This window comes from Pseudoduganella plicata (assembly GCF_004421005.1).
Taxonomy (GTDB): domain Bacteria; phylum Pseudomonadota; class Gammaproteobacteria; order Burkholderiales; family Burkholderiaceae_D; genus Rugamonas; species Rugamonas plicata.
Map to the genome: position 1 here is coordinate 2,471,069 of NZ_CP038026.1, position 115,343 is coordinate 2,586,411.

85 protein-coding genes, 1 tRNA gene and 1 pseudogene (2 of these 87 running past the window's edge) are annotated in these 115,343 nt (G+C 65.8%); 47 read left to right on the forward strand and 40 right to left on the reverse strand.

What is annotated here, in order from left to right:
- Positions 1–600: the 3' portion of an ABC transporter ATP-binding protein gene (locus E1742_RS10850; RefSeq protein WP_134384885.1), read on the forward strand. It extends 1,215 nt beyond the left edge of the window; the window shows 600 of its 1,815 coding nt (coding positions 1,216–1,815); its start codon lies beyond the left edge, outside the window; the stop codon is at positions 598–600.
- A 186-nt stretch (positions 601–786) separates the two neighbouring features.
- Complete coding sequence (locus E1742_RS10855; protein ID WP_307721917.1) at positions 787–2,907, forward strand: sensor domain-containing diguanylate cyclase; 2,121 nt, start codon at positions 787–789, stop codon at positions 2,905–2,907.
- Positions 2,908–2,952: 45 nt separating this feature from the next.
- Here the strand turns inward: E1742_RS10855 and E1742_RS10860 are convergent, their stop codons facing one another.
- From E1742_RS10860 to E1742_RS10890, 7 genes are all read right to left on the reverse strand, one after another.
- Positions 2,953–3,303: an apolipophorin gene (locus E1742_RS10860; protein WP_134384886.1), complete on the reverse strand. Its 351-nt coding sequence runs from the start codon at positions 3,301–3,303 to the stop codon at positions 2,953–2,955.
- A 66-nt stretch (positions 3,304–3,369) separates the two neighbouring features.
- Entirely contained in the window at positions 3,370–4,575 is a 1,206-nt protein-coding gene (locus E1742_RS10865) for a hypothetical protein (RefSeq protein WP_134384887.1), read from the reverse strand.
- Positions 4,576–4,587: 12 nt separating this feature from the next.
- Positions 4,588–8,211, reverse strand: coding sequence for a tubulin-like doman-containing protein (locus E1742_RS10870; protein ID WP_134384888.1), 3,624 nt, complete (start codon positions 8,209–8,211; stop codon positions 4,588–4,590).
- Between the two features lie 9 nt (positions 8,212–8,220).
- Positions 8,221–8,700, reverse strand: coding sequence for a hypothetical protein (locus E1742_RS10875; RefSeq protein ID WP_134384889.1), 480 nt, complete (start codon positions 8,698–8,700; stop codon positions 8,221–8,223).
- 43 nt (positions 8,701–8,743) lie between these two features.
- Positions 8,744–10,234, reverse strand: a complete 1,491-nt coding sequence (locus E1742_RS10880; RefSeq protein WP_134384890.1) for a hypothetical protein — start codon at positions 10,232–10,234, stop codon at positions 8,744–8,746.
- A complete protein-coding gene (locus E1742_RS10885; RefSeq protein ID WP_134384891.1) occupies positions 10,231–11,748 on the reverse strand; it encodes a hypothetical protein in 1,518 nt (505 codons plus the stop codon). The genes E1742_RS10880 and E1742_RS10885 overlap by 4 nt, the downstream gene beginning before the upstream one ends.
- Before the next feature lie 224 nt (positions 11,749–11,972).
- Entirely contained in the window at positions 11,973–12,431 is a 459-nt protein-coding gene (locus E1742_RS10890) for a hypothetical protein (protein WP_134384892.1), read from the reverse strand.
- A gap of 190 nt (positions 12,432–12,621) precedes the next feature.
- On the opposite strand from E1742_RS10890, the gene E1742_RS10895 reads away from it, so the two are divergent.
- Positions 12,622–13,674 (forward strand): M29 family metallopeptidase, encoded by a 1,053-nt coding sequence (locus tag E1742_RS10895; protein ID WP_134384893.1) that lies wholly within the window; start codon positions 12,622–12,624, stop codon positions 13,672–13,674.
- Here E1742_RS10895 and E1742_RS10900 read toward each other — a convergent pair.
- Positions 13,617–14,552, reverse strand: coding sequence for a LysR family transcriptional regulator (locus tag E1742_RS10900; protein ID WP_229466712.1), 936 nt, complete (start codon positions 14,550–14,552; stop codon positions 13,617–13,619). The two genes, E1742_RS10895 and E1742_RS10900, sit on opposite strands and share 58 nt — an antisense overlap.
- A 104-nt stretch (positions 14,553–14,656) precedes the next feature.
- On the opposite strand from E1742_RS10900, the gene E1742_RS10905 reads away from it, so the two are divergent.
- Together E1742_RS10905 and E1742_RS10910 are read left to right on the forward strand one after the other, a co-directional pair.
- Positions 14,657–15,496, forward strand: a complete 840-nt coding sequence (locus E1742_RS10905) for a phytanoyl-CoA dioxygenase family protein (protein WP_134384894.1) — start codon at positions 14,657–14,659, stop codon at positions 15,494–15,496.
- The gene (locus E1742_RS10910) at positions 15,496–16,308 is read left to right on the forward strand and encodes a sugar phosphate isomerase/epimerase family protein (RefSeq protein ID WP_134384895.1); all 813 of its coding nucleotides are present in this window, start codon (positions 15,496–15,498) and stop codon (positions 16,306–16,308) included. The genes E1742_RS10905 and E1742_RS10910 overlap by 1 nt, the downstream gene beginning before the upstream one ends.
- A 68-nt stretch (positions 16,309–16,376) precedes the next feature.
- Here the strand turns inward: E1742_RS10910 and E1742_RS10915 are convergent, their stop codons facing one another.
- Entirely contained in the window at positions 16,377–18,677 is a 2,301-nt protein-coding gene (locus E1742_RS10915) for a CHASE domain-containing protein (protein ID WP_134384896.1), read from the reverse strand.
- Between the two features lie 177 nt (positions 18,678–18,854).
- Complete coding sequence (locus E1742_RS10920; RefSeq protein WP_134384897.1) at positions 18,855–19,157, reverse strand: hypothetical protein; 303 nt, start codon at positions 19,155–19,157, stop codon at positions 18,855–18,857.
- A 139-nt stretch (positions 19,158–19,296) separates the two neighbouring features.
- On the opposite strand from E1742_RS10920, the gene E1742_RS10925 reads away from it, so the two are divergent.
- The 11 genes from E1742_RS10925 to E1742_RS10975 all read left to right on the forward strand — a co-directional run bounded on the left by E1742_RS10925 (position 19,297) and on the right by E1742_RS10975 (position 35,405).
- Positions 19,297–19,770, forward strand: a complete 474-nt coding sequence (locus tag E1742_RS10925; RefSeq protein ID WP_134384898.1) for a MarR family winged helix-turn-helix transcriptional regulator — start codon at positions 19,297–19,299, stop codon at positions 19,768–19,770.
- Positions 19,771–19,863: 93 nt separating this feature from the next.
- Positions 19,864–20,874, forward strand: coding sequence for an alpha/beta hydrolase (locus tag E1742_RS10930; RefSeq protein ID WP_134384899.1), 1,011 nt, complete (start codon positions 19,864–19,866; stop codon positions 20,872–20,874).
- Positions 20,875–21,090: 216 nt separating this feature from the next.
- Positions 21,091–23,568 (forward strand): M1 family metallopeptidase, encoded by a 2,478-nt coding sequence (locus tag E1742_RS10935; RefSeq protein ID WP_134384900.1) that lies wholly within the window; start codon positions 21,091–21,093, stop codon positions 23,566–23,568.
- 3 nt (positions 23,569–23,571) lie between these two features.
- A complete protein-coding gene (locus E1742_RS10940) occupies positions 23,572–24,063 on the forward strand; it encodes a DUF6702 family protein (RefSeq protein WP_134384901.1) in 492 nt (163 codons plus the stop codon).
- Between the two features lie 71 nt (positions 24,064–24,134).
- Positions 24,135–26,165: a TonB-dependent receptor gene (locus E1742_RS10945; protein WP_134384902.1), complete on the forward strand. Its 2,031-nt coding sequence runs from the start codon at positions 24,135–24,137 to the stop codon at positions 26,163–26,165.
- Positions 26,166–26,248: 83 nt separating this feature from the next.
- Positions 26,249–26,941, forward strand: a complete 693-nt coding sequence (locus E1742_RS10950; protein ID WP_229466715.1) for a 2OG-Fe dioxygenase family protein — start codon at positions 26,249–26,251, stop codon at positions 26,939–26,941.
- Between the two features lie 110 nt (positions 26,942–27,051).
- Positions 27,052–28,416, forward strand: coding sequence for a hybrid sensor histidine kinase/response regulator (locus tag E1742_RS10955; RefSeq protein WP_134384904.1), 1,365 nt, complete (start codon positions 27,052–27,054; stop codon positions 28,414–28,416).
- A 592-nt stretch (positions 28,417–29,008) separates the two neighbouring features.
- Positions 29,009–29,671 (forward strand): TetR/AcrR family transcriptional regulator, encoded by a 663-nt coding sequence (locus tag E1742_RS10960; protein WP_134384905.1) that lies wholly within the window; start codon positions 29,009–29,011, stop codon positions 29,669–29,671.
- A complete protein-coding gene (locus E1742_RS10965; RefSeq protein WP_134384906.1) occupies positions 29,668–31,080 on the forward strand; it encodes an efflux transporter outer membrane subunit in 1,413 nt (470 codons plus the stop codon). The genes E1742_RS10960 and E1742_RS10965 overlap by 4 nt, the downstream gene beginning before the upstream one ends.
- Positions 31,081–31,091: 11 nt before the next feature.
- Positions 31,092–32,237 (forward strand): efflux RND transporter periplasmic adaptor subunit, encoded by a 1,146-nt coding sequence (locus tag E1742_RS10970; RefSeq protein ID WP_134384907.1) that lies wholly within the window; start codon positions 31,092–31,094, stop codon positions 32,235–32,237.
- A gap of 9 nt (positions 32,238–32,246) precedes the next feature.
- The gene (locus E1742_RS10975) at positions 32,247–35,405 is read left to right on the forward strand and encodes an efflux RND transporter permease subunit (protein ID WP_134384908.1); all 3,159 of its coding nucleotides are present in this window, start codon (positions 32,247–32,249) and stop codon (positions 35,403–35,405) included.
- Positions 35,406–35,449: 44 nt separating this feature from the next.
- Here the strand turns inward: E1742_RS10975 and E1742_RS10980 are convergent, their stop codons facing one another.
- Positions 35,450–36,229: a GAF domain-containing protein gene (locus E1742_RS10980; protein ID WP_134384909.1), complete on the reverse strand. Its 780-nt coding sequence runs from the start codon at positions 36,227–36,229 to the stop codon at positions 35,450–35,452.
- Between the two features lie 145 nt (positions 36,230–36,374).
- Between E1742_RS10980 and E1742_RS27160 the strand changes: the two genes are divergently transcribed.
- The gene (locus tag E1742_RS27160; RefSeq protein WP_166793460.1) at positions 36,375–37,958 is read left to right on the forward strand and encodes a methyl-accepting chemotaxis protein; all 1,584 of its coding nucleotides are present in this window, start codon (positions 36,375–36,377) and stop codon (positions 37,956–37,958) included.
- A 71-nt stretch (positions 37,959–38,029) separates the two neighbouring features.
- Entirely contained in the window at positions 38,030–38,332 is a 303-nt protein-coding gene (locus tag E1742_RS10990) for a hypothetical protein (protein ID WP_134384911.1), read from the forward strand.
- Between the two features lie 18 nt (positions 38,333–38,350).
- Here the strand turns inward: E1742_RS10990 and E1742_RS10995 are convergent, their stop codons facing one another.
- From E1742_RS10995 to E1742_RS11020, 6 genes are all read right to left on the reverse strand, one after another.
- Entirely contained in the window at positions 38,351–38,755 is a 405-nt protein-coding gene (locus tag E1742_RS10995; protein ID WP_134384912.1) for a hypothetical protein, read from the reverse strand.
- A 173-nt stretch (positions 38,756–38,928) separates the two neighbouring features.
- Entirely contained in the window at positions 38,929–40,509 is a 1,581-nt protein-coding gene (locus tag E1742_RS11000; protein ID WP_134384913.1) for an efflux transporter outer membrane subunit, read from the reverse strand.
- The gene (locus tag E1742_RS11005) at positions 40,506–41,675 is read right to left on the reverse strand and encodes an HlyD family secretion protein (protein ID WP_134384914.1); all 1,170 of its coding nucleotides are present in this window, start codon (positions 41,673–41,675) and stop codon (positions 40,506–40,508) included. Before E1742_RS11005 ends, E1742_RS11000 begins: the two co-directional genes overlap by 4 nt.
- Positions 41,672–43,210 carry an MFS transporter gene (locus tag E1742_RS11010; protein ID WP_229466717.1) on the reverse strand — a complete coding sequence of 513 codons (1,539 nt, stop codon included), beginning with the start codon at positions 43,208–43,210 and terminating at the stop codon, positions 41,672–41,674. Before E1742_RS11010 ends, E1742_RS11005 begins: the two co-directional genes overlap by 4 nt.
- 274 nt (positions 43,211–43,484) lie before the next feature.
- Positions 43,485–45,902: a catalase gene (locus E1742_RS11015; protein WP_134384915.1), complete on the reverse strand. Its 2,418-nt coding sequence runs from the start codon at positions 45,900–45,902 to the stop codon at positions 43,485–43,487.
- A gap of 113 nt (positions 45,903–46,015) precedes the next feature.
- Positions 46,016–46,504, reverse strand: coding sequence for a hypothetical protein (locus E1742_RS11020; RefSeq protein WP_134384916.1), 489 nt, complete (start codon positions 46,502–46,504; stop codon positions 46,016–46,018).
- A 170-nt stretch (positions 46,505–46,674) separates the two neighbouring features.
- Between E1742_RS11020 and E1742_RS26135 the strand changes: the two genes are divergently transcribed.
- Complete coding sequence (locus E1742_RS26135) at positions 46,675–48,099, forward strand: hypothetical protein (RefSeq protein ID WP_166793461.1); 1,425 nt, start codon at positions 46,675–46,677, stop codon at positions 48,097–48,099.
- Between the two features lie 101 nt (positions 48,100–48,200).
- The gene (locus E1742_RS11030) at positions 48,201–49,337 is read left to right on the forward strand and encodes a branched-chain amino acid ABC transporter substrate-binding protein (RefSeq protein WP_134384917.1); all 1,137 of its coding nucleotides are present in this window, start codon (positions 48,201–48,203) and stop codon (positions 49,335–49,337) included.
- Positions 49,338–49,455: 118 nt separating this feature from the next.
- Here E1742_RS11030 and E1742_RS11035 read toward each other — a convergent pair whose 3' ends face one another.
- The 4 genes from E1742_RS11035 to pepN all read right to left on the reverse strand — a co-directional run bounded on the left by E1742_RS11035 (position 49,456) and on the right by pepN (position 54,954).
- The gene (locus E1742_RS11035; RefSeq protein WP_229466719.1) at positions 49,456–50,658 is read right to left on the reverse strand and encodes a GGDEF domain-containing protein; all 1,203 of its coding nucleotides are present in this window, start codon (positions 50,656–50,658) and stop codon (positions 49,456–49,458) included.
- 315 nt (positions 50,659–50,973) lie between these two features.
- Positions 50,974–51,049, reverse strand: a tRNA-Thr gene (locus E1742_RS11040).
- A 189-nt stretch (positions 51,050–51,238) separates the two neighbouring features.
- The gene (locus tag E1742_RS11045) at positions 51,239–52,240 is read right to left on the reverse strand and encodes a class 1 fructose-bisphosphatase (RefSeq protein ID WP_134384919.1); all 1,002 of its coding nucleotides are present in this window, start codon (positions 52,238–52,240) and stop codon (positions 51,239–51,241) included.
- A gap of 80 nt (positions 52,241–52,320) precedes the next feature.
- On the reverse strand, positions 52,321–54,954 hold the full coding sequence (pepN, locus tag E1742_RS11050) for an aminopeptidase N (protein ID WP_134384920.1): 2,634 nt from the start codon (positions 54,952–54,954) through the stop codon (positions 52,321–52,323).
- Between the two features lie 195 nt (positions 54,955–55,149).
- On the opposite strand from pepN, the gene E1742_RS11055 reads away from it, so the two are divergent.
- The gene (locus E1742_RS11055; RefSeq protein WP_134384921.1) at positions 55,150–55,806 is read left to right on the forward strand and encodes a DUF4136 domain-containing protein; all 657 of its coding nucleotides are present in this window, start codon (positions 55,150–55,152) and stop codon (positions 55,804–55,806) included.
- A 133-nt stretch (positions 55,807–55,939) separates the two neighbouring features.
- Here the strand turns inward: E1742_RS11055 and E1742_RS11060 are convergent, their stop codons facing one another.
- The 4 genes from E1742_RS11060 to E1742_RS11075 form a co-directional block, all read right to left on the reverse strand.
- Positions 55,940–56,917 (reverse strand): quinone oxidoreductase family protein, encoded by a 978-nt coding sequence (locus E1742_RS11060; protein WP_134384922.1) that lies wholly within the window; start codon positions 56,915–56,917, stop codon positions 55,940–55,942.
- 22 nt (positions 56,918–56,939) lie between these two features.
- Positions 56,940–57,356 (reverse strand): methylglyoxal synthase, encoded by a 417-nt coding sequence (locus tag E1742_RS11065; RefSeq protein WP_134384923.1) that lies wholly within the window; start codon positions 57,354–57,356, stop codon positions 56,940–56,942.
- A 32-nt stretch (positions 57,357–57,388) separates the two neighbouring features.
- Positions 57,389–58,306, reverse strand: a complete 918-nt coding sequence (locus tag E1742_RS11070; RefSeq protein WP_134384924.1) for a DMT family transporter — start codon at positions 58,304–58,306, stop codon at positions 57,389–57,391.
- Positions 58,307–58,388: 82 nt separating this feature from the next.
- On the reverse strand, positions 58,389–60,872 hold the full coding sequence (locus tag E1742_RS11075) for an alkaline phosphatase D family protein (protein WP_134384925.1): 2,484 nt from the start codon (positions 60,870–60,872) through the stop codon (positions 58,389–58,391).
- Between the two features lie 158 nt (positions 60,873–61,030).
- Between E1742_RS11075 and E1742_RS11080 the strand changes: the two genes are divergently transcribed.
- The 9 genes and pseudogenes from E1742_RS11080 to rng all read left to right on the forward strand — a co-directional run bounded on the left by E1742_RS11080 (position 61,031) and on the right by rng (position 69,211).
- Positions 61,031–61,846, forward strand: a complete 816-nt coding sequence (locus E1742_RS11080; protein ID WP_134384926.1) for a DUF4214 domain-containing protein — start codon at positions 61,031–61,033, stop codon at positions 61,844–61,846.
- 89 nt (positions 61,847–61,935) lie between these two features.
- A complete protein-coding gene (locus E1742_RS11085) occupies positions 61,936–62,661 on the forward strand; it encodes a YebC/PmpR family DNA-binding transcriptional regulator (protein WP_134384927.1) in 726 nt (241 codons plus the stop codon).
- 188 nt (positions 62,662–62,849) lie between these two features.
- A complete protein-coding gene (purD, locus tag E1742_RS11090) occupies positions 62,850–64,118 on the forward strand; it encodes a phosphoribosylamine--glycine ligase (RefSeq protein WP_134384928.1) in 1,269 nt (422 codons plus the stop codon).
- 69 nt (positions 64,119–64,187) lie between these two features.
- The gene (gene hemF / locus E1742_RS11095) at positions 64,188–65,099 is read left to right on the forward strand and encodes an oxygen-dependent coproporphyrinogen oxidase (RefSeq protein ID WP_134384929.1); all 912 of its coding nucleotides are present in this window, start codon (positions 64,188–64,190) and stop codon (positions 65,097–65,099) included.
- Positions 65,096–65,748, forward strand: a pseudogene (gene nadD, locus E1742_RS11100) (nicotinate (nicotinamide) nucleotide adenylyltransferase). Before hemF ends, nadD begins: the two are co-directional and overlap by 4 nt.
- The gene (gene rsfS / locus E1742_RS11105) at positions 65,749–66,471 is read left to right on the forward strand and encodes a ribosome silencing factor (RefSeq protein ID WP_134384930.1); all 723 of its coding nucleotides are present in this window, start codon (positions 65,749–65,751) and stop codon (positions 66,469–66,471) included.
- A gap of 6 nt (positions 66,472–66,477) precedes the next feature.
- Positions 66,478–66,948, forward strand: coding sequence for a 23S rRNA (pseudouridine(1915)-N(3))-methyltransferase RlmH (rlmH, locus tag E1742_RS11110; RefSeq protein ID WP_134384931.1), 471 nt, complete (start codon positions 66,478–66,480; stop codon positions 66,946–66,948).
- A 182-nt stretch (positions 66,949–67,130) separates the two neighbouring features.
- Positions 67,131–67,751: a Maf family protein gene (locus E1742_RS11115; RefSeq protein WP_134384932.1), complete on the forward strand. Its 621-nt coding sequence runs from the start codon at positions 67,131–67,133 to the stop codon at positions 67,749–67,751.
- On the forward strand, positions 67,748–69,211 hold the full coding sequence (rng, locus tag E1742_RS11120; RefSeq protein WP_134384933.1) for a ribonuclease G: 1,464 nt from the start codon (positions 67,748–67,750) through the stop codon (positions 69,209–69,211). The genes E1742_RS11115 and rng overlap by 4 nt, the downstream gene beginning before the upstream one ends.
- Before the next feature lie 100 nt (positions 69,212–69,311).
- On the opposite strand, the gene E1742_RS11125 is transcribed toward rng, so the two are convergent.
- The 4 genes from E1742_RS11125 to E1742_RS11145 form a co-directional block, all read right to left on the reverse strand.
- Complete coding sequence (locus E1742_RS11125; protein WP_134384934.1) at positions 69,312–69,845, reverse strand: FxDxF family PEP-CTERM protein; 534 nt, start codon at positions 69,843–69,845, stop codon at positions 69,312–69,314.
- Between the two features lie 430 nt (positions 69,846–70,275).
- Positions 70,276–70,788, reverse strand: a complete 513-nt coding sequence (locus E1742_RS11130) for an outer membrane beta-barrel protein (RefSeq protein WP_134384935.1) — start codon at positions 70,786–70,788, stop codon at positions 70,276–70,278.
- A 471-nt stretch (positions 70,789–71,259) separates the two neighbouring features.
- On the reverse strand, positions 71,260–72,327 hold the full coding sequence (gene waaF / locus E1742_RS11140) for a lipopolysaccharide heptosyltransferase II (RefSeq protein WP_134384936.1): 1,068 nt from the start codon (positions 72,325–72,327) through the stop codon (positions 71,260–71,262).
- Between the two features lies 1 nt (position 72,328).
- Positions 72,329–73,585, reverse strand: a complete 1,257-nt coding sequence (locus tag E1742_RS11145) for an O-antigen ligase family protein (RefSeq protein WP_134384937.1) — start codon at positions 73,583–73,585, stop codon at positions 72,329–72,331.
- 53 nt (positions 73,586–73,638) lie between these two features.
- Here E1742_RS11145 and E1742_RS11150 point away from each other — a divergent pair, with 53 nt between their 5' ends.
- Both E1742_RS11150 and E1742_RS11155 read left to right on the forward strand, forming a co-directional pair.
- On the forward strand, positions 73,639–74,469 hold the full coding sequence (locus E1742_RS11150; RefSeq protein WP_134384938.1) for a glycosyltransferase family 2 protein: 831 nt from the start codon (positions 73,639–73,641) through the stop codon (positions 74,467–74,469).
- Positions 74,470–74,611: 142 nt separating this feature from the next.
- Positions 74,612–74,842: a DUF6139 family protein gene (locus E1742_RS11155; protein ID WP_134384939.1), complete on the forward strand. Its 231-nt coding sequence runs from the start codon at positions 74,612–74,614 to the stop codon at positions 74,840–74,842.
- A 408-nt stretch (positions 74,843–75,250) separates the two neighbouring features.
- Here the strand turns inward: E1742_RS11155 and dnaE are convergent, their stop codons facing one another.
- A complete protein-coding gene (gene dnaE / locus E1742_RS11160; protein ID WP_134384940.1) occupies positions 75,251–78,805 on the reverse strand; it encodes a DNA polymerase III subunit alpha in 3,555 nt (1,184 codons plus the stop codon).
- Between the two features lie 175 nt (positions 78,806–78,980).
- Between dnaE and E1742_RS11165 the strand changes: the two genes are divergently transcribed.
- The gene (locus tag E1742_RS11165) at positions 78,981–79,886 is read left to right on the forward strand and encodes a sulfurtransferase (protein WP_134384941.1); all 906 of its coding nucleotides are present in this window, start codon (positions 78,981–78,983) and stop codon (positions 79,884–79,886) included.
- 87 nt (positions 79,887–79,973) lie between these two features.
- Here the strand turns inward: E1742_RS11165 and E1742_RS11170 are convergent, their stop codons facing one another.
- From E1742_RS11170 to E1742_RS11190, 5 genes are all read right to left on the reverse strand, one after another.
- Positions 79,974–81,308: a TolC family outer membrane protein gene (locus tag E1742_RS11170; protein ID WP_134384942.1), complete on the reverse strand. Its 1,335-nt coding sequence runs from the start codon at positions 81,306–81,308 to the stop codon at positions 79,974–79,976.
- A 7-nt stretch (positions 81,309–81,315) separates the two neighbouring features.
- Entirely contained in the window at positions 81,316–82,677 is a 1,362-nt protein-coding gene (locus E1742_RS11175) for an HlyD family type I secretion periplasmic adaptor subunit (RefSeq protein WP_134384943.1), read from the reverse strand.
- Positions 82,677–84,515, reverse strand: coding sequence for a type I secretion system permease/ATPase (locus E1742_RS11180; protein WP_134384944.1), 1,839 nt, complete (start codon positions 84,513–84,515; stop codon positions 82,677–82,679). Before E1742_RS11180 ends, E1742_RS11175 begins: the two co-directional genes overlap by 1 nt.
- A 197-nt stretch (positions 84,516–84,712) precedes the next feature.
- A complete protein-coding gene (locus tag E1742_RS11185; protein ID WP_166793462.1) occupies positions 84,713–86,668 on the reverse strand; it encodes a DUF4214 domain-containing protein in 1,956 nt (651 codons plus the stop codon).
- 425 nt (positions 86,669–87,093) lie between these two features.
- Entirely contained in the window at positions 87,094–88,467 is a 1,374-nt protein-coding gene (locus E1742_RS11190) for a FecR family protein (RefSeq protein WP_134384946.1), read from the reverse strand.
- 252 nt (positions 88,468–88,719) lie between these two features.
- Between E1742_RS11190 and E1742_RS11195 the strand changes: the two genes are divergently transcribed.
- The 3 genes from E1742_RS11195 to E1742_RS11205 are packed head-to-tail and all read left to right on the forward strand — an operon-like array spanning position 88,720 to position 92,586.
- Complete coding sequence (locus tag E1742_RS11195) at positions 88,720–90,612, forward strand: CHASE2 domain-containing protein (protein ID WP_371860216.1); 1,893 nt, start codon at positions 88,720–88,722, stop codon at positions 90,610–90,612.
- Positions 90,609–91,850: a tetratricopeptide repeat protein gene (locus E1742_RS11200; RefSeq protein WP_134384947.1), complete on the forward strand. Its 1,242-nt coding sequence runs from the start codon at positions 90,609–90,611 to the stop codon at positions 91,848–91,850. Before E1742_RS11195 ends, E1742_RS11200 begins: the two co-directional genes overlap by 4 nt.
- 16 nt (positions 91,851–91,866) lie before the next feature.
- A complete protein-coding gene (locus E1742_RS11205; protein ID WP_134384948.1) occupies positions 91,867–92,586 on the forward strand; it encodes a Crp/Fnr family transcriptional regulator in 720 nt (239 codons plus the stop codon).
- Positions 92,587–92,624: 38 nt separating this feature from the next.
- On the opposite strand, the gene E1742_RS11210 is transcribed toward E1742_RS11205, so the two are convergent.
- Entirely contained in the window at positions 92,625–93,593 is a 969-nt protein-coding gene (locus E1742_RS11210; RefSeq protein WP_134384949.1) for an IS1595 family transposase, read from the reverse strand.
- Positions 93,594–93,846: 253 nt separating this feature from the next.
- Between E1742_RS11210 and E1742_RS11215 the strand changes: the two genes are divergently transcribed.
- From E1742_RS11215 to E1742_RS11250, 8 genes are all read left to right on the forward strand, one after another.
- Positions 93,847–94,644 (forward strand): ABC transporter permease, encoded by a 798-nt coding sequence (locus E1742_RS11215; RefSeq protein ID WP_134384950.1) that lies wholly within the window; start codon positions 93,847–93,849, stop codon positions 94,642–94,644.
- A complete protein-coding gene (locus E1742_RS11220; RefSeq protein WP_134384951.1) occupies positions 94,644–95,927 on the forward strand; it encodes an ABC transporter ATP-binding protein in 1,284 nt (427 codons plus the stop codon). The genes E1742_RS11215 and E1742_RS11220 overlap by 1 nt, the downstream gene beginning before the upstream one ends.
- Before the next feature lie 119 nt (positions 95,928–96,046).
- Positions 96,047–97,384, forward strand: a complete 1,338-nt coding sequence (locus tag E1742_RS11225) for an FkbM family methyltransferase (protein WP_134384952.1) — start codon at positions 96,047–96,049, stop codon at positions 97,382–97,384.
- A 2-nt stretch (positions 97,385–97,386) separates the two neighbouring features.
- Positions 97,387–101,724: a glycosyltransferase gene (locus E1742_RS11230; RefSeq protein WP_134384953.1), complete on the forward strand. Its 4,338-nt coding sequence runs from the start codon at positions 97,387–97,389 to the stop codon at positions 101,722–101,724.
- A complete protein-coding gene (locus E1742_RS11235) occupies positions 101,721–103,172 on the forward strand; it encodes a UbiA family prenyltransferase (protein ID WP_134384954.1) in 1,452 nt (483 codons plus the stop codon). Before E1742_RS11230 ends, E1742_RS11235 begins: the two co-directional genes overlap by 4 nt.
- Before the next feature lie 8 nt (positions 103,173–103,180).
- Complete coding sequence (locus tag E1742_RS11240) at positions 103,181–103,522, forward strand: DMT family transporter (RefSeq protein ID WP_134384955.1); 342 nt, start codon at positions 103,181–103,183, stop codon at positions 103,520–103,522.
- 13 nt (positions 103,523–103,535) lie between these two features.
- A complete protein-coding gene (locus E1742_RS11245; RefSeq protein WP_134384956.1) occupies positions 103,536–104,513 on the forward strand; it encodes a glycosyltransferase family 2 protein in 978 nt (325 codons plus the stop codon).
- Complete coding sequence (locus E1742_RS11250; RefSeq protein ID WP_229466721.1) at positions 104,510–104,920, forward strand: GtrA family protein; 411 nt, start codon at positions 104,510–104,512, stop codon at positions 104,918–104,920. The genes E1742_RS11245 and E1742_RS11250 overlap by 4 nt, the downstream gene beginning before the upstream one ends.
- Here the strand turns inward: E1742_RS11250 and E1742_RS11255 are convergent.
- The 3 genes from E1742_RS11255 to E1742_RS11265 are packed head-to-tail and all read right to left on the reverse strand — an operon-like array spanning position 104,893 to position 108,889.
- Positions 104,893–106,131 (reverse strand): DUF7024 domain-containing protein, encoded by a 1,239-nt coding sequence (locus E1742_RS11255; RefSeq protein WP_371860230.1) that lies wholly within the window; start codon positions 106,129–106,131, stop codon positions 104,893–104,895. The genes E1742_RS11250 and E1742_RS11255 overlap by 28 nt on opposite strands.
- Before the next feature lie 53 nt (positions 106,132–106,184).
- Positions 106,185–106,943, reverse strand: coding sequence for a glycosyltransferase family 39 protein (locus E1742_RS11260; RefSeq protein WP_134384958.1), 759 nt, complete (start codon positions 106,941–106,943; stop codon positions 106,185–106,187).
- Complete coding sequence (locus tag E1742_RS11265) at positions 106,940–108,889, reverse strand: acyltransferase family protein (RefSeq protein ID WP_229466723.1); 1,950 nt, start codon at positions 108,887–108,889, stop codon at positions 106,940–106,942. Before E1742_RS11265 ends, E1742_RS11260 begins: the two co-directional genes overlap by 4 nt.
- A 138-nt stretch (positions 108,890–109,027) precedes the next feature.
- On the opposite strand from E1742_RS11265, the gene E1742_RS11270 reads away from it, so the two are divergent.
- On the forward strand, positions 109,028–110,932 hold the full coding sequence (locus tag E1742_RS11270) for a hypothetical protein (RefSeq protein WP_134384959.1): 1,905 nt from the start codon (positions 109,028–109,030) through the stop codon (positions 110,930–110,932).
- Positions 110,932–112,848 carry a hypothetical protein gene (locus E1742_RS11275; protein ID WP_134384960.1) on the forward strand — a complete coding sequence of 639 codons (1,917 nt, stop codon included), beginning with the start codon at positions 110,932–110,934 and terminating at the stop codon, positions 112,846–112,848. The genes E1742_RS11270 and E1742_RS11275 overlap by 1 nt, the downstream gene beginning before the upstream one ends.
- A 74-nt stretch (positions 112,849–112,922) precedes the next feature.
- Here E1742_RS11275 and E1742_RS11280 read toward each other — a convergent pair whose 3' ends face one another.
- Entirely contained in the window at positions 112,923–114,428 is a 1,506-nt protein-coding gene (locus E1742_RS11280; RefSeq protein WP_134384961.1) for a DEAD/DEAH box helicase, read from the reverse strand.
- 216 nt (positions 114,429–114,644) lie between these two features.
- On the opposite strand from E1742_RS11280, the gene E1742_RS11285 reads away from it, so the two are divergent.
- A protein-coding gene (locus E1742_RS11285; protein WP_134384962.1) for a ligand-binding sensor domain-containing diguanylate cyclase crosses the window boundary here: on the forward strand, positions 114,645–115,343 show its start. 2,397 nt of this gene lie beyond the right edge of the window; 699 of the gene's 3,096 nt are visible here — the first part of the coding sequence; its start codon is at positions 114,645–114,647; its stop codon lies beyond the right edge, outside the window.

Consider the following 115,343-nt stretch of genomic DNA (forward strand, 5'->3'; position numbering starts at 1 on the left):
ACCCTGCTGTCGCTGCTGCTGCGCTACTACCCGGCGCGGCACGGCAGCATCCTGATGAACGGCGTGCCACTGGACGATATCGACATCGAGCAGTTCCGCAACGAAGTGGGCCTGGTGCCGCAAGACCCGTTCCTGCTGGCGGCATCGGCGTACGAGAACATCGACATGGCGCGTGGCCTGCCGCGCGAGCGCATCGAGGCGGCCGCGCGGGCGGCGCATGCGCACGACTTCATCATGGCGCTGGAGGACGGCTACGACACCCTGCTGGGCGAAGGCGGCTCGCGCCTGGCGTCCGGCCAGAAGCAGCTGATCGCCATCGCCCGCGCGCTGGCCGGCTCGCCGCGCATTCTGCTGCTGGACGAAGCGACGTCGCGCATCGACAGCCAGACGGAGCAGATTGTGCAGGAGGCCATGAGCGAATTGCGTGGTCGCGTAACGATCGTCGCCATTGCGCACCGGCTGTCGACGATCCGCGACGCCGACCGCATCGTCGTGCTCAATCACGGCCGCATCGAGGAAACGGGCTCGCACGACGCACTGATGCAGATCGAGGGCGGGCTGTACCAGCGCTTATATCTGCTGCAACAGTTGGCGGCATGACACTCCCCGGGAACGCGCTTAACGAGATTTTAATGATTCTTAAATAAGTGTGTTGCGTAAAAGCGGAAGGAAAGACACGAACATGGGGATTTACTGCCGGGTGAATTGTTCTCGCGTGCAACAGGCATATAATGCTCCGACACCTGGCGCCCAGCTCTCGCGCCGTGCAGCCCGAGGACCGCAACGTTGGCACGTTTTCCACTTTTCGAACGACAGACTTCGCTAGTCCGCGCCCTGCGCGCGGTGGCGGCGTCGTGCGTGCTGGCGCCGGCGCTGGCGTTCGGCCAGGACACGCTGTCGACGCAGCTGGAACATATCCGCGAAGCCGTGCGCTTCATGCCCGATCGGGCGCTGCAGCAGCTGCAGGAAATGGAACCGCGCGCGCGCGCAGATGCCGCCGCCCGTACCGAATTTCTTACTTTGTACAGCAGCGCCGTGCGCCGCACCGGCGACGTGCGCCGCGGCCTCGGCCTGGCCGACGAACTGATCGCGACCGGACGTCAGCAGCATGACGACGTGGCGCTGGCCAAGGGACTGCTGGCGCGCTGCTACGCCCTGTATGAACTGGACGACCTGAGTGGCGCGCATACCGCCGCGTTCGAGGCGGAACGGGTGGCGCTGCGCACCGGCAATCGGCCGCTGCAGGTGCAGGCCACGATCACGGCGGGCCAGTCCTACCAGGAACAAGGCAATTATCCGGCTGCGTTGCCCAAGCTGCAGGCCGCCGTGGACATGGCACGCCATATCGAGGACGACCCCGTGTCGCTGGCCAGTGCCCTTAATGCGCTGGTCTTCCTGTATGTGAACATGCGCCAGTACGACAAGGGCTGGGAAGTGCAGCAGGAATCGCTCGCGGTCGCCAAGTCGCTGAAGTCGCCCGGCCGGCTGGCCGAAGCCCTCAGCACGGAATACGGCCTGGCGATCGAATCGCAGCAGCCCGAACGCGCCCGCCGCGCGCTGATCGAGGGCCTGGCTGTCGAACGCAAACTCGGTGCGCGCCAGATGGTGGCGACGACGCTCGTCAACCTGTCCGACAGCTACCTGAAGGACCATGATTACGTGCGCGCGCAGGATTACGCCATTCAGGCGCTCAAGGCCGCTGCCGAGGTGCACAGCAATCTCGATACGGCCACCGCCCGCATCAACCTGGGCCAGGCGTATCTGGGCCTGGGCCGCATTGCCGAAGGCAAGCGGCAGTTCGAAGCCGGCCTGGCGGCCTACGACAAGTCAGGCGACAAGCCGGAACTGCAGGCCGTGCTGATGGAATATGGCGCGGCGCTGGAGCGCGCCGGCGACTACAAGGGCGCCGTCGAGGCCTATCACCGCGAACGCACGATGTCGAACGAGATGTTCGCCAAGCAGCGCCAGAAGGACTTGCTGGAGGTGCAGCAGAAGTACGACACCGAAAAGAAGCAACGCCAGATCGAGGCGCTGCGCCAGGAAAACCGCGTCAAGGGCGCGGAGCTGGACAACCGTCGACTGCAGCAGCGCGTCTGGTGGCTGCTGGCCGTGGTCTCGGCGCTGGTGGCCGCCATCGTCGGCCTGTTGTACCGCAAGGTACGCACCGCCAACGCGCAGCTGGAAGTGAAGAACGAGGAGCTCAAGCAGCAAAGTTCGCTCGATCCGCTGACAATGCTGTACAACCGCCGCCACTTCCAGGATTTCATGCGCGGCCACTCGCCGGTCGAACGCCGCGTCGGCGGCGACGACACCGTGGGTGCGCTGTTCCTGCTCGATGTCGACCATTTCAAGAACGTCAACGACACCCACGGCCACGCCGCCGGCGACGCCGTGCTGCGCATGATCGCCGAAAACCTGCGCGTGGCGCTGCGCGAGACGGACATGATCGTGCGCTGGGGCGGCGAGGAATTCCTCGCGTTCCTGCCGGCCGTTTCGCGCGGCAGCATCGACGACGTGGCGCGCCGCATCCTGTACAGCATCTCGTCGCAGTCGCTCGAGTACCAGGGCACCGTCATTCCCGTCAACGTGTCGGTCGGCTTCGCGCCGTTCCCGCTGGTGCCGGGCGGAACGCCGCTGTCCTGGGAGCGTTCCGTCAACCTGGTGGACATGGCGCTGTACCTGGCCAAGGCCCACGGCCGCAATCGCGCCTACGGCGTGCGCGCCTTTGCCAACTTCGAGCAGACGACGATGGAGTCGATCGAACAGGATCTGGAGCGCGCATGGCGTAATGGCTTTGTCGATCTGTCCGTCGTGCTGGGCGGCGCGCATGGGGTGCCGGCGCCGGAAGAGGCCCAGCCGCACAGCAATGTAGTGACCTTGAAGCGGCCGCGCAGTTCGCGGCCGTGAAGGTGCGGGGACAGGGGCCTGCGCAAGTCTGCGCCGGGTACGCCGCTACTTCTTGTCGTGTTTGGCCGGCTCCTCATCCTCCCGGGCCGCCTCGGCATTCGCCTGGATCTTTTCGCCGGCCCGCTCCAGCTTGCGTCCGACGGCAACGGCCGCCTTGTCGAGGTGTTCGCCCGCCTTGTCGGCGAATTCGTCCAGTTCGCGGCCTGTCTTGTGGGCCGCCACCTTCAGCTCCTCGTTGGCTTTTTCCAGATGCACCGCAGCCTTCTTGGCCGCTTCGTCCAGCTCCCGGCCGGCACGCTCGGCAGGACCGTCGATGCGGCGTTCCTCGTCCTTGTGACAGCCGGCCAGCGCCAGCAGGAGCAGCCCGGCAGGCAGCAGGCGTGATGTGAGTGTCATGGTCCCTCCTTCGCGCACGTTGCCAACAGTCTAACAAATTTTACTCGCGCGATGCGCCGCGCTGGATCACTGGCAGCGTTCGCTCAGCCACTGGCTACCGGCCGCCAGGCAGCGCTGATAGTCGCGGTCGAGCCGCGCGGCGCGCTCGCGCAGCGCCGCACAATTGCCGGCCCCGCCGGACAGCGCGACGCATTGCGCGGCCTTGCCCATCGCGCCACGGTAATTGCCCTGCGCGATATCGCGCTCCGCCTCTACCTGCAGGCGCCGTGCCTCGCGCGCGTCGGGTGCGACAAACGACGTGGTAGTAAGCGCCCCGGCCGGTGGCGGTGCCGTCGTGGAAATGGGCGTCGCCGTCCCGCTCGACGACGTCGCGCCGCCGCGCCCTTCCAGCAGTGTCGACTCCAGCAGTTTCGACAGTTCCTCGCGCAGCGCTTCGATGCGCGGCGTGGCCTCCGGCCGTTTCAGCTTTTCGGCCGCCTCCAGCTTGGCCTGCACGCATGCCCGGTCCTTGCGTGCCAGGCACGCGTTTGCGTCGTCCAACAGCTTTTCCGCGCGCAGCCGGTCGATGCGCTCGCGCCATTCGCGCGTGTCATCGTCGTCGTTCCATTTGCGGGTGAACGTGGCCAGCCGCGTCGACGCCTTCTCCAGGGAACCTGCGGCAAGCGCCGTCTCCAGCGCCTTGCGCGTGTCGGTCCATGCCCTGGTGCGCTGCTGCTTGCGTTCGCACGCCGGCGCCGAGGCGGCAATCGCGGCCTGCAGCTTTTGTACCTGCGCCGCTGCGGCCTTGTCGGCCCGCAGCGCCGTCAGCTCGGCCCGCGCATCGGCAATCCGGCACTGCTCCGTCAACGCGACAGCATCGTCGACGCGCTTCTTGAACCTGGCCGACGGGTCGCCCGGCTTGACTGCGAACCAGATGGCGATCAGCACCAGCGCGACGAGGAACCACGTGCCTGCGCCGATGGGCTTGCGCAGCGGCGGCGCGGCCGGGCCGGCGGCAACCGGCGGCGCAGGCCGGGCCGGCGGTACGGGTGGATGCGTCGGTGCGGGACGCGACGCCGGCGCTACGGGCGGCGCTGGTGGTGGCGGCGCGGGCGGTGGCGGCGCCGTCACGGGCGGTGCCACCGGCGGCGGTGCGGCCGCGGGCGGTGGCGCCACGGGTGGCGGCGCAGCGGGCCGCGCGCCCGCCGCCTGTCCGGTACCGCAGTAGGGACAGAAGTTGACCTTGCGCGGGAACGTCCTGCCGCACGCCCCGTTTACACAGCGATATTCCACGGTGCGCGTTCCTTATTCCGGGTCCGGGATATCGTCGGTCGGGTCGGGGATCGACGCGGCGAACAGCACGGCCAGTTCCGGCACGTCGCGCGCGGCCTTCCACCCGTCCACGTGGGGCACCCAGCGCATGTCCCAAACTTTGGTCGCGCCGTCGATCTCGCCGCGCGCCACGCGCTGCGCCAGTTCCTGCACCGTGTACGGCCCCTGCTGCATGCGGTTGACGAACACCTTGTACAACGAGCCGCCGGCAGCTGGCACACTCCCCACGGGCGCCGCAGCAACAGCTCCTCCCGCCAGCAGATGGGCCGCCGTGGTTTCGCTGGCAAGGTATTCCGGTCGCGGCACGCGCTTGTCGACCGACTGCTGCACTTCCCATGTGTAGGCATCGTGGGCGGAGCCGGGTACCACGTCGCTCCACTGCGCCAGCAGGTCCAGTGCCTTGTCCTCCATCCCGGCCAGCGCGGCATTCGTCGCGACGGCACGGCGCAGCCATTCGTCATGCAGCCGCCTTGCCGTGATGTTCGGCAGCGATGGCGACGGCAGCTCGGCGCCCGTCTCGTCCACTTCCAGCTTCGGCTGGTAGACGCGCTGCTGGTAGTGGCGCATCAGCGCCGCCAGCAGCAGCATCTGGTGTGGTCCCAGGCGCGCCAGGCGCTGCTGCACCGCCACGACGATCTGCTCGCGGTAGAACGCGGGCAGACCGTTCGAGCGGACGGCGAACTCGTTCCCTACCTGCAGCCATTCGCCCGAGCCCTGCTCCACTTCGAACAGATACTGGCCGCGCGGCTGGAACGTCGCTTCGCGGTCGGCCAGGTCGGTCTTGCGCTTCAGGACACCGGTGGCGACGGCCTGCAGGAACCATTCGTAATCGTCCGCCAGCCGGTTCAATTCGTCCATGTTCGGTGCGATCGGATGACGGAAGCGCGTCGCGTCGAAGTGCAGGTGCGTGGGGATCTTCGGGTTCTCGATCTGGTACGACGTGCGCCACGTGGGCAGCCCGCGCAGCACCGTCATCGGGAAGCCGGACAGCTCGATGTAGCAGACGGCCCGCCCGCCAATGCCCGTGTTGACGATGTTGACCAGCTCACCGTGGAAGAAGCCCGTCGGCACTGCCGCGCGGATCTCGCCTTCCAGCCGGCGCCAGGCGTTGGCGTCGCCCACGCCGATGAAGCACTTGAACTGGTCGGCGTTGGGCGTGAACTCGGCCGAGAAGCGCGCGTTCACCCATGGCATGGCGCTGCGCAGCCATTCGTTGAAGATGCGCTGGCGCTCCTGTGCGGACAGCGCCAGCAGCCGCTCCAGCAGCGGATCGCCCGGCGCCTCGCCCACCGCGGCCACGTCGTCGGCCGTCAGCTGCGTCTGCGCGCGGCGGAACAGTTTCAGCAGCAGGGAAGAACGCAGCTTCTCGTCGCCCAGCTGCGGGAACAGCCGCGCCGAGCCGCCGAATTCGGCCAGCACTTCCTCGCTCCAGAGGCTGACGTCGCCCGTCAGCTGCACGGGTTCCGGCAGCACGTCCGCCGCCAGCTTCATGTACGTCGCATGCTCGTGCTGCGCATCGGCGCGCAGCTGCGCGATGCGCTGGTCCACCGCGCCCAGCATCGCCTCGACACAGCGGCGCCCTTCCTGGAACTCGCCGGCGATGCCGGACCAGATGGCGTGACCGCGCTCGTCCACCGACTGCACGTCGCCCAGCCATGCCGACAGCGCACGCAGCACTTCCGTCGCCTGCCCGGCCGCCACGGCCAGCAGGTGGAAGCGCAGGTAGTCGGCAATGTCGCGCTTCAGGTGCACGACCACTTCGCGCGCCTGCGCGCCCGCGTTGATCCACTTGCCGGCCGCCTGCGCCAGGTTGTTCAGCGATTCTTCCACCTGGCGCGTGCGCAGCGCATCGCGCATGTCGCGGTAGCGGCGCGCATTGTGCTCCATGTGCGGCAGGTCGCGCTGGGCGATGCGTGCCTTGATCTGTTCCAGCAGGGTCAGGACGAATTCCAGGCCGCCCTGCTTGCGGTCGTCCAGCAGGCCGTACAGGCGGTCGCGGATGCGTCCCTTCATCCGCATTGTCAGTTCCTGCGTGTGGCGCTTCAGCCGGTCCTCGCTGGTCTCGGCAATCGCCCCTGCTTCACGGATCGCGTCGCGTTCCAGGTGCGGCAGCAGCTCGGCGACCTTCTCGCGCCAGATCTTGAGGTCGTAGCCACCGGTGATGCGGTCGATCTCCATCTGCACTTTCGATTCCACGCGTTCCAGCAGCGAGCGGCCGTCCTTGTCCATCAGGAGCTGGTCCGACAGCGCATACTCCTGGAATGCCGTCACATCCACCGTGCCCTTGCGGAAGTCCGGGAACTCGTCGAACGTGCGCTCGGCCATCAGCATCTGCTCGCGCATGAAGACGTCGCGTTCCTGGTCGCCCGCACGGCGGCCCGGCGCGCCGTCGTTGCCGACGATGCCGAAGAACGCCTTGACCATCAGCGCCGCCAGTTCATACGCGCGGATATCGTCGCGCAGGCTTTGCTGCGTATCGAGCACGGACTGGCCGAAGGCGGAATAGACCTTCGAATACGACAGCCGCATGTCGCCGAAGCGCTGCTCCGGCACGCGCGGATTGAACGGTCCCAGCTTGTGCTGCTGCTGGTTGACGGCCACCGAGCGCTTGCGGTTGGCGAAATCGGCCGACGCGAAATCCTCGAACAGCGAATCGGCCACCATCTGGTAGACGTCGCGCACGTCCTGCGTGGCCTTGTTCGACAGGTTGGCCGTGTCGACGAAGTACACGTCGTCGAACGGTGCGCCACGGCCCGTCAGGCTGTCCGGATCGGCCCAGCGCACCTGCGCGTTCATGTCGCGCATTGCCGTTTCCATCTCCATCAGGGTGGCATACGCGTTGGCTTCGGTGCGCTCCTTGTTCGCCTTGGCGTACCCGCCCGGCATGAACATGACGAGATCGACCTGGCTGTCGGCCACCTCCTGGCGCGCGATGGCCTTGGCGATCCAGCCCAGGTCCAGCGCCGTACCGGCACCCGTGCCACCGGCGTTCGACGCGATGACGACGATGCGGAACTTCGACGTGTCGACCTGCAGGCCCAGGCGCTGGTAATTGTCCTTGCGTTCCTGCCCGGCGTTACTGGCCAGGAAATTGAGCGCGCCCTTGATACGGCCGCGCAGCTTCGGGTATTTGTCGAACAGGTACAGGCGCGCCACGGCGCGAATCTGGCCCGCGCCCTTCGACGGGTCGATGCCGAGGGAGCGCAGCTTTTTCGGCCGCAGCGGCATCCAGTTCTCGATCAGCGGGAAGCGTGCCAGGCTGTCGTCCGACTCGTGGTACTGCTGCAGGTCGATCGGTTCGACGAGGCGCTCCTCGTCGCCCAGCTTGACCAGTTCGTACCACGGGTCGGTGCGCTGCGACTTGCCGTCGTCGATGACGGCGCCGCTGTCCAGGTCGACGTGCAGGAAGCGTGCGACGGGGAACTCGCCGATCGATTCGACGCGTGCCGGATGGTGCCGGTTCCACACGGCCGACAGGATGTGGCGGCGAATGCGCATCATCACTTCCATGCCCGTGCCGCCCGCGCCGATGAACAGCGTGGGCCGCAAGTCGATCTTCAGTTCCGCCTTCTTTTCAATGCCGGGAATATCCGCCATGCCGTCCTCCTAGCGCCGGCCGGTGAACAGCGCGCCGACGATGGCCGCGATGCCGAACACCAGCAAGGTACCCGTGATGGCGACGTTGAGGAACTTGGTCGAGTTGACGAAGCCCAGCACGACGGCCGCGCTGAGGAATGCCAGCCCGAAGAACAGCAGCCACCCGGCCGTGTCGGCCGACGACGGTGCCACGCGGCGGCGCACCAGGTAGTTGGCGAACGCGTTGCGGGCAAAGAAGAACACGATCAGCAGCACGACGAACACGGCGCCGCCGATGGCGATGTCGCGCGTGGACGTGTCCGTGGCGGGTGCGCCGGCGACCGGCGCGACTTCCATGCCCGTCGCCGTTTCCCCGGGCGGCGTGGTGCTCAGGGTGCCGTCGCCCGCGGGTGGGGCCGGCATCGCGGTTTTCTCGTCCTTGCCCGCGCCGGGGACCTTGAAGCCTGGGTCGGTATCGGCCTGCGCCAGCAGAATTGCGTTGGTGGTCATCGAATCCTCGTGTATGTAGCTCTGATTATCGCTTTGATTGTCGTTATCGGCCGATCCGTACCTGTGCGCCTTCGCGCAGGTCGGTCAGCTTGTTGCCGAACAGTGTGGTGTGCAATGCCGCGACCCGGTTGCCGGCGCGGTCGTACAGCGGCGTTTTGGCGCCAGCCTTGGTATGGATGGTGCGCTGCTCTCCCTCGACGGTGACGAGCACCTTGCGTCCGCGCGTGGCCGCGATCAGCAGCGCGGCGGCCGCTGCCAGCAACGCAAACAGAGCGCCCAGTGCGGCCAGCAGCGGCGCGGCACCATGCTGCAGCCGCACTTCGACGGGCAACGCGGCGCGCGAGCCCTGGATGCGCTCGGGCGGCGTGAAGATGTCCGGCAGCGGATCGCCCGGGAACAGGGTGGCCATGCGCTGGCGGAAGGCCTGCGACAGCTCCAGCTTCTGGTCCGATAGCTGCACGTCGATCCGGCCCGGCAGCACCTGCGCGGAGCCGGCCGACTGCAACGCGGCCAGCGACCATTTACCCGGCAGGTTCGCCACCGGCAGCGCCATCGTCGATGCCAGCGGCTGCGGCTTGCCCGGTGCCAGTGCCGCCACGTCGTCATGCGCAAGTGCCAGCGGCTTGACGGCGCCCGCCAGCGACGACTGCGCGGCGATGCGCGCGTGCGCAATCGTGTACGGGTAGATCGCGTTCTCCAGCCGCCACGTGATGCGTGCGGCGGGGGGCGGACCGTTCGCGGTGGCCTGCGCGTCGACGTCCGCGCGCAGGCGGCCGTCGGGCAGCGTAGCGAAGGTGACGCCTGGGACGTTCTCGACGCGCGTCGGCACGAGCCGCACCGTGTCCGCATCGAGCGGTTTCAGACGTGCCGGGGGTTCCGTGATCACCTTTTGCAGCCGGCCGCTGCGCAGCAAGGCGTCCAGCTCGCGCATGCCCTGCTCCTGGACGGCAAACACGTAGACCATCAGGCCGTTGGCGCTGTAACGCTCGCCCTTGACGGGCATGTGCAGCGGGAAGGCGACAGCCTTGCGGATGGCCGCCCCCGAGTGGATCAGCTGGTAGAACTCGCGGTTGCGCTGGGCCGTCGCCTGGTCGTTGTTCGGGCTGTTCTTGTTGTTGGTGAACAGCCAGACAAGGCCCGGCTTGCCGCCCAGCGCCTGGGTCATCGCCGAACCGACCGCCTCGCCCAGGTCCGTGTCGGCCAGGGCGCCGCCGTGTGGCTTGCGCGCCACCGTCAACGGCGCCAGCGCAGCCCGCACGGCCTCGCGCTGGGATTTATCGTCGACGCTGCGGGACATTAACGCGCGCGGCGACGGCGCACCCGGCAGGCCCTGGTTGAAGGCAGCCAGCACGAGCGCATCGCCCGGCTGCGTGGCGGCCGTGACGACCTCCGCGATCAGTGGCTTGTATTGCGACGACGGGTCCGTGAAGAACGGCTCCATCCAGCCCGAATTCTGCACGAGGAAGACGTGCGACGTGGCGTGCGCCGGTCCGGCCAGCGCCGCCAGCAGCCCTGCCAGCAGGACGCGCATCATGCGAAGCCCTCCAGGCGCCAGCCGCGGATGTCGTTCCAGGTGGGATGATGCAGCCACAGCTTGCCGTCGTAGACGAACGGCACGCAGGCGCCGGGGTCCTTCAGGCGGGCCACCTCGTCGAGGATGACGTTGCGCTGGCCGATCCATTCGACGATGGCGCCCGACAGCGTTTCGTCCGTCAGTGCCTTTTCGGCCAGGCCCGGATAGCGGAAACGCAGCACGAGGCCGGACGGCTGGCTGCGCGCGGCCACCACGTTTTCCAGCAGCGGCAGCACGTAGACGTCGCCGCGGGTCTGGTCTTCCACGTTCTCGACCGACCACGGATCGTCCTTGACCTGGTGGCCGCGGCGGAACAGCAAGGTGCCGAAGCCCAGCCGGGCGCCGCCGATGGGGTGGACCTGCGCGACGCCCGTGGTGCCCAGTTCGCGGAACGAATAGCTTTCGCCGTCATGGCCCAGCAGCCACAGGCGGCCATCGCGGCTGCGTACGGGACCGCCGCATTGCAGGCGCGGCTGCCACGGGAATGGCCAGGGCAGCCAGCGCGGCGCGCTGCCGGGACGCCACAGCAGCTGGCCTTCGTCGTGCAGCCAGCACAGTTGTCCGTCATAGCTGTACGGGCGTGCCCACCCTTGCATCGGCACGGGCACCTCGTCGGCCCCCAGCACGTCCATCGATTCGGGGTCGGCGCCGTCGTGCGCCGCCGTCCACAGCCGCACGGTGCGGGCGTAGTGGGCGCCGCCCAGGATCAGGCAGGCGATGCGGCCGCCGACGGCGCCGGGGCTGGCAACGAGCTCCACTTCGAGCACGGCTTCCGTGTGAAAGGTCTCGGTGACGGGGTTGACGATCAGGCGGTACAGCCCGCGCTGCGACGGGACCAGCGCCACCTCGCCGCGCCGCTTCGGCTGCACGACAGGCAGCCAGGCGTATTGCGAGGCAGTGAAGCGCAGGTCGGCCGTTCTGCCGTCCGGTGCCAGCACCTGCCAGTGCGCCGCATGCGGGTCCCAATACTGCAGCACGTTGCGGGTATAGGCCAGTGCCAGCAGCCGCTGGGCGGCAAAGCCGAAGGTGGCGGCGGCGAAGACGCAGATGGCGTTGGGCGGTACGGGCATGCGGACATCGGCCTGGCCCCGCGCCGGCTCCGGCGGACGCGTCTCCAGCACGGCGGCCAGCGGCTGCGCCGTCTGCGGCAGGCCATGCGGCACGTGGCGCGGCAACGGACAGTCGTCTGCGCTCAAGGTGGCACTGGTGGCACCCCACCAAGCGGGTCGGCGCGTCATGTCGGCCATGGAGAGCGGCGCGCCGCACTCGGGGCAGTACGCGAAGCCTTCGGGATAGATGGGTGCGTGCGCGCAGGCGGACGGCAGCGATGCACCGAGCAACTGCGCCACGTCCGGCAAGCGGTGGCGCACACCCTGCCAGTCGATGGGGGCCCCGTCCTTGCCTGCCTTTTTCTCGAAGCGGTTGTGTTCCCCTTCCAGCCACGTGCCGTGCGCCGTCTCCCACCTGTACGCCATATTCCTCCGCCTCTGATTGGACATTGCGCGCGCGTGCGCGCAGTTGTGTCAATCATAACGCATCGACACGGGCGTTCGGCGGACGCACCGAGGATTTCTGGACGGTTACCCCTGACAAAGGAACCGCGGCGGCGCCATCGCACGCAGGCCCCGCCCCAGCGCAGCAAGACGTTGCCGGCCCGGAAAGCGGAACGGGGACAGTTGCCTGTCCCCGTTCCGATGCGTCAGTCGCCGCCCAGATTGATCTTCTTGGGCGGCGGTGGCGGCGTCCACGGCACGGCGTCGCTCTCGGGTGCCGAGTCCATTGCGTCGGAATATTCCAGCCAGCGTTTCAGGCTGTCCATGCGGCGCACATTGATGCCCTTGCCATTGATGTAGCCCACCTGTTCGAAGTATTCCAGTTTGGTCGTCATCTTCGACGTGGTCGGCAGGTTGTCGACCAGACGTTCGTAAGCTTTCCTCGCCTTTTGCTCGTACTTCACCAGGTGCGGCTCGCTGAAACGGTTGCTTTCGTAATAGATCGTGACCGTGCGGTCATGGTTGCCGAAGCCGACGACCGCCGCCCCCTTGCGCAGGGTCTGCAGTATTTCATCCTTGATGTGCGCCGTCGGCACGAACAGCGCCGCCCGCCCGTCCGCATCGGGCCGTTCCTGCGGCAAATCCTGGCCAAACGTCACTGTCATGCTCTTTCCCACCCTGATAGTTGCGCCAGATACAAGTGTTGCCGCCCGGCTATAAGTGGACCGATTCTAACCCGCGCACCATGCGCCCACAAGCCGCGACGCCGTTTCCCTCCGGAGCCAACCGTATAATGCGCATGGCCGCAACACTTTGCCGTACTTTTGGCCCTGAACCCTTGTATTGACTGCAAATATGACGTCTTTTCCACCCGCCATCCTCGATGCCGCCGCGCGCAACGTGGCCGCCCTGCTGGCACATGCCATCGAGTACACGCCCGCGCATGCCGCGCTGGTCGTGTTCGACTGCCGCAGCGAACTGAATGCCGCGCTGACGCAGGCCTACCGCCGCGCGCTGCCCAATGCGACGTTCATCGATTTCGACAGCGTGGGTCCGGACGACGTGCTGGCCGCCTTCGAGCGCCTGTCCGCCGGCGACCTGACGGTGCTGATCCAGACCACGAGCTTCCGGCTGAACGACTACCGCATCCGCATGGAGCTGTTCAAACGCGGACTGAAGGTGATCGAGCATATGCATCTGTCGCGCATGCCGGGCGAGCAGGGCCTGCACTACATCGACGCGCTGGCCTACGATCCGGCCTACTTCCGTGGCGTTGGCCATGCGCTGAAGCGCCGCATCGACGGCGCATCGGGCGGCATGGTCGACAGCGGCGGCGAGCAGCTCGTGTTCGCGTCCCCCTTCGAGGAAGCGAAGCTCAATATCGGTGACTACAGCGCGATGAAGAATGTTGGCGGCCTCTTCCCCATCGGCGAAGTGTTCACGGAAGCGCGCGACCTGGAAGCCGTTAACGGCCGCGTGCGCGTGTTCGTCTTCGGCGACACGTCGTTCCACGTCAACCGTCCTGTCACGCCGATCACGATGATCGTCGAGAAGGGCCGTGTCACGGGCGCCGAAAACAGCACGCCCGAATTCGACGCGATGCTGGAGATCATCCGTGCCCACGAAGGCGAAGTGTGGGTGCGCGAACTGGGCTTCGGCATGAACCGGGCGTTCTCCATCACCCGCACCGTGGACGATATCGGCACTTATGAGCGCATGTGCGGCATCCACCTGTCGCTGGGCGCGAAGCACGGGCAGTACCAGAAACCGCAATTCAAGCGCAAGGACGCGCGCTATCACGTCGACGTGTTTGCCGTCACCGAGGGCGTATATCTCGACGGCGAGCGGATTTACGCCGATGGCGCGTGGATCGTCGCCAGCGCCGCATCCCACGGCGGCACGGGCTGATACTCGGCCAGGAGAAAATCGATCAGCCGCCGCACCTTCGGCGACGGCTGCCGGCTGGCCGGATACAACGCCGACAGGTAATTCAGTGGCAGCTCCCAGTCCGTCAACACCGGCACCAGTGTGCCGTCCAGCAGATTGCGCATCGCCAGGAACGTCGTGCTGTAGACGATTCCCATCCCCTGCAAAGCCGCGCCATGCAGCACCAGCCCATTGTTCGACGTGAACGCGGCGTCGACCCGCACAACGCGCTGCTCGCCGGCGCGGGCGAAGCGCCACGCGGTGCCGTCCGTCAGGTGCGAGAAGTGCAGGCAGCGGTGGGCGCGCAGCGCTTCCGGCGTCTCGGGCACGCCGAACTTCTCCAGGTAGGCCGGCGACGCGCACAGGATGCCGCGGCAAGGCGCCAGCGGGCGGATCGCCAGCGCGCGGCTGTCCGGAATGCCACCCACACGGATCGTCAGGTCGAAGCCATGTTCGATAGGGTCGAGCAGCGCGTCGTCCACGTGCAGCAGCGGCTGCAGGCCCGGATGCGGCAGGCTGAACCGGGCCAGCGCGTCGGCCAGCCACGTGCTGCCAAAGCTGGACGGCGCCTGGATGCGCAGCGGTCCGGCCAGTTCATCGCCGGACTGCATGACGATGCGCGCCGCCTCCTGTGCCTGCAGCACCGCGGCGCTGCACGGTTCCAGGTAGGCCTGGCCGGCATCCGTCAGGCTCACTTCGCGGGTGGAACGGTGCAGCAGCCGCACGTCCAGCCGTTCTTCCAGCTGCAGGATGTGTTTGCTGACGAGAGCGCGCGACAGCCCCAGCCTGCGCCCGGCTGCGCTGAAGCTTTTCAGGCGCGCCACTTCCACGAAGATTTCCATTGCCCGTAATTGATCCATCAGGCAATTGTCTTCATTTTGACGACAACGTGTCAACCATTTGCCGCTATCCGGGCACAAAGCGCTGCCCTAGAATGGCGTCATCCATCGACCCGGAGTCCATCATGCTGAGTGCCGCCCAGAAAGAACAGTACCAACGCGACGGTTTCATCGTCATCCCCGACTTCAAGTCGGCCCACGAAATCGCGGCGCTGCGCGCGCGCGCCGCGCAGATCGTCGACGAGTTCGACCCCACGGTCGCGCAGGGCATCTTCACGACCAGGGACCAGGAGAAGAAAGCCGACGAGTATTTTCTCCGCTCCGACAACACGGTCCGCTGCTTCTTCGAAGAAGAAGCGTTCGGGCCGGACGGCCAGCTGAAACAGGCTAAATCGCTGTCGATCAACAAGATCGGCCACGCGATGCACGACCTGGACCCGACCTTTCGCGCTTTCTCCGCCGATCCGCGCCTGGCCACCGTCGCGCGCGACCTGGGCCTGGCGGACGCGCAGGTGTGGCAGTCGATGTACATTTTCAAACAGCCCGGCATTGGCGGCGAAGTGCGCTGGCACCAGGATGCGACGTACTTCGACACGGACCCGATCAGCGTGACGACATTCTGGTTCGCGCTGGAAGACGCGACCCTGGAAAACGGCTGCCTGTGGGCGGAACCGGGCGGCCACCGCACGCCGCTGCGCGAGCGCTTCGTCCGCACGGGCGACGACATCGCCGTGGAAAAGCTGGACAGCACGCCATGGCCGGACGACAGCACGGCCGTGCCGCTCGAATGCAAGGCCGGCGCGCTGGTCTGCTTCCACGGCCTGCTGCCGCACTACAGCGCGCCGAACCGCTCGCCCGTGTCACGCCACGCGTACACCCTGCATGCGACGGACGCCAACACGGTCTACTCGCCGCGCAACTGGATCCAGCGCGGCGCCTCGTTCCCCGTGCGTGGCTTTATCTGATGCAGATCCGGATCCTCGCCCCGCACTGGGGCAGCAACGACCTGGCGCCCCAGGTCTTCATCGACAAGGTGGTGGCGGCCGGTTTCGACGGCGTCGAGATGTCGCTGCCGCTGGACGCCGCGCAGCGCGACGACTGGCTGCGCCGCATCGCCGATGCAAAGCTCGATCTCGTCGCTTCGCAATGGGAAACGGTGTTCCATCCGCAGTTCCACGAACACCGCGCGGCGCTGCAGGCGCTGCTGCACAACGCCTGCGCGGCGCGGCCGCTGCTGGTCAACTCGCATACCGGCAAGGATTTTTATACGCGCGAGCAGAACGAGGAACTGCTGGCGCTGGCCGATGCGATCGGGCGCGAGCACGGCGTGCCGATCGCCCACGAGATCCACCGCAGCCGCTTTTCGGGCCACCCGATGCTGCTCAAGCCTTACCTCGACACGCTGCCCGGCCTGACCTTGACGGCCGACCTGTCGCACTGGTGCGTTGCCTGCGAATCGCTGCTGGAAGACCAGCCGCGGACGCTGGACATCACGCTGCCGCGCGTGCGCCACGTCCACGCGCGTGTCGGCCATGCGCAAGGAGCGCAGGTAGCCGACTTCCGCGCGCCGGAATACGCAGCGGAACTGGCCGCGCACCTGGGCTGGTGGGACCGCATTGTCGAACTGCGCCGCGCCGCCGGCGCGGCCATGCTGACGTTCACGCCGGAGTTCGGTCCGGCGCCGTACACGTTCAATCTGCCCTACACACGCCAGCCCGTGGCCGATGCGTGGGCGCTGAACGTGGCGATGCTGCGGCTGCTGCGCGAGCGTTACTGACGTGCGCTGTTGCCCGAAAAACGGGGTCTGGGCGACCCCGTCCGTCCCCATTTTTCGGGCAACTTTTTTCAGGCGGCCACCGGCTGCGGCACCCGCAGCGGCAACGCGATGATAACGGTGGTGCCGTGCTCCGGCACCGATTCGACGCGGATCGTGCCTTTCAGCACGCCGGTCACGATGTTGTAGACGATATTCATCCCCAGTCCCGAGCCGCCCTGCCCCATCTTGGTCGTGAAGAACGGGTCGTAGATCTGGTTCAGTGTCTTGCTGCTCATGCCGACGCCGTTGTCGGCAAAGCGCAGCTCCGCCGTATCGTCGTCCAGCACGGCGGCCGTGATCGTGATGATGCCGCGGCCGCGCCCTTCGAACGCATGCAGCATCGCGTTGTTGATCAGGTTGCTAACGACCTGGCTGACACTGCCCGGATACGAATCGAATTCCAGCGTTTCCGGCACGTCCACGCGCACTTCGCAGCTGGCGCGGCGCAGCTGTGCCGCGTACGTGGCCAGCGTGTCGCGCAGCACGCCGGCCAGCGCGAAGGTGCGGCGCTTGTCGGACGTCTGGTCCACCGCCACCTGCTTGAACGACGTGATCAGGTCCGCCGCCTTGCCCAGCGACGTGGCGATGATGTTGCAGGCCGTTCCGGCATCGGCCAGGTGGGCTTCCAGCGTGGACTTGCGCACGCCGCCACCGTCGGCCAGCTTGCGCTTGAATTGCGCCACCATGTCGGCCAGCGCCGTCGCCGTCAGCAGGCTGTTGCCGATCGGCGTATTGAGCTCATGCGCGATGCCGGCCACCAGCGCCCCCAGCGCCGCCATCTTTTCCGACGTGATCAGGCTGGCCTGCGCCTGCTGCAAGGTATGCACCATGGCGGACATCTCGCGGTGCGCCTGCTCGGCATGGGCCTTCTGCTGCGCCACTTCACGCAGGCTGTATTCCAGGCCCTGCCGGCTCTCCAGCAGCGCCGCTTCCGTCTTGCGGCGGTCGCTGACGTCCGCCAGAACCCACACGCTGCCCTTGGCCGGCGCCTGCGGGTCGAGCAGGCGGCCGTTGACCATGCACCACAGGCTCCGGCCGTCGCGCCGCACCAGTTCCAGCTCGGCATAGGCGCGCTGTCCGCCCGGGCCGCACTGGAACGGGTCGACGGCCGGCGCGCTCGGCACCAGCGTTGTCACGGGCCGGCCGTCCAATGCGCCGTGCGGATAGCCCAGCATTTCCTCCAGTCCCCGATTGCAGCGCACGATCTGCCCTCCCGAGAACAGGCCGATGCCGACGACGGCGCTGTCCTGCAACGCGCGCAGTTCTTCCAGCGTGGTGCGCAGGCGGCGCGAGATATCGCGCCGCCGCTGCAAGGTGACGACCAGCGCGGCGATCAGGGTGCTGATCAGGAAACCACAGCCGCCGATCAGCACGATCGTTCCGTACTCGCGGCCATACCGTCCGCCCGCATAGCCCTTGAACTGCATCAGCCAGTGGCGCTGCCCGACGTTGAGCGTCGTGTGCGACGTCAACCCCGGCACGACGGGGCGGGCGGGCCTGTCGCTGCGCACCTTGCCGGCGCTGTCGAACATCAGGTTCTCGATGCCGGGCGGCGTGCCGCCGCCATCGATCAGGTAGCCGGCGTCGTTGATCTGCACGTGCATGTCGGCCAGGAGACGCGGATCGATCACTTCGCGCATCAGGTCGGAAACGCGAAAGACAATGGCAACAAAGGTCGTCAATGCCGCGCGCCGCTGCTCGACCGTTGTCAGCGGCGCCCCCTTGCGGTAGACGGGCAGGCGGGCGATGAAGCCCGGCTCGCCGCTGGCGTCCTGCACGAGCGTGATGCGTTCAGTGACGACCAGCTCGCCCGTGTCGCGCCCCATCTCCAGCGAGCGCAGATGCGCGGGGAAGGCCACCAGGTCCAGCCCGAACGCGTTCTCGTTGCCGCGCATCGGTTCGGTGTATTCGATCAGGTAATGCTCGGCCCGCTCTGTGGCGGGATGAGGCTGATAGTCGGGATAGCCACCTGGCTGCAGCGTGGTGTCCTGCCGGATCGTTTCGACATGGCTGGCCAGCCCGGCGGCCGGAACGCGACGCACCAGCTGGATGGCCTGGAAGCCGGGGTAGCGCTGCTGCAAGCGCAGTTCACGGATGTAATGATGTAATTCGGCGCGGTCGATGCGCTCGTCGACGGCCAGCACGGCGCGGATGCTGAGCAGTGTGTCGAAATAGGTTTTCAGCCGTGCGTCCGTGTCGCGTGTCACCTTGTCGGTGTCGCGCGCGAAACGGTCGGCGATCCGGGCGTCCTGGGCGTCCAGCGCAAACAGGCACGCCCACGCCGTCAGGCAGATGCCGACGGTAAAGGCGAGATAACCTTGTGCGCGCATTCGTACGTCCCGCAGCTGGATGGATGCGCTGACTATAGCATGGGGCACTGGAACATTCAGCTGAGCAATGTATGTTGCGCCGGGTCTGTCTCATCCATCAGACGGTCAAAAAAAAACCGGTGACAGGCTCCTATTCCCGGAAACCGGAGCCTGTCACCGGTTTCTCATCACGACGCGTTATTCGATCAACGCGGGTGTGCCGTCTTCCAGAAAAGCGCCAAAGCAGCGCGTGCATTCAAGACAGAACAAATGGGGAATGCGCACGCTCTTCTGGCGCAGCACCAGCTGCAGGTGGCCATCGCCGCAGACCGGGCAGGTCTCGCGCATCGTGCCACAGGTACGGATTTCATCCGCGAGGTAAGTGTCATCGTAGCGCACGCCGTCGACCACGCTCTGCGGGTCAAGTTGCACCAGATAAAGGCCGGCCGGCTGGTAACGCTGCTCGGTCGTCGGCGATTGTTTTGGGTCGATCTGATTCATCCGATTCATCATCTTTCCCCTTTACCGTGCCAGTGTTAGCAGGTCACAAAACGATAAGCCAAACGGGCGGCATGTGGCAAGCACAATCGACTGCGAGAAATCGCTTGCAATTAGATCGCGTACTACATATACTGCGTGCATGGAAACGAACAACACCCTCGACACCGGCAATGCGCTGTCCCGCGTACCGCAACTGGATCAACAACTGTGCTTCGCCTTGTACTCCACGTCGCTGGCGATGAACAAGCTGTACCGGAAGCTGCTGCGCAAGCTCGACCTGACTTACTCGCAGTACCTCGTCATGATGGTGCTGTGGGAGCGCGATGAGCAGACGGTATCGGACCTGGGCGAAAAACTGTTCCTCGATTCGGCCACATTGACGCCTCTGCTGAAGCGGATGGAACAGGCCGAGCTGGTAACGCGCACCCGCAGCGCCAGCGACGAACGCCAGGTCATCATCGCACTGAGCGAACGGGGCAGCGCGCTGCGTGAACAGGCCAAGGCCATTCCGGCCTGCGTGCTGGAAGCGACGGGATGCAATCTGGACCAGGTCGTCGGCCTGAAAGGTCAGCTGGACGACCTGCGTGGCCAGCTGATGAAAAGCGGGATGTGAAAGCCGGTTCGCCGGTTTTCAAAGCAACAGATTTGCCGTATCCGATAAGTAGCGAACTATATAATCGCAGTCAACTTAAAAAGGAAGAACAAAATGAACCCGATCAGACAACTTGCCTCCGCCGCTGCCATTGCCGCAGCGTTCGTTACCGGCGCTGCTACCGCTGCCGAGCCTGGCGTCGAACCGACGACCGCCAGGTTCCTGAAAGCGCTGGAAGGCGGCGCGCCGCTGGAATCGCTGACCCCGGCGGCCGCCCGCCAGGTGCTGGTTGGCGCGCAAGCAAATGCAAAGCTGCGGGCCGCGGACGTGTCGGTGAAGACGATCGAGCTGGACGGCAAACCCGTGAAGCTGCACATCGTGCGTCCGGCCGGCGTCAAAGGGACTTTGCCGGCATTTATGTTCTTCCACGGCGGCGGCTGGGTGCTGGGCGATTTCCCTACCCATGAACGCCTGGTGCGCGACCTCGTCGTGAACTCGGGAGCCGTTGCCGTATTCGTCGACTACACGCCGTCGCCTGAAGCAAAATATGGCACCGCGATCGGCCAGGCATACGGCGCCACGAAGTGGGTGGCCGCACACGGACGGGAAATCGGCGTGGACGGCAGCCGCCTGGCCGTGGCCGGCAACAGCGTCGGTGGCAACATGGCCGCCGTGGTCGCGCTGATGGCGAAAGAACAGGGGCAGCCGACGCTGCGCGCCCAGGTACTGCTGTGGCCGGTGACGGACGCCAGCTTCGACACGCCGTCGTACAACCAGTATGCCGAAGGCTACTTCCTGACCAAGGGCATGATGCGCTGGTTCTGGGACAACTACACGACGGACGCCGCCGCCCGCCGCGAAATCCACGCCTCGCCGCTGCAGGCCGGCACCGCCCAATTGCAGGGCCTGCCGCCGGCGCTGATCCAGACGGCCGAGTTCGACGTGCTGCGTGACGAAGGCGAAGCATACGGCCGCAAGCTGGCGGCGGCGGGTGTCGACACGACGACGGTACGCTACGGCGGCATGATCCACGACTACGGCCTGCTCAACGCCCTGTCGGAAGTTCCTGCCGTGCGCACCGCGCTGCGCCAGGCCGGCGACGAACTGAAACACCGCCTCAAATAAGCCGTCGCGTACGCACCACGCCGGCAGCGCCCACCGGACAGGCGGACGTCCGCCCGGACAGCGCGCCGGCATGTGCTGTTGCCGGCGCGGACGTCCGCCGCCGTTTTACGCCTGCCATTGTTTCAAGATATTTACAAATAGACTTTCCTCGCGTCATGGGGCAAGCCCTTAAAATACCCCGACAATTCTTCCAACTTTCACATTGCCAGGGGTCCGATGAAGCGCTCTGCCATCGCCGGTATTACCGTCCTGTTATGCACGTCGCTCCACGCGACTGCCGCGGACAAGTTTGACGACAAGTTCCGCCAGCTCGACGAGCTGCTGCCCACCGCGACGCCATACCGCACCGCCTCCGGTGCCCCGGGCCACCAATACTGGCAGCAGCGTGCCGATTACACGATCCGTGCCACGCTGGACGAGGCCAACCGGACCGTCACGGGGGCCGAACAGATCACCTACCACAACAACTCGCCCGACACGCTCGCCTACCTGTGGGTGCAGCTGGACCAGAACATCTACAAGCCCGACTCGGATGCGCGGCGCATGCAGACGGCGCCCTCGCGCGAAGCGTGGACCAAACCGCGCGGCGAGGATGGCGCGAAATACGAAGGCCTGCGCAGCACGCTGGTCGGCCGCGAGTTCGACGGCGGCTTCAGGATCTCGAACGTCAGAACATCCGGCGGCGCACCGTTGCAGTACGTGGTCAACGGCACGATGATGCGCATCGACCTGCCGTCGCCGTTGAAACCGGGCGAGCGCGTCACGTTCGGCATGGAGTGGACGTACAAGGTCAACGAACAGAAGGTGCTGGGCGGGCGCTCCGGCTACGAATACTTCGAGGAAGACAAGAACACGCTGTTCGAGATCGCCCAGTGGTATCCGCGCATGGCCGCCTACTACGATGTCGCCGGCTGGCAGCACAAGCAGTTCCTGGGCTCCGGCGAATTCACGCTGGAATTCGGCGACTACGACGTCAGGATCACCGTACCGGCGGATCACGTGGTGGCGTCCACCGGCGAGCTGCAGAACCCCGGCGACGTCTTGAGCGCCACGCAGCGCCAGCGCCTGGAGCAGGCGAAGACGGCGAAGAAGCCCGTCGTCATCGTCACGCAGGCGGAAGCCGAGGCGGCGGAGAAGGCCGTCAGCAAGGCCAACAAGACCTGGCACTTCAAGGCGAAGAACGTGCGCGACTTCGCATGGGCGTCGAGCCGCAAGTTCATCTGGGACGCGCAGGGCTACAAAAAGGACGGCACCAACGTGCTGGCCATGTCGTACTACCCGAAGGAAGGCAATCCGCTGTGGGAGAAGTACTCCACGGCGTCGATCATCCACACCATCGAGCAGTACAACAAATACAGCTTCGATTATCCGTATCCGACGGCGATCTCCGTCAACGGCCCGGTCGGCGGCATGGAATACCCGATGATCTCCTTTAACGGCCCGCGACCGACGAAGGACAAGAAGACGGGCCAGCTGACCTACTCGAAGCGCGCCAAGTATGGCCTCATTTCCGTCATCGTGCACGAGGTCGGCCACAACTACTTCCCGATGATCGTCAATTCCGACGAGCGGCAATGGACGTGGATGGACGAGGGCCTGAACTCGTTCGTCGAATACCTGGCCGTGCAGGCCTGGGAGAAGGACTTCCCCATCGGCCGCGGCGACCCGCGCGATATCGTCAACTATATGCGTTCGGCAAACCAGGTGCCGATCATGACGAATTCCGAGTCGCTCCTCCAGTTCGGCAACAACGCCTACGCCAAGCCGGCCACCGCGTTGAACATCCTGCGCGAGACGATCCTCGGCCGCGAGCTGTTCGACCATGCCTTCCGCGAATACGCGCGGCGCTGGAAGTTCAAGCGCCCTACCCCGGCGGACTTCTTCCGCACGATGGAGGACGCGTCGGGCACGGACCTCGACTGGTTCTGGCGCGGCTGGTTCTACACGACCGACGCCGTCGACATCAGCCTGGATAACATCGGCGAACTCACCGTCGACACGAAAAATCCCGAAGTGGAAAAGGCATGGGCGCGGGCGCGCAAGGCCGAAGAACCGGTGTCGATCACGGACCAGCGCAACGCATCGATGCCGCGCCGGATCGACACGCAGCCGGAGCTGCGCGACTTCTACAACGAGCATGACGAATTCACCGTCACGAATGCGGACCGCAACAAGTACAAGGAAGCGACGGCGGACCTGGAGCCATGGCAGAAGAATCTGCTGGCACAGGGCAAATACCTGTACCTGGTCGACTTCACCAACAAGGGCGGCCTCGTGATGCCGCTGATCCTCGAAATCACGCTGAAGTCGGGCAAAAAATATGTCGAGCGCGTGCCGGCCGAGGTGTGGCGCTACTCGCCAGCGAAGATCACGAAGCTGCTGGTGACCGACGAGCCGATGACCTCCCTGACGCAGGACCCGTACTGGGAAACGGCGGACATCGACACGTCCAACAACAGCTGGCCGCGCAAGGCCGCACCGTCGCGCCTGGAGCTGTTCAAGGCAGAGCGCAAGGTGCCGGACATGATGAAGGACTTCAATACGCCATTGAAGGCCGACGACAAGGATGCGAAGGACGGCAAAGCCGGCGACAAGCCGGCGGCAACGCCACCGGCCAACGGCGCCGCGGCCAAGCAGGAAGCCGAGCAGACGCCGTTGAAACTCGATCAGCCAAAACCGGCGGGCAAGCAGTAAAGCATGCGCCTTCGTTCCAACAGCATCCTGCTGGCCCTGGCGCTGTACGCCGGTACCGCGCACGCGCACAACTACCATATGGGCATGGCGGACATCGGCTACAACGCCGCCACCGGCCATACGGAAGTGATCCACACGTATACTGCGCACGACATCGAGGCGCTGCTGGCGAACCTGTATGGCCGCCATTTCGACCTTGGGCTGGAAGAAGACCAGGACGTGCTGCGCCAGTACATCGAGCAGCGCTTCACCATCAGCGCGGCGGGCAAGCGCCTGCCGTTGCAATGGGTCGGCGTCAAGGCCGATGCCGACACGATCACCGTCTTCCAGCAGATCGGGCATACGGCGCTGCCACCGGGCGCCGTCATCGCCGATAGCGTACTGACGGATTTCATTCCCACGCAGATCAATACCGTCAACGTGGGCGCCAACGCCGGCCGCGCCGCCACGACGCTGACATTTACCGCTGCCAGCCCGCAACACGCGCTTCCGTAAAAAACCCGGGACAGACCCGGGTTTACAGGCAATTTTTCTTCAAACAGGGGTCTGTCCCGGGTTTTTGACACATGAAACGCATCCTCCCCTTCGCTCTTGCCACGTTTTCCCTGTCCGCCCATGCGGACGATCCATTCCTGCAACGAGTCCTGATCGACGCGTCGCGCACGTCGCAGCTGGGCATTGCCGACTCGGCAGCCGACGGCACCGTCACGCAGCGCCAGCTGGCGGCGCGCACGTCGTACCGGCCCGGCGAACTGCTGGAGGCCACACCAGGCCTGATCGTCAGCCAGCACAGCGGCGAGGGCAAGGCCAACCAGTTCTACCTGCGCGGCTTCAATCTCGATCACGGCACGGACCTGCGCACGACGGTGGACGACATGCCCGTCAACCAGCGCAGCCATGGCCATGGGCAAGGCTGGACGGACCTGAACTTCCTGATTCCGGAACTGGCTGCCCGGCTCGATTACAGCAAGGGGCCGTACAGCGCGGCCAACGGCGACTTTTCGTCCGCCGGCGCCACTGCCATCACGTACGCCAACCGCCTGCCGCGCGGCGCGTTCGACGTCACCATCGGCCAGGACGGCTATCGCCGTGCGCTGCTGGCCGATTCACCCGCAGCGGCGGGCGGCAACCTGCTGTATGCGCTGGAAGTGCTGCATAACGACGGTCCCTTCACGCGCGGCGACGACTACCGCAAACTGAATGGCGTGCTGCGCTACAGCCAGGGTTACGCCAACAACGGCTGGCACGTGACGGCGATGGCGTATGGCGCCAACTGGAACGCGACGGACCAGATCCCGCAGCGCGCGGTGGACGCCGGCGCGCTGGGCCGCTTCGACGCGATCGACCCGACCGACGGCGGCAGCGCGCACCGCTACAGCATCTCGGGGGCGTGGCGCCGCACGACGGAGGACTCGGCATCGAAGGTGTCGGCCTACGTCATCGCCAACCGCCTCGACCTGTTTTCCAACTTCACGTATTTTCTCGACGATCCCGTCCACGGCGACCAGTTCGCCCAGCCGGACCGCCGCGTGACGACAGGCTTCGACGCGCGTCATGGCTGGCACCTGCACGCGGGCGACGTGCTGACATCGACCACCGTCGGCATGCAGGTACAGAACGACAATATCCACAACGGCCTGTATCGCACGGCCGCTCGCCGCACGCTCGGCACGATCCGGCAGGACCATATCGTCGAATCGTCGGCCGCGGTGTTCGTCGAGAACCATACGCGCTGGCGCCCCACGCTGCGCACGGTGGCAGGCCTGCGCGCCGACCGCTACCGCTTCGACGTGACGAGCGACCGCCCGGACAACTCGGGCAAGGCCAGCGACACGCTGGTCAGCCCGAGCGTCGGCCTCGTGCTGGGACCGTGGGCGCAGACGGAGTTCTACTTCAACGCCGGGAGCGGCTTCCACAGCAACGATGCGCGCGGCACGGTGATTGCCGTCGATCCGAAGACGAACGAGCCGACGCCGCGCGTCACGCCGCTGGCCCGCTCGCGCGGCCTCGATCTGGGGGTGCGCAGCGAATGGGTGCCGGGGCTGCAGACGACGCTGTCGCTGTACCGTCTGGACTTCGATTCGGAGCTGGTGTTCGTCGGCGACGCCGGCACCACCGAAGCGGGCCGTCCGAGCCGGCGTTACGGCATCGAGTTCTCGAACTACTACAAGCCCGTCAAGTGGCTCAGCCTCGACGCGGACCTGGCCTATGCGCGCGGGCGCTACCGCGACAGCGATGCTGCGGGAGACCACATCCCCGGCGCCGTCGAAGGCGTGGCGCAGCTGGCCGCCACCGTGACGCCCCAGGGCGCGTGGTCCGGCGCGTTGCGCCTGCGCTGGTTCGGCCCGCGCCCGCTGGTCGAGGACAACAGCGTGCGCTCGCGCGCCAGCGCCACCCTCAATGGCCGCATCGGCTACCGCGTCAACCGCAGTACCCGGCTGGAGCTGGAGGCGTTCAACCTGGCGAACCGGCGCGCCGCCGCGATCGAGTATTACTACTCGTCGCGCCTCGCGAACGAAGCGCAGGCGCAGGACGACATCCACTTCCATCCGATCGAAGCGCGGTCGCTGCGGTTGACGTTGTCGCACAGCTTCTAGCGGCGTCGTACAATAAGCGATCTCCACGTCACCGAACTCACTCCATGGCCGCCCCAGTCTTCACTCCCCTCGAACAAGTCGGTATGGCCCTGCGCACGCAAGGCTATGCGCTGCTGGCGCCGGCCGACGTGGCCGCGCTGGCGGGCTCGCCGCTGGCCGAGCTGGCGCAGCTGACGCCCGCGTGGGACGAGCTGGAGCTGGACAGCTACCTGAAGGACGGCGGCCGTTACCGCCGGCGCCGTCATTCCTGCTTCGTGCAGGAAGGCGATGTGCTGGCGCAAACGGCGCACCGCGCGCACTGGCAGCCCGTCGAATACAACGCGCTGCATGGCGGGATGCACCGCATGTTCGCCCCCGTGCAGCCGGCCACCATCGAACAGCCGGGCTGGCAGGGCCTGTTGACGGCGCTGGGGCGCGTCTGCTCCGCCGTGCGGAACGAACGCACCTGGTACGTCGAGGCTCATCAGTTCCGCATCGACACGGCCGACGGCATCGGCCGCCCCACGCCGGAAGGCGCGCACCGGGACGGCGTCGATTTCGTCGCCGTGATCCTGGTGGGACGGCACGCCATCAAGGGCGGCGAAACGCGCATCTTCGAAGCGGACGGCCCGAATGGCAAGCGCTTCACGATGACCGAGCCGTGGACGATGCTGCTGCTCGACGACGCCGCCGTCATCCATGAATCGACGCCGATCCAGCCACTGGGGGAGCACGGTTATCGCGACACGCTCGTGCTGACCTATCGGGCCGGCGGCTTCCAGGGCGAACAACAATAGAGCATGCAGCTTGCGGCATGCAAGCCTGAATATCACCAGGGCGCGGCAGGCGCGCCACCGGCGCGCCGATTCCGCTATAGTCAAACGCATCAAGCAATGGGGGGCAGTCCGTGGACGCCAGCTATGAAATAGAACCGGGCGAGATCGAGATCCTCATCGTCGAGGACAGCCCGACACAGGCGGAGCGCCTGCGCCGCCTGATCCAGTCCGTCAAATACCGGGCCCGCGTGGCCGGCGACGGCCGTCTTGCGCTGGCGGCGATCCACGAACGCAAACCGCACCTGGTGCTGTCCGATATCGTCATGCCGGAGATGGACGGCTATGACCTGTGCCGCGCCATCAAGTCCGACGCCGGCCTGCGCGACATTCCCGTCATCCTCATCACGTCGCTGAACGACCCGAAGGACATCATCCGCGGTATCGAATGCGGCGCGGACAATTTCATCCGCAAACCGTATGCGGAAGACTACCTGCTGAACCGCATCGGTCACATGCTGGTCAACCAGAAGCTGCGCAAGAACCAGAACATGGAAGTGGGCATCGCCCTCTACCTGGGCGAGCAGAAGCACTTCATCAATGCCGAGCGTCAGCAGATCCTCGACCTGCTGATCTCCACCTACGAACAGGCCGTGCAGGTCAACAGCGAACTGCAGGCGCGCGAGCGGCAGGTGATCGAACTGAATATGCGCCTGGCGCACCACGCCGGGCAGCTGGAAACGATCAACCGCGAGATTGCGCTGAAAAACCTGGAACTGGCCGAGGCCAGCCGGATGAAGTCCGCATTCATCGCCAATATGTCGCACGAGCTGCGCACGCCGCTGAACGCCATCATCGGTTTCACAGGCGCGCTGTTGATGAAGCTTCCCGGCCCGCTGACGGCGGAACAGGACAAGCAGCTGAACACGATCCGCTCCAGCGCGCGTCACCTGCTCTCGCTGATCAACGACATTCTCGACGTGGCCAAGATCGAGGCGGGCAAGGTCACGCTGTCGATCGAGGCGGTCAAGTGCCAGGACCTGGTGCGCGAGGTCGCGGAAACGCTGCGCCCGCTCGCCACGCAGAAGGGGCTGTCGCTGGAGGTGGTGCTGGACGAAACGCCGATCACGCTGAACACGGACCGCCGCGCGCTGACGCAGATACTTATCAACCTCGCCAATAACGCCATCAAGTTCACGGACAAGGGCATGGTACGAGTCAGCCTGGGCCTGAGCAAACAGCCGGACGGAAAGCAGACCGTGGAGTTCTCCGTGGCCGACAGCGGTGCCGGCATCCGCACGGAGGACCAGGCCAAGCTGTTCCAGGCGTTCTCGCAGCTGGACTCCACGTCGACCCGTCATGCCGAGGGCGCCGGGTTGGGCCTGTACCTGTGCCAGAACCTGGCCAACGTGCTGGGCGGGTCGCTGTACTTCACCAGCGAATTCGGCAAGGGCAGCGTATTCACGCTGGCGCTGCTCCCCAAGGGCGGTGGCGGATAACGATGTCAGTTTCTGTCTTTGTTGCATCTGCACATAAGCCCGGCAGCACCAATTTGCTCATGAATCTGACGAAATAGCGCGCACGGTAGTTCTACGGTATTGCACCGCAACATAAATCGGATTATAGTTATTCCGTCTCCTCCAAGCGTTCTCCGAACAATTGGAATTCGCCCGCAGCCTTGGCTCGCGGGCATTTTTTTGGCGCGATGCTTCGTGACACCGGCAGTACCGGCCTTCACCTTGCAGTGACGCATCTTGCACCGCCGGTCCTGGATTGCTGCGTTCCCGGAATCGCCCGGCTTGCAGCGCACGCAGGGCGCAACGCGCCAACCTACGCTCCAATCCCAACCTCGCAAATGCTGCCGGCAGAACGCCAGCGCCTTCGCTCGCACCCGCCCGTACCGCGCCGGCAAGAGACAAATCCCGACGCATGATTCTTTCTCATCGATATGGAACAGCGACGAGTCCGGTCAGCCAGCATGAAGTTTAGACAAAGCCAATGCAACAGCTTGCGTTGGTGGCATGTCCGGGAATTATTCAAACGACCGATTTAGTTATATCAATCGTTTGATTTCTATGGTGTAATCCCGGCATGATTGACAAACTCACCCGTAAATCCCGCGCCGATGGCGAACAGTCGCGCGAACGCCTGCTGCTCGCCGCAATGAAGCTGTTCGGCGAACAGGGCTTTTCGCGCACGTCCACGCGCGAGATCGCACTGGCAGCCGGCGCCAACGTTTCTGCCATCAGCTATTACTTCGGCGACAAGGCCGGCCTGTACAAGGCGGCGCTGACGGACTACCTGCCGCCGCCCCAGAAAAACATCGAGATGTTCGACCAGCCCGGCTTTACGCTGCGGCAGGCGCTGGAAGGCTATTACGCGCAACTGCTGGGGCCGCTGCTGGAAGGCGACGAGGCCGAGCTGTGCCTGCGTCTGTGGCTGCGCGAGCTGCTGGAGCCGCGCGGCGTGTGGGCGGAGGAGCTCAATACCGGCATCCGCGCCGAGCACATGGCGTTTGCCGCCGTGCTGGCGCGGCACCTGGGCGTGCCGGTCGACGACGACGTGCACCGCCTCGTGCATGCGTGCGCCGCGTTCGGCGTCCACCTGATGATGGGGGGCGACGTGATCAAGGCACTGACGCCGCAGCTGCTGGCCGGGCCGGACGCGCTGCGCAACTGGATTCCCCGGCTGGCCGACTATGCGGAAGCGATCGTGCTGGCGGAACAGCAAAAACGACAAAAAGGAGCAGTATGAGGAACAGACACTGTGCGCTGGCCGTCGCGGCGGCACTCGCACTCTCCGGCTGCGGCCTGACCGGCCCGGCCAGGCAGGTCCCGGACGAGGCGCCGGTGCAGTGGCAGGCGCCGCTGCCGCATGGCGGCAGGGTGACGGAACTGTCGGGCTGGTGGCGCAGCCAGGGCGATCCCGTGCTGGCCCAGCTGATCGAGGCGGCGCAGGAAGTGAGTCCGACAATCGCGTCGGCCCGCTCGCGCATCGGCCAGGCCCGCGCCGAACGCACGGCCGCCGGTGCCGCGCTGGCGCCGGCAGTGAACGGCGTGGCGACATCGACCCGCACCAGCCAGCAGCAGGCCGAGACACCGTCCAACACGACATCGCAGGTGTATGCCCAGGCGTCGTGGGAGCTGGATATCTTCGGCGGCAACCGGGCCGCGCGCGATGCGGCGCAGGCGCGGCTGGACAGCGCGCAGGCGGGCTGGCATGACGCACGCGTGTCGGTGGCGGCGGAAACGGCCAACGAATACTACGGCCTGCGCGCCTGCGAGCAACTGCTGGCGGTGGCGCAGCAGGACGCCAGGTCGCGCGCCGACACGGCCCGGCTGACGGAGCTGACGGCGAAGGCCGGGTTCCAGGCGCCGGCAACGGCGGCGCAGGCCCGTGCCAGCGCCGCCGAGGCGAACAGCCGCGCCATCGCCCAGCGCGCCCAGTGCGACGTCAGCGTCAAGGCGCTGGTGGCGTTGACGGCCATCGATGAGCCCCAGCTGCGCAACCGCCTGGCCAGCGCCGCCCCGGCCGACGCACTGGCCGGGCTGTCGCCGGCGCAGGGCATCGCGCTGGCGCAACTGCCGGCGCAGACGCTGGCGCAGCGGCCGGACGTATTTACGGCCGAACGCGAGGTGGCCGCCGCCAGCTTCGAGGTGGTCGGCGCGCGCGCCCAGCGGTTCCCGCGCCTGACGCTGGCCGGCGCGGTAGGCCGTGGCCGCGTGCACGTGGCAGGCGAGAACGTCACGGCCAATACGTGGAACATCGGCCCGGTGCAGTTGTCCGTGCCGCTGTTCGACGCCGGCACACGCCGCGCCAACGTGGACGCAGCGCGGGACCGCTACGAGGCCGCCGTGAGCAGCTACCGCGGCACCGTGCGCCAGGCCGTGCGCGAAGTGGAGGAAGCGCTGGTCAACCTGCAAAGCACCGACGAACGCGCCGCCGACGCGCGCACGGCGCTGGAAGGCTATCGCAGCGCGTTCGTGGCAACGGAAGACCGCTACAAGAACGGCATGGCAAGCCTGCTGGAACTGGAAGACGCCCGGCGTACGCGCCTGGCCGCGGAAAACGCGATGGTCAGCCTGCAGCGCGAGCGCAGCGCCGCCTGGATCGCCCTGTACCGCGCAGCGGGAGGCGGCTGGACCCGCCCCGCCCAACAATAATGGACACGCATATGAACAACACCAAAACCATCGTATTGGCCGTGCTGGCCGTGTGCATCGCCGCAGGCGGCGGCATGGCCGCCATGAACGCTTCCGCCGCCAAGGAAGAGAAGAAACCGGCCCAGACACCGGCACTGACGGTCACCACGATCCGCCCGACCACCGCGTCGCTGCCCCTGCAGCTGACCGCCAACGGCAATGTCGCGGCCTGGCAGGAAGCCGTCATCGGCAACGAATCGAACGGCCTGCGGCTGACGGAAGTGCGCGTCAACGTGGGCGACGTGGTGAAAAAAGGCGAAGTGCTGGCCGTGTTCTCGGCCGATACCGTCAATGCGGAAGTGGCCCAGGCACGGGCAGCGCTGGCCGAAGCGCAAGCCAATGCCGCCGAAGCGCAGGCCGACGCCCGCCGCGCGCGCGCGGTACAGGCCAGCGGTGCGCTGTCGGAGCAGCAGATCAGCCAGTACCTGACGGCCGAGCAGACGGCGAAGGCGCGCATCGAATCGGCGCGCGCCGTGCTGGCCGCGCAGCAGCTGCGCCTGAAATACACGCAGGTCGTGGCGCCCGATGCGGGCGTGATCTCGGCGCGCAGCGCGACCGTCGGTTCCGTCGTGGGCGCCGGCACGGAACTGTTCAGGATGATCCGCCAGGGCCGCCTGGAATGGCGCGCCGAAGTCATGGCGGCGGACCTGAAGAACATCCGTATCGGCGGCACGGCCAGGGTCAAGGCGGCCAATGGCAGCGAGCTGACGGGCAAGGTGCGCATGGTCGCGCCCACCGTCGATCCGCAGACGCGCGTCGCCCTCGTCTACGTCGACCTGCCGCCGGACCTGAACCGCAACGCGCCGTTCAAGGCCGGCATGTTCGCCACGGGCCAGTTCGAGCTGGGCAAGTCCGATGCGCTGACGTTGCCGCAGCCGGCCGTCGTCGTGCGCGACGGCTTCCCGTACGTGTTCCGCCTCAATCCCGATTCGCGCGTCAGCCAGGTCAAGATCCGCACGGGCCGCAGGCTGGGCGACCGCATCGAGGTGACGGGCCTGACCGCCGACACGCAGGTCGTGCTGAGCGGCGCCGGCTTCCTCAACGACGGCGATCTGGTGCGCACCGTTGCTGCCCCGGCTGCACACTCGGCCACGGCGCCGGCCGTCGCCAGCAAATAAGGAAGAACGATGAACTTCTCCGCCCTGTCGATCAGGAACCCGATCCCCGCGATCATGCTGTTCGTGCTGCTGACCCTTGCCGGCCTGCTGGCCTACAAGGCCAATCCGGTACAGGACTTCCCGGATATCGAACTGCCCATCGTTACCGTCTCGGCCAACCTGCCCGGCGCCGCGCCGGCGCAGCTGGAAACGGAAGTGGCGCGCAAGATCGAGGACTCCGTCGCCACGCTGCAAGGCGTCAAGAACATCTATACCAAGGTGCTCGACGGCGACGCCAACGTCACCGTCGAATTCGTCCTCGAGAAGAACCTGTCGGACGCCGTGAACGAAGTGCGCGACGCCGTCACGCGCGTCAAGGCCGACATGCCTGCCGAACTGCGCGATCCGATCGTCAGCAAGGTCTCCACCGCCGGCCGCGTCGTGCTGACGTTCGTCGCCACCGCGCGCACCACGGGCGGCACGAAGATGGACGATGCCGACCTGTCCTGGTTCGTCGACAACACCGTGTCGAAGCGCCTGCTGGCGGTGCCCGGCGTCGGCTCGGTCAGCCGGGTGGGCGGCGTCAACCGCGAAATCCGGGTAGAACTGGACGACGAGCGCATGGCGGCGCTGCGCGTGTCCGCACTGGACGTATCGCGCCAGCTGCGCCAGGTGCAGCGCGAAGCGCCGGGCGGACGCGGCGACGTCAGCGGCGCCGAGCAGTCCGTGCGCACCATTGCCACCGTCAAGTCGGCACAGGAGCTGGCCGCCATCGACATCCCCCTGGGCGACGGCCGCCACGTGCGGCTGGACCAGGTGGCCACCGTCACCGACACCGTCGCCGAATCGCGCGCCGTGGCCACGCAGGACGGCAAGGCCGTCGTCGCGTTTGAAGTGTTTCGCACCAAGGGCGCCAGCGAAACGGCCGTCGCGGACGGCGCGCGCGCTGCCGTCGCGAAGCTGCGCGGCGAGTTTCCCAACATCGATCTGAAGGAGTCGATCGACAACGCCTCGCCGGTCGAGGAAAACTTCGAAGGCTCGATGGAACTGCTGTACGAAGGCGCGATCCTGGCCGTTCTCGTCGTCTGGTGGTTCCTGCGCGACTGGCGCGCGACCATCGTGGCCGCGGCGGCACTGCCGCTGTCCGTGATGCCGGCGTTCCTCGGCATCTACTGGTTCGGCTATACGCTCAACACGGTGACGCTGCTGTCGCTGGCGCTGGTCGTCGGCGTGCTGGTCGACGATGCGATCGTCGAGATCGAAAACATCGAACGCCATCTGCGCATGGGCAAGACACCGATGCAGGCGGCACTGGAAGCGGCCGATGAAATCGGCATGGCCGTGATCGCCACGACTTTCGCCCTGGTGGCCGTGTTCCTGCCGACGGCCTTCATGGGCGGCATCCCCGGCAAGTTCTTCAAGCAGTTCGGCTGGACGGCCGTGCTGGCGGTGCTGGCGTCACTGGTCGTGGCACGGCTGCTGACACCGATGATGGCGGCCTACCTGCTGAAACCGAAGGAGCACAAGGAGGAGAAGGACGGCTGGCTGATGACGCGCTACATGCGCACGATGAAGTGGTGCCTGAATCACCGCGGCATCACGGCCATCGCCTCGGCTGTGTTCTTCGTCGCCTCGATCATGCTGGTGGGCCTGCTGCCGACGGGCTTCGTGCCGCCGGCGGATCGCGACCAGACGCAGGTCAACCTGGAGCTGCCGCCCGGCTCCACGCTGGCACAGACCCGGCTGGTGGCCGAGCAGGCGCGCCAGGCGGCGATGTCCGTGCCCGGCGTCACGGGCGTGTACAGCTCCGTGGGCGGCGGCTCCTCGGGCGACGCGTTCGCGCCCGGTGCGGCGGCGGAAGCGCGCCGTGCCGTGCTGACCATCACGACGATCCACCGCACGGAGCGCGACGAATCGATGGGCGAGATCGACAGCCTGCTGCGCAGTAAACTGTCCGCCGTGCCCGGCGCCCGCTTTACCGTGGGCCCGCCGGATACGGGCGTCAAGATGCAGCTGGTGCTGCAGTCGGAAGATCCGATCGCGCTGATGGGCGCCGCACAGAAGGTCGAGCGCGAACTGCGCACGCTGCACGGCATCGGCAACGTCACGTCGAGCGCCTCGCTCGTGCGCCCCGAAATCATCGTGCGGCCGGACTTTGCCCGCGCCGCCGACCTGGGCGTGACCGCCAGCGCCATCGGCGAGACCGTACGCGTGGCCACCGCGGGCGACTACGACTTCGACCTGACGAAGATGAACCTGCCCGAGCGGCAGGTGCCGATCCGCGTCAAGCTGCCGGACGCCGTGCGGGCCGACCTGGATGCCATTGGCCGCCTGACGGTGCCAGGCACGAACGGCCCCGTGCTGCTGGCGAACGTGGCCACCATCACGATGGAAAGCGGCCCGGCCCAGATCGACCGCCTGAATCGCAGCCGCAACGTGACCCTGGACGTGGAGCTGGGCAACCGCTCGCTGGGTGAGCTGAACCAGGAGGCGCGCGCACTGCCGTCGATGCAGAACCTGCCGCCGTCCGTCAAGATCGCGGAGCTGGGCGACGCGCAGGAAATGGCGTCGCTGTTCGCCAGCTTCGGCCTCGCCATGGCGATCGGCGTGCTGTGCATCTACGGCGTGCTGGTACTTCTGTTCAAGGACTTCATGCAGCCGGTGACGATCCTGGCGGCGCTGCCGCTGTCCATCGGCGGCGCCATCGTGGCGCTGCTGGTCACGGGGCGCGCGCTGTCGATGCCGTCGATGATCGGCCTGATCATGCTGATGGGGATCGTGACGAAGAATTCGATCCTGCTGGTGGATTACGCGATCCTGGCGCGCCAGGCCGGCATGAGCCGCTTCGATGCGCTGGTGGACGCCTGCCACAAGCGCAGCCGCCCGATCCTGATGACGACCATTGCCATGGGCGCGGGCATGATGCCCCTCGCCCTGGGCCTGGGCGCGGACCCGAGCTTCCGTTCGCCGATGGCGATCACGGTGATCGGCGGTCTGATCACGTCGACGTTACTGAGCCTCCTGGTGGTGCCGGCCGTGTTTACGTACGTGGACGACCTGGAGCACCTGCTGCGACGCACCGCGCGCAAGCTGCGCCGCCATCCACATCCCGGGCATCCGCACGGACAGCATGGGGTGGATGCGGTGGGCAATCCGGTGCCGCGCAATATTGGCGGGCACGGGCACTGAATGCGAGGGGAGCCTGTCCCATTGTCGTCGGAACAGGCGACACGCTATTTCTTCACTCGCGGTTCGGGTAATTCTTCCATCGCAATGGCGGCCAGGTCGAGCAGGCTTTGCAGCTCGGCGGCACGCAGCTTGCGCGGCTCGCGGTCGATCACGCACAGCGTGCCAAGCGCGTTGCCGGCCGCGTCGCGCAGCGGCACGCCGGCATAAAAGCGGATGTGCGGATCGGCCAGCACGAGCGGATTGCTGCGGAAGCGCTCGTCCGCGGCAGCATCTTCGACCACGAACGCCCCTTCGGCCAGGATGGCGTGCGAGCAGAACGCCCACTCGCGCGGCGTCTCCCGCGCATCCAGCCCCACGCGCGCCTTGAACCACTGGCGCTGCGCCGTGAGCAGCGAAATCAGCGCGATCGGCGACCCGGTCACGGCTGCGGCCAGCCGAACGATGCGGTCGTAACCGGCTTCCGGCGGTGTATCGATGAGGCCCGATGCAGCCAGCGCTATCAGCCGGGATGCTTCGTCCTTGCCGGCCGGGTAGTCCGGTGCCGGCAGCGGCCGGAATTCCTCGGACGTCAGGTCCGACATCGCCACTTCGACAGCCCGCCCTGCCGCCCCCGGCGGCGCCTGCTGCTCCGCCGGCTCCATCAGCCGTGCAATACGGCTAAGCCGCGTGCGCCGGTGCCCGCCTGGCGTTTTCCACGATTCGATCGCGCCGCTTTCCATCCATAACTGTACGGTACTGGTTGCAACGCCCAGCAGACGTGCTGCCGCGCTGGTTGTCAGGATGGGATCTTCGTCCACGGGGATCAGGGTAGAGTTGCTTTTCATAAACTCCGAGTATACCCGTTCAAACGAAATTTGAGAATTTTGATGATGAACCGATTCTGAACCAAAAATCCGTAAAATTTAGGTTGCGTTAAGGCAATTTTCAGTCCATTATTGATCATATTCGTCAAATCAGACCATGGGAAACATGAACGCATTCAGAAACGCCACGATTGCAACGAAACTGTACACAGCATTCGCGCTCGCGCTGCTGTTTACCTTCGCGCTGGCCATTACTGCGATCTCGCAGGTCCGCATGATCGACGGCGCCCTGGTCAATGCCGAGACGCTGCGCCGCGACCAGCTCGACCCGCTGTACGACGCCCGCGAAGCGCTCGACCAGACCGGCATGGCGGCGCGCAATGCGTTCATTTTCAACGATGCGGCAGCGGCCCGCCGCGAGCTGGACATCGTCGACGAACAGAAGGCTGTCTACCTCGCCGCACTGGCCAAGCTCGACCCGGCGCTGCACGACAATCCGGCGTATCAGAAAGTACGCGCGGGCCTGACGCAGATGGCCAAGGAACTCGAACGCCCACGCCAGTACCGCGCCGCCGACGACATGACACGCTTCGGCACGTTCCTGGTCGAGGAATGCAGCCCGCTGCGCCGCCAGATCGTGGCCGACATCAACGTGCTGCTGCGCGACCTGCAACAGCGCACGGCGGCGGCCAGCGCCGTCACCAATGCGCGCGCGGCCGATGCGCAGAACTGGATCGTCACGCTCAGCATCCTCAGCGCCGTCGTCTGCACGACCATCGGCACGACCATCGTGCGCGGCCTGCTCCGCCAGCTGGGCGGTGAACCCCGCTACGCGGCCAGCGTGGCCCGCGGCATCGCCCGCGGTGAACTGCACCGCGAAGTCGACACGGCCCGGGCCGCGCCGGACAGCCTGCTGCATGCGATGAGCGGCATGCGCGACAGCCTGTCCGATATCGTTACCCGCGTGCGCGGCGGCACCGATGCCATTGCCTCCGCATCGGCGGAGATCGCGTCCGGCAACCTGAATCTGTCGGAACGTACGGAACGCCAGGCCACCTCGCTGACCGACGTGGCGGTCTCGATGAAGCAGCTGATCGCCTCCGTGAACCGCAATGCCGACTACGCGGCCGAAGCAAGCAAGGTGGCCGAAAGCGCCGCCCGCGTGTCACAGCAGGGCGGCTCGGCGGTGGAAGGCATCGTCACGACGATGAACCTGATCAACGAGTCGTCCCGCAAGATCGTCGACATCATCGGCGTCATCGACGGTATCGCGTTCCAGACGAATATCCTGGCCTTGAATGCGGCCGTGGAAGCGGCCCGCGCCGGCGAACAGGGTCGCGGCTTCGCCGTCGTCGCCTCGGAAGTGCGCAACCTGGCGCACCGCTCGGCGGCCGCCGCAAAAGAGGTCAAGGCCCTGATCGAGGACTCGGTCAGCAAGGTGGGCGCCGGCACGGAGCTGGTGGGCCACGCGGGCCATACGATGCGCGACGTCGTGGACGGCATCGGCCGCGTCACGCAGATCATGGCCGAGATTTCGGACGCAACGCGCACGCAGAGCAAGGACATCCAGAACGTCGATATCGCCATCGTCCAGCTGGACGACATGACGATGCAGAACGCGGCGCTGGTCGAACAGGCCGCAGCTGCGGCGCAGGCACTGCGCACGCAGGCGGCCGACCTGGCCGGCGTCGTCAACACCTTTCAGCTGCAGGAGGAGCCACATGCCGGGAGGCTCGCGCTGACGGCGTAACGCACTCGGATGTTGCAAAAAAATACAATTTCCGTGCTGGGGTGCCGGTTTCACATCCACCGCCACCCGTCATGAATCTCCGCGCAAGCTTGCTGCTGCTGGCCGTCCTCCCCGGCACCACGCTCGCCGATACCCTGCGCGCCCGCGCTTCTCTCGCCTACGACGCGCTCGGGGCCACTGCTGGCCGGCACCTGCACTGGCACCTGCAATGCCAAACCCTTCCGCGCGGACGCCACCGCGTCGCCGACGATCGTCGTCGGCCGCCACGGCAAGGTAAGCGCAGCGTCCCCTTCGATCTGCGCGCCACCCTGCTGGCCGATTTGTGGCGCACCACCGACAGGAAGAAGCCACAGGCGCAAGCCGTGTCCCCGTAACGCCCCGTACAGTCGGGCCTACACGGTTTTTGCCTTCTTGACGCCGTTCTGCGAGCGGAATTCCTTCAGCACCCACTGCTGGCAGTTGGGGCACGGCGCATCGCGGTGGATGCGGTTGCGATTGTCGATGCGGTACACCCACATGTCGCAGTTCTTCGGCGCGATGTCCTGCAGCTGCAGCGCCATCCACATATGCGCTTCGGCGCAGTTGTGGGGCGCCAGGGCCGTGGCCTGCGCCACGTTGTGCTTTGCCAGCATGGCGTTCCATTTCGCCGTCAATGCGGGCGTAATCGCCGGCGCACCGGCCCCGCCGGACACGGTGATCATATGCGCCGACCATGCGACGCGGCTGGCGCCAATTCCGTTCTTGTTGCAGTAGACCTGGATGTCCTTCTCCGCCTTGTCGTTCTTACCCTTCGGCATCGCTGTCTCCTTCGGTGGAAGTCTGACCGTGTACCAGTATGGCACCGGCGCACCCGCCGTCAAGATACATTCGATCTGCTCAGCGCGAAATCGGAAACGGTGCTGCTGGACGATGGCGCTAGCAGCCTGGCGTACCAGTTCATGATGCCCGGCGGCCAGTCGATTTCCCTCATCTACGGCGCCGCGAACCAGGTGACGGCGGTTGTCGGCATGGGAACGGAGCGGTCTTCGCTCAGCTGCAGTACCGACCTGTAGACGCCGCCCCGCCGGGTTGTCTGTGGCCGCACAGGCGAGTGGTGTGAGCATTCACGGCGGGGACTGGCACCCGAAGGCGCGGTGCCGGCCCCGCGACGCCGGCATCCGCACGCATCATCACGGCGCCACCCACCCTCCCCCATCGCCCGGTACAGGTCCACTGAAGCCGTCAGCAACCGCGTGCGCAACTGCAGCCGCGCCACATCGGCCGCGTACAGGCTGCGCTGGGCGTCCAGCTCTTCCAGGTACGCCGCGTAGCCGTTACGGTAGCGGTTGTGCGCGATGCGCAGTGTTTCGGCCGCGGTGGCGCGGCGGGCGTCGTTCTGGACGACCTGTTCGCGCAGCCGGACGATCGCGTTCAGGCCGTTTTCCGTTTCCGCGAACGCCTGGCGTACCGTGTTCTCGTACGTGGCGATGGCCTGGTCGCGCTGGGCGGCGGCGGAATCGGTCGCCGCCTGCACGCGGCCGCCGTCGAACAGCGGGGCCACCAGCGACCCGCCCAGGCGCCACAGCCGCGTCGGGCCGTGAAACAGGTCGCTGAACTCCGCCGACTGGACGCCGCCGGTGCCCGTCAGCCGGAACGACGGCAGCAGCTGGTCGCGCGTGGCGGCCAGCTGGGCGACGGCGGCGGCAATCGCCTGTTCGGCGCGGGCGATGTCGGGGCGGCGGCGCAGCAGGTCCGACGGCAGTCCCGCCGGCACGGGCGGCGCGGCCAGGTCGGCCAGCGGCGTGCCGCGAATGATCGGCCCGGGCATGCCGCCCGCGAGGATCGACAGCGCGTTCTCCTGCTCGAAAATCTGCCGCTGCAGTTGCGGGATCTGCTCGGCGGCCGCGTCGTATTCGGCCTGTGCCTGCAGCCATTCCAGACGCGAGCTGTAGCCCACTTCGAACTGGCGCCGGGCGAGGTCGCGCGACTGTTCGCGCAGCCGCAGCGTGGCTTGCGCCAGTTCCAGCTGCGCATCCAGGCCGCGCAGGTTCAGGTAGCCGCTGGCCACATTGCCGGCCACCGACAGCGCGGCCGCATCGCTGTTGGCCTCCTCGGCGCGCAGCGTTGCCGCCGCCGCTTCCGTCGCATTGGCCAGGCGGCCCCACACGTCGATCTCGTAGGCAGCCTGGAATTCGGCCTGGTAGCCGTTGCCCACGTGCGGCTGGCCGTTGTACAGCAACGTGCGCGAGCGCGCCGCGCCCGTGTCGAACGACAGCGTCGGCGCCTGTGCCGAACGGGCAGAGCGCACGCGCGCACGGAAGTCCTCGATGCGGGCGCGCGCCACGCGCAGGTCGCCGTTATTGGCCAGCGCCTGCGTTACCAGCGCCGTCAGCGCCGGATCGTTGAAGCCCTGCCACCAGGCCCGGTCGACCGGGCGCCGGGCGACGTCGGCCAATGGCGGCGCGCGCCAGCCGGCCGGAACTTGCAGGGTCGAGGGCGGCGGCGGCGCCACCTTCGCGGCGCAACCGGCCAGCAGCAGCGCCGCCAGCAATGTCGGTACCGCCGCCCTCATGGCCGGCGTGCCGCAGGCGCGGGGTTGGTGGCGGCGTCGTTCAGCTCCGACGATGTGTCGATGCTGACGATGACGGACATGCCGGGACGCAGCCGCGGTGCCAGGGGCTGGCCCGCGTCGATGCGGATGCGCACCGGAATGCGCTGGGCGATCTTGACGTAGTTGCCCGTCGCGTTATCGGCCGGCAGCACGGAGAACTCCGAGCCCGTGGCGGGCGAAATGCGCTCCACTTGCCCCGTCAGCACGGCGCCATCGAGCGCATCGACCTTGAACGTCGCGCTCTGTCCCACGCGCACGCCGTTCATCTGGGTTTCCTTCAGGTTGGCGATGATCCACATCTGCTGCGGCACGAGGCCCATCAGCTGCGCGCCCGAATTGACAAAGGCGCCGCGACGCACCGTCACCTGCCCCAGCTGGCCGTCCGACGGGGCCACGATACGGGTGTTGTCCAGGTCCACCTGGGCCGCTTTCAGCGCCGCCTGCGCGTTCGCCACGGCCGCTTCCAGCGAAGCACGGTTGACGGTGACGGACTGCGACGACTGGCGCGAGATTTCCACGTTGGCCTGCGCCTGCGCCACGGCCGCCTGCGCCTGCGCACGTGCCGCGCGCTGGGCATCGCGCTCGCGCTGCGACAGCGATCCGTCCTGCACCAGTTCTTCCACGCGGCGCAGGTCCGCCGCGGCACGTTGTGCCTGCGCGCGCGCATTGGTCAGCGCCGCTTCCTGCAGGGCGATGGTGGCGGCGGCGCTGCGGCGCGACTGCTCCCAGTTGGCCAGCGCGGCCTTCTGTGCCGCCAGCTGGGCCTGCGCCTGCTCGTAGCGCTGCTCGTAAATGCGGCGGTCGATCTCGACCAGCAGGTCGCCCTTGCGGACGAACTGGAAATCCTGCACGTGCACATCCGTCACATAGCCGGACAGCTGGGTACCGATCACCGTGACCTGGCCGCGCACCAGCGCGTTCTCCGTCGAGACGACGGGACTCGTGAACGGCGGCAGCCGCCATGCGTACAGCACGATCAATACGCCGATCAGCGCCACTAGGGCGAAGCCGGCGCCGGCGATCCATTGCTGGCGGCTGTCCGGTTGCGCCGGTGCGGCGACAGGGGGGGTTGGCGGGGGCGCCGCGGGTGCCGCGGCGGGCGGTGGAGGAGTATCGTTTGCGCTCATTGCGATCCGGAGTTATTGAGTGAGACTTTGGCCATGCCCGTTTCGGCGTTCTGCGCCGGCACGGCGGGAACGTGGGTCGTGATGCGCTGCCAGAGCTGGTGCGAAATCATCCAGACCAGCGTGCCGACGGCCACCAGGGAGATCAGCAGGAAGACATCGTTGTAGGCGAGGATGTTGGCCTCGCGCGTGGCGGCAGCGCCCAGCGACGCGACGCCCTGGGCATTGCGCAGCGCCGGGTCCATCAGCGTGCCGCCCAGTGCGGCGCCGCTGCTCTGGATGCGCGCAGCCACCTGCGGGTCCAGCAATGTCAGGTGCTCGACCAGCTGGCTCGAATGGAATTTCTCGCGCATCACCTGCACCGTGCCGACGATCGCCGAGCCGAGCAGGCCGCCCAGATTCTGCGTCATCGAAAACATCACGGAAAAGCTGATCAGGTTTTTCGGCTGCGCGATGATGGCGCCGAAGCCGGAGACGAAGACGGGGCCGATAAAGAAGGTGCCGGCAAACGCCAGCAGAAATTGGCTCAGGTACATCTGCGCCGGCCGTGTCACGTTGCTCGCGTGCGAGTCGAGCCACGCGCCCACGGCCATCAGCGCGAGCGAGAACATCAGCGAGACCTGGATGCGGGCCGGCGAGATGGTCAGCGCGCTGGCGGCCATGCCGGCGACGCTGGCAACCAGCGTGACGGCCCACAGGTCGAACATCTGGTCGTTCTGCAGGCCAAGCGCGTTGAGGAAGCCGACGGTGCCCGTGGCCTCCGACTGCACGATGCGGATCAATACCACCGACAATGCAAGCCGCACCATATTGGCCGTGGTCAGCCAGCGGATATTGAGCAGCGGGTTCTTGCGGTTATGTTCGATCGCGACGGCGGCCGTGACGAGCACGATCGAGCCGACCAGGCACCAGCCGATCCATGGCGCCTCGAACCACCAGACGGTGCGGCCAAGCGCCAGCGCGGCGCACAGCAGCGCGACGCCGGGTGCGAACAGGGCGAACGTGAGGAAGTCGAGCTTCTCGAACGCGCGGATGCGGTCGCCCGGCGGGAGCTTGAGCAGCAGCACGCAGCCCAGCGACAGCAGCGACAGGCCCAGCTCGAACGAATACAGGCCGCGCCATTCCGCGATCTCCAGCAGCTCGGTGGAGAACAGCCGGGCGATCGGCAGCGCCAGCTGGGAAAAACCGATGCCCAGCACGACGCCCTTCAGCCGGTGCTGGGCCGGAAAGCCCTGCAGCGTGTAATAGAGCCCCAGCGTTGTCAGCGCACCGGCGCAGATGCCGCTGGCCAGGCGGACGGCGATCGCCGAGCCGAGATCGTGCACGAACAGGTGCGCCAGCGTCGTCAGTGCGTACAGCACGAGGAACAGTTCCGTGAACAGGCGCAGGCCATACTGCTGGCGGAATTTCACCAGCAGCAGATTCATCGACACATTGCCCATCACGTAGGCGGCCGGCAGCCACTGGATCTCGGACGCGTAGACGCCCAGCGAGCCTTGCGCGTAAGTGAGGTTGACGGTGACGAGCGCGTTGCCCAATCCCCCGTCAGCGCGACGATGAAACCGACCAGCAGATAGGCGATGCGCCGCGGCGTCGAGTGCAGCGGCGAGGACGGAGAGCCCGGCAGCATCGGCTTTTCATGCGGCTTCCAGGTCTGGGGAGCATATACATCCATGCGATACCTGATTTCTTGTTTTTCTTTGCGTGTGCCCTGATAACGTCGAGCATAGCACCGGGCCGCCCGTTCGGGCGGCCCGGTTGAACATCGCGCGTGCGGCGCGCCTTACGGCAGAGCCGCAGTTGCCACTTGCGTCAGACCAGCGGCGGATCGGTCTCGCGCTGGAACACGCGATGCCCGGCCAGCACCTGCTTGAACGCCGTCAGCGCCGCCGGCACGTCGTTCGGCTCGGCGCCGATGATGCCCGGGTCGGGCGTGCCGTCCGGCAGGTTGGACGGAATGTCGGCCTTGGCCAGCAGCTGGGCACCCGCATCCACCACCATGATCGGCTTGCAGTGGCGGTATTGCAGGCGCACGAATTCCAGCGCATTGGCGTCCTTCGACAGCGCCTGCGCGGCCTGCTCGCCTGGCGGCACGATCATCGCGTCGTAGATGACGGACGGACCCGCCTCCAGCGTGATTTCCACGTCCAGCGTGCCACCGTTGCAGCCTGCTACCTTGCCCAGCTTGCTGCCGACAATGCGTGGCACGGCGCCGTCGGCCAGCAGCGACGCGTAGATCGAGCGCGCGGCTTCGACGTCGCTGCCATTGGCCACCAGGATGGCGACGCGGCGCGTGTGGATGCCCGTGCGGCCCGGCCGCGCGAACAGCGACAGCGCCGACGACGGCGGATACTCCGGCAGCGGGCGCGTGGTCGCCAGCGGCTGCGGCGGCGGCACCTCCATGCCCAGGCCATCGGCCACGGCGGCGGCCAGCGCCGCATCGACATTGACCAGCATCGACAGCATGCGCTCGCGGATCGCCGGCACCGTCACGCGGGTCAGCTCGAAACGGAAGCCGCCGATGATGTGGTGCTTCTCGACCGGCGTCTGGCTCTGCCAGAACAGGCGCGCCTGCGAATAATGGTCGGCGAACAGCGCCGGCTTGCCGCGCACCTTGTCCTCCGTGATCGGCTGCGGGAAGCTCGTGAAGCCCGTCATTTTCCCGCCCTGGAACGGGCAGCCGCCCGCCAGCGAATTGGGCTCGTACGACACGCGCCCGCGGTTGATCGTCTGGCGGTGCATGCCGTCGCGCTGGTTGTTGTGCACCTGGTTGACGGGCGCGTTGATGGGGATCTCGTGGAAGTTCGGGCCGCCCAGGCGGCTGATCTGCGTGTCCACATAGGAGTGGATGCGTCCCTGCAGCAGCGGATCGTTGGTAAAGTCGATGCCCGGCACGATGTGCGCGGTGCAGAATGCCACCTGTTCCGTCTCGGCGAAGAAATTGTCCGGGTTGCGGTTCAGGACCATCTTGCCGATCGGCTGCAGCGGCACCAGCTCTTCGGGCACGATCTTGGTGGCGTCCAGCACGTCGAACGGGAAGGTCTCGGCCTGCTGTTCGGTAAACACCTGGATCGCCAGTTCGTATTCGGGGAACTCGCCCGCCTCGATGGCCTCCCACAGGTCGCGCCGGTGGAAGTCGGGATCGGCGCCGCTGATCTTGACGGCTTCGTCCCACACCAGCGAATGGGTGCCCTGCAGCGGTGTCCAGTGGAACTTGACGAACACCGAGTCGCCCACGGCATTCACCAGGCGGAAGGTATGCACGCCGAAGCCCTGCATCGTGCGGTAGCTGCGCGGGATCGCGCGGTCCGACATCGCCCACATCAGCATGTGCATCGATTCCGGCATCAGCGAGGTGAAGTCCCAGAACGTATCGTGCGCACTGGCCGCCTGCGGCATCGCATTGTGCGGCTCGGGCTTGACGGCATGGACGAGGTCCGGGAACTTCATCGCGTCCTGGATGAAGAAGACGGGGATGTTGTTGCCGACCAGGTCCCAGTTGCCTTCGTCCGTATAGAACTTGACGGCAAAGCCGCGCACGTCGCGCGCGGTGTCGGTCGAGCCACGCTCGCCGGCCACCGTCGAGAAGCGCACAAACACGGGCGTCTTCTTGCCCGGTGCGGAGAAGATGTTCGCGCGGGTCAGCGCGGACAGGTCCTGGTAGCTCTCGAAATAGCCGTGTGCCGCGGAGCCGCGCGCATGCACCACGCGCTCGGGAATGCGCTCATGGTCGAAGTGCGTGATCTTCTCGCGCAGGATGAAGTCTTCCATCAGCGTAGGGCCGCGCAGGCCCGCGCGCAGCGAGTTCTGGTTGTCCGCGATGGGCACGCCCTGGTTCGTCGTCAGTACGCGCTCGGAGGAGTCGGCGCGCACGCGGTCCAGCGGTGCGTTGGTATTGTTGACGCCGATGGGCGGCTGGCCGGAGCCCGTCTTGGGCGACGCGATGTTCTCGACGGCCGTGCTGGCGGTCACGATATCGCTGGCGGGTTTGGCTGTCTGCCCTGGCTGCGGGTCGCGGGCGGCATCGCCGTACTCGCCCGGCTTGTTGACGTTGTAATCGATCTCGTCGGCAAGAATCATGCCGCCGGCCTGCTTTTCCAGCAGCACGTCGCCCTGCGGATTGTTATTGCCCAGCGAGGCGGGCGGAGCGGAGTCGGACGGACCCGCGACAGTGCTCAGAATGGAACCGGCGCCATCGACGCCAGGATTGCTGTTGTTTTTATTGGACATGAACTCTCGTATGGATGAACATCGAAAAAGCGGACATGCCGATGCCCGGCCTCGCTCCGAAGAACGAGGGCCGGGCATGGCATTACGGCAAGTGCCCGCGGGGCGTGACGCGATCAGTGGCGGCGCGAACCCAGCAGCTTCGACACGGCATAGCCGGCGGCCATCGCCACCAGCACGGACATGCCCGGGCTGCTGCGCACGTAGCTGCGGCCCGTTTCGGCCAGGCGCTGGTAAGCCACGTTCAGGTCAGCGGCCTTCTGGCCCAGCGTATCGGACATCGAGTTGACGTTGTCGGACACCGTGTCGACGGTATCGTGCGCCTTGCTGACGATGCGGTCGGCGGCAGCCGGCACTTTCTCGGCCAGCTTGTCGACGGTGCTGTGCACCGAAGCGGCAGCCTTCTCGGCCTTTTCAGCCGTCGGTTTGACCTGCTCGGCTACTTTGTCCACAGTCGAATGAACGGCGGCGGCAGCCTTGTCGGCTGTTGGCTTGGCCTGGTCGGCCAGCTTGTCGATCTTGTCGTGTGCGTCGTTGCGGGTGGTATTGCCGATCGGCGTGACGGTGCCGGTTGCGGTGGTGGTCTTGTCCTGGTTCGTGTCCATGATCGATATCCTTTTGTCTGCGTTGGTCAATACGAGCTTGCAGGGATAACAATAGGCGCATTGACAATGTGTCACCGTGCGGGAACTAACAAAGAAGGCAGCACCGTTGCGCGCACCACCGACGGGTTTGGACAGCCGGTGCATACTGGCGCCGTTCAAAGGAGGATTCCATGCTGCCCATCCAACCCATCGGCGAACGTTCCGCCGTTACCCAGGTGTACAGCGCGGCCGGCACGACCGCGACCAGCGCGCCCTTGCCGCCCGGCGTTGCCGTCGACATCTCGCCGTTCGGCCAAGTGCTGGGCACTCTGGCACTGGCGCAGCGGCGCCTGGAGGAGCTGGCCGCCAGCGGCGCCGATGTCAACGCCGACGTCGCCCAGCTGGGCGTTGCCGCCAGCGAGCTGACGGAAGCGTTCAACCTGGGACGCGGCCTGCCGCTGCCGGGCCAGGCCGCGCTGCCCGACCGGCTGACGGCCGCTCTTGCAGCCCAACAGGAAACGCTGGCCCAAGCGGGCATCGCCGTTGCCGGCGACGGCCGCCTGGCGGTCGACGGCGGCCGGCTGCTGGCGGCATTCGGCAGTAATCGCCAGGCTACGCTTGCGACATTGACGCAGGCAGCGGCGCGCTTTGCCGCAGCGGGTGAGACGCCTGCGCCGGCGGCGCGGCAGCAAGCGCCGGCCGCCACGCAGGACGAGACGCCGCCTGCCGCCATCCCCCCGCTCCCCCCGGGGCCGGCGATGGAACGGGATGCCGCTGCCCTGGCGGCGCCGAACGCCGCAGCGGCTGCGGCCACGGAAGCGGCGGCACGCGGCGTCGGGGACGTCACCGAACCGGCGCAGCGCCAGCAGACCATGCCGGCAGAGGTGGCGCGCGCCGATGTGCGGCGCCAGCCCACCGTCCAGGCAGAAGACGCGCGCGCCGCTGCGCAGCGGCTGGCCGACCTGCAGGTGAGCGCCAGTCTTGCCGAAGCCAGTCAGGCCACGCTGACGCGCGACGCCCGCCAGGCGGCCTACCGCCTCGAGGTGGCGCGCGAAGTCGCCGGCGTGCAGGCGGCCGTACAGGAAGATGTCGCCACGCAGGACCAGCGGCTGGCCGAAGTCCGCGCGGCGGCGCTGCGCCAGCTGACCAGCAGCGCAGAGGAAGACCTGGCAGCACAGGCGCTGGCGGACCGGCTGGCGCGCCGGCGCGATGCAGCCGCGGCGATTGCGCTGACGCCCGAGGAACAGGATGCGCAGGAGCGCCTGATGTCGGTACGCCAGGCCGCGGCCGGGATACACTCCTTGCCGCGGCAAGGATCAAGCCGGTCCACGGATGCCGCCATCGGCATCGACAGCGCCCCGCTGGCGAGCGCGGATGACGCGTCACGGGACAGGACCCAGGCCGCCGCAGCAGCCGGCAGACCGATGCCGCCAAACGCGGCCGACCCGGCACTGGCGGCGGCAATTGCCGCGCAGTGGCTGGCAGGCGGGGTGCCGGGTGGCGGCGGCGCCAGCGTCGCACCGCCGCCCCGCACTCAGCTGGTGTCGCCGGTGCGCCCAGTCGCCCGCGTGACCGCTGCGGAAGGCGGCGGCACGAAGCCCCGCGGCGGCGCCTGACCCTGCCATTTTGCACTTGCCGCCGTGGCAAGATCGTGGATAATCCCGTTGAGCTGAATGAACGCAGCGCAATAACGCAGCACATTACAACGGGAGACGCGATGAAACAAAAACAACTGGCCGCCATGATGGCGCTGGCCGGCCTGACGGCTGTGGTGATGACGGACGCGACGGCGCAGGAGACAATCGTCCGGATCGGCCACAGCGGCCCGCTGTCCGGCGCGCAGGCGTTTTCCGGCAAGGACAATGAGAACGGCGCCCGTCTTGCCATCGAGGAGCTGAACGCAAAAGGCGTCACCGTTGGTGGCAAGAAAATCAAGCTCGAGCTGGTGTCCGAGGACGACCAGGGCGACCCGAAGGCCGGCGTGTCGGTCGCGCAGAAGCTGGCGGACGGCGGCGTCAAATACGTGGTCGGACCGTACAACTCCGGTGTCGCCATTCCGGCCGCCCGCGTCTACAGCAATGCCGGCGTGGTCGTGGCCAGCGTCGCCTCCAATCCGAAACTGACGCAGCAGGGCTATAAGAACCTGTTCCGCGTGAACGCCAGCGATACCCAGCTGGGATCGAAAATGGCGCTGTACGCGGCAAAGGAGCTGAAACTGAAGAACGTGGCCGTCATCGACGACCGCACCGCGTTCGGCCAGGGTCTCGCCGAGGAATTCAAGAAGCAGGCGCGCGCCTCCGGCATGACGGTCGCCGGCCACGAGTACACGACCGACAAATCGGTCGACTTCACGGCCATCCTGACCCGGTTGAAGTCGAAGAAGGTGGAGGCGATCTTCTTCGGCGGCTATGCGCCACAGGGCGGCCCGATGGCCCGCCAGATCCGCCAGCTGGGCCTGAACGCCAGGCTGCTGGGCGGCGACACGATCTGCACGGCGGAGATGGGCAAGCTGGGGGGCGACGCCGTTGGCGCCAACGTCCTGTGCTCGCAGGGCGGCGCCCTGCTCGACAAGGCGGCCAGCGGCCCGGCATTCAAGGCCAAGTTCAAGAAGCGCTTCAATGCCGATCCCGACGTCTACGCCGCTTCGTATTACGACGCGGCCAACATGTTCGTGCAGGCGATGCAGCAGACGAACTCGATCGACGCCGGCAAAGTCGGTGCGGCGATCGCCGCGGGGAGCTACCAGGGCGTGGCGGGCACGTATGCGTTCGATGCGAAAGGCGACATGAAATCGTCGCCCGTGACGATCTTCACGTTCAAGGGCGGGCAGCCGGTGGCCATCACCAGCTTCTGACGTCCGAGCCGGTCGCCTGTCTCAGGGTGCATACCCTGTGACAGGTGCCTGTGCCCGACCTGCCGGCTGGAGCACCGGAGCACGCGCGGGAGGCCGGCGTCGCCCCAGAGGACAAAAATCAGGCCGCGGCGCGGCGGGCGTGCAGCGTTGCGCTGTCGCGGCCAAAGAACTCGACGGATTTGACGTTATTGCGGCCGCTGCTCTTGGCGGCATACAGCAGCCGGTCGGCCGTGTCGACCAGCAGCTCCTGGGCGAAGCGCTGCTCGACCAGCGCGAAGTCAACCGCCGTGACGCCGAAGCTGGCCGTCACGCCCACGATCGTGTCCGGCGCCACTTCGGTGCCGGAGCTGATCAGCGCCGTGCGCATCCGCTCGGCCAGCTGCACGGCGCCCGTCAGGTCCGTTTCCGGCAGCACGATCAGGAACTCCTCGCCACCGTAGCGGATCACGCTGTCGACGCTTTCGCGCGTCATGGAGCGCAGCAGGTTGGCAAACGTGATCAGCACCGCGTCGCCGGCCGGGTGGCCGTAGGTATCGTTGACGGACTTGAAGTGGTCGATGTCGCAGATGACGACCGCCAGGCTCAGTTTGAAGCGGCGCGCCCGCGACAGTTCCATGTTCAGCAGTTCCTGCTGCAGGTAGCGACGGTTATGGCAGCCCGTCAGCGGATCACGCTCGGACAGGTTCTTCAGGAACGACTGCACGCGGAACTCTTCACGCCGGATCAGCGCGTAGCGATGCGCGGCCATGCACCCAAACCCGTTCGACAGCACCAGCAGCATGATCATCGTCAGCTGCTCGGTGCCCGACAGCCTGCCCTGATAGATCACAATCCCGACGAACACGCTGGTCGAGATCACGCCGATCGGCACCGCATAGGCCACGCGGTTCGGGATATAGATATACACGACCAGCGCCATGATCGACATCGCCATCGCATGCCACGGTGTCTCGGTGGGCCGGTAGATCACCACCAGCATGAATGCGGCCATGCCGATAATCTCGGTAATGCTCGCCCCCAGCCAGATGCGGCGCACGGAATGGGGATACCAGTACGTCATCAGGCAGCTGATCAGCGCGCTGACGGCAACGGCAACGCGGCCCAGGAACAGGATCAGCGCGTCGTTGCCCGGGCCCAGCGCCATGATGTCGGTAATGGCGAAGGCGACATAGAACGTGGCACAGAACAGCAGCGCCAGACGCACTTGGGCTTGGGTTCGCGGCAACTGGTGGCGGTTGAAGTGAGACTCGACCGTACGGTCGGAGAACTCGGCACGCAAGCGCCGTATGTTGTATGCCGCATCGTTGACCAGGGGTGGCAACGCGCCTCCTTGTGTTTCGGGATGTCCGCGCCAATGCGGACAAATGGCTGCCATTGTAATACTACTTACCCTCCATAATCACACTGAAAGTCACCTGATCGATGTTTTTTTGGCTTGGAACAACGATGGTGGATGGACAGCGAATGACTGTCGTGGCGTGGCATGCCGGCGCATCACTGCGGGTGCGGACAGCCACCTTCGCGAAGGGTGCGGAACGCTGGGAAACGTCTGCCGCCAGGGGGCCAAGTGCAATGCCGCAGTTGCCGCCCAGAATGCAAAAAGGGCCACCCAACTGGGTGGCCCTTCTCACTTTTCTGGTGCCGCTGACCGGAATCGAACTGGTGACCTTCGCATTACGAATGCGCTGCTCTACCGACTGAGCTACAGCGGCTAAACCTTGAAATCTGTCTAGCTTTACTTCGTTTCGATCAGTGCTGCATCGAAAGAGGCCACATTTTAGCAACTGTTCTTGCGGTTGACTAGGGTATCTTTCGATTTTTTTTCAACCGCACAAGGATACGATCGGGTTTCCATCGCAAACCCGCATGAATCCTTGTGCTCGGCAGTACGAAGTTTGGCCTCAGGCGTGGTGATAGCCCGTGACAACCGCCACTTCGTCGCGCGAACCCAGGAAGACCGGCACGCGCTGGTGCAGTTTTTCCGGCTGGATGTCGAGGATGCGGTGCTTGCCGTCCGTTGCCATGCCGCCCGCCTGCTCGACGATGAACGCCATCGGGTTCGCTTCGTACATCAGGCGCAGCTTGCCCGGTTTGCTCGGGTCGCGGATGTCGGCCGGGTACATGAAGATGCCGCCGCGGTTCAGGATGCGGTGCACGTCCGCCACCATCGAGGCGATCCAGCGCATGTTGAAGTCGGTGCCGCGCACGCCTGCCGAACCGGCCAGCAGCTCGTTGATGTAGCGCTGCACGGGCGGATGCCAGTGGCGCTGGTTCGACATGTTGATCGCGAATTCCTTCGTCGTGGTCGGGATCTTCATGTCACGTTGCGTCAGCACCCACGAGCCCATCTCGCGGTCCAGCGTGAAGCAGTTGACGCCGTTGCCGGTGGTGAGCACCAGCATCGTCTGCGGGCCGTAGACAGCGTAGCCGGCCGCGACCTGCTTGCTGCCCGGCTGCATGAAGTCCTGCTCCGTCGGCTGGCCCATGCCTTCCGGTGCCCTCAGCACGGAGAAGATCGTGCCGATCGAGACGTTGACGTCGATGTTCGACGAGCCGTCCAGCGGATCGAACAGCAGCATGTATTCGCCCTTCGGATAGCGGTTCGGGATCTGGTGGATCGATTCCATCTCTTCCGACGCCATGGCCGCCAGGTGGCCGCCCCACTCGTTCGCTTCCAGCAGGATTTCGTTGGAAATCACGTCCAGCTTCTTCTGCACTTCGCCCTGCACGTTTTCCGATTCCAGTGCGCCCAGCACGTCGCCCAGCGCACCCTTGCCGACGGAATGGCTGATGGTCTTGCACGCGCGCGCGACGACTTCGATCAGGAGGCGCAGTTCGGCCGGAATCGTGTTGTGCTGGCGTTGTTCCTCAACGAGGTATTGAGTGAGGCTGATGCGTTTCATGGAGTCCCTTGGGTTGAAAATGGAAAACGGCGCGTGCTGCGCCGCCGCGGCGGCGCGCACGTCTAGATGAGGTGAAAGAACTAATTGGACAGCGCCTTGCTGACGACTTCCAGCACGTCGTTCGACAGCTTCTGCGCACCAGCGACCTTTTCCAGCGCGGCGCGCATGTGCGTCTGCAGGGCGGGATCGTAACGGCGCCAGCGGTCCATCGTGCGCGCCAGGCGGGCGGCCACCTGCGGGTTGAGGGCGTTGAGCTTGATGACGTGTTCGGCCCAGAACTCGTAGCCGCTGCCATCGGGCGCGTGGAACTGCGCCGGGTTGCCGTTGCAGAAGCTGAACAGCAGGCTGCGGGCCCGGTTCGGCGTCTTCAGCGTAAACGCCGGGTGCTGCATCAGTTCGCGCACGCGGGCCACGTCGGTCGTCTGCGCGCTGGCCTGCATCGAGAACCACTTGTCGACCACCAGCGCTTCGCGTTCGAACTGCTGGTAGAAGCTTTGCAGCGCCCCGTCGACGTCGGCACCGCTGTGGATCAGCGATACCAGCGCGGACGCACGGTCCGTCATGTTCGTCGCTTCCTCGAACTGGCGGTGCGCCAGTTCGAGCACGTGATCGTCCGGCGCCGCGCACAGGTACGCCAGCGCCAGGTTCTTCAGGCCGCGCTTGCCGGCCGAGATGGCATCCGGGCTGTACTCGCCCGGCGTCTCGTTGGCGGCATACGCCGTCAGCAGCTCGGCGCGCAGCACCGTGGCGATCGTGCGGCGCATGAACTGGCGCGCCTCGTGGATGGCGCGCGGATCGACCACTTCCATCTGGTCGGCCACGACGGATTCGGACGGCAGGATCAGCGCCTGCTCGCGGAACGCGGCATCGAGCCCGTCGTCCAGCAGCAACGCGCGCTGGGCGGCGATGAAGCCATAGTCCAGTTCCAGCTCGGCACCCTGCTGCACGGCGGCGGTCAGCCGCAGCAGGCGCGCCATGGCCAGGCGCTGGCCCGCTTCCCAGCGGTTGACGGGATCGCTGTCGTGACGGAACAGGTGCACCAGTTCATCGTCCGTGTACGGATACTCCAGCACGACAGGGGCGGAGAAGTCGCGCAGCAGCGACGGCGTGGGCGCTTCCTTGATGCCTTCGAAGCGGAACGTCTGCTGCGCCTCCTTCAGCTCCAGCACGACCGTGGTTTCGCCTTCCAGGTTCAGGGCCATGTCGAAGCCGTCCGCACCCAGCAGGCCAACGGCCACGGGAATATGGAACGGCTGCTTGGTCTGCTGGCCCGGGGTGGGCGGGCAGCGCTGCGCCAGGGTCAGCTCGTAGACCTGCTGTTCGGCGTCGTACTTGGTGCTGGCCGTGACGATTGGCGTCCCGGCCTGGCTGTACCAGCGCTCGAACTGGTCCAGGTCGCGTCCGTTCGCATCGGCCATCGCGGCGCGAAAATCGTCGCACGTGACGGCCTGGCCGTCGTGCCGCTCGAAATACAGGTCCATGCCCTTGCGGAAACCGTCGCGGCCCAGCAGGGTCTGGTACATGCGCACGACTTCGGCACCCTTCTCGTAGACGGTAACGGTATAGAAGTTGTTGATCTCGACGAACGAGTCTGGCCGCACCGGGTGCGCCATCGGCCCTGCATCCTCGGGGAACTGGGCCTGGCGCAATGTGCGCACCTGGTCGATGCGGGTGACGGCGCGGCCCGTGGCCGTGCCGATCATGTCTGCCGAGAACTCCTGGTCGCGGAACACCGTCAGGCCTTCCTTCAGCGACAGCTGGAACCAGTCGCGGCACGTGACGCGGTTGCCCGTCCAGTTGTGGAAGTATTCATGGCCGACGACGGCCTCGATGCCGGCGTAATCGACATCCGTCGCGGTGGACGGATTGGCCAGCACGAACTTCGTGTTGAAGATGTTCAGGCCCTTGTTTTCCATTGCGCCCATGTTGAAGTCGCCCACGGCCACGATCATGAAGCGGTCCAGGTCCAGCTCCAGGCCCCAGCGCTCCTCGTCCCAGCGGATCGAGTTCTTCAGCGACTGCATGGCGTAGTCGGTCTTGTCCAGATTGCCGTCTTCCACCCACACCTGCAGCAGCACTTCGCGGCCCGACTGCAGCGTGTAGCGTTCTTCCTGGCACACCAGGCGCGCTGCCACCAGCGCGAACAGATAGGACGGCTTGCGGAACGGATCCTCCCACTTGGCGTAGTGACGCCCGTCCGGCAGGTCGCCCTCTTCCACCAGGTTACCGTTCGACAGCAAAACCGGGAATTTTTCCTTGTCCGCCCGCAGCATGACGGTGTAGACCGCCATCACGTCCGGACGGTCCGGGAAATACGTGATGCGGCGGAAGCCTTCGGCCTCGCACTGCGTGTAGAAGCTGCCGTTCGACACGTACAGCCCGGACAATGTGGTGTTGTCCTGAGGAACGCACAACGTCTCGATTTCCAGCACGGCATTGAGCGGCGCGGCCTTGATGGTCAGCGTACTCGTCCCCACTATGTACTCACCAGGGTTCAGCGCGACACCGTTCATGCGCAGCGCGACCAGTTCGATGTCCTCGCCGTGCAGCACGATATCGTGGTTGTCGCTGTCGGGGTTGTGGCGCATCGTTACGCGGTTGGCGACGATCGTGCGGGCGGGATCGAGATCGAAGCCCAACTCCACGGTTTCCACCAGGTAGCTGGGCGGGGTGTAGTCTTTGCGGTAAATCGTCTGCGGGCTGTCAGTTCTCATGAGATTCGCCGGGGCCGGGATAAAAGGATATTTTACCAACACCGGCAGGATGCGACGTTCGTTTCTTTTCAGCTCTCACGGCGGCCGTAACATTCTGTAATAATCGCATGGCGCGATATCGCCGCAATTACACTCGATCTCTGGAAAACGGATTATTCAGGGCAGCAGACAGCAGTAGCTAATTAGGGGAAGATCATGAAATGCTTGGCCATCCTTGCCGCAGCGGGCACCCTGCTGCTGACCGGGTGTGCGACGACCATCCGCAGCGACGTCACCGTGTTCCACCAGTGGCCGGCGCAGCTGCAGGAGAAATCGTATGTCTTCGGCACGCCGGCACCGGCCGAGGACACGCTGGAATACCGCAGCTACCAGGACCTTGTCGCCGCCCAGCTGGACCGCCTGGGCTTTGCCCGCGCCGGCTCGCCGGCCGCGGCGAAGCTGCGCGTGGACATGTCGTTCTCGACCACGGACCGCCCTACCCGGCACCTGCAGGCGATGGACCCGTATTGGGCAATGTCGCCCTACTGGGGACCGTACGGCTGGCCATACCGCGGCTTCTATCCGTCGCGCTACCGTTACCGCCACTACGGCTTCCGGCCGTATTACGACCCGTGGATGTACGGCCCGACGGAATTCCGCGAAGTCGTCGTGCACAACTACGAGCGCAAGCTGAACGTGCAGATCGCCGACATGTCGGGTACGAAGCTGTACGACGTGACGGTGCACAACACGAGCCGCAAGCAATCCACGCCGCTGGTCATGCCGCTGCTGGTGCAGAGCGCCTTCAAGGAATTCCCGGGCGAGAGCGGCAAGGCGAAACGGGTCGAGCTGGAGCTTCAGCCGCAGCAGTAATAGCGGAAAAACCAGCCCTCACGGGCTGGTGAAATACACCAGCACGCCCACCAACGCCACCGCCAGCAGCAGCACGATGAGCAGACGGCCGAACTTCGGCACGCCATCGTCTTCGGAAGAATTCATTTCCACCTCAATGCGGCAGCAGGATCGACGACCCGGTCGTGCGGCGCGACTCCAGGTCGACGTGCGCGCGGCCCGCATCCTGCAGGCGGTAACGCTGGTTGACGGCGATTTTCACTTCGCCGCTGGCGATCACGCCGAACAGCGAGCGCGCCGTCGCCTCCAGGTCTTCCCGCTTCGCCACGTAATGCGGCAGCGTGGGCCGTGTCAGGAACAGAGAACCGCGCGATTGGAGCTCCGCCGGCGCGAACGGCGGCACGGGACCGGAGGCGTTGCCGAAGCTGACCATCAGTCCCAGCGGCTTCAGGCAGTCGAGCGACCCGGTAAACGTGTCCCGGCCGATGGAGTCGTAGACCACCGAGACGCCTTCGCCGTTCGTCAGCTCGCGTACCCGCTCTGCAAAATTCTCGCGCTGGTAATTGATGACGTGCGTGGCGCCATGCTCGATCGCCAGCGCCGCCTTTTCTTCCGAGCTGACGGTGCCGATCAGGTTCACGCCCAGCACCCGCGCCCACTGGCAGGCGATCAGGCCGACACCGCCGGCGGCGGCGTGCCACAGCACCGTATCGCCGGGCTTCAGGTGGGCCGTGCGGTGCAGCAGGTACTGTACCGTCATCCCCTGCAGCATCGCAGCGGCGGCCGTTTCAAAGCCGATGTGATCCGGCAGCACGACGAGGATATCGGCCGGCATATTGCGCACCTGCGCATACGCGCCGTTCGGCCGCGCCGCGTAGGCCACGCGGTCGCCGGCTTTCAGGCGCGTGACGCCCTCGCCCACCGCCTCCACGGTACCGGCGCCTTCCTGCCCCAGCCCGTTCGGCAGCGGCTGGGGGTACAGGCCCGTGCGGAAATACACATCGATGAAATTGACGCCGATGGCTTCGTGCCGCACCGTGACTTCGCCGGGACCGGGCGGTCCCACGTCCACGTCCACGTATTCCAGCACCTCCGGACCGCCGGTCCGCGTCATGCGTATCGCCTTGCTCATGTGTGCCTCCGTCTGGGTCGGTTCAAATGGTGGGTGCGGGGTTCGGTAACGATTGCGCCGCATCCATCGCCTGCTGCAGCTGCGACAGCACCAGGTGCGCCGTCGCGACGTTGGTCGCACAGGCCACGTTGTGCACGTCGCAGGCGCGCACCAGCGCATTGATGTCCGGCTCGTGCGGCTGCGGCGTCATCGGGTCGCGCAGGAAGATGATGGCATCGATCTGCCCTTCCACCAGCTGGGCACCGATCTGCAGGTCGCCGCCGAACGGACCGGAATGCTTGCGCTCCACCGGCAGCCCCAGTTCGGTGATGAGCCGCCCGCCCGTCGTGCCCGTGGCCGTCAGCGTGCAGCGGCGCAGGAAGTCGGCGTATTCGCCGGCCAGCGCGATCATGTCGTCTTTCTTCCTGTCGTGGGCGATCAGGGCGATGCGGGGATTCATGCCATCTCTTTCATGGTCGTCTCTTCCACAAGTCAGGAAGCCTTCTTTACCCGCGACAGCAGGTAGATCCCTGCCAGCACGAGCGCGGTACCCGCCAGCTGCCAGCTGGTGACGGGTTCGGCCAGGATGACCGCGCCCAGGAACAGCGTCGACACCGGGCCGATCATGCCGGCCTGGGAAGCGATGCCGGCGCCGACGCGCTGCACGGCCGTCATCGTCATGAACACGGGCGCCACGGTGCACAGCAGGCCGTTCACCAGCGACAGCCAGTAGACGGGCGCCGGCTGGATCAGCAAGCCGGCGGGACGCAGCAGGAAGAACTGGCCGATGCAGGCGGCGCTGGAAACGCACATCGCGTAGGCGACGAGGCGCAGCGAGCCGATACGCCGTACCAGTTCGCCGGAACCGAGCAGGTAGAAGGCATAGGTGGCCGCGGAGCCCAGTACCAGCAGCGAGCCGAGGACGACGTCGCCGCCGCCGTCCAGGTCGTGCACGAAGACGAGAATGATGCCGGCATACGCGATCGCCAGCGCGATCCATTGCAGCCGGCCGATGCGCTGCTTGAGCACCGTGGCGGAAATGAGCAGCACGAACGTGGGCGTGAGAAAGAGGATCAGGCGTTCCAGCCCGACAGTGATGTACTGCAGGCCCAGGAAGTCGAGGAAGCTGGAGGCGTAATAGCCCACCAGGCCCAGGCCGACGAGACGCCAGCGGTCGGCCGTGGACAGCGGTGGCCCGGCACGCATCTGCCACAGCGCCACGGCCGCAAAGACGGGCAGCGAAAACAGCATGCGGAACGCGATCAGCGTAACGGCGTCGATGTGATAGCGGTACAGCAGCTTCGCCACGACGGCCTTGGTGGAAAACAGCACGGCGCCGGCAATGGCCAGCGCCAGCCCGCCAAGGTGGCCCGCGTTGCTGCCCGAGGAGTCCGTTACGCTTTTTGTCATCAGGGCATTGTAAAGCCAAATGAGCAACCCCGCTGGCCGCGGCCCGGCTCGGCCGGATGTCCCGCCGCAGCCCGGCCGGCCGTCAGCCGACAGTTACCGCGACGGTTCCGGCGCGCACCGTGGCCGTCGTTTCGCGTGCCACGATTGCCGCCGGCGCGGCCGTACCGGCCAGCCGGTTGACCTGGCGGAACCGCGCCGTCAGCCCCGCCGGCGTCACGGTGACGATGGTGTAGCCCTGCGCGTCCGTGTTCACGTGACGCAGCCACGGATTGCTGTTCAGCGCCGCCAGCTCGCCGGCGAGGTTGAGCAGCGTGCCGCCGAAATCGGTGCTGGTGGCAGCCAGCGAGTCCAGCACGGCCTGCGTGGTCGCGTCGAGCCTGGCCTCCGGCACGCCCCGGGTCGCCAGGGCGCCGCGCAGCGGCACGCGCAGGCCTTCCAGCAGCGTCTCGGTCGTCGGTGCCGCCTTGCCCAGCGTGTAGTCCAGCAGGTTGACGTGCACCGTCACGTTGCCCACGTCGGGCACGGGAATCGTGACGGGGTAGGCAACGATGGTGGCCAGTTCGCCCAGGCCGGCTGCCACTTCGCGCAGGTACGTGAAGAACGACTCCGAACTGATGCCGGCCGTGACCAGGTCGACCATCACGGGCGTGCCGCCGCCGGGCGCGTCGAAGTCGTCGCTGACGGTGCCGGCCAGGAACGCGTGCAGATCGCCCGTCAGCGCGACGACGTTGCCGACGCCGTTCTCGCGCAAATGCCGCATCAGCGCCTTGCGCTCGCTGTTGTAGCCGTCCCACTGGTCGCAATTGAGCAGGAAGCGGCGGAAGTACGGCGCCAGCGCCGCAGCCTGGCCACTGTCGACGACGAAGCGGGACGCCGCCTTCCTGGCCTGGATATCCGGCCGGATGTACTCGAAGGCGATCGTATGCGCCGCCAGCGACGCGCTGGCGGCAGGCCCCGCGCTGGCACTGAGCGCGGCGAACAATGCGCGCGCCGCCAGCGTAGCCTGCGCCGTCGTCAGGCCCGCGGCCTCGCCGGCAGCCACCTGCTGCGCCAGCGGAGCGTCCGCCGCGACGGCGGCCGCAATGCGCAGCGCGCCGTTCTGGGCCGGGGCGGCGGCGGCACCGGCAGTGAGCGCTGCCACCACGGCGCCGGCCAGCGGCACGTTGCCGTCCGCGGCCAGCGACGCGGCCGTGATCGATGCCGCCATGGTCGGTACGGACCGCAACGCCAGCAGCGACGCGATCGCATCGGTCCCGTTCAGCCCCATGCGGAGCAGCGACACCTCGTTGCCCCACAGTTTCCACGTGGTGCGCGCCTCCGTCATGGCGCCCTGCCACCACTGCCGCTGCGCCGCGCCCAGCATGCTGACGGGCGCCAGCGGATCGCTGCCGCCCGCCGCCATTCTGGCCGCTTCGGCGCGATCGAACGCATCCTGCGGCACCAGGTAGCGGCTGCCGATGCGGCCCACCGGCTGGCCGCTCGCGCCCGGCGCCGATTCCGGGATTACGTGGTCGGCGCGGTACAGGCGCTGGTCCGTCATCACCAGCCGGGCCAGCGTGCCGAAGTCGAACTGGCGGTAGATGCGGATATTGTCGAAGCCCGACTGCGCCAGGTCGAACGACACGTCGGCCGGCATGAACTCGAACCAGGCCTGGCTGGCATCGCGGCGACGCTGCGTCTGGCGCGTGCCGCTGCCGCCGCCCAGCGTCGCGTCGTACGTCTGGGCATCCTGCCAGCAGTCGTCGGAAAACTCGTGGTCGTCCCAGATGGCGATGAAGGCGAAACGCTCGTGCACCGCCTGCAAGCGCGGATCGGCGCGGTACTTCTTGTAGAGGTAGCGGTAATCGGCCAGCGTGGTCGCATAACGGGCCGCGCCGCTGCCGGTTGCGGTGCCGTCCGGCAGGCGCAGCGGCTCGTGCCGGACCTCGGTGGCGCCGGCCTGGAACGCTTCGCCCACCGTCTCATAGACGTAGTCGCCCAGGTGGATGACGAAATCGAGCTCGTTCTCGGTCGCCAGATGCGTCAGCGCGCCCCAGTGATTGACGCTCCAGTCCTGGCACGTCAGGCAGGCAAAGCGCAGCTCGCCGACAGCGGCGCCTGCCGCCGGGGCCGTGCGGAAACGGCCGACATTGGAACGCACGTCGCCGGCCACGAACTGGTAATAGTATGTGCGGCCCGGCTGCAGGCCCGTCAGCTTGTGCCGCACCGTGTTGTCGTATTCGGTGCGCAGCGGCAGGCGCAGGTCCGCCACGGGCGCACCCGTCAACGGCGCATTGCTGCCCAGCAGGCGTGCATCGTCGCCGGCGCTGACGACCAGCTGCACGGTCGCCCCGGCGGACGCCGGCGCTGCCGCCGCCGGGTCGGCCGAAGCGGGGACGACGCGGGTCCACAGCACGATGCTGTCCGGGCGCGGATCGCCGGCCGCGACGCTCTGCGGGAAGCGCCAGTCGCCGCCGCCCGCGGGCGGCAAACCGTCGATGGGGACGTCGCCGCCGCCGCTGCCGCAACCCGTTACCGCGGATACCGTGATGAAACCGCCCAGCTTCAGAAACTGTCGCCTGTCCATACGTCCCCCTTGTTGTATATTTATAAAAGCATAACAGCAGTCATGCTCCTGCGCACGCCTGTCGAGTCCGCGCACGATTGAACGGTTATCGACAACTCGACATTTTCCGCGTACGCTGCGCGTTACAAGAATGCTATTTAACTTAAAAGGATGACATCATGGCAGACACCTTCAGCACGTTCGACGGCGGCCCCGGCAAGGACAGCCTGTACGGCACCACCAACGCGGACGTCATGCACGGCAATGGCGGCGCGGACACGCTGATCGGCAATGGCGGCGACGACCAGCTGTGGAGCGGCAGCGCGGCTGACCCGGAAGGCAAGAACGACCGCGACGGCGACCTGCTCGACGGCGGTTCGGACAACGACACGATCAACGGCGGCAACGGCAACGACCTGCTGATCGGCGGCGCCGGCAGCAACCTGATCACCGGCGGCGCCGGCGTGGACACGGCGCTGTACAACCTGGCCCGCGGCGACTACACGATCGCACAGAAGAACGGCACCATCGGCGTCACCTCCAGCACTGGCGGCATCGACACGCTGAACGGCGTCGAGCGCCTGCACTTCACCGATGTGGACGTAGCCTTCGACCTCTCTGGCAACGCAGGCAAGGTGTACCGCCTGTACCAGGCAGCCATGGACCGCGCACCGGACAAGGGCGGCCTAGGCTACTACATCGCGGCCGCCGACAAGGGTGCCAGCTTCGAGGACATCGCCGCCGGCTTTACCCATAGCAAGGAATGGGCCGATCTGTACGGCGCCAGCTCGTCGACCGAAGCGTTCCTGACCAACCTGTACGACAACGCGCTGCACCGCGCGCCGGACCAGCAGGGCATGGCGTTCTGGACGGACGTGCTGGCCAAAGGCTACTCGCGCGAGTACGTGCTGATGGAATTCTCGGAAAGCGCCGAGAACCAGGCGCAGGTCATCGGTGCCATCCAGAACGGCATCGAATACACGCCATACGTCTGATCTTCCACGGCCCCGACAGGCGGCAGTCCGACGGGGGCGGTATGTTAGAATACCGCCCTCGATTGCACACCGTCTAAGGAAGAGTCAACATGGCTGGACACAGCAAATGGGCCAATATCAAGCATAAAAAGGCTGCAACGGACGCGAAACGCGGCAAGATCTGGACGCGCCTGATCAAGGAAATCACCGTGGCCGCGCGCATGGGCGGCGGCGACATCAATGCCAATCCCCGGCTGCGCCTGGCGATGGACAAGGCGGCCGACGCCAATATGCCGAAAGACAATGTGCAACGCGCGATCACCCGCGGCACCGGCGGCGACGAAGGCACCAATTACGAAGAAGTCCGCTACGAAGGCTATGGCATAGGCGGCGCCGCGATCATCGTGGACTGCATGACGGACAACCGCGTGCGCACGGTGGCGGAAGTGCGCCATGCGTTTTCCAAGCACGGTGGCAATATGGGCACGGAAAACTCCGTCTCGTTCATGTTCAAGCACTGCGGCCAGTTCCTGTTCGCGCCTGGCACCGACGAAGCGAAGCTGATGGAAGCGGCGCTGGAGGCGGGCGCCGAGGACATCGTGGCCGACGACGAAGGCGGCTTCGAAGTGCTGTGCGCACCGAACGATTTCGCCAACGTCAAGGACGCGCTGGAGAAAGCCGGTTTCAAGGCCGAAGTGGCCGAGATCATCATGAAGCCGGCAACGGAAACGGTTTTCACTGGCGAAGACGCGATCAGGATGCAGAAACTGCTGGACGCGCTGGAGAACCTGGACGATACCCAGGAGGTCTATACCAACGCCGTGATCGAAGAGTAAGCGATCGCGCACGCATCCGACAGTTGTATGACACGGCGGCCCGCGGGCCGCTTTTTCCGCTCCTGGACCCGGCACACCCGGGTGCCGGGAAGCCTTTTCAACATGGCGTGCCTGCACTGGTTCGGCGCTGTGGCTGGCCATATTGAAGAAGCTTCCCCGAAATTCTCAAACATGAACGAACGGTCCCTATGAAAATCCTGGTAGTCGGCTCCGGCGGCCGCGAGCACGCGCTGGCTTGGAAATTGGCGCAATCGGAACGAGTGCAGATGGTCTTCGTCGCCCCCGGCAACGGCGGCACCGCACGCGACCAGCGCCTGCAGAACGTGCCGATCTCCGATCTGCACGAGCTGGCGGACTTCGTCGTGCGCGAGCACGTCGCGTTCACCGTCGTCGGCCCGGAAGTGCCGCTGGCGGCCGGCATCGTCAACCTGTTCCGCGCGCGCGGGCTGAAGATCTTCGGACCGACGAAGGAAGCGGCGCAGCTGGAATCGTCGAAGGACTTCGCCAAGGCATTCATGAAGCGCCACGGCATTCCCACGGCCGAATACGAGACGTTCAGCGACGCGGCCGGGGCACATGCCTATATCGACGCCAAGGGCGCGCCCATCGTCATCAAGGCCGACGGCCTGGCCGCCGGCAAGGGTGTCGTTGTCGCGCTGACCCTGGAAGAGGCGCACGGCGCCGTCGACCACATGCTGTCCGATAACGCCTTCGGCGACGCGGGCGCGCGCATCGTCATCGAAGAATTTCTGGCCGGCGAGGAAGCGTCGTTCATCGTCATGTGCGACGGCAGGAACGTGCTGCCGCTGGCAACGAGCCAGGATCATAAGCGCCTGCTGGACGGCGACCAGGGCCCGAACACGGGCGGCATGGGCGCTTATTCGCCGGCCGCGATCGTGACGCCGGCGATGCATGCGCGCGTGATGCGCGAGATTATCAATCCCACCATCCAGGGCATGGCCAAGGACGGCATTCCGTTCTCCGGCTTCCTGTACGCGGGCCTGATGATCGACGCGGCCGGCAATCCAAAGACGCTGGAATTCAACTGCCGCATGGGCGACCCGGAAACGCAGCCGATCATGGCGCGCCTGAAGACGGACCTCGTGGGCGTGATGGAGCACGCCGTCAACGGCACGCTGGACTCCGTCGGCCTGGAATGGGACCGCCGCACCGCCGTCGGCGTCGTGCTGGCCGCTGCCGGCTACCCGGACAATCTCGTCAAGGGCGCCGCCATCGACGGCATCCCGGCCGAGACGCCGGAGTCGGTGACGTTCCATGCGGGCACCACGGACGTGGACGGCCAGCTGGTGACGAGCGGCGGCCGCGTGCTGTGCGTCGTGGGCCTGGGCGACTCCGTCAAGATGGCGCAGAAGCAGGCATACGAGAGTGTCGAGAAGATCCATTTCGATGGCGTGCAGTACCGCCGCGATATCGGCTGGCGCGGGCTCAAACACTGATCACCGGAGGGCCGGGGTCAGACCCGTCGGGTCTGACCCCGGTACTTCTCCAGCACCTCAAGAACGCTTATGTCCACACCCACCCCCGCCCTCGTCAAAGCCTACCTCCTCGACCTGCAGGAGCGCATCGTCGCCGCCCTCGAAGCGGCGGACGGCAACGCATTCCTGCGCGACGCCTGGGAACGCCCGGAAGGCGGCGGCGGCATCTCGCGCCTGATCGAAGAAGGCGCCGTGATCGAACGGGGCGGCTGCAACTTCTCGCACGTAACGGGCGCCCAGCTGCCGGCATCGGCCGCGGCGCACCGCCCCGGCATCGGCGGGCGGGCGTGGGAAGCGATGGGCGTGTCGCTGGTGCTGCACCCCCGTAATCCGTACGTGCCCACGGTGCACATGAACGTGCGCTTCTTCAGCACCAGCACGGAAGACGGCACGCCCGTATGGTGGTTCGGCGGCGGCATGGACCTGACGCCCTACTACGGCAACGCGGACGACGCGCGCCACTTCCACCGCACGTGCCGCGATGCGCTGGCGCCGTTCGGCACCGACCTGCACGCGCGCTTCAAGAAGTGGTGCGACGAATACTTCTATCTGAAGCACCGCAGGGAAGCGCGCGGCGTGGGCGGCATCTTCTTCGACGATTTCAATGCGCTGCCGTTCGACGACAGCTTCGCCATGATGAAGAACGTCGGCGATGCGTTCCTGGCCGCTTACCTGCCGATCCTGCAGGCCCGCAAGGACACGCCGTACGGCGAACGGCAGCGCGATTTCCAGGCTTACCGGCGCGGCCGCTATGTCGAGTTCAACCTCGTATTCGACCGCGGCACGCTGTTCGGCCTGCAGTCGGGCGGGCGCACCGAAGCGATCCTGATGTCGATGCCGCCGGTCGTCAAATGGCGCTACGACTGGCATCCGGCGGACGGCACGCCGGAGGCCGCGCTGTACACGGACTTCCTGCCGCACCGCGACTGGCTCGCTTCATGACGGGTTGCATCGCCCTGCTGGGCGGCAGCTTCGACCCGGTGCACAACGGCCATGTGGCGCTGGGCCGCCGCTTCGTCGAACTGCTGGGGCGCAGGAGCTGCGCGTGATTCCCACGGTGCCGTGGCAGAAGGCGGGGCTCGTCGCGACGCCGGAGCAGCGCGCGGACATGGCGGCACTGGCCTTTGCCGGCCTGCCCTGCCGCGTCGTGATCGACCGCCAGGAACTCGAGCGGGGCAAGGCGACTTATACGGTCGAGACGCTGCGGGCATTGCGCGCCGCGCTCGGTACTGACGTGGCGCTGTGCTTCCTGATGGGCGCCGACCAGTTGCAGCGGCTGGACACGTGGCATGCATGGCGCGAACTTTTTTCCCTGGCACATCTGTGTGTGGCGGCCCGTCCGGGCTTCGCACTCGATGGACCGGATATTCCACCCGAGGTGGCCAACGAATTCAAGGCGCGGCTGTGCGCGCCGGAACAACTGACCTCACAGCCGGCCGGACGCACCTGCGTGGCATCCGACCTGGCCGTGGACGTCTCGTCGACCCGCATCCGCGCTGCGCTGCAGAGCGGCAGTAAGGCAAACTCGCTGATTCCGCGGGTAGTGCTAGACTATATCGAACAACATCATCTCTATAAGAAGCAAGACTGAATGGACATCAAAAAACTGCAAACCCTCGTCGTGGACGCCCTGGAAGACGTGAAGGGCCAGGACATCGTCGTGTTCGACACGACCGGCCTCACCAGCCTGTTCGACCGCATCGCCATCGCATCCGGTACGTCGAACCGCCAGACGCGCGCACTGGCGGCCTCGGTCCGTGACAAGGTCAAGGAAGCCGGCGGCGACGTGATCGGCGTCGAAGGCGAAGACACCGGCGAATGGGTCCTCGTCGACCTGGGCGACATGATCGTCCACATCATGCAGGCGCCGATCCGCGCCTACTACCGCCTGGAAGAAATCTGGGGCGAGAAGCCCGTCAAGCTGGGCGCCGCCAAGCGCAAGGCGACGGCCGAAGGCAAGGCCGCCGAGGCGGCTGAGGCTGCGCCGAAGAAGAAGTCCGGCCACCTGGCCGCGACCAAAACGGAAAAAGCCGCAGAACCGGTCGTCGAGAAAAAGGCCGCTCCGGCGCGCAAGCCCGGCACCGTGAAGGCGGCTGCCGCCGCCGGCGCCGTGGCGAAGAAGGCCGCCGCGAAGAAGGCCGCACCGAAGATCGAGGCGCCGGAAGGCAAGAAGGTCAAGGTCGCCGCGACCAAGTCCGCCACGGCATCGGCCAAGGCCGCCAAGGAAGCGAAGGCGAAGGATGCCGCCAAGGGCATCGCCGCGCCGACCAAGACCGTCATCAAGCGCATCAAGAAGCCGGCCGCGGAAGAGTAATTCCGTATGCAGCTGATCATCGCTGCCGTCGGCCATAAAATGCCGGCTTGGATCGAAACCGGTTTTGCCGAGTACGTCAAGCGGATGCCGCCGGAGCTGCGCATCGTGCTCAAGGAGATCAAGCCCGTCGAACGCTCCGGCAGCAAGACCGCCGCGACGGCGATGGCGCTGGAGCGCGAGCGCATCGAGGCGGCCCTGCCGAAATCGGTGCGCATCATCGCCCTCGACGAGCGCGGCAAGGACCTGACCAGCGTCGGGCTGTCGCAGCAGCTGGAGCTGTGGCAGCAGGACGGCCGCGACACCGCCTTCCTGATCGGCGGCGCGGACGGACTCGACCCGGGCCTGAAGGCGAAAGCCGAAGGGCTCATCCGCATCTCCAGCATGACGCTGCCACACGGCGTCGTGCGCGTGATGCTGGCCGAGCAGCTCTACCGGGCCTGGACGATCACGCAGAACCACCCCTACCACCGCGTATAAAAAAAACCGGTGACAGGCTCCGATTTCCGAAAACCGGTGACAGGCTCCGATTTTCGGGCAAGAACGCCCGAAAATCGGAGCCTGTCACCGGTTTACGTTCCGGGTTACGCCCGTGCTTCTGTCACAGTTGCTGCATAGCTGGTATCGTTTCACTATCGAGCAATTACTAAACAATAACAACGATGAAACCGGTCGAACGAAAAATCTACCTTGCTTCCAAGAGCCCGCGGCGGCGCGAGCTGCTGCGCCAGATCGGCGTCGAGTTCGAGCTGCTGCTGCTGCGCAGTGACGGGCCACGCGGTGCGGACGTTACCGAAGACGTCGCCGCGGACGAACCCGCACAGAACTACGTCACGCGCGTGGCCAACGAAAAGGCCGATTTTGCCTTCGAGCTGGTACGGCGGCGCCACCTGAAGCCGCGTCCGATCCTGTCGGCCGACACCACCGTGGCCGTGGACGGCGCGATCCTCGGCAAGCCGGCGGGCAAGGAGGAAGCCGAGGAAATGCTGAACCGGCTGTCCGGCCGCGTGCACCAGGTACTCACCTCCGTTGCGGTGCGCACTTTTGACTTCAATGGCTGCGTGACGCAGGTGTCGGACGTACGCTTCGCCAAGCTGACGCCGGCCGCAATTCAGGCTTACTGCGCCACGTCGGAACCGTACGACAAGGCCGGCGGCTACGGCATCCAGGGCCTCGCCTCGATGTTCATCGAGCATATCGAAGGCAGCCATTCGGGCATCATGGGCCTGCCGCTGTTCGAAACGGCCGACCTGCTGCGCCAGGCGGGCCTGAAGCTGCCATGAACGAAGACATCCTCATCAACATCACTCCGCAGGAGACGCGCGTCGCGCTCGTGCTGCAGGGCGCCGTGCAGGAACTGCACATCGAGCGCACCCTGACGCGCGGGCTGGCCGGCAACGTCTACTCCGGCAAGGTGGTGCGGGTGCTGCCGGGCATGCAGTCGGCATTCATCGACATCGGCCTGGAACGCGCCGCGTTCCTGCACGTGGCCGACATCTGGGAAGCACGCCCGCACGATGGCCAGGCCGCCGTGCCGACACCCATCGAAAAGCTGCTGTTCGACGGCCAGGTGCTGACGGTGCAGGTGATCAAGGACCCGATCGGTACGAAGGGCGCGCGCCTGTCCACGCAGATCTCCATCGCGGGGCGCATGCTGGTCTACCTGCCGCAGGATTCGCACATCGGCATCTCGCAGAAGATCGAGAAGGAAGCGGAGCGCGAAGCGCTGCGCACGCGCATGCAAAGCCTGCTGCCGAAGGAAGAAAAAGGCGGCTACATCGTGCGGACGCAGGCCGAGGATGCCAGCGATCCGGATTTGCAGGCCGACATCGAATACCTGCGCAAGACATGGGCCGCCATCACGCATGGCGCCCGCACGCGCCCTCCTACCAGCCTGCTGCACCAGGACTTGAGTCTGGCGCAGCGCGTGCTGCGCGACTTCGTGCACGACGAGACGGCAACGATCCAGGTCGACTCGCGCGAAAACTTCCTGGGCCTGCGCGAATTCGGCAAGATCTACACGCCCAGCGTACTGCCACGGCTGCAGCACTATACGGGCGAGCGTCCGCTGTTCGACCTGTACGGCGTGGAGGAGGAAATCCAGCGCGCGCTGGGCCGGCGCGTGGATCTGAAATCGGGCGGCTACCTGATCGTCGACCAGACGGAAGCGATGACGACCATCGACGTCAACACGGGCGGCTACGTGGGCGGACGCAATTTCGCCGACACGATCTTCAAGACCAACCTGGAAGCAGCGCACGCGATCGCCCGCCAGCTGCGCCTGCGCAACCTGGGCGGCATCATCATCCTGGACTTCATCGACATGGAAAACGCCGAGCACCGCAACAACGTGCTGGCGGAACTGAAGAAAGCGCTGGCGCGCGACCGGACCAAGGTGTCGGTCAGCGGCTTCTCGGCCCTCGGTCTCGTCGAAATGACCCGCAAGCGCACGCGCGAATCGCTGGCGCACATCCTGTGCGAACCCTGCCCTGCCTGCAGCGGCAAGGGTCAAGTCAAGACATCCCGCACGATCTGCTACGAGATCCTGCGCGAACTGCTGCGCGAAGCCAAGCAGTTCAACCCACGCGAGTTCCGCATCCTCGCCTCGCAGGAAGTGGTGGACATGTTCCTGGAAGAGGAATCGCAGCACCTCGCCATGCTGGGCGACTTCATCGGCAAGAAGATTTCGCTGCAGGTGGAGAATGCCTATCATCAGGAGCAGTACGATGTGATCCTGATGTGACACAACCTCGGGACAGGCAGCACGCCTGTCCGCGTCACTTCATGCGCTTGCGGCACCGCTCCTCGGCGGTGGGAACTCCCGCGGGCCGCAAGCGCGGGCGTTACACCTTGCGGCGGCGGGCGGCAACGCCCAGCAGCGCCAGGCCGCCCAGCATCATGCCGTAGGTTGCCGGTTCAGGAACCGGGGTGACCGCCACGCCGGCCGAATAGGCGCCGGCCGCTTGCGACAGCACTTTGCCTTCCACTTGCAGGTAGTAGCCGCTGCCCGACAGGGCACCGGTCGTCAGGCGCCACTGGTCAGTCGCGCCCGTTTCCAGCTGCGTGCCAGCGGTGACGAGGGTGCCGTCGGCGTTGAACAGCGAGAAGCCCGTGATGTCCAGGCCGTTCTTTGGATTGCCGCTGTACGAGAACAGGTCCGCCACGATCGAGCTGCCGCTCGCTACGCTGAAGCTGTACTGGTCGGCAAACGTATCGTCGCGGTGGTTGCCCGTGATCAGGCGACCGAAGAAGCCGGCGTTGTCCGTCAGTTCGATCGGGGCGACCGGGTTGCTGATGTCTTCTGCCAGCACGGCCTGGCTGGCCAGTGCGGCGCAGGCGAAGGCCACTGCGGATGCAAATTTCTTGGTTTTGATCATGCGTTGCTCCTAGTCAAATTACGACACATTACGGTTGAGGCCGCTGAGGAGCCGTCAAGGTAGCGCAGATATCCATTGCAAAAAATGTTGCATTACACGCGCTTACAAGTTGCTAATTTGAAAATGTTAAATTTTCCGCAAAGGCAATGCTGATAAACGCAATAAAATCACCGGACTACCTTTTGGGAACATATTATTATTTTTTCTGTAAGACGATTCTTACACGACTGCGCGACTTTTTTACACGTCGTCGCGGCGCCGCACTAAGCCCGATATAAGGATACGCGCTTGACGCATGATCGTAACGACGATCTATAGTTACGAATGGTTACTTTTGAGCATCTGTCACGCCCATGAAAAAAGCACATGTCCCTCACGGGTGCATGTGCTTTCAGTCGACACGGCGCCGGGGCGCCGGGTACGTCGTTCCTTAGAACTTCCAGACCAGAGCGGCGCTCAGGTTCGTCGCGTCGCTGGCAGGCTTCTGCACTTCGACACGGCCGGACAGCTGGTTGCTGAACGAGTAGTTCAGGCCCAGGCCGAACAGGGCGCGGTCGACGTCGTCAGACCCGACGGAACCATAACCGTCAGCGGAAATCTTGACTTTGACTTGGTTGTAGCCCAGACGAGCGTACACGTCGGTTTGTGGGTTCAGCGGCAGGAAGCCCAGCACCGACACGTGCGTTTGCTTGAGTTTCGCGTTTCCGTCGAAACCCGCAACGCTGCCGCTCCACTTGCCCAGCTGGCGGTAGCCAACTTCCACGGCGAAGTTCTGGTTGATGCCGTAGCCCAGGAAGGCGCCAACGCTGGCCTTGTTGCCGTCCAGGTCGTCGATGTCGGTCACGCCCAGGTCCACACCGCCGTAGAAGGCGACAGGAGCAGCAGCGAACGAGGAGGAGGCAACCAGTGCCAGTGCTGCGGCAGCAGCGATTTTCTTCAACATAATATTTCCGATCAGTGGTATCAAATTTTTCTTATCGCAACCGAATAAAGCATTTACCCAAGTTGCTGATCGGCAATTATACTAGACAATATGACGTTGGTGCAATAGCGATAAATACTTAATTAATATTGCCAGCTATATATCGGATGGCTTTACTGCGGGGGTGACACGACAAAGAACTCGCGACGCGCGATGTCGGTGGCAGGAAACCAGATGCGCGCCGCAAGCGCTGCCGTCAGTGCCGGCGACGGCGGCTCAGCGCGCCCATCAGCGCCAGCCCACCCAGCAGCATGCCATAGGTGGCCTGCCCCGGCACGGCGGTCGAGTACAGGGCGAACCGGTGATGTCCACGCCGTTGTTCAGACTGCTGCTGTGCGAGGACAGATTGGCCACGATGGACGATCCAATTCCAGGGGTAATGTTCCCCAACAACGGGTTCCGCCCCTATTTTCTTTGCAACGCCTCGTTCGCTCAGGACGAGGTCGGGTCCGCCACCGTGCCTTCGCCGCCCAACATCGGCTGCAGCGTCTGCCACACCATGCCAGCACCGATCCCGCGCATGCAGTGGTGATGCCCCAGCGGGCACTCGCGCTGCCGGCACGGCGAACAGTCGAGCCGCAGCGACAGCGATTGCGCGATGCTGGAAAACGGGGGCGCATGATCCGGGTCGGTGGGCCCGTAGATGGCGACAACGGGCCGGTCCAGGCTCGACGCCACGTGCAGCAGCCCGGAGTCGTTGCTGACGATGGCGGCGCAGCGGGCAATCAGGGCGATGGCCTCGGCCAGGCTGGTCTGCCCGGCCAGGTTAAACACCGCCAACCGCGCGGCGGCCGGCTCGTCCGCCAGCGCGGCAACGATCTCGTCGCACACGGGCCGGTCCTTCGGTGAGCCGAGCAGCGCGATCTGCGCCTGGGGCTGGTGCGCCACGATGGCTTCGGCCAGCGCCGCAAAATGCGCCGGCGGCCAACGCTTGGCGGAACCGAATTCCGCGCCCGGCGCGAAGACGACCAGCGGCCGGTCCGCGCCCAGCCCTGCCTTGGCGGCGGCGGCATCCATCTGCGCCGCGTCGACCTGCAGCCTGGGGCGTGGCACGGCCGACCGCAGCGGTGCTTCCGGCGCATCGGCCAGCGCCGCATAGAACGGCACCATCGGCCGTGGCGGCACGTCGTCATGGTGCATCACGTTGATCAGGCCATAGCGCGACTCGCCCTTGTAGCCGACGCGGCGCCGGATGCCGGCCAGCCACGGTATCAGCGCGTATTTCAAGGTGTTGGGCAGCACGTACGCTTCGTCATAGCCGCGCGCCTTGAGCATGCGCGCATAGCGCCAGCGCTCGCGCAGCTGCAGCGCGCCATGCCGGAACGGCGTTTGCAGCACCTCCGCCACTTCGGCCATCTGGCGCCACGCTGGCGCCACAGCCGGCGGCGCCAGCACGTCGATGGGCGCTTCGGGATGGCGTTCGCGCAGCAGCTGCAGGAGTGGCTGCGCCATGACGGCGTCGCCGATCCAGTTGGGGGAAATGACCAGGATGCGCGACATGTCAGCGGCGCCCTTCGGCGACCCCGTCGCGGGCGTTCAGGCACAGTCCCATCAGCACGAACAGCATCAGCGCATAGAACATCGCGCTGCGGGTTGACCAGAAGATCACCTCCGTCAGGCCGAAACTGAAGTAACTGAGCACCAGCAGCAGCCCGGCCAGCGCGGGCGCGATCAGGTGCGGACTGGCCGTTTCATGGGTGTCCAGGATGCGCAGAAAGAACAGGAACGGCAGCAGCAGCGTGGCAAACCAGCACAGCGCGCCAAACGTGCCGCCGTAGACGAGCGCCTGCAGCGTGTCGTTGTGGAAGTGCTCCGCTTCCAGCACGAAGGGTTGCAGCTGGCCCGCCTCGACCAGCTCGCGCAGCTCGCTTTTCACCTGCTCCGTCCCCGCCGGCATCCACGGGTGCCTGGCGATCAGCAGGCCGGCGCCCTTCCACAACTCGAGCCGTACGCCCACATTGGTGTACGCGCTGCCGCCGGAATAATACGTGCGCACGTCGCTGATGCCCTGCCCCAGGCGCTCGCTGATGCCCGTCTGCGGCACGAGATACGCCACGATCATGATCGACGCCACCAGCGCGGCGGCCGCCTTGGCGAATTTGCCGCGCAGGTAGTGGCCGTATTTCACGAACAGCAGCGCGGCAAAGATGATCGCGACCCAGCCGCCGCGCGTGCCCGTGGCCAGCGTGCCGACCAGACCGGCAACGGCGCCCAACGCGGGCCAGATGCGCTGACGCCCCTTGAAATCGAGTACGCCGGCCAGGCACATCAACCCCATGCACAGGACGATATCGCCGAACGTGATCGCGTTCATCATGCCGCCCGGCCGCAGCACGCCTTCGAACCAGCGCTGGTAATTGGACACCGCGGCACCGGCAATGGCGCCGCCGATCAGGCCCCACCACAGCGCCTTGCGCGTCGGCTTGCAGGCCAGCACGGCGACCAGCGCACTGGCGGCAAACAGCATGCGGCTGGGCTTCTCCCAGTTGCGCAGCGGGACGCCCTCGTGCACCATGACGACCAATCCGACGAACACGAAGACGATGGCGAACGCTGTCAAAACGCCGCGGATATCGCTAAGATGACGGCGGAACGCCGGCATGCCTTCGCGCGCGCACCACAGCGCGGCCAACAGGAAACCGAAGCTGCACAGGCCAACGCCGGTGCGGGTGATCAGGCTCAGGAAGGGCAGCAGAAAAACCAGGCTGGTGACAGTGACAGTTTTTACGTCGACATTCTTGGTTAAAGTATTATTCATTAATATTTTTGTGAGCGGCTCTTGCAAAAATCAACACGGGCAGCATCGACTTCATGCAACAAGCGTCAAAAATCTCTGTCATCGTCACGACGTACAACCGACCGGACGCCCTGACGGCGGTGGTCGAAGCCTGCTTTGCGCAGGACGATACAAATTTCGAAATCATTATCGCTGATGACGGCTCGACGAACAACACGCGGGACTGCGTGGCCGCCCTGCAGGCGCGCGCGCCGGTGCCGCTGCGGCACGTCTGGCAGCCCGACGACGGCTTTCGCGCCGCGCGCGTGCGCAACCTGGGCACCCTGGCTGCGACGGGCGACTATATCGTCTTCCTCGATGGCGACTGCATCCCCGCGCGCAATTTCGTCTCGCAGCATCGCAAGCTGGCCCGGCCCGGCTACCTCGTTTCCGGCAGCCGTGTGCTGCTGAGCGAACAATATACGCGCGAACTGCTGCAGGGGCATCTGGATCTGCACGAACTGTCCGTGTGGGCACGACTGCGCCTGCGGCTGGCGGGCCATCTCAACAAATTCGTGCAGACGGTTCTCGTGCTGCCGGACGTCGGCCGCGAGCGCAAGCGCTTCAGCTGGCGCCGCATCAAGAGCTGCAACCTAGCTGTCTGGCGCGCCGACCTGGACAAGGTGAATGGCTTCGACGAAAGCTTCCTCGGCTGGGGCCACGAGGATTCGGACCTGGTGGTACGCCTGTTCAACGCGGGCGTCCTGCGCAAGGACGGCGCATTTGCCACGGAGGTCTATCACCTTTGGCACCGCGAGAACCGGCGCGACCAGGAAAGCAGCAACCGCGCCGTCGTATTGCAGCGCGCTGCCGACCGCACCACGCAGGCCACCGCAGGGCTGCGCGAGCTGGCGGGAGTCGCCTGAGCCCGCGTGGGCCATCGGAACAGGCGCCGCGCCGTTGGCGGAGTAGAATCCCCCGGTAGCGGCAGCATGTGCGGTACCGAACTGAGCAATTGTTGCGGTACTGCCAAGCTGGCAACTCGATTCAACTCACAAGGAGAACGCGATGCGCCTGGACATTTACCGACGACCTGAACACGATGGCATTTTTTCCTACCTGGCCGTACCGGAAGGGAAACCGATTCCGCAGGAAGCGATCAATACTGACTGGGAACCGGAACAAAAGGCTATGGAAGTCGACGACAACGCCGACGGCCTGCCTGACTTCCATATCGAGCAGCTGTCCCAGCAGATCGGTACCAAAGGCTACGCGATCACCAGCCTCAAGGATATGTAACCCCCGGCGGCTGCCCGGCACCAGCCGGGCAGCGTCGTCAGACAACGCGCCACGACCGACCATGCAGGCGGCCCGCTCGGTGGCGATACGCGGCGCGTTCGCCGTGCGTGTCGCGTCCCTGGCGACGCGTTCAGATAGCCCGCTCAGACCCGCCGCTGTTGCGCGGCAAATTGCCAGCAATGCGCGGCAAACCAACCGCGTCGGCATCACAGGTGGAAACATTCGCTTGCAGATAATGCCGCAGGGTCATGCCGCAGTACGATGTTTCACCCCATAATGCCTGGTCAAGGACTTCGGACACTCCGTCACAGGAGGAACCAGCATTGGAGGCAGAACAAAATACAAGGGCGGCGAGGCCGTCATCCGGCCCGACAGTACTGCAGCCCGGCAGTAACAATGTCAGGCCGCTCAGTACTCCACCGCCACCTCGCGCGCGCCCAGCACCTGCTCCAGCGCCACCGTCAGCGCATCGGATGGCGCCACCCGCCAGTCGTCGCCCAGCTGCAGCACGCACTCGATGCCCTGCGGCTTGATGCGCATCTGCACCGGCAGGCCGTAGTCGTCGCGGTGCGGCGCCAGTATGTCGCGCAGCTTGGCGGCAGGGACGGCTTCCGGCAGCGTCCATCCCATCTGGCGCCCGAACTGCAGGCGCGCCGCGACGATATCGTAGACCTTCTCGGCCGAGATGCGCAGGCCGCCCGTGAAGCGGTCTTCCGACACCTTGCCCGTCACGGCCAGGAACTCGTCCTCCTTGAAGCATTTTTTATTGGCTTCGAAGATTTCGCTGTACACCGTCACTTCCACCACGGCGCTCTTGTCGTCCAGCGAGACGATCAGGATCTTGCCACGCTGCGTCATCTGCGTGCGGATGCCCGTGATGACGCCGCACATCATGCGCGGCTCGCGCGACGGCTCCAGCTCGGACAGCTTGGTGCGGGCGAAGCGGCGCGCTTCGACCGCATAGCTGTCGAACATGTGGCCGGACAGGTAGAAGCCGAGCGCGATCTTTTCCTCGGCCAGCTTCTGGCGGTCCGTCCAGGGCTGCGCCTGCACGTACTCGGGCGGCGCCACCAGGTCGCTGTCGTCGCCGCCAAACAGGCTGACCTGATTCGCCGCGCGCGCTTCCTGGTCGGCGCATTCCATCGCGAAGCCGACGGAGGCGAACAGCACGGAGCGATCGACGCCGAAGCAGTCGAACGCGCCCGAGCGGATCAGCGCCTCGATCGTTCGGCGATTGATCTGTTTCTTGTCCACGCGGCGGCAGAAGTCGAACAGGCTGACGAACGGACCGTCGGCCTCGCGCGCGGCGATGATCGCCTCGATCGCGTTCTGGCCGGCGCCCTTGACGCCGCCCAGGCCATAGCGGATATTCGTGACCTTCTTGCCCGTGACGGAGGGGGGCGGGCCGTCCGGACGGAAGCGGTAGGCCGACAGGTTGATGTCCGGCGGCAGGATCTTCAGGCCGCAGACCTCGATCGAGTCCTCGACGAGGATCTTGACCTTTTCCGTGTCGTCCATCGCCAGCGACATGTTGGCTGCCATGAACGCGGCCGTATGGTGCTGCTTCAGGTAGGCCGTGTGATACGACAGCAGCGCGTACGCGGCGGCGTGCGATTTGTTGAAACCGTAGCCCGCGAACTTCTCCATCAGGTCGAAGATCTCGTCGGCCTTTTCCGTCGTCAGCCCGCGCTCGCCCGCGCCCTTGCGGAAGATCTCGCGGTGCTCGGCCATCTCCTCGGCCTTCTTCTTGCCCATCGCGCGGCGCAGCATGTCCGCGCCGCCCAGCGAGTAGCCGCCGATGATCTGCGCCATCTGCATGACCTGTTCCTGGTAGACCATGATGCCGTAGGTCTCGGACAGGATGCCTTCCGTGCGCGGATCCGGATAATCGAACTTCTCGCCGTGCTTGCGCTTGCAGAAGTCGGGAATCAGGTCCATCGGGCCGGGACGGTACAGCGCGACCAGCGCGATGATGTCCTCGAAGCGGTCGGGGCGCGCGTCCTTGAGCATGCCCTGCATGCCGCGCGACTCCAGCTGGAACACGGCCACCGTTTTCGCCTTCGTCAGCAGGTCGTACGACGGCCGGTCCGTCAGCGGCACCTTGGCGAGGTCGAAGTCCTTCATCGCCGGATCGAGTTCGCGGATGTAGTTCACCGCGCGGTCCAGGATCGTCAGCGTGGTCAGGCCCAGGAAGTCGAACTTCACCAGGCCCACGGCCTCCACGTCATCCTTGTCGTACTGCGACACCACGCCGCCATCGCCGCCCTGCGTGTACAGCGGGCAGAAGTCGGTCAGCTTGCCTGGCGCGATCAGCACGCCGCCGGCGTGCATGCCGATGTTGCGGGTGATGCCCTCCACCTGCTGCGCCAGGTCGAGCAGCTGGCGCACCTCCTCTTCGTTTTCGAGGCGCTCTTTCAGCAGCGGCTCCTCGTCGATCGCGTCCGCGATCGTTACCGGCTTGCCCGGCTTGAACGGGATCAGCTTCGAGATGCCGTCGCAGAAGTTGTAGCCGAAGTCCAGCACGCGGCCAACGTCGCGGATCGCGCCCTTGGCCGCCATCGTACCGAACGTGGCGATCTGCGACACGGCGTCCTTGCCGTACAGTTCCTTGACGTGCTGGATGACGCGGTCGCGCCCTTCCTGGCAGAAGTCGATGTCGAAGTCGGGCATCGAGACCCGTTCCGGATTCAGGAAACGCTCGAACAGCAGGTTGTAGCGCAGCGGGTCCAGGTCGGTAATGAGCAGGCAGTAGGCGACCAGCGAACCGGCACCGGAACCGCGGCCCGGGCCCACGGGCACGCCGTTGTCCTTGGCCCACTGGATGAACTCCGCCACGATCAGGAAGTAGCCCGGGAACTTCATGTTGATGATGGTGTTGTTCTCGAACTCGAGCCGCTCCTCGTAGCGCGGGCGCTGCTTCTCGCGGTCGACCGGGTCCGGGTACAGGTGCGCCAGGCGCATCTCCAGGCCCTTCTTCGTTTCTGCCACGAGGAATTCGTCGATCGTCATGCCCGGCGTGGGGAAGTTCGGCAGCTGCGGCTTGCCCAGGGTGAGCGTGACGTTGCAGCGCTTGGCGATTTCCACGGAGTTCTCCAGCGCGGCCGGCAGATCCTCGAACAGGATCGCCATCTCTTCCTGCGTCATGAAGCGCATCTGCTCGTTGAAGCGCTTGACCCGCTTGGCGTTGGCGATCATCTCGCCTTCGGCGATACAGATGCGCGCCTCGTGCGCGATGAACTCCTTCTCCGACATGAACTGCACCGGGTGCGTCGCCACGACAGGCAGGCGCAGCTTGGCCGCCAGTGCCACGGAGTGGCGCACCTGCGCCTCCTGGTTCGGCTGGCCCGCGCGCTGGATCTCGATATAGAAGTGGCCGGGGAAGATCGCCGACCATTTGCGCGCATGGCGCTCGGCCAGGTCCAGGTTGCCGTTGTCGATGGCGCAGCCGATATCGCCGAACTGCGCGCCGGACAGCGCGATCAGGCCATGGGCCCCGGTCTCGCCGGGGAAAATATCGTACGTCTTATCCTTCAGTTCCGCCAGCCATTCGGTGCGCAGCTCGGCGCGGCCCTTGTACTGGTTCGTCAGCCACGCCGTCGACAGCAGCTCGCACAGCTGCAGGTAGCCGACGCGGTTCTTTGCCAGCAGCAGCAGGCGCGAAGGCTTGTCGCGATTGTCGTCATTGGTGATCCACACGTCGCAGCCGATGACGGGCTTGACGCCCTTGCCGCGCGCCGTCTTGTAGAACTTGACCATGCCGAACAGGTTGGACAGGTCGGTCACGGCCAGCGCCGCCTGCCGATCCTTGGCGGCGGCCTTGACGAGGTCGTCGATGCGCACGAGGCCATCCACGATCGAGTATTCCGAGTGCACGCGCAGGTGGACAAAAGCGGGTCCTGCGGGAGGCGCGGGTTCGTCCGGCAGCACGACTGCGCCGGTCTGTTCGATGGTGTCGATGCTCATTTGCTAACGCTGACAACTGATGGGAATCCGCTATTTTACCCGTCTCTACCCGGCGCCGGGCGCATTGCCTGCTGCGGCGTTGCCGCGTACTGCGACGCCGGGGCGAGGCACGGTACAGCGGCAGCGCATTGCCTTATAATGTCGCCTGTTCCGGAAATTTCCTCTCTGATCCCTTATGCAAGCAAGCAATCTCGACGCCACCGCCGCGTCCGGCGTCGCGCATTCCGCGCATCCCGCGGCTGAACCGTTCGTCAATATCGCCGCCTACAAGTTCATCACGCTCGACAACCTGGAAGAGCTGCGCCCGCAGTACCAGGAGGTCACCACGCGCCTGAGCCTGAAGGGCACGATCCTGCTCACGCCGGAAGGCATCAATATGTTCCTTTCCGGTACGCGCGGCCATATCGACGAGTACCTGGCTTGGGTACGCGCCGATGCCCGCCTGGCGGACCTGGAAGTGAAGGAAAGCCTGTCGGTGGAGCAGTCGCACAAGCGCATGCTGGTAAAGATCAAGGCGGAAATCATCACGATGCGCATGCCGCTGATCAAGCCGGAAGAAGGCCGCGCACCGTTTGTCGATGCGCCGACCCTGAAGCGCTGGCTCGACCAGGGCCATGACGACAACGGCAAGCCCGTCGTCATGGTCGATACGCGCAACGATTTCGAAGTGGACGTCGGCACGTTCGAGAACACCGTCGACTACCGCATCAAGAAATTCACCGAGTTCCCGCAGGTGATCGCCGACCACAAGGACGACTTCGCCGGCAAGACCGTCGTCACGTTCTGCACGGGCGGCATCCGCTGCGAGAAGGCGGCCATCCACATGCAGAACATCGGCTACGACAACGTCTACCAGCTCGAAGGCGGCATCCTGAAGTATTTCGAGGAAGTGGGCGGCGCCCACTACACGGGCGACTGCTTCGTGTTCGACTACCGCACGGCGCTCAATCCGAAGCTGGAGCCGACCGAGACCGTGCAGTGCTTCGCGTGCCGCGCCGTCGTCACGCCGCGCCAGCAACTGGCGCCGGAGTACGTGTATGAGGTGTCCTGCCCGCATTGCTACGGCAAGGCTGCTGAGTAAAAAAGCGTCCGATCGGACAAAACAACGGGGGCGTTCGCTGTCGGGAGACCCTGACAGTGACCGCCCCCGGAATTTTTTCTCCCCGTCTTACTCGAAGTGCGCGGCCAGCAGGCGCACGTCGTCGCCCGACAGCGTGCCGGCCGCGGAGCGCAGCCGCAGCGACGACAGCATGTAGTTGTAGCGCGCCTGCGCCAGGTCGCGCTGGGCCGTATGCAGCTGGCGCTGCGCCACCAGCAGGTCGAGGTTGATGCGCACGCCGCCCTTGATGCTTTGCTCGGTCGCCGTGATCAGCAAACGGGCCGAATCGACGGCCTTGATCAGCGCATCGATCCGGGCCACGCTGCTGACCAGGATGTTGTAATCCTTGCGCAGCTCGATCAGCACCTTGTCCGTCTGTACCTGCAGGTCTTCCTCGGCCTTGCTGCGGTTGGCCACGGCCTGGCGCGACTGCGCGCTGACGGAACCGCCCGCGTACAGCGGCACGTTCAGCTGGATACCGACACTGGACAGGTTCTGGCGCCGGTTGATCGTATTGGTCGTATCGGAATCGGACTTCTGCAGCGTGCCCACCAAATCGAGCCTCGGCGTATGCCCGGCGCGGGCGCGGGTGATTTCCTGCCGCGCGATCTCGACGCCGTAGCGCAGCGTTTTCAGGTCCGGATTGTTGTCCAGCGCCGTCTGCTTCCACACGTCGTAGCTTTGCACCTCGGCCGGGGCCGGGCGGAAGCCGGGGCGCAGCTCATCGAGCTCGCCCACTTCGCCGCCGATCACGCCGGCCAGCGTGTCCTTCGCGTTTGTCAGGTTGTCCTGCGCTTCCAGCACCTGCGCCTCGGCCAGGTCCAGGCGCGACTGCGTTTCCAGCGCGTCCGTGCGGGTGCCTTCGCCCTTGCTCAGCAACAGGTCGTTGACCTTGCGCTGTTCCGCATACATATCGCGTTCCGCCTTCGCCAGCGCAAGCTGGTCCTGGCGCAGCAGCACGTCCAGGTAGGCGCCCGTCACGCGCAGGATCACTTCCTGCCCCTGGCTGTCGAACTGCGCCGCTGCGTATTCGCTTTGCGCGTTGCCCAGCTTGTAGCGGGCATACGCATCGACGCTGACCAGCGGCTGGCGTACCTGCAGCACGGCCGAGCGGGAGATGTAGCTCTGTTCGGTACTGCGGTTGTTCACTTCATCGCGCAGGTTGTTGCGGCTGGCGCTGTAGCTGCCGGTTACCGTGGGCAGCAGTGCTGCGCGGCCCAGCACGCGGTTTTCCTTGCCGCTCTCGTTGGCGTAGAACGCCGACCGGTACGCCGGGTCGTTTTTCAGCGCGGCTTCATAGGCCTGCACGAGGTTCAGCGCCGCCGCGCTGCCGCCCTGCAGCAGCAGCGCCGCACCGACGGCCAGCGGCAGCAGGCGGATTTTCAAACGGAGTTGGTTCAACATCGTTACGTTATTCCTCGCTCAGCGACGTGTGCGCGCGGTCCAGCAGCGGCTTGAACAGGTAGCTCATCATCGAGCGTTCGCCCGTCTTGACGAACATCTCCACCGGCATGCCGGAGCGGATTGCCAGCTTGACCTTCTCGATTTCCTTCATGCCCTCGGGCGTGACGCGGGCCCGTACCACGAAGTGGGCAGCACCGGTACGCTCGTCGACCGTCCGGTCGGCCGCCACGTTGACGATTTCGCCCTGCACGTGGGGGGTATGGACCGAGTTGACGGACGAGAACGTCAGCTGCACGGGCAGGCCGTTGTGCACCTTGTCCACCAGGTTCACCGCCAGCTGGCCTTCGACGACGAGCGGGTCTTCACTCGGCACGATGTCCATCATCTTGAAGCCGGGGCCGACCACGCCGCCCTGCGTGAACACGGCGAGGTTGACGACGGTGCCACTGACAGGCGCGCGCACTTCGACGTTCTTCAGGTCCTGGCGCTGCGCGACCAGGCGGGCGCCCTGCCCGTCCGCTTCGCGCTGCACCTCGACGAGCGACGTGCGCACTTCCTTCTGATAGTCCTGCAGGCGCTGGGCGCGGCGCAGGCTCAGTTCCATGATCTGGCGCTGGGTGCGGCCGATATTGCCGATGTCTTCCGACATCTGGCCGCTCAGCTGCGCATACGTGCGCTCCAGGTCGAGCAGGCGGTTGCGCGCCACGTAGCCGTCGCGTGCCAGGTCGCGCATGCCACCCAGTTGTTCCTTCAGGATGGCCATCTGCTGCTTCTTGGCGTCGCGCGACTCCTGCAGTCCCTGCATCTGCACCTTCAGGCCGGCGATGTTTTCGTCCACGGCCGCCAGCTCGTTGCGCAGCGACGTCTGGCGCGAATTAAACAGTTGCGTCTGCGTCGCGATGACATCCGCCACGCGCGGATCCTGCTGCTTTTCCAGCAGCTCCGCTGGGAACGTGACCTTGGCCGCGCCATCGCGTTCGGCAACCAGGCGCGCCTCGGTGCCACGGGCGCTGAGGTACTGGACGTTGGTGATTTCAAACTGCGCGTTCGCCGTCACGTTATCCAACCGCACCAACACCTGGCCGGCCTTGACGACGGCGCCGTCGCGCACCAGCAGTTCGCGCACCGTGCCGCCCTGCAGGTGCTGCACGGCCTGGCGGTTCGACTGCTTGGTGACATAGCCTGGCATCGGCACGCCCTTGTCCAGCGGCGCGAAGAAGGCCCAGATCAGGAAGCCGACAAAGCCGACCAGCACGATCAGCCAGCCCGCCCGCGCGAAACCGCTCGGGTCCGTATTCACCGCAACGGGCGTGATCTCGTGCGAGACCACGTCGGCCGCCGGTTCCTTTCGTTCGATAATGCTGCTCATTATTTGCCCTGCTCTGTCGTGGTTTCCGTGGCCGGCACATTACCGGCCGCCGGCGCTGCCTGTGCCTGTACTGCCTGCGCGGCCGCCTGCTGTGCCTGTGCTGCCTGCACCTGCGCCTGCTGCGCCGCCTGCTGCTGCGCCAGCGCTTTCTGCGCGCCTTCCTTCAGCGCGTTCAGCACCTGGTCGGACGGGCCGAACAGCGCCACGGTACCGTCGCGCAGTACCAGCAGTTTGTTGGTCGCGCTGATGATATTGCTGCGGTGCGTGATCAGCACGACGGTCTTGCCGCGCTTGCGCAGGTCGGCCACGGCCCGCACCAGCGCCAGCTCGCCCGCATCGTCCAGGTTCGAGTTCGGTTCGTCCAGCACGATCAGCGACGGGTCGCCGTACATCGCGCGGGCCAGGCCGAGACGCTGCTTCTGGCCGCCGGACAGGCCGGCGCCGCCTTCGCCCAGCATGGTGTCGTAGCCCTTCGGCAAGTGCAGAATCATCTCGTGCACCTGGGCCCGCATTGCGGCCGCGACTACCTGCTCGGGATCGACCGTGCCGAAGCGGGCGATGTTCTCGCTTACCGTCCCGGCAAACAGTTCGATATCCTGCGGCAGGTAGCCCAGGTAGGGCCCCAGCTCGCCCTTGTTCCATTGGTGGATGTCGGCGCCATCGAGGCGCACCTTGCCAGCCATCGCCGGCCACACGCCGATCATCAGCCGCGCCAGCGTGGATTTGCCGGTGCCGCTCGGCCCGATCACGCCCAGCACGTCGCCAGGCTGCAGGGCGAAGTTGACGTTACGCAGCAGCGGCACCTGCGATCCGGGCGGCGCCGCGGTCACACCTTCCACCGCCAGCGCACCGACCGGTTTCGGCAGCGGCATGCCCGCATCGCGCTTCGGATTGCCCTGCAACAGCGAGATCAGGCGCTCGTACGCGCTGGTGGCGCCGCTCCAGTTCTTGTAGACGCCGATCACGCCCTGCACCGGCGCCAGCGCGCGGCCAACGAGGATCGATGCGGCAATCATCATGCCGCCGGAAATTTTATTCTCAAGCACCAGCAGCGCGCCGAAACCCAGCGTCAGCGACTGCAGCGAGACCTGGACGAACTTGGTGGCGGCCGCGATGCGTCCCGCCTTTTCGCTGGCGACGGCCTGCAATTGCAGGAACTTGGCATGCAGCTTGAACCAGCGGCCCATCAGGTTCGGCAGCATCCCCATCGATTCGATGATTTCCGCGTTGCGCAGATTGTTGTTGGCAGCGGCAACCGACTGGATGGCCATCGTGTTGGCCTCTTTCAGCGGCGCGCTGGTCACGCGTTCGTTCAGCACGGCCAGGCCGATCAGGATCAAGGTACCGCCCAGTGCGAACAAGCCAAGGGTCGGCTCGAACGCGAAGATCACCAGCAGGTAGATGGGGAACCACGGCGCGTCGAAGAAGGCGAACAGCGCATTGCCCGTGAGGAACTGGCGGATCGTCGTCAGATCCTGCAGCGCCTGGCCGGCGTTGTTGGCGCCCGACTTCAGGTTGTGCTCGAACGCCGCCGTGTAGACACGCTTGTTCAGCTCCATGTCGAACTTGGCGCCGACGCGGATCAGCATGAAGCTGCGGATCAGCTCCAGGCCGGCCATCAGCGCGTACGCGCCCAGCATCATCAGGGTGAGCATCAACAGCGTGATCTCGTTGCGGCTGCCAAGCACGCGATCGTACACCTGCAACATGTAGATCGACGGTACCAGCATCAGCATATTGGTGATGGCGGAGAACGTGCCGATGGTGATGAAGGTGCGCTTGAAGCCCAGCAGTGTCTGCTGGATTTCGTTCTTCGCTTTTAAAAAATTGTTTTTCATGTATTTGCTCTGCTCAAGAACCCGCTGGGCGCACGCACGGACGCACTTCGCGCGCGGGAATGCATATTATGGCGCAAAACCGCGTAAATTTGTGATGTGCATCACAAAATAATGCTACAGGCAAAAAAAACCCCGCCGTCTTGCAACAGCGGGGTTTGATTTCGCGAGCCAGCCCGAAGGCTGGCCGCGCCACGTGATTATACGTGGGTGATGATGCCGTTGTCGAACTTCAGTTGCTCTGGAGCCACACCGGTGATGGTGATGGTCAGAACTTCTGCGACCGAAGCGCTGGAGCCGAAGGCCGTGGTTTCCACGTAGACCTTGGTGCCCGTGCCCGATTTCTCGAAGAACACTTCCAGGTCGGTGTTGACGCCTTTGGTCAGATCGCCGGTGGTGTTCAGCTTGTAGCCCGAACCAACGTACAGGACGTCGTCGCCAGCCACACCGAAGTTCACCAGGGTCGACGCTTTGGCATCGGCCAGGAAGATGTCGTTGCCCGACGTACCGGCAGCAGCGGCGCCCAGCGTGACAGGCACGTTGAACTCGTTGGCCGTGAACGTGCCTTGAGCGAACTTGATAGCTTCGTTCAGGCCAGCCAGCTGCGTAGCCGTAGCTTGCGCTGCGGTCAGGTCAGCCGTTGCTTTCGTCAGCGTTTCGATGGTCTTCTGCGCACCTTCAACAGCCGTTTTGGTCGTGTCGACGGTAGCGGTCAGTGGGTTTGCATCGTCAGCCGTGGTGTACGCGGTGACCAGACCCTGGAAGTCGGACAGGGCCTTGGCGGCGTCTGGCGTGCCAGCAGCGACGTTTGCTTCCAGAGCGGTGATCTCAGCGGTGATCTGAGCAGCGGTTGGCAGCGCGTTGTCAGCCAGGTCGCCGGTCAGCTTGATGGCTTGACCAACAGCGATCAGCTCGTCGGAGGAGCCGGCCTTCAGGTCAGCAACGTCCACGCCGAATTGTGCGGCGACGGTCGCGGTGTGAGCAGCGACTTCAGCTGCGTCAGCGGTTTCCTTGGCAACCGTTGCGTTCAGCAGGGCGGTAACGCCTTTGAACGTCGTTTCGGTCACGCCGGTGCCCAGCGCCAGATTGCCCTTAGCGTCCAGAACGATCAGATCGGTGGATGCGCCGCCGTCTTTCGTGTACTTGGCAGTGCCGTTGCCGGACACATCGAAGGTAACGACCGTACCCGAAGCCAGTTCGAAAGTCGACTCAGCAGCCGTCAGAGCGATGCCAGCTTGTGCTTGCGTCGTTTCAGCGGTCTTCTCGGCAGCGACAGCAGCAGCGCGCGTTGCGATCAGCGTCGACAGGCCTTCGACCTTGTCAGCAGCCGTCACAGCGGTTGCGTAGGCTTTCTCGGCTTCGCCCAGAGCTTTCGTGTTGGCAGTAACCTGGTCGGCCAGCAGAGCGGCTTTGATGCCTTCCGATTTGCCAGCGTAATCGCCAGTGATCAGGGCGTCAATGTTCGTTTCAGCGGTGGTGACTTTGCCAGCGATCGAAACTTCGGTAGCGCTGGTCTTTGCATCGTTATCGCCGTCAGCGGTGACCAGGAAGGCGGTCTTCGCGTCGATAGCGGTGTCCAGAGCGGCCAGGGCAGCCGTCATGACGAATGGCGTACCAGCGTGCACGACGTCGGCAACGACTTCGTTCAGGTTAGCCGGAGCAACAGCGGCAGCGTACGAAGCATCGGTGGTCACGCCAGCGATGAATTCTTTTGCCAGTTTCAGGGCTTCGGCGCCAGCGTAGCCAGCTTTTTCAGCGTCGGTGTCCAGAGCGGTCGTGAAGGCTTCAGCAGCTTTCACTTTGTTGTTGTACGCGGTCAGGTCGGTGCCTTGCGCGCCGCCGGCGATGTCCTTGACAACCAGGTCAACGGTGATGCGCTTTTCAGTCAGGGCGTTAGCGTAGAACGCGCGGCCGGTTGCGTCAGCAGTGTGACCGAAAATGTTCTTGTAGATCGTGTCAACGATTTGCTCGTTGGTCTGACCTGCGAACGCGTCCTTGTATTCCGGGGACTTGGCGAATTCAGCGGAAACAGCAGCGGTGTTGCCGTTGGCTTTTTCAACAACGCCTTCCCAGAAAACCAGACCACCTGGGTCTGCTGGGCGGTTGAAGTAAGCGACGTACAGTTTTTGCAGGTCGTTGTAGTAGGTAGTTGCCATGTATAGCTCCTGAGAGATCGTTAGATCGAAAGTCATCAATATTGCAGCCACAAAAGTGTTCTGCAGCCCAACGCCCCGAATCATGACAGAAGGGATCATCCCAAAATGTGATCACCGTCACACTCTAGGAAAATTCTTCATCTTTTTCGACGTTTTCCTAATATCCAATTGTTGGGCAAACAATTGGCCGGGAATTATCGTGCAACTTTGGCGGGAACACAAGGCTGACTCAATTGTGCGCAAAATGTGCGCGATTATGTGATCGGCGATACAACACATCGCCCATTCTCTCCGGAAGAACCAGGTTCTGCAGGCGCTGCTCCTGTCAGGCTTACCGGGTGGCGTGTGCTTCCCAGCGGCTCGACGTCCCACCACACGCCCAATAAAAACCCCGTGCGCGGACGGGGTTTCGAAATGCTATTTATTTAATGCCGCCACAAGGCGGCGCCATTCACCGTCCGGTTTTTATCGAGCCGGGCATCGAAGATATAAACGGCGGTGCCATTGTGTTCGTTGCTGAGCAACCCCTGCACATTCATGACACCAGTGCGGCCGGCCGGATCGTCACCGTACAGCCTGCCATTCTTGCCGAGCACGCCCTGGGCCTGCAGGCCGAACGTCTCTTTCAGGCTGGTCACGTCGGCACTGGTGACGAAACTGCGGGCGCCGAAATCGACCGTCAGCTTGCCGTTGCTCATCGACGCTGGACTTTCAATCCGCTTGGTGCCATAGTCGGTGTACATATACACATCGCTTTGGGCGAGTTTAAAGCCCATCGAACCGCGCTCGGGGGCCACATATTCCCGTCCAGACGTCTGGTACAACGCGAAGTTGCCGTTGGTGGCCAATAACTGGCTGCGCTTGTTCTCGATCAGCATATTTATCTGAGGAACCTGGCCCAGCACGGATTGCCAGCGCCCCCACACAATGCCACGCTCCGGCTGGAGTGGTTCAGGATCAGGCACGATTACGGGTGGCACCAGCACCGGAGGTACAATTATCGGTGGCACGCTTACAGGCGGCGGTACGACCACAGGATTATCTTTTGGCGGCGGCTGGTTCGCGGTCGTTACCGCGACGAGACTATCGCTCTTCTTTGCGTCGAGGTTCGGGCCCGAGGCAATCGCGGAGCCGCCTGCGGCGTGGGCCACGGGCTCATCCGTGCGCGGTGGTGTCACCTCGTCCGGCGTGGACTCGCCACCTCGCAGCACCTCCGGTGCAGCCTTGCCCTTTTGTACTCGAAGCAATTGACCTTTCTGCGCAGCGAACAACTCGCGACTGGCAGCGCCTTCGCACGGCCCTGCCCCCTCGGGACGGCAACCCTCGCCAAAACCGCTGACCACGACACCGCCCGTCAGCACGGTAACGCTCGTCGTCACGTTATCCGTAAACACGGTGAAGTCGGTACCGCGCACACCGATCGCGGCGACGGGCGTATTGAAGCGGAAATTCTGCCTTGCCTGCTTGACGGCATCACCCGAGCGCGCGCGCGCAACGCCCTTGACGAGCTCGAATTTGACGCGGGTATTCTGCGGGTTGGCCTGGTCGACGCGGTACGTCACCACGCGCGCTTCCGAGTTGGGGCGCAGGATGAACAGACCGTTGTCGAGCGTCTTCACATAGACGAACCCATCGGCGCCCGTGCGCACGACGGCGCCTTCCCGTACGGTCGCGCCGACCGCTGCCGCCTCCCCGTCGAGCTGGCTGTTACCTGCAGCGAAAATGATCTTGCCCGCGTCGTCGGCCCAGGCGCAGGACGAGATAAGGAAAGCGAAGCTCAGGAATAGGTGGCGCAGCATAGGGGATCCGGAAAGTAAGAGGACGTGTAACGTCAACGTGTAACGGCTACGATGTGGAAGCAAATCGGGGCGCCGGATAAAACGAGATGACACGCTTTGCATTCTAGCCGAATCGGTCAGGCGTTCCGAATGCCTTACATTTTGTAGCAAAATCGGTGAGAGCCGGTCACCAGGGCAAAGATCGGCCCGCCGGGGGACCACGGCACGGTCGCACACGATATACTTGCCGATTCACACTTTATTATCAGTTACGTGCCTCATCTCTCTGAACGGCCTGTCAAACCGCCCCGCTCACCGCTGCTGCGGGCGGGGCTCGTCCGCGCGGCCATTGCCGCGCTGGCGGTTTGCGCGACGCTGGCGGGCGAGGCGCTGCCGGGGCACTTTTCGTACTTCGGTAACGAATGGTTACGGGACATTTTCCTGCAACTGCAAAAAAGTGATGCGCCAGAACAACGAATCTTGATCGTCGACATAGACGAAATCAGCACCGACCGGCTCGGCCCATGGCCCTGGCCACGTACCCGCATTGCGGATCTGGTCGAAACGCTGCTGGGGCATTACGGCGTGCGCGGCGTGGCGCTGGACATCGTGCTGCCCGATCCGCGCGATGCGGATGGCGACCGCCGTCTGGCGATGCTGTCGGAGCACGGGCCACTGGTGCTGGCCCAGGCGTTCGACTTCCAGGCCGGCCGGCCGCAAGCGCTGCTGGACGGACAGCCCGGCGGCACCACCACCCGTTACGGCAACAGGGGCGTGCCGGCCACGGGCTACATCGCCACGCATGCTGCGCTGTCCCGCAGCGGCAAGGTGGGCAATATCGGCTTCGTGCCCGATGCGGACGGCGTGCTGCGCCGGATACCCCTGCTGACCCGTTTCGACGGCCGCACGTATCCCGCGCTTGGCGTGGCACTGGTGGAATGCTGCAGCGGCGGCGCCCCGCTGGTGCTGCCACCGGCCGATGTCGCGCGCATCCCGTACCGGCGCGACTGGAGCGCCTACACTGTCGCCACCGCGGCGGAAATCCTGGACGGTGCCTACGCCGCGGATGCTTTCCGCGACCGGCTGGTTGTGATCGGCTCGTCGTCGCTGGGGCAAGGCGACCGCGTCGCCACGCCGCTGGGCAGCAGTCGCCCCGGCCTGGGGGTGCAGGCGGACATCCTGTCGATGCTGCTCGATTGGCAGGCCGGCAAGGCGCCATCGCCCTGGCCGGGCACGCTGATCGCCTGCCTGTTTGCGCTGGCATCCACCGGCGTGGCGCTGCTGGGCTTCCCGCGCCTGTCCGCCATTGCCAGCGTGGGCCTGCTGGGCACCATGGCGCTGCTGTGGCTGGGCATCGCCTGGTTCCTCAGCGTGCACGACCCCGACTTCGTCACCACCGGGCCGCTGGCAACGCACCTCGTGCTGCTGGCGCTGGCCGTGCCGTACCAGTGGCAGCTCGCGCAGCAACGCTCGCGGCACCTGCTCAATACGCTGCGGCAATACGTGGCGCCGGAAGTCGTGGCCGAGCTGCTGCGCCGCGACGACGGCGATCCGCTCAAGCCGCAGCGCTTCGACGTCACCACGCTGATTGCCGACATGCAGGGCTATACGAGCCAGGTCGAGACCCTGACGGTCGAGGACGCCGCCCGCCTGACGCGCGACTTCCTCGAATGCCTGACCGGTCCCGTCATTGCGCACCGCGGCACGCTGGACAAGTACACGGGCGACGGCCTCGTTGCCTTTTTTGGCGCACCGTTGCCGCTGGAGCACCATGCCGACATGGCGCTGGACGCGGCCGCGGACATCGTCCGGCGCGTCGAGGAACTCAGCCGTGCTCGAGTGGCCGGCGGCCATCCGCCACTGCGGGTGCGCATCGGCATCGAAAGCGGTATTGCGCTGGCGGGCGACTTTGGCACCGTATTCCGCAGTATTTATACGGCAGTGGGCGACAGCGTCAACACGGCGGCACGCCTGGAGCAGGCCGCCCGTGAATTTCCGCACGATATTATTATTGGCGCCGGCGTCGTCCAGCGCGCGCAACGGCATGACTTCGTTCCACTGGGAGAGCGTATCCTGCGTGGCAAGGAAAAGCCGACAGCGCTGTACACCCTGGCTGCCCCGAAGGATGCACCATTGAACAACCCATCTCACTCTCGCCTGCCATGACGGACCGATTCATCCCCCGACTCATCTGCTCGCTGCTGCTGGCCTTGCTGGCCGGGCTGGCGCAGGCGTCGGACCCGGCCGCCGACGGCGCCGCGAGCGAAAACCAGGAAACCTACCGCAAGGCGCTGCAGTCGATCGCGGAAGGGCGCAAGGACGACGCCATCCGCATGCTGGAACAGGTCATCCGCAGCGAAGCCAAGCATGCCGGCGCCTGGCTCGACCTGGCGCTGATCCGCTGCGCGCTAGGCCAGCGCGAGGAAGCCGAACGCCTGTTTGTCCATATCGAACAGAATTTCGACCCGCCGCCCGGCATCCTGGAGCTGATCGCGCAATCGCGCGCGGGCGGCTGCGCCGGCTGGCAACCGCTCAGCCAGACGTCGGTCAGCATCGGCCGCGGCCTGTCGCAGAACGTCAACCAGGGCACGCGCGCCAACGGCACCGATCTCGGCCTGCCGGTGGACCTGCCCGTATCGGACGAGTTCCGCCCCATGCACGACCAGTACAACGCGCTGACGGTGGACTATATGCGCGAACTGACGGGCAACGGCGCCATGGGCTTTGCCCAGTTCCAGGGTCGTCGCTACGACCAGCTGAACGATTACGACACCGTCTCGCTGTTTGTCGGGGCCGAGGCGCCCTGGCGCGTGGGCGACGTCACCGTGCGCGGCAGTGCGCTGGCCGGTCTCGTCACGCTGGGCGGCCAGCTGTACCAGCGACAGGCACAGGCGCAGGTGCGCGCCACCATGCCGTGGACACTGCCGTATGGCACCAGGCTGCAGCTGTCCGGCAGCATTAATCACCTGCAATACCTCACCTTGCGGAACTTCGACGCCAACACGGCCGAGCTGCGCAGCCAGTTGCTGTACCGCGACGACGCGCTGTACGCAACCGCCAGCGCTTCGTACATGAACGACCATGCGATCGCCGACCGCCCGGGTGGCGACCGCAGCGGCTGGCTGTTCAGCTCGCTCGTTCGCTACCAGCTGCTGCGCGACCTGACGGGCGAACTGGGCGTCAGCCGCCAGACGTGGAACAACCGCAGCGCGTATTCGCCCGGCCTGATCGACGTCGTACGCCGGCAGCGCACCAACGTCTGGCGCGGCATGCTGAGCTATGCCGTCACGCGCAACCAGGCCATCGTCGTCGAGGGCAGGCTCATCCGTAACAGCGAGAACATTTCGCTGTTTGAGTACAATGACAAACAACTGCAGATCAGCTGGCAGTGGCAGAGCCAATAGGGACGGGTAAGGGGAAATGGGCGTACGCAGCGATCAGAAGGCCGTGGCGGCATCGGACAATGTCCAGCTGCAGGTGCACTTGCGCAAGATTCCGCTGCTGGCCGAGCTGACGCCAGAGGAACTGGCGCGCGTCGCCACCGAAATCCGCATCCGCCAGTACGGCAAGCGCGAAGTGGTGCTGCACAAGGGCGGCAGCGGCGACGGCCTGCTGTTCCTGCTGGCCGGCCAGTTGCAGGTCATCGATATCACGGAAGACGGCCGCGCCGTCGGCCTGCGCATGCTCGAGCCGGGCGACTTTTTCGGCGAAATCGCCCTGATCAACAATTCCACCCGCTCCGCGTCTGTCGTGGCGATGTCGCCCGTCATCGTCGCCTTCCTGCCGGCGCAGACGGCACTGCACCTGTTCTCGCACGTGCCTTCCGTGGCCCGGCAGATGCTGCGGCACCTGGCCGAGAAGATCCAGCGCGACTCGGAGTTCCGCTCGCTGCTCAGTATCAACAACACGAACCGGCGCATCTACGCCTACCTCGTGCTGATGAAGAAGCAGACGCCCGAGGGCGAAGTGGTCGACAACCTGCCGACGCACCAGGACATCGCCAACATGATCAATACCAGCCGCGAGACGGTGACGCGGGCGCTGCTGGCGCTGGTGCAGCACGGCATCGTGCGCAAGGACAGCCACCGGCTCGTTATCGTCGACCCGGAGCGGCTGCAGAATCTGGTGCATAAAGAGTAGGCGCTGTCACCCCGTCCCAATGAACTGTCGCGTTGGCATCAACTACCGCGCGGCAACAACGCCGCCTTGAGCAACAATTGCGGCGTGGCGATCTGCCGTTCCTCGAGCTCGTGCCGCCACCCCAGGTAGTTGGGCAGATAGCGACTGGCCACACCATGGAATCGTAGCAACCACACCTTGAACCGGCTGTGATAGCCGTTCACGCCTTGGATATGGATGACGTCATTGCCGCGATCGCCGGCCTGGATATTCAGCGCCCGGTGCCGGATACCGGCGGCCTCGGCAAACGCCGCATAAGCCGTGGCACCGTCCGTGACCAACAGCGCGTGAAGAGACAGCACGGGTGGCAGACACGCTTTCAACTGCGCTGCGGTTACCCTGCCCCGCCCTGTCACGAAGTCGCACGTCTGGCGCATGCGGTCACGCGCCACCAGGATGCAGTCAAGCTCCCGGCTGATGCCGCGGCGACTGGCCGCGCCACCGCGCCGGCGCGCCGGCCGGGTCAGATGACGTGAACCCTTCTGCGACTCCAATAAGTACGTCTCATCCGCTTCTACGATTCCTTGCAGGGGTTTCGGACGATCTTCTTTCGCCATCGCCAGGAACCGGTGGCGCCAGCGGAAGCTGGTATTGCGATGGATCCCAATGGCGTCGGCGGCGTCACGCACCGTCATCGAGCCCAGCATGCACTGCAGGAACGGCAGCCATTTTTCCCGCAGGCGGATAAAGGCCAACGGCGTATTGGTCAGGGCGTTGAACGAGCGCGTGCATTCGCGGCAGCGATAGCGCTGCAGCCCGTAGAACACGCCATGGCGGTACAACCTGGTGCCTTGGCAGTGCGGACAGCAGCGAAGTTTCGAACCGCGCTCTTCGATAATGGCAATGCAGTCCCGCAGCGACGTGCTGCGGGCGATCCGTTCGCGCAACACATCGGCCTGCTGCCCGGTGAGTTCCGTCAGGCATTGCAGCGTTTGCGCCGCCAGCTGCTCGAAGTCACGTGCTTCCATTTTTCACCTCCGGCTGAGGGGTTCACGAAGGTATGACAATGGTCGAGCCGGGAAGTTCATTGAGACCAGGGCACAGCGCTAAAGAGTAGGCCACGACTGATACCCTGTATCAATCAGTTACATCTCTGGCAAGGCAGTGCGCTATAATTGCCGGTCCTGAAATTTGTACCGCCGCAGTTCCCGCGGACACCCTACTCCAAATGCGCACAGTTACGATGGCCGGCTGCAGCTTGTCCACACGAGGTTTCCTGTAATGGCGGGAGCTTTGCTGCGCGCCATCTGGAACTATCGCGGCTTCATCTTCGGCAGCGTCCGGCGCGAATTCCAGTCCAAATACCGCAACACGATGCTGGGTGCCAGCTGGGCAGTGCTGAGCCCGCTGGCGCTGGTGCTCGTCTATACGCTGATCTTCTCGCAGGTCATGCACAGCCGCCTGCCCGGTGCGACCTCGCCGTACGCGTACAGCATCTACCTGTGCGCCGGCGTGCTGACGTGGGGCCTGTTCGCCGAGATCACCACACGCGGCCAGGTCATGTTCCTGGAGAACGGCAACCTGCTGAAGAAGATCAGCTTCCCGCGCATCAGCCTGCCGATCATCGTGGTCGCCAATGCTCTCGTCAACTTCGCCATCGTCTTCTCGCTGTTCATCGCGTTCCTCTTGATTACCGGCCAGTTCGTCGGCCTGCCCTTCCTGGGCCTCGTGCCCGTGCTGGCGATCCAGATCCTGCTCTCCATCGGCCTGGCGCTGGTGCTGGGCATCCTGAACGTGTTTTTCCGCGACGTGGGCCAGTTCTTCAATATCGCGATCCAGTTCTGGTTCTGGCTGACGCCCGTCGTCTATCCGTTCTCGATCATTCCGGCAACGCTGCAACCGTGGCTGCTGTGGAATCCGATGACGCCCCTGATCCAGAGCTATCAGCGCGTGCTGGTGGACGGCCAGTGGCCGCACTGGCCGCAGCTGGCATGGCCGCTGGTCCTGGCATTGCTGCTGTGCGTGCTGGGACTGAAACTGTTCCGCAAACGCGCCAACGAAATGGTGGACGAACTGTAATGGGCAGCATCACCGTACGCCAGGTCGGCAAGGCTTATAAACAATATCCGACACGCTGGTCGCGCCTGGCCGAATGGGCGCTGCCCATGCTGGGCACGCGGCACTCGCTGAAGTGGGTGCTGCGCGACATCGATTTCCATATCGAAGCGGGCGAAGCCGTCGGCCTGATCGGCGTCAACGGCGCCGGCAAAAGCACGCTGCTGAAACTCATCACGGGCACGTCGCAGCCGACCACCGGCGTCATCACGACGCATGGCCGCGTGGCCGCGCTGCTGGAACTGGGCATGGGCTTCCACCCCGATTTCACCGGCCGCCAGAATGTGCTGATCGCCGGTCAGCTGCTGGGCCTGTCGCTGGAGGAAATCAGCGCACTGATGTCCGAGATCCTCGAATTTGCCGAGATCGGCGAATACATCGACCAGCAGGTGCGCGTGTATTCGAGCGGCATGCAGATGCGCCTGGCGTTCAGCGTGGCCACCTGCGTGCGGCCCGACATCCTGATCGTGGACGAAGCGCTGGCCGTGGGCGACGTGTTCTTCCAGCAGAAGTGCTTCGCCCGCATCGAAAGCTTCACGAAAGCCGGCACGACGTTGCTGTTCGTGTCGCACAGCGCCGGCACGGTGCTCAACATCTGCAACCGCTGCATCTTCCTGCGCAACGGCGCCGTCGCGTTTGACGGCGCGCCGGCCGACGCGCTCGACCTGTACCAGGCCGAGCTGCTGGGCCGGCTGGACCAGGCACCCGACCAGCTGCAGATCCGCGCTGCGACAGCGGTCGCGCCGGTGCCGGCGAAAGACGATCTGGTGGCGCTGACCGGCAAGACGGGCAGCATCACCACACCGTCCGTCGACTGCGTGCTGGTGCGCATGCTGGACGCCCACGGGAACGAACGCACCACCCTGATCGCCGACCAGCCGGCCACGCTGCAGATCGAATACCTGCTGCATGAAAGCCTGCGCGACCCGCACGTCGGCTTCAAGATCCGCAACCGCTTCGGCGTAGTCCTGTTCGAAACGAACAGCTACTGCATGGGCCAGCCGTCCCGGCCTGTCGCCGCCGGCACCGTGCTGACGGCGAACTTCACGGTGCCGCTGGTGCTGGTGCCGGACGAGTACACGATCACCGTCGGCTTCAGCGACGGCGGCTACGGCGAAGGATCGTTCGAGCGCGTCCTGAACTACATGCACGAAGTGCACTGCTTCGTCGTCGCTCGCAATCCGGAAGCGATCACGTGGAGCGGCCTGGTAAACCTGCAGCCGCAACTGCAGCTCTCCACGCGCTGAATTTACCTTGGAATCCCTATGTCAGACATTCGTACAAAGTCTCCGGAGGGGGTTGCAGCCGCCGCCCTGATTTCCGGTCCGTACCGCGGCCTGCCGGCCGCCTTCGCGCTGGAGCGGGCATGACCTTCATTTCGTACGCCCAGAATTTCGAGGACGTGCTGCTGTGGCGCGCACTGAAACACGTGCCGCAGGGCTTCTACATCGACGTCGGCGCCAACGACCCGGAGGAGCACTCCGTCACCAAGGCGTTCTATGACGCCGGCTGGCGCGGCATCAATATCGAGCCGATGCCGTCGTACCACGGAACCTTCCTGGAACAGCGCCCGCGCGACATCAACCTCGCCGTCGCCTGCGGCGCCGCCCAGGGGTCGATCACGCTGTTCGACACGCCCGCCGTCAACGGCTGGGCCTCCACCGACGCGGCCACCGCCCGGGCGCACCGCGCCGAGGGTGTCGAAGTCGTCGAGGTCGAAGTGCCGCTGCGCACGCTGAACGACATCTGCGCCGAATATGCCGAAGGCGACATCCATTTCCTGAAAATCGACGTGGAAGGCTTCGAAGGCGAAGTCCTGCGCGGCCTGGACCTGCGCCGCTGGCGCCCATGGCTGCTGGCAATCGAGGCCACGCTGCCGAACAGCCGCGAGACGGTGCACGAGCAGTGGGAACACCTCGTCACGCCGTTCGGCTACCGCTTCGCCTACTTCGATGGCCTGAACCGCTACTACGTGGCCGACGAACACGCCGAACTGCTGGACGTGCTGAACGTGCAGGCCAACGTGTTCGACGACTTCGTCACCCACCACCTGGACAAGGCGCAGGCCCGCAGCGCAGCGCTGGCGCAGGAAGCAAGCAGCAACTGGCAGCGCGTCGAGGAACTGGCAGCGCAGTTGGAAAAAAGTCAGGGCGCGCTGGCAGCGCAGCTTGAGCAAACAAGGGATGTAACCGTCCGGCTGCAGCAGACACAAGGAGTGCTCACCGCCGTACAGGAACAGGCAGAGCAAGCCACGCTTGGCCTGCATGCTGCCGAAGGCCGCATCCACACACTGCAGGCGGCGCTGCACGAATCGGACGAATGGGGCCGCAACCTGGAACAGCGCCTGATCGCAACATACGCCAGCACCTCGTGGCGCATCACGGCGCCATTGCGCTTTATCGCCCGGCGCGGCCCGGACAGCCTGCCCAATATCGCGCGGCGCAAGGCGAAGGGCGCGCTGCGCCGCAGCCTGCGCTGGGTCACGTCGCAGGAAGCGCTGCGCCGCACGCTGCTGCCGCTGATCGACCGTTCGCCGTGGCTGCAGGCCAGGGTCGCGCGCGTGCTGGCGGCAGCGAAGAACGCCACGTCGGACAACGTCTCCAATGTACAGAGCGTGCCGCAACAACTGCGCGAGCTGCCGGAATCGGCCCGCGCCGTGCTGGCCGACCTGCAGCAGGCCTATAAAGAACAAGCGAAATTTTGAACATGCGTATCGTAATCGACCTTCAGTCGTGCCAGGACGGCACCGCCCATGACGCCGCCGCCGTGCTGGCGCAAGCGCAGCAGCTGGCCGCCGATGCGCGCGCCCACACCGTGCTGGTCGCGCTCAGCGCCGCCTATCCCGACAGTATCGATACGCTGCGCCACGCCTTTGCCGGTTTGCTCCCGCCGACGCAAGTGCTCACCTGGGCCATGCCGGCAGAGGACGGCCCGTGGCAACAGCATGCGGCGCAGGCGTTGCGTACCGCCTTCCTGGCGTCGCTCGACGCCGATGCGATCTACCTGCCCGGGCTGTTCGACCATCCGCCCGTGGGCGCCGCCGTGCAGGTGCTGCCGGCGCCGGTTCCCGGTGTAGCGTGCATCGTCGGCGTCGGCGACGCCGCTGCCCTGCTGGCCGCGGACACGTCGCCCAAACACGCCGCGCGCCGCCTGCTGCTGCAGCACACGACACTGGTGCTGGCGCGGCGCGAAGCGGAAGTGCGCCATCTTGGCCCGCTGCTGCCGCATGCCCGCGTCGCCGTCCAGCCGGCCGATGCCGCAGGATTCTGGGACATGGCCGAAGCCATCGCGGCCGAGCAGCCGGCCGTCACGCCAACGCAGCGCCCGCGCCTGGCGTTCGTGTCGCCGCTGCCGCCGGAAAAATCGGGCATCGCCGACTACAGTTTCGAGGTAATAGGCGAACTGGCCGCGCACTACGACATCGAACTGGTCGTCACGCCTGGCGCCGCGCCGCTCGCGCCCGACAGCGCGCTGGCCCGCTTCCCCGTGCGCAGCGCGGACTGGTTCCTGCAGAACGGCGCCGGCTACGACCGCGTGCTGTACCACTTCGGCAATTCGAACTACCACAAGCACATGTTCGCGCTGCTGGAGCGCCATCCTGGTACTGTCGTGCTGCACGATTTCTACCTGTCCGGGGTGCTGGACAACATGGAGCGCGATGGCGACGTGCCGGAAGCGTTCCTGCGCGCGCTGTATGCGTCGCACGGCCACCCTGCCCTGCACCACCACGCGGAGCACGGCCGCAATCCCGCCATCTGGGCCTATCCGTGCAATCTGCCTGTGCTGCGCCAGGCGGCCGGCGTCATCGTGCACAGCGATTTCTCGCGACGGCTGGCCGAGCGCTGGTATGGCCCGGGCAGCGCCGAAGGCTGGCGTACGTTGCCGCTGCTGCGTGGCGGCGCCCCAAGCGATCCGGCGGCGTTCCGCGCCGGGGCGCGCCGGGCGCTGGGCATCGCCGACGGCGACTACATCGTCACGTCGTTCGGCATGCTGGGCGCGACCAAACTGAACGACCGCCTGCTGGACGCCTTCCTGGCGTCGCCGCTGGGGCAGGATCCACGCTGCCGTCTGGTCTTCGTGGGCGAGAACGAAAGCGGTCCTTATGGCCGCGAACTGGCGCGCCGCATCGGCACACTGGGCGAGAAGGTGCGCATCACCGGTTTTGTGAGCGGCACCGATTACGCCCGCTGGCTGGCCGCCAGCGACACGGCCGTGCAGCTGCGCGCGCAGACGCGCGGCGAGACGTCGGCCTCGGTGCTGGACTGCCTGCTGCACGGCGTGGCGACCGTCATCAATGCGCACGGCGCCTCGGCCGACCTGCCGGACGACGTGCTGGTGAAACTGGAAGACGGATTCGAAACGGCCGACCTGGCCGCAGCGCTGGCGGCCCTGCACGCGGACGCGCAGGCCCGCCTGGCGCTGGGCGAAAAAGCACGCGCCTACGTCGCGCGCGAACACAGCCCGGCGCAAGTGGGCCGCCTGTATCACGAGGCGATCGAACACTTCGCCACGCACAGCGCGCCCGCGCACTACCGCCGCATGGTCGGCACGCTGACGGCACCGGACACGCCGCGTCCGCCGGGCGAGGCGGCGCTGATCGATCTGGCCGGCCTGATCGCCCTCAACGCGCCGCCGGGCAACCGCGGCGCCGCGCCGCGCCAGCTGTTCGTCGACATCTCGGCGCTGGTGCAAACGGATCACAAGACGGGCATCCAGCGGGTCGTGCGCAGCGTGCTGCTGGCACTGCTGAAGGATCCGCCGCCCGGCCTGCGCGTGGAACCCGTGTACAGCGAAGGCAACATGCATTGCTACCGCTACGCGCGCAACTTCACGTTCCGCATGCTGGGCGGCCAGGCGCCGCAGCTGGAGGATGCGCCCGTCGAACTGACGGCTGGCGACATCTTCCTGGGCCTGGACCTGGCCTCGAACATCACCACGCAGAATGAAGCGCAACTGCTGCGCATGCGGCGCCACGGCGTGCAGGTGTGGTTCGTCATCTACGACCTGCTGCCGCTGCTGCTGCCGCACGCGTTCCCGTACGGGACCGGCAAATACTACGGCGACTACGTCAACACGATCACGCTGGTGGCGGACGGCATTGTCGCCATCTCGCAGTCGGTGGCGCAGGAGCTGCACGAGCTGCTGGCCAGCCGGCCGAACCGCCGCGCCACGCCATTAAAACTGGGTTACTTCCACCTGGGCGCGGACATCGATGCCAGTGCCCCGTCGACCGGCCTGCCGGACGACTCGGACCAGGTCTTCGCCGCCGTGCAGGCCGCGCCGACCTTGCTGATGGTCGGCACGCTGGAGCCGCGCAAGGGGCAAGCCCAGGCGCTGGCCGCCTGCGAGCTGCTGTGGGAGCGCAATGTCGCCGTCAACCTCGTCATCGTCGGCAAGAACGGCTGGCTGATGGATGCGCTGGCCAAGCGCCTGGAAACCCATCCGCAGCGAGGCCGCCGGTTGTTCTGGCTGCCGGGCGTGTCGGACGAGATGCTGACGCGCCTGTACGCCACGTCGTCCGCGCTGCTGGCCGCCTCCGAAGGCGAAGGCTTCGGCCTGCCGCTGATCGAAGCGGCACAAAAGGGATTGGCGGTGATCGCGCGCGATATCCCCGTCTTCCGCGAAGTGGCGGGCGACCATGCCTACTACTTCGAAGGCAAGGAGCCGGCGCAACTGGCCGGCGCCATCGATAGCTGGCTGGCGCTGCATCACGCAGGCCAGGCACCCGGATCGGAACGAATGCCATGGCTGACGTGGCAGCAAAGCGCGCAGCAATTGATGGAAGCCGTCGTGCACGGCCGTATCCACGCGCGCGTGGAAGGCGGCGACATCGCGCCGCAACTGCTGGTGGACGTCTCGGCCATCGCCCGCGACGACCTGCGCACGGGCATCCAGCGCGTCGTGCGCGCCCAGTTGTGGGAGCTGCTGCGGCTGCCCACCACGCGGTTCCAGGTCCACCCGGTCTACCTGACCGATGACGGCGGGCGCTGGCACTACCGCTACGCGCGCCGCTACGAGCATACCCTGCTGGGCACCGACAACCATGGCGTTGTCGACGACGACGTCAAGGTGGGGCACGGCGACGTGTTCTACGCACCGGACTTCTTCCCCGGCGCCGTCACCGAGGCGGCCAACACGGGGCTGTATGCGCGCTGGCGCGCCGCTGGCGTTTCCGTCAACTTCCTGATCCACGACCTGCTGCCGGTGCTGCGGCCGGATTACTTCCCACCGCGCACGGATACCGTGTTCCGGCACTGGCTGATGGCCATCGTCGCCAACGCGGACCGGCTGATCTGCATCAGCGCCGCGGTGGCCGACGAGACGCGCGCGTGGCTCGGCGAACACCTGCCGGACCGGCCGCTGCCCGAACTGGCGGTCGTGCACCACGGAGCCGACATCGACGCGTCGCGCCCCAGCATGGGTCTGCCGGACGACGCGCCGGCCGTGCTGGCCGACATCGCCGCCGTGCCGTCGTTCCTGATGGTGGGCACGATCGAGCCGCGCAAGGGCCATATGCAGGCGCTGGACGCGTTCGAGCAGCTGTGGGCGCGGGGCGTGGACGTGCGGCTGACGATCGTCGGCGGCGAAGGCTGGAAAGGCCTGCCGGACAACCAGCGCCGCACGATCCCCGCGATTATCGCCCGCCTGGCGCACCACCCCGAGCTGGGCCGCCGCCTGCACTGGCTGCGCGGCATCAGCGATGAATACCTGGAAGCGGTGTACCAGGCCAGCGCCTGCCTGCTGGTACCCAGCGAAGGCGAAGGCTTCGGCCTGCCGCTGATCGAGGCGGCACGCCACGGCCTGCCCGTGATCGCGCGCGACCTGCCAGTGTTCCGCGAAGTGGCGGCCGAGCATGCGCATTATTTCAGCGGTGCCGATGGCGCCGACCTCGCCGGCTCGATCGAAAGCTGGCTGGCACTGCACCGCAGCGGCACTGCCGCCACGTCGCAAGGCATGTCCTGGCAGACGTGGGCCAGCAATGCGCGGCAACTGGGCGAGCTGCTGTTCGGCCCGGGCGCCATCACGGAGATCCACCCGACATGACCGACATTGACCTGACCGCGTCGCAGGCGCGGGTACGCAGCGCCGAACCGCCCCTCGTTGTCGACCTGGACGGCACGCTGATCCACAGCGACATGCTGTGGGAGTCGCTGATGCTGTTCCTGCGCCTGCACTTCCTGCAGGCGTGGCGGCTGCCGCTGTGGCTCCTGCGCGGCAAGGCCGGCTTCAAGCATGCGCTGGCCGAGTGGGTGCAGCCCGATCCCGCCGCCCTGCCCTATGACCGCGACCTGCTCGAGCACATCGCCGCACAACGCGACGCCGGCCGTCACATCGTGCTGGCCACGGGCAGCCAGCGCCAGCTGGCCGAGAAGATCGCCGCGCACCTGGGCGTGTTCGACGAGGCGTTCGGCACCGACAGCGACGTCAACCTGACGTCGTCGAACAAGGCCGCCATGCTGGTGAGCCGTTACGGCCAGGGCGGTTTCGACTACATCGGCAATGCGACCGTCGACATCCCGGTGTGGCAGGCCGCGCGCTTCGCGTATTCGGTCGGCAACAAGCCGTTCCGCCTGGCCGATGGCCGCGCCACCGAGCGCGCCGGCGGCACCCGCTACCACCCGCTGCCGGCGCTGTTCAAGGCCATGCGGCCGCGCCAGTGGCTGAAAAACCTGCTGGTGTTCGTGCCGATGCTGGCCGGCCATGCGCTCGATGCGGAACATGCGCTGCAGTCGCTGCTGGCGTTTGTCGCGTTCTCGCTGTGCGCCTCGAGCGCCTACCTCCTCAACGACGCACTGGATGCGCCGGACGACCGGCTGCATCCGACCAAATGCAAGCGCCCGATTGCCGCCGGCACCCTGCCGCTGGCGCTGGCGGTCGTCGCCAGCCCGCTGCTGGCCATCGTCGCCCTGTCGCTCAGCTTCGCCTTCAGCCCCCTGCTGGGCGCGGCGCTGATCCTCTATTTCGTCAGCACGCTGGCCTATTCGTTCCAGCTGAAGCGCATCATGATGATCGACATCGTCGCGCTGTCGCTGCTGTACACGATGCGGGTGCTGGGTGGCGCCGCGGCGACGGCCATCACGCCGTCGTTCTGGCTGCTGGGCTTTTCGTTCTTCCTGTTCCTCAGCCTTGCGCTGCTGAAGCGTTTCAGCGAGCTGTACAACCTGCACCAGCGCGGCAAGGACAAGACCAGCGGGCGCGGCTACACGGTATCCGACCGGATGCCGGTGGCCGTCATGGGCATCAACAGCGGCTTCCTGTCGGTGCTTGTGTTCATCCTGTATTTCAACTCCGACCAGGTGCTGGAGCAGTACGACACGCCGCAGTTCCTGATGGGCGTGGTGCCGCTGCTCGTGTTCTGGCTGGGCCGCCTGTGGATGCTGGCGTTCCGCGGCCAGGTCAACGAAGACCCGGTGCTGTACGTCAGCAAGGACAAGGTCAGCCTGCTGACGATCGCCCTGTGCGTGATCCTGGTCGTCGCCGCCACTTTCTGAGAAAGCCCATGAGCTCCACTCCCGTCGGTTACCTGTGGTGCGGCGCTGCCGCCCTGGCCAGCGCGCTGTCCACGCTGATGATCAAGTTCTCCTCCCATGCGGGGCCGGACTGGACCCTGCCGCGCCTGGCCTGGCTTGCCGCCGCCATCGCCAGCTATGCGCTGGGTTTCGCCTGCTATACGCTGGCCCTGCAGAAGCTGCAGATCAGCCTGGCCTATCCCGTCATGACGGCCGTCACCATGGTCCTCGTCACCGTCCTGGGCTGCGCCGTGCTGCAGGAGCCGCTGGCACCGGCCAAGCTGCTGGGCATCACCCTCATCATCGTCGGCGCCTTCGTGCTGGCGCGTTAATCCCATTGTCATCATGAGCCAAACCGAACAACTCGTCGCCGTCGTCATCCCCAGCTTCCGGGTCACCCGCCACATTCTCGGCGTGATCGCGTCGATCGGCCCGCAGGTGGCGCGCATCTACGTGGTGGACGACAAGTGTCCGGACGGCTCCGGGGACTTCGTGGCCGGCCATTGCAACGACCCGCGTGTCGTCATCGTGCGCCATGAGGTCAACCAGGGCGTCGGCAGCGCCGTCATGAGCGGCTACCGCGCGGCCATCGAGGAGGGCATGAGCGTCATCGTCAAGATCGACGGCGACGGCCAGATGGACCCTGGGCTGATCGACAACTTCGTCACGCCGATCCTGCGCGGCGAGGCCGACTACACCAAGGGTAACCGCTTCTTCTATCTGGAAAATATCGGCCGCATGCCGCCGCTGCGCCTGTTCGGCAATGCCGTGCTGTCGCTGATGACGAAGCTGTCTTCCGGCTACTGGGACCTGTTCGACCCGACCAACGGCTACACGGCCATCCACGCGGAAGTGGCGCGCCACCTGCCGTTCGACAAGATCAGCAAGCGCTACTTCTTCGAGACGGACATGCTGTTCCGCCTGAACACGATCTCGGCGGCCGTCATCGACATTCCGATGGATGCCACGTATGGCGACGAGGTCAGCAATCTGAAGATTTCCAAGATCGTCACCGAGTTCATGCTCAAGCACCTGCGCAACTTCGGCAAGCGCATCTTCTATAACTACTACCTGCGCAATATGTCGGTTGCGTCGCTGGAATTGCCCCTGGGCCTGCTGTTGCTGATCGGCGGCAGCGTCTTCGGCGCGGCGCGCTGGATCGCCTCGGCACAGGCCGGCATCCCGACCGGCGCCGGCACCGTCATGGTGGCCGCGCTCCCCGTGATGCTGGGCCTGCAGCTGATCCTGGCGTTCGTGGCATACGATATTGCCGCGGTACCGCGGCGGGCGCTGCACGTGGCGCTGCGCCGGCGCAAGCCGTGACGGCCCTGCGCGGCCTCGTCAGCCGCCGCTTTGCCGTTTATCTCGTGGGGGGCGTGCTGAGCGCGCTGGCCGACGTGGGCACGATGCAGGCATTATTGATGGGAAACGTGCCGGCCGTGCCGGCCGCCAGCGCCGGCTTCGCCGCTGGCCTGCTGGTCAACTACAGCTTCCATGCCCGCGTGACGTTCCGCGACCTTGCCGGCGGCGGCACCGGCACAGTGCTGCGCTACCTGTGCCTGGTGCTGGTCAACTATCTGATCACCGTGGCGATGGTGGCGGCCTCCCAGCGCTGGCTGGGGATGGCGATGCCGGGCAAGCTGCTGTCGATGCCGGTCGTGGCCGTCAACGGCTTCCTGCTCGGCAAGCACTGGATCTTCCGTCAGCGGCTGCCGAACTCCACCGACTGAAGGGCCATGCCCAGCGTGCGCTGGTCCGGTCCCTGGCCGATCGACACGGGCGCCGTCGGCTTCGGCACGTCGATCGTCACTTCCGTCGTATTGCCATCCGTTTCCAGATCGAAGACCCGGAACTGCTCGCGGATGCCGAGGCGGAAGGAGTCCTGATGAGTGCCCACGCGCAGGATAAAATCTTCCTCTTGATTAGGGCCGAACGCCGTGCCCTTGATGATCAGGCGCAGCGAGCGCGGCAGCGGGTTGGCGAAACGCAGGCGTACCTGCGGCGCCACCGACCACGCGCCCCACGGTTCGGGCGACGCCAGCCCGTCCACCGCCGTCAGCACGCCGCTGCCCAGCGGGTTGTCCATGCCGATCCGGGTCAGCGTGCCCTGCGTGGGCTGCAACCGGATCAGCGCGTAGTCGGAGGTGCGGATTTCCGGCACGATCGTGGCAGGCAGCGGATGCGGTCCGACCACCAGCAGCCAGCGCCGGTTCGGTGGCAGTTCGTTCTTGCGCAGCGGCGCGCCGGGCGTCAGTTCGATGAAGTCGGCGCCTGCCGTATCGATATGGAACAGCGCGCGCAACAGGCCGCCACCGTCGCCCGCCACCGTCACCCCGGCCACTTCATCCTTGCTGAGGTAATCGCGCACCATGATGCCGGCCTTGTCGTACTCGCTGGCCGTCTGCTGGCGCGTCATGACCTTGCTGGCGATGAACTGGCCGGAAAGCAGCGCAAGCGGCAGCAGCACCCAGCCAAACGCGCGCAACCCGAGCTGCGGGCGCCACGCCCAGCAAGCCACCAGCACCAGCTGGATGCACGCCAGGATCACCAGGCGGCCTTTCGTGTCGGCCAGGATCTCCAGCTCGGGACTGTCGATGAAGCTGGTAGGGAACGTCGGTACCAGCGGTACCGCCACGGCCGCCACCAGCGCGGCGGCCAGCACCAGGGCGATGGCGATGCGCCGGCGAGGCGCATCGCGCAACGGCGCAAACGCCAGCAGGATCACGAGCGGCAGGATGAAGTTGTAGTAGCGCATGTGCAGCCGGTGGCCCTCGCCCGGTGCCGCATCGGCGATGGAGGCGGTATACAGCACCGTCACGCCGACGGCTGCACCCAGCATCAGCCCGGCGAAGACCTGCGCGCGGGCCAGATCGGGATTGCGCTCCTGGGCCGGCGCCGTCAGGTGCGCGAAATACGTGGCCAGCGGCAGCGCCAGCACCACCGTCAACGTCAGCAGATGGCCATACAGGCTCGTCAGGGCCGGGCCGATCAGTTTCAGCAGACGGCCGCCCCTTCCGTATTGGTGGCGTGGTTACCGTAGAAACTGCCCAGCAGGCCCATGCCCGCGGGCCCCGCCAGCACGTAGCCGATTGCCGTCTTCACCAGCAACGTCGTGACGATCGCCGCGCCGGCCATCGTCACGAAGCGGCGCAGCCAGCCGTCGCGCTCGCCGGTGAAGCACAGGTAGAACATGAATGCCACCAGCGCGGGCAGCAGGAACAGGCCGTGCACCTTGACCGTGCACATGGCGCCCAGCAGCGCGCCTGTCAGCAGGCCGTAGCGCAGTGGCGGCAGGCGGTGACATGCCAGCACCGCATGGGCCAGCACGCAAAAGGCCGTGAAGTACATGGACTCCGGCATGAAGTAGCCCGTGTACGTGTTGACGGGCATGAGCAGCACGGCAACCGTCAGCGCCTGCGCGACGCCGCGGCTGTACAGCGCCCTGGCGATTCCATACAGGAACGGCGCGCTGGCCATGTACAGCGCGACGTTCAGGACGCGCGCACAGCCCAGGAAGCCCGGTCCGCAATGGCTGGTCTGGCCGAACAGTGCAAGATACAGCCAGGATGGCAGGACGGATTCGGCCAGCGGGTACAGGCGGGCCGATTTGCTGTAGAGCCATTCGTCGGCAAACACCATCGGGTACGCACCCGTGCCGCGCAGCACGAGGTACAGCGACAATACCGCCAGGGCAATGACAAAGCCATGCCGGCGCAGCGGCGTGGAAAACAAACGGATTGAAGTGGTGGTCATTTGGAAGATGAGTGGGAAGCCTGGGCAGCGGCGAACGCGGCGCCGACACGCAGGTCGCCTTCGTAGCTGAGGTGATTATTGTCGCGGTACATCAGCGTGCCGCCCACGTCGACCCGGCAGCGCTTCGCGTCGCACAGTGCCTCGGCCGGGCGGAACTGCTGCACGGCCGGGAACTCGGCCAGGATGGCGGCCAGCAGGCGCTCGTGCTCGGCCGTGTTGCGTTCGAACTCGGCGCGGGAGATCGAGCAGTCGTGCCGCGTGGTGCTGCTGGCAATGCCGGGACGCCGGATGCACGAGCGCGGCTCGAAGCCCAGCGCCGGCACGTCGTGCAGGAAGATGACTTTCTTGCCGGCCTGCGTGTAGCGGCGCAGCGTTTCGCGCAGCGCGGCCATGTGCACGGTATTGCCGTCGCTCAGCTTGGCAGCGGTGGAGATGAGGACGGTATGAATCGTCGGGATTTCCAGGGCCAGCTCCAGCATGCGTTGCGTGACCGCCTGGTATTCGTCGCCGCTGGCCGGATCGAGACCCCAGTACGGGATGCGCGTGCCGAACATGACCATGTTCTCGCCCTGCTTTTTATACCACGCCCCCAGCCCGGCGGAGACGTGATACGCATGGCTGTCGCCGATCAGCGCGACGGTCGGATTGCGCTCGGGCCACGTCTGCAGGCAATATTTGTAAAGCGTGTCGAAGCCATAGCGCTGCTTGCAGGCAGCGGCGTTGGCCACGTCCTCTACCAGGATCAGCGCCTTCTGCATGCGCTCGCTTTCGGCGATGGCGCGGCGCTGCGGCAGGCCATCCTTGACGTACAGCAGCGCGCCGCCGGCGGCCACGGCCACCATCGCCGCCGACAACATTGCGACGCGCGCGCGGGGCGTGCGCCAGCCCCGCAGCGGCCGCTCCAGCAGGCGCCACGTGGCCCATGCCAGCAGCACGGCGATGGCCAGCGCGGCACCGCGCAGCGTGGCCGACGGCGTGCCCGACTCGACGATCTGCGCAAACGACAACAGCGGCCAATGCCACAGATACAGCGGGTAACTGATGAGACCGATACCGACCAGCGCCTTGCTGCCCAGCACCCGGTTGACCAGCCCGTACGGGCCTGCGGCGATCAGCAGCACGGCGCCAGCCACGGGCAGCAGCGCCCACCAGCCGGGAAACGCGCGGCCCTTGCTGACCAGTCCGTACGACAGCGCAATCATCAGCAGCCCCAGCAGCGAAATCAGATCGAGCTGGCGCTTCGATGCGCGGTCGCCAAGCGCCGCCACGGCGCCGGCGCAAGCCAGCACCGCGCCGGCCAGCAGTTCCCAGGCACGCGCGGCGGGAAGATAGAACGTCGCACTGGGGAAGGCGCGGATACCGCCCACATTCAGCGCGAACGACAGCGCGGCCAATATGCCGGCGCATAGGAGGATCTTGCGCCGCGGCGCGGCCCAGAGAATCAGCAGCGGCCAGGCGACATAAAACTGCTCTTCGATCCCGAGCGACCACAGATGCAGCAGCGGCTTAGTTTCAGCGGCCGTGTCGAAATAACCGACCTCGCGCCAGAGGAAAATATTCGACAGAAAAGCGGAACCGCCGAACACGTGCTTGCCCAGCATTTTCAGCTCGTCCGGAAACAGTGCGAACCAGCCAAACGCCACGCAGCAGACCATTACCAGAATCAGAGCGGGGAAAATACGCTGGATGCGTCGCCCATAAAACGCGGCGATCGAGAAATGGCCCTGTGCCGCCTCGCCCGCGATGATGCGGGTGATCAGGAATCCGGAAATGACAAAGAAAATGTCGACACCGGTAAAGCCACCGGGCAGTGCCCCCGGAAACGCGTGGAAGATCAGTACGCCCAACACTGCCAGTGCGCGCAGGCCGTCGATATCGGGGCGGTAGGCCAGTTTATCGTGCGTGAATGCCGGTCGTTCCAGCGTAATCTGACTATCCCGTTTCATCGCACCCGCACGGTATCACCGCCTGAAAAATGGGCGATTTTACACTATCGTCAGATCGATTGTCTAAAATTCGCATCGGATTTGCGACGGCGTGCGCGTGCAATATACTGAGCGGATTATTCAAGAATGGAGCTGGTCTTGACTGCTTTAATTGAAACCGGAACGGCCGGACTACGGCGTTTCGCACTGGGGCTGGCGCTGGCCCTGCTGGCATTCGTGGCGGCCGTACCGCCGGATCACAACGGCGACTTCGTCGAATACACGCTGGTGGCGCATGCCATTGCCACGCATGGCACGCCCGATATCCGGCTGTCCGATATCGCCGCCGTCAAAGCTGCCATTCCCGAGCGCGCCAACGTATACCAGTTTCTGGAAAACGATATGCGCGCCGGCAAAGAGGACGTGTATGCGGCGTTCGTGCGCGGACGCGGCGGAGATGTCTATGCCGTGCACTTCTTTGCCTACCCTGCCCTGGCCGCCATTCCCTACAAGCTGCTGGGACTGGTCGGTCTGCCCCCCTTCAAATGCTTCCTCGTGGTCAATGCCGCGGCCGTGTTCGTGCTGGGGCTGGCGCTGTACCGCCTGTTCGGCTCCGTCAACCGGGCCGCGGCCGGGCTCGCGCTGTTCATGCTGTGCGGCGGCATCCTGTATGCGCGCTGGTCCAGTCCTGAATGCCTGAGCGCGGCAACCCTGCTGGCCGCCCTGGCTTACTACGGCACGGGCGCCCCTATCCGCGGTGGCCTGCTGGGCGGCCTGGCAACCTTGCAGAACCCGACCATCCTGTTCTTCTTCGGCTTTGCGCCGCTGCTGCGCCTGTGTATCGACTACCAGCCGGCCCTGGGTATTGTCGCCAACGTGCGCCGGCAGATTACCGTCCGCGCCGTCGCCGGCCTGGCCCTGGGCCTGGCGCTGTTCGCACTGCCGCCGCTGTTCAACCTGTACCAGTACGGCGTGCCGAACATCATCGTGAAGAAATTTTCGGACTCCAGCTTCGTCAGCCTGACACGGCTCGTGTCGTTCTTCTTCGACCTGAACCAGGGCATGCTGTTCGGCGTGCCGGCCGTCGTGGCCGGTCTGCTGTGGGTTGCCCGGGGCAGGCGGACGCGCGCGTTCGCGATGGCGGGGCTGGCCGTGCTGTTCACGCTGGCGCTGGCTGTGCCGGCGATGGCCGTGCTGAACTGGAATTCCGGCGCCGTGGGCATGATGCGCTATGCGTTCTGGGCTTCCATGCCGCTGCTGTTCGTGCTGCTGTGGCGTGCCGCGCAACTGCCGCGCTGGCCAAGGGCCGCGCTGCTGGCCGTCGTGCTCGTCCAGGGCGTCTGCACGGCGCAAGCGCTCACTTACTCGTACGTGCAGTTCAGTCCGCTGGCACGGATCGCCCTGCGTCTGGCACCCGGCCTTTATCATCCGGAACCGGAGATCTTCGCCGAACGCACCGGCGAGAACGACGACTACATCAACCCCGCCAACGTCTACCACTGGCCGCGCGAAGGGCAGCCGGTGAAGTGGCTGTACAACACGGCCCAGCCCGGGATCGAACAGAAGCTGTGCGGCGCCGGCCGTATGCTGTCCGCGCAGAACCGTTTCACGGACACCTACCGCGGCTGGCGCTACGTCGACGGCACGCTGCATTGCCAGCAGGAAGACGCGAACGTCATCCGCCTGACGCTGCCCCAGTTCCAGTACAGCCAGGGCGTGCGGCTGATGCAAGGCTGGAGCGGCCCCGAGGCCGGCGGCGGCGTCTGGGACGGTGTCTGGAGCGACGGCCCCGTATCGACGATGTCGATCACAGTACCGGCCGTCAAGGCGAGCGGCACCCTGACGCTGCTGGGCCATTACTTTGAAGGCAACCGCCGCACCCATGTCAACGTCGATGGCCGCGACCTGGGCTGGATCGAGCTCGACAAACGCAACGACATTCGTCTCGAACAGATCCGCGGGGGCCGGATCGTCGTGACGCTGCGGCACGAAACGTCTACCCAACCCAACCCGCAGGACACGCGCAAGCTGGCGTTCTTCCTGCAAGGGATCGAGGTCCGCTGATGGACGCCCGCTTCCCCTTCTTCGCGGTGCCGTCCGCGCCACGCCGCATCGCGCTGCCTGCGTTCCTGGCGATGCTCGCGGTACTGATGCTGGCTCTACTGCCCTTGCGCACGAACCAGCCGATCAGCGGCGACGGCCTCGAATACGCCCTGATGACGATGGCGCTGTCCAAACGGGGCAGCGCCACGATCACGCCGGCCGACATCGCTACCGCACGGCAGGTGATGCCGCACCAGTTCGCCGGGGCGCTGGACCCGCTGGACGCAGCGATCAGGGAGCACAAGCCGCTGCCGGCCGGCTTCTACGCGGGCCGCACCGGCGCCCAGGCGATCCACTTCTTCGGCTACTCGGCGCTGGCCGTGCCGCCTTACAAGATGCTGCAGGCGGCCGGCCTCTCGCCGCTGCGCTGCTTCCTGGTGCTGAACCTGGCGTTCCTGCTGCTGCTGGGCTGGAGCGCGTACGAAAGCCTGGGCGGTGCGGTGACTGCGCTGAGCGGCACGGTGTTGTTCCTGCTGTGCGGAGGGATCCTGTACTGGGACTGGAGCGGACCGGACTTCATTACCGCGGCCGCGCTGCTGGCGGCACTGCTGTGGTTCGCGTCCGGCCGGCTGCTGGCCGCCGGGCTGATGCTGGGGATCGCCGCGATGCAGAATCCCGGCCTGGCCTTGCTGATTCCCGGGATCCCCGTGCTGCTGTGGTGCCTGCGCGACGGCGGTGTGAACTGGCGCAAGACGGGCCCCCCGCTGCTGGGAGCGCTCGTGCTGGCGGCCGCGCTGGCGGTCCTGGCGCCGCTGTACAACCTGTATCAGTTTGGCGTGCCCAGCATCATCGCCAAGCTGTCGACGGCATCCGACCTCGCCAGTACGGCGCGGCTGTTCTCGCTGTACTTCGACATCAACCAGGGCATGATCGTGGCGCTGCCGGTATTGGGGCCGGTCCTGATCGGGGCCGCGTTCACCGGCAGCGCCGAGCCGCGCAGCCGCTATCGCGTCCTCCTGCTGGTGTGTATTGTCGGCAGCATCGTCCCTGTGCTGCCGGCCCTGGTCGTACACAACTGGAATGCCGGCGGCAACGGTGTAATGCGCTACGCCTTCTGGGCCGCCATGCCGCTGCTGTTCGCGTTCCTGTGGCGCCTTGGGCGCTACGGTGTGCCGCGCTGGCCGCTGCTGGCGACCGTTGGCGCGCTGCAGGCAGGCGCGATGGCCGCGGCCACGCGCACGAGCTATACCGACTTTACACCGCAGGCGCGCGCCGTGCTCGCCGCGGCACCGCAACTCTACAATCCGGAACCGGAGATTTTCCATGAACGTGTGACTCATCAGGAGAGCTACCCGGGCCCCGAGAAGGTGTTCCGCTACGCCCCGAACGGCACCACGATCAAGACGATGTACCACGACCACCATCCGGATATCGATGCCGAGCTGTGCCCGTCCGGCCAGCGCCTGGCCGATGGCATGTCGCGCACCAGCGCCGACCACGGCTGGCGCTACCTCAACGGCCCGATCCGATGTCAGCCCGACGCCGGCACACTGCGCCTGGGGCTGCCACAGTTCCAGGCCGGCCAGGGTATCCACCTGACGCAGGGATGGGGCACGCCGGAAGCGGGCGGCGGCACGTGGGACGGCGTCTGGAGCACCGGGAAGACGTCAACGCTGGCGATCGATGCGCCGGCAGCGCGCAAGGATGCCCAGCTGACGATCCTGGGTCACTACACGGAGGGCAACCGGCGCACGCGGGTGACCGTGAACGGCCGCGACCTGGGCTGGATGGCGCTCGACACGCCGCAACGGATATCGCTTACGGGGGCCGCCGATGGACGGATCGCGGTGACGCTGCAACATGAAGCGCCCGCCCAGCCCAATCCGGACGACAGGCGCACGCTGGCGTTCTTCCTGCAGCGCATCGAGGTGCGCTGAGCGCAGGGCCGGAAGACGGCCCCGCCCATGAAAAAAGCGGACCAAAGTCCGCTTTTTTCATGCAGAGGTCACCCTCATTCCTTCGGCAACCCACCCAGCAACGCCGCGATCTTCTGCTTCGGCTTGGCTTGCGGGGCCGGCACGTCGGCCGCGGCCAGCGTCGACGGCGCGCGCGACGGCTCGTACGGCTTCAGGAACCACGGATCGACCTTGTCGCGCCGCGGCAGTGGACGGCCGCCGCGATCGCCGCGATCCGGCCGGTCGCCGTTCGGACGGGCGCTGCCGCTGCGCTCGCTGCTGCCGCGTTCGCTGCTTCGTTCACCTTCCGCGCCACGCCTTGGCGGACGGCGCTCGCCGGAGCGCTCCTCGCTGCCGCGGGCGGAAGGAGTGAAGCCCTGCAGCTCGCCGCGCTTGATGGTCTGCTTGATCAGTTTTTCGATATCGGCCAGCAGGCGCTCGTCCTTGTCCGTATAGATCGAGATCGCGTCGCCGGAGGCGCCGGCACGGCCCGTGCGGCCGATGCGGTGGACGTAGTCTTCGGCGTTGTACGGCAGGTCGTAGTTGATGACGCACGGGAGGTCCGAGATGTCCAGCCCGCGCGCCGCCACGTCGGTGGCGACCAGCACGTCGATTTCGCCGCGCTTGAACGATTCCAGCGCCGCCATGCGTTCCTGCTGCGTCTTGTCGCCGTGGATGGCGGAGGCTTTCATGCCTTCCTGTTCCAGGCCACGCGCCAGGCGCGAGGCGCCGATTTTCGTGTTCGAGAACACGATGACCTGTTTCAGCTCGCGCGAGCGCAGGATATGGGCCACGGCCTCGCGCTTGTTCTCGTCGCTGACCTTGTAGACGACCTGCGTGACCTTGTCGGCCGTCGCATTGCTGCGCGCCACTTCGATCGTCACCGGGTTGTTCAGGAAGCTGTTGGCCAGCCGCTTGATCTCGGCCGAGAACGTGGCCGAGAACATCAGGTTCTGGCGCTGCTTCGGCAGCAGGTTGATGATGCGCTGCAGGTCGGGCAGGAAGCCCATGTCCAGCATGCGGTCGGCTTCGTCCATGACAAACATCTGCACCTGGCTCAGGGACACCGTTTTCTGTTCGATATGGTCCAGCAGGCGGCCCGGCGTGGCGATAATGATCTCGACGCCGTTGCGCAGAATCGCCGTTTGCGGCTTCATGTCGACGCCGCCGTAGACGACCGTCGACCGCAGCGGCGTGTGGCGCGAATAGGCGGCCACGTTTTCCGCCACCTGGACGGCCAGCTCGCGCGTCGGCGTCAGGATCAGCGCGCGCACGGGGTGGCGGGCCGGGCTCATGCTCGGACTGGCGTGGGCCAGCAGCAGCTGGATGATGGGCAGCGAGAAGCCGGCCGTCTTGCCGGTACCGGTCTGGGCGGCGCCCATGACGTCGCGGCCCTGCAACACGACGGGAATGGCCTGCGCCTGGATCGGCGTCGGATGCTCGTAGCCCTGGTCCGTCAGCGCGCGCAGGATGTCGGGCGACAGGCCAAAGTCGGAGAAACGCACCTGGGCGGGTGCCGCAGGCTGGACGCCAGAGGCGGAAGGGGTTTCGAAATCAGACATATTCTGTGCGGCGACCGAAAGATCGCCATGCTTTCTACATAATGAAACACGACTTGGGACACGACTTTGCGGCAGGCATTGCCGCCACGGCCGTCGATGTGCACACATGCAACAACCTCAGGCCAACCCCGGATAATACCCGTTTCAGGCCACCGACGCACAGTCCGTGTCGTTCAACAGGAATTTTATTGCATAAAAGGAATGTATAATCGTCGGATGCACCGTCCACCGTTCCCTGCTTTTCTGCCTGTCCGGCTGTTTGCGCTTCTGCTCGGCATCCTTATTGTCGTGCTGACGGCCACGGCGGCGCTGTCGCAGCCGGCCGCGCCGCCGACATTGCGCTTCAAGAAGCTGGGACCGCTGGGCAATGACGAGCCGTCGATGCTGTCGCTGCTGCAGGACCGGCAGGGCTTCATGTGGATCGGCACGCACGTCAACGGCCTGTACCGCTACAACGGCTACCAGGCGGTGCGCTATGCGAGCCGCAGCAACGATGCCGGCAGCCTGCCGCACGACCGCGTCTCGGCCCTTTTCGAGGACCGGCAGGGCCGCATCTGGGCCGGCACGCAGAACGGCCTGGCCCGCTTCAATCCGGAGACCAACAACTTCACCACCTTCGTCGCCGCCACGGGGCCGAAAAACCGCGGCATCATCAAGGCCATCGTGTCCGACGGCAAGGACGGCATGTGGATCGCCAGCTGGGGCGGCCTGCAGCACTTCGATCCGGCGACGGGCAAGTTCGAGGTCTACGCGCACGATCCGGCCCAGCCCGGCAGCCTTGCCACCAACGACATCAATGCGGTGGCGCTTGACGCCAAAGGGGGCGTGTGGGCAGCCACCTGGCCGGGTGGGCTGGATTACCTGCCGCCCGGCGGGAAGAGTTTTGTCCATTACAAGCTGGACGAGTCGGAGCGC

Excerpts from the sequence above, each read along its gene's own strand:
- rsfS (WP_134384930.1), top strand. The coding sequence starts at position 65,749 with ATGGACATCAAAAAACTGCAAACCCTCGTCGTGGACGCCCTGGAAGAC.
- E1742_RS10880 (WP_134384890.1), bottom strand. The coding sequence starts at position 10,234 with ATGATGCGCGTCCTGCTGGCAGGGCTGCTGGCGGCGCTGGCCGGACCG.
- E1742_RS11085 (WP_134384927.1), top strand. The coding sequence starts at position 61,936 with ATGGCTGGACACAGCAAATGGGCCAATATCAAGCATAAAAAGGCTGCA.
- E1742_RS11245 (WP_134384956.1), top strand. The coding sequence starts at position 103,536 with ATGAGCCAAACCGAACAACTCGTCGCCGTCGTCATCCCCAGCTTCCGG.
- E1742_RS10920 (WP_134384897.1), bottom strand. The coding sequence starts at position 19,157 with ATGAATCAGATCGACCCAAAACAATCGCCGACGACCGAGCAGCGTTAC.
- E1742_RS11180 (WP_134384944.1), bottom strand. The coding sequence starts at position 84,515 with ATGAAAAACAATTTTTTAAAAGCGAAGAACGAAATCCAGCAGACACTG.
- hemF (WP_134384929.1), top strand. The coding sequence starts at position 64,188 with ATGTCCACACCCACCCCCGCCCTCGTCAAAGCCTACCTCCTCGACCTG.
- E1742_RS11225 (WP_134384952.1), top strand. The coding sequence starts at position 96,047 with ATGACCTTCATTTCGTACGCCCAGAATTTCGAGGACGTGCTGCTGTGG.
- E1742_RS11065 (WP_134384923.1), bottom strand. The coding sequence starts at position 57,356 with ATGAATCCCCGCATCGCCCTGATCGCCCACGACAGGAAGAAAGACGAC.
- E1742_RS11070 (WP_134384924.1), bottom strand. The coding sequence starts at position 58,306 with ATGACAAAAAGCGTAACGGACTCCTCGGGCAGCAACGCGGGCCACCTT.
- E1742_RS10950 (WP_229466715.1), top strand. The coding sequence starts at position 26,249 with ATGGCCCTGCGCACGCAAGGCTATGCGCTGCTGGCGCCGGCCGACGTG.
- E1742_RS10930 (WP_134384899.1), top strand. The coding sequence starts at position 19,864 with ATGAACCCGATCAGACAACTTGCCTCCGCCGCTGCCATTGCCGCAGCG.
- E1742_RS11020 (WP_134384916.1), bottom strand. The coding sequence starts at position 46,504 with ATGGACACGAACCAGGACAAGACCACCACCGCAACCGGCACCGTCACG.
- E1742_RS11055 (WP_134384921.1), top strand. The coding sequence starts at position 55,150 with ATGAAATGCTTGGCCATCCTTGCCGCAGCGGGCACCCTGCTGCTGACC.
- E1742_RS10970 (WP_134384907.1), top strand. The coding sequence starts at position 31,092 with ATGAACAACACCAAAACCATCGTATTGGCCGTGCTGGCCGTGTGCATC.
- E1742_RS11185 (WP_166793462.1), bottom strand. The coding sequence starts at position 86,668 with ATGGCAACTACCTACTACAACGACCTGCAAAAACTGTACGTCGCTTAC.
- E1742_RS10975 (WP_134384908.1), top strand. The coding sequence starts at position 32,247 with ATGAACTTCTCCGCCCTGTCGATCAGGAACCCGATCCCCGCGATCATG.
- E1742_RS26135 (WP_166793461.1), top strand. The coding sequence starts at position 46,675 with ATGCTGCCCATCCAACCCATCGGCGAACGTTCCGCCGTTACCCAGGTG.
- E1742_RS10935 (WP_134384900.1), top strand. The coding sequence starts at position 21,091 with ATGAAGCGCTCTGCCATCGCCGGTATTACCGTCCTGTTATGCACGTCG.
- E1742_RS10995 (WP_134384912.1), bottom strand. The coding sequence starts at position 38,755 with ATGCCGAAGGGTAAGAACGACAAGGCGGAGAAGGACATCCAGGTCTAC.
- E1742_RS10890 (WP_134384892.1), bottom strand. The coding sequence starts at position 12,431 with ATGACAGTGACGTTTGGCCAGGATTTGCCGCAGGAACGGCCCGATGCG.
- E1742_RS10870 (WP_134384888.1), bottom strand. The coding sequence starts at position 8,211 with ATGGCGGATATTCCCGGCATTGAAAAGAAGGCGGAACTGAAGATCGAC.
- E1742_RS11145 (WP_134384937.1), bottom strand. The coding sequence starts at position 73,585 with ATGAATAATACTTTAACCAAGAATGTCGACGTAAAAACTGTCACTGTC.
- E1742_RS10885 (WP_134384891.1), bottom strand. The coding sequence starts at position 11,748 with ATGGCGTACAGGTGGGAGACGGCGCACGGCACGTGGCTGGAAGGGGAA.
- E1742_RS11220 (WP_134384951.1), top strand. The coding sequence starts at position 94,644 with ATGGGCAGCATCACCGTACGCCAGGTCGGCAAGGCTTATAAACAATAT.
- E1742_RS11075 (WP_134384925.1), bottom strand. The coding sequence starts at position 60,872 with ATGGACAGGCGACAGTTTCTGAAGCTGGGCGGTTTCATCACGGTATCC.
- E1742_RS10945 (WP_134384902.1), top strand. The coding sequence starts at position 24,135 with ATGAAACGCATCCTCCCCTTCGCTCTTGCCACGTTTTCCCTGTCCGCC.
- E1742_RS11260 (WP_134384958.1), bottom strand. The coding sequence starts at position 106,943 with ATGACCACCACTTCAATCCGTTTGTTTTCCACGCCGCTGCGCCGGCAT.
- E1742_RS10965 (WP_134384906.1), top strand. The coding sequence starts at position 29,668 with ATGAGGAACAGACACTGTGCGCTGGCCGTCGCGGCGGCACTCGCACTC.
- E1742_RS11215 (WP_134384950.1), top strand. The coding sequence starts at position 93,847 with ATGGCGGGAGCTTTGCTGCGCGCCATCTGGAACTATCGCGGCTTCATC.
- E1742_RS10860 (WP_134384886.1), bottom strand. The coding sequence starts at position 3,303 with ATGACACTCACATCACGCCTGCTGCCTGCCGGGCTGCTCCTGCTGGCG.
- E1742_RS11210 (WP_134384949.1), bottom strand. The coding sequence starts at position 93,593 with ATGGAAGCACGTGACTTCGAGCAGCTGGCGGCGCAAACGCTGCAATGC.
- E1742_RS11170 (WP_134384942.1), bottom strand. The coding sequence starts at position 81,308 with ATGTTGAACCAACTCCGTTTGAAAATCCGCCTGCTGCCGCTGGCCGTC.
- E1742_RS11265 (WP_229466723.1), bottom strand. The coding sequence starts at position 108,889 with ATGAAACGGGATAGTCAGATTACGCTGGAACGACCGGCATTCACGCAC.
- E1742_RS11030 (WP_134384917.1), top strand. The coding sequence starts at position 48,201 with ATGAAACAAAAACAACTGGCCGCCATGATGGCGCTGGCCGGCCTGACG.
- E1742_RS11060 (WP_134384922.1), bottom strand. The coding sequence starts at position 56,917 with ATGAGCAAGGCGATACGCATGACGCGGACCGGCGGTCCGGAGGTGCTG.
- purD (WP_134384928.1), top strand. The coding sequence starts at position 62,850 with ATGAAAATCCTGGTAGTCGGCTCCGGCGGCCGCGAGCACGCGCTGGCT.
- E1742_RS11000 (WP_134384913.1), bottom strand. The coding sequence starts at position 40,509 with ATGAGGGCGGCGGTACCGACATTGCTGGCGGCGCTGCTGCTGGCCGGT.
- E1742_RS11005 (WP_134384914.1), bottom strand. The coding sequence starts at position 41,675 with ATGAGCGCAAACGATACTCCTCCACCGCCCGCCGCGGCACCCGCGGCG.
- E1742_RS11130 (WP_134384935.1), bottom strand. The coding sequence starts at position 70,788 with ATGTTGAAGAAAATCGCTGCTGCCGCAGCACTGGCACTGGTTGCCTCC.
- E1742_RS11155 (WP_134384939.1), top strand. The coding sequence starts at position 74,612 with ATGCGCCTGGACATTTACCGACGACCTGAACACGATGGCATTTTTTCC.
- pepN (WP_134384920.1), bottom strand. The coding sequence starts at position 54,954 with ATGAGAACTGACAGCCCGCAGACGATTTACCGCAAAGACTACACCCCG.
- rlmH (WP_134384931.1), top strand. The coding sequence starts at position 66,478 with ATGCAGCTGATCATCGCTGCCGTCGGCCATAAAATGCCGGCTTGGATC.
- E1742_RS10980 (WP_134384909.1), bottom strand. The coding sequence starts at position 36,229 with ATGAAAAGCAACTCTACCCTGATCCCCGTGGACGAAGATCCCATCCTG.
- E1742_RS10910 (WP_134384895.1), top strand. The coding sequence starts at position 15,496 with ATGCAGATCCGGATCCTCGCCCCGCACTGGGGCAGCAACGACCTGGCG.
- E1742_RS10915 (WP_134384896.1), bottom strand. The coding sequence starts at position 18,677 with ATGCGCGCACAAGGTTATCTCGCCTTTACCGTCGGCATCTGCCTGACG.
- E1742_RS10940 (WP_134384901.1), top strand. The coding sequence starts at position 23,572 with ATGCGCCTTCGTTCCAACAGCATCCTGCTGGCCCTGGCGCTGTACGCC.
- E1742_RS10925 (WP_134384898.1), top strand. The coding sequence starts at position 19,297 with ATGGAAACGAACAACACCCTCGACACCGGCAATGCGCTGTCCCGCGTA.
- E1742_RS11275 (WP_134384960.1), top strand. The coding sequence starts at position 110,932 with ATGGACGCCCGCTTCCCCTTCTTCGCGGTGCCGTCCGCGCCACGCCGC.
- E1742_RS11175 (WP_134384943.1), bottom strand. The coding sequence starts at position 82,677 with ATGAGCAGCATTATCGAACGAAAGGAACCGGCGGCCGACGTGGTCTCG.
- E1742_RS10875 (WP_134384889.1), bottom strand. The coding sequence starts at position 8,700 with ATGACCACCAACGCAATTCTGCTGGCGCAGGCCGATACCGACCCAGGC.
- E1742_RS11165 (WP_134384941.1), top strand. The coding sequence starts at position 78,981 with ATGCAAGCAAGCAATCTCGACGCCACCGCCGCGTCCGGCGTCGCGCAT.
- E1742_RS11015 (WP_134384915.1), bottom strand. The coding sequence starts at position 45,902 with ATGTCCAATAAAAACAACAGCAATCCTGGCGTCGATGGCGCCGGTTCC.
- E1742_RS11150 (WP_134384938.1), top strand. The coding sequence starts at position 73,639 with ATGCAACAAGCGTCAAAAATCTCTGTCATCGTCACGACGTACAACCGA.
- E1742_RS10895 (WP_134384893.1), top strand. The coding sequence starts at position 12,622 with ATGACGTCTTTTCCACCCGCCATCCTCGATGCCGCCGCGCGCAACGTG.
- E1742_RS11280 (WP_134384961.1), bottom strand. The coding sequence starts at position 114,428 with ATGTCTGATTTCGAAACCCCTTCCGCCTCTGGCGTCCAGCCTGCGGCA.
- E1742_RS11230 (WP_134384953.1), top strand. The coding sequence starts at position 97,387 with ATGCGTATCGTAATCGACCTTCAGTCGTGCCAGGACGGCACCGCCCAT.
- E1742_RS10990 (WP_134384911.1), top strand. The coding sequence starts at position 38,030 with ATGAATCTCCGCGCAAGCTTGCTGCTGCTGGCCGTCCTCCCCGGCACC.
- E1742_RS10960 (WP_134384905.1), top strand. The coding sequence starts at position 29,009 with ATGATTGACAAACTCACCCGTAAATCCCGCGCCGATGGCGAACAGTCG.
- E1742_RS11235 (WP_134384954.1), top strand. The coding sequence starts at position 101,721 with ATGACCGACATTGACCTGACCGCGTCGCAGGCGCGGGTACGCAGCGCC.
- E1742_RS11240 (WP_134384955.1), top strand. The coding sequence starts at position 103,181 with ATGAGCTCCACTCCCGTCGGTTACCTGTGGTGCGGCGCTGCCGCCCTG.
- E1742_RS11045 (WP_134384919.1), bottom strand. The coding sequence starts at position 52,240 with ATGAAACGCATCAGCCTCACTCAATACCTCGTTGAGGAACAACGCCAG.
- E1742_RS11190 (WP_134384946.1), bottom strand. The coding sequence starts at position 88,467 with ATGCTGCGCCACCTATTCCTGAGCTTCGCTTTCCTTATCTCGTCCTGC.
- waaF (WP_134384936.1), bottom strand. The coding sequence starts at position 72,327 with ATGTCGCGCATCCTGGTCATTTCCCCCAACTGGATCGGCGACGCCGTC.
- E1742_RS10905 (WP_134384894.1), top strand. The coding sequence starts at position 14,657 with ATGCTGAGTGCCGCCCAGAAAGAACAGTACCAACGCGACGGTTTCATC.
- E1742_RS11080 (WP_134384926.1), top strand. The coding sequence starts at position 61,031 with ATGGCAGACACCTTCAGCACGTTCGACGGCGGCCCCGGCAAGGACAGC.
- E1742_RS11125 (WP_134384934.1), bottom strand. The coding sequence starts at position 69,845 with ATGATCAAAACCAAGAAATTTGCATCCGCAGTGGCCTTCGCCTGCGCC.
- E1742_RS11200 (WP_134384947.1), top strand. The coding sequence starts at position 90,609 with ATGACGGACCGATTCATCCCCCGACTCATCTGCTCGCTGCTGCTGGCC.
- E1742_RS11205 (WP_134384948.1), top strand. The coding sequence starts at position 91,867 with ATGGGCGTACGCAGCGATCAGAAGGCCGTGGCGGCATCGGACAATGTC.
- E1742_RS27160 (WP_166793460.1), top strand. The coding sequence starts at position 36,375 with ATGAACGCATTCAGAAACGCCACGATTGCAACGAAACTGTACACAGCA.
- dnaE (WP_134384940.1), bottom strand. The coding sequence starts at position 78,805 with ATGAGCATCGACACCATCGAACAGACCGGCGCAGTCGTGCTGCCGGAC.
- rng (WP_134384933.1), top strand. The coding sequence starts at position 67,748 with ATGAACGAAGACATCCTCATCAACATCACTCCGCAGGAGACGCGCGTC.
- E1742_RS10900 (WP_229466712.1), bottom strand. The coding sequence starts at position 14,552 with ATGGATCAATTACGGGCAATGGAAATCTTCGTGGAAGTGGCGCGCCTG.
- E1742_RS11115 (WP_134384932.1), top strand. The coding sequence starts at position 67,131 with ATGAAACCGGTCGAACGAAAAATCTACCTTGCTTCCAAGAGCCCGCGG.